This is a genomic window from Ruegeria sp. K3 (assembly GCF_056531845.1).
Genome location: NZ_JBQFMM010000012.1, coordinates 1 through 115,343 on the forward strand (window position 1 = coordinate 1; position 115,343 = coordinate 115,343).

Annotated in this window: 100 protein-coding genes and 1 pseudogene (1 of these 101 running past the window's edge); 52 read left to right on the plus strand and 49 right to left on the minus strand. The window is 56.1% G+C overall.

The window, feature by feature from the left end:
• Window positions 1-149: 149 nt before the first annotated feature.
• From ACR0MP_RS18575 to ACR0MP_RS18585, 3 genes are all read left to right on the plus strand, one after another.
• Window positions 150-1,145 (plus strand): helix-turn-helix domain-containing protein, encoded by a 996-nt coding sequence (locus ACR0MP_RS18575; RefSeq protein ID WP_480887528.1) that lies wholly within the window; start codon window positions 150-152, stop codon window positions 1,143-1,145.
• A gap of 317 nt (window positions 1,146-1,462) precedes the next feature.
• A complete protein-coding gene (locus tag ACR0MP_RS18580) occupies window positions 1,463-2,479 on the plus strand; it encodes a GlxA family transcriptional regulator (protein WP_170394570.1) in 1,017 nt (338 codons plus the stop codon).
• 108 nt (window positions 2,480-2,587) lie between these two features.
• Window positions 2,588-3,736 (plus strand): amidohydrolase, encoded by a 1,149-nt coding sequence (locus tag ACR0MP_RS18585; RefSeq protein WP_480887530.1) that lies wholly within the window; start codon window positions 2,588-2,590, stop codon window positions 3,734-3,736.
• Between the two features lie 89 nt (window positions 3,737-3,825).
• Here ACR0MP_RS18585 and ACR0MP_RS18590 read toward each other — a convergent pair whose 3' ends face one another.
• A complete protein-coding gene (locus ACR0MP_RS18590) occupies window positions 3,826-5,805 on the minus strand; it encodes a bifunctional 2',3'-cyclic-nucleotide 2'-phosphodiesterase/3'-nucleotidase (protein ID WP_170611928.1) in 1,980 nt (659 codons plus the stop codon).
• Window positions 5,806-6,045: 240 nt separating this feature from the next.
• Window positions 6,046-6,171: pseudogene (locus ACR0MP_RS18595) on the minus strand (IS5/IS1182 family transposase); the annotation flags it as partial.
• A 370-nt stretch (window positions 6,172-6,541) separates the two neighbouring features.
• On the opposite strand from ACR0MP_RS18595, the gene ACR0MP_RS18600 reads away from it, so the two are divergent.
• From ACR0MP_RS18600 to ACR0MP_RS18610, 3 genes are all read left to right on the plus strand, one after another.
• Window positions 6,542-7,858, plus strand: a complete 1,317-nt coding sequence (locus tag ACR0MP_RS18600; protein ID WP_480887532.1) for a nucleotide sugar dehydrogenase — start codon at window positions 6,542-6,544, stop codon at window positions 7,856-7,858.
• A 360-nt stretch (window positions 7,859-8,218) separates the two neighbouring features.
• On the plus strand, window positions 8,219-9,958 hold the full coding sequence (locus tag ACR0MP_RS18605) for a type I secretion system permease/ATPase (protein WP_170394562.1): 1,740 nt from the start codon (window positions 8,219-8,221) through the stop codon (window positions 9,956-9,958).
• Entirely contained in the window at window positions 9,958-11,265 is a 1,308-nt protein-coding gene (locus ACR0MP_RS18610; RefSeq protein WP_170394559.1) for an HlyD family type I secretion periplasmic adaptor subunit, read from the plus strand. Before ACR0MP_RS18605 ends, ACR0MP_RS18610 begins: the two co-directional genes overlap by 1 nt.
• 20 nt (window positions 11,266-11,285) lie before the next feature.
• On the opposite strand, the gene ACR0MP_RS18615 is transcribed toward ACR0MP_RS18610, so the two are convergent.
• Window positions 11,286-13,199 carry a dockerin type I domain-containing protein gene (locus ACR0MP_RS18615; protein ID WP_480887534.1) on the minus strand — a complete coding sequence of 638 codons (1,914 nt, stop codon included), beginning with the start codon at window positions 13,197-13,199 and terminating at the stop codon, window positions 11,286-11,288.
• A 349-nt stretch (window positions 13,200-13,548) separates the two neighbouring features.
• On the opposite strand from ACR0MP_RS18615, the gene ACR0MP_RS18620 reads away from it, so the two are divergent.
• From ACR0MP_RS18620 to ACR0MP_RS18640, 5 genes are all read left to right on the plus strand, one after another.
• Complete coding sequence (locus ACR0MP_RS18620; RefSeq protein ID WP_480887536.1) at window positions 13,549-17,403, plus strand: Ig-like domain-containing protein; 3,855 nt, start codon at window positions 13,549-13,551, stop codon at window positions 17,401-17,403.
• Between the two features lie 64 nt (window positions 17,404-17,467).
• Complete coding sequence (locus tag ACR0MP_RS18625; RefSeq protein WP_480887538.1) at window positions 17,468-18,274, plus strand: SapC family protein; 807 nt, start codon at window positions 17,468-17,470, stop codon at window positions 18,272-18,274.
• A 367-nt stretch (window positions 18,275-18,641) separates the two neighbouring features.
• Window positions 18,642-18,824 (plus strand): hypothetical protein, encoded by a 183-nt coding sequence (locus ACR0MP_RS18630; RefSeq protein WP_170509688.1) that lies wholly within the window; start codon window positions 18,642-18,644, stop codon window positions 18,822-18,824.
• Window positions 18,821-20,953, plus strand: a complete 2,133-nt coding sequence (locus tag ACR0MP_RS18635) for a type I secretion system permease/ATPase (RefSeq protein ID WP_170407842.1) — start codon at window positions 18,821-18,823, stop codon at window positions 20,951-20,953. The genes ACR0MP_RS18630 and ACR0MP_RS18635 overlap by 4 nt, the downstream gene beginning before the upstream one ends.
• Complete coding sequence (locus ACR0MP_RS18640) at window positions 20,937-22,247, plus strand: HlyD family type I secretion periplasmic adaptor subunit (protein WP_170407840.1); 1,311 nt, start codon at window positions 20,937-20,939, stop codon at window positions 22,245-22,247. The genes ACR0MP_RS18635 and ACR0MP_RS18640 overlap by 17 nt, the downstream gene beginning before the upstream one ends.
• A gap of 74 nt (window positions 22,248-22,321) precedes the next feature.
• On the opposite strand, the gene ACR0MP_RS18645 is transcribed toward ACR0MP_RS18640, so the two are convergent.
• The 4 genes from ACR0MP_RS18645 to aspT are packed head-to-tail and all read right to left on the minus strand — an operon-like array spanning window position 22,322 to window position 28,301.
• Window positions 22,322-23,023 (minus strand): response regulator transcription factor, encoded by a 702-nt coding sequence (locus ACR0MP_RS18645; RefSeq protein ID WP_170394537.1) that lies wholly within the window; start codon window positions 23,021-23,023, stop codon window positions 22,322-22,324.
• Window positions 23,024-24,925 (minus strand): PAS-domain containing protein, encoded by a 1,902-nt coding sequence (locus ACR0MP_RS18650; protein ID WP_480887540.1) that lies wholly within the window; start codon window positions 24,923-24,925, stop codon window positions 23,024-23,026.
• A gap of 55 nt (window positions 24,926-24,980) precedes the next feature.
• Entirely contained in the window at window positions 24,981-26,597 is a 1,617-nt protein-coding gene (locus tag ACR0MP_RS18655) for a bifunctional aspartate transaminase/aspartate 4-decarboxylase (protein ID WP_170407836.1), read from the minus strand.
• A gap of 18 nt (window positions 26,598-26,615) precedes the next feature.
• The gene (gene aspT / locus ACR0MP_RS18660) at window positions 26,616-28,301 is read right to left on the minus strand and encodes an aspartate-alanine antiporter (protein WP_480887542.1); all 1,686 of its coding nucleotides are present in this window, start codon (window positions 28,299-28,301) and stop codon (window positions 26,616-26,618) included.
• Between the two features lie 396 nt (window positions 28,302-28,697).
• On the opposite strand from aspT, the gene ACR0MP_RS18665 reads away from it, so the two are divergent.
• From ACR0MP_RS18665 to ACR0MP_RS18680, 4 genes are read left to right on the plus strand one after another with little or no spacing between them, the layout of a single operon-like run.
• Window positions 28,698-29,822, plus strand: coding sequence for an ABC transporter permease (locus ACR0MP_RS18665; protein ID WP_170735890.1), 1,125 nt, complete (start codon window positions 28,698-28,700; stop codon window positions 29,820-29,822).
• Between the two features lies 1 nt (window position 29,823).
• Entirely contained in the window at window positions 29,824-30,639 is an 816-nt protein-coding gene (locus tag ACR0MP_RS18670; protein WP_170407830.1) for an ABC transporter ATP-binding protein, read from the plus strand.
• A 5-nt stretch (window positions 30,640-30,644) separates the two neighbouring features.
• A complete protein-coding gene (locus ACR0MP_RS18675) occupies window positions 30,645-31,961 on the plus strand; it encodes an MlaD family protein (RefSeq protein ID WP_170394518.1) in 1,317 nt (438 codons plus the stop codon).
• Entirely contained in the window at window positions 31,958-32,614 is a 657-nt protein-coding gene (locus ACR0MP_RS18680) for an ABC-type transport auxiliary lipoprotein family protein (RefSeq protein WP_170407827.1), read from the plus strand. The genes ACR0MP_RS18675 and ACR0MP_RS18680 overlap by 4 nt, the downstream gene beginning before the upstream one ends.
• Before the next feature lie 6 nt (window positions 32,615-32,620).
• Here ACR0MP_RS18680 and ACR0MP_RS18685 read toward each other — a convergent pair whose 3' ends face one another.
• Window positions 32,621-34,201 carry an FMN-binding glutamate synthase family protein gene (locus ACR0MP_RS18685; protein ID WP_170407824.1) on the minus strand — a complete coding sequence of 527 codons (1,581 nt, stop codon included), beginning with the start codon at window positions 34,199-34,201 and terminating at the stop codon, window positions 32,621-32,623.
• A 216-nt stretch (window positions 34,202-34,417) separates the two neighbouring features.
• On the opposite strand from ACR0MP_RS18685, the gene ACR0MP_RS18690 reads away from it, so the two are divergent.
• Both ACR0MP_RS18690 and crcB read left to right on the plus strand, forming a co-directional pair.
• Window positions 34,418-34,825, plus strand: coding sequence for a fluoride efflux transporter FluC (locus ACR0MP_RS18690; protein WP_255612218.1), 408 nt, complete (start codon window positions 34,418-34,420; stop codon window positions 34,823-34,825).
• Window positions 34,822-35,184, plus strand: coding sequence for a fluoride efflux transporter CrcB (gene crcB / locus ACR0MP_RS18695; RefSeq protein WP_170407821.1), 363 nt, complete (start codon window positions 34,822-34,824; stop codon window positions 35,182-35,184). The genes ACR0MP_RS18690 and crcB overlap by 4 nt, the downstream gene beginning before the upstream one ends.
• On the opposite strand, the gene ACR0MP_RS18700 is transcribed toward crcB, so the two are convergent.
• From ACR0MP_RS18700 to ACR0MP_RS18725, 6 genes are read right to left on the minus strand one after another with little or no spacing between them, the layout of a single operon-like run.
• Window positions 35,181-36,698 carry a DHA2 family efflux MFS transporter permease subunit gene (locus tag ACR0MP_RS18700; RefSeq protein ID WP_170407819.1) on the minus strand — a complete coding sequence of 506 codons (1,518 nt, stop codon included), beginning with the start codon at window positions 36,696-36,698 and terminating at the stop codon, window positions 35,181-35,183. The genes crcB and ACR0MP_RS18700 overlap by 4 nt on opposite strands.
• Window positions 36,695-37,672, minus strand: coding sequence for an HlyD family secretion protein (locus ACR0MP_RS18705; RefSeq protein ID WP_170407817.1), 978 nt, complete (start codon window positions 37,670-37,672; stop codon window positions 36,695-36,697). Before ACR0MP_RS18705 ends, ACR0MP_RS18700 begins: the two co-directional genes overlap by 4 nt.
• Window positions 37,673-37,707: 35 nt before the next feature.
• The gene (locus ACR0MP_RS18710) at window positions 37,708-38,034 is read right to left on the minus strand and encodes a cytochrome o ubiquinol oxidase subunit IV (RefSeq protein WP_255612219.1); all 327 of its coding nucleotides are present in this window, start codon (window positions 38,032-38,034) and stop codon (window positions 37,708-37,710) included.
• Complete coding sequence (locus tag ACR0MP_RS18715) at window positions 38,027-38,659, minus strand: cytochrome c oxidase subunit 3 (RefSeq protein ID WP_170635842.1); 633 nt, start codon at window positions 38,657-38,659, stop codon at window positions 38,027-38,029. The genes ACR0MP_RS18710 and ACR0MP_RS18715 overlap by 8 nt, the downstream gene beginning before the upstream one ends.
• Window positions 38,656-40,746, minus strand: a complete 2,091-nt coding sequence (locus ACR0MP_RS18720; RefSeq protein ID WP_170407812.1) for a cbb3-type cytochrome c oxidase subunit I — start codon at window positions 40,744-40,746, stop codon at window positions 38,656-38,658. The genes ACR0MP_RS18715 and ACR0MP_RS18720 overlap by 4 nt, the downstream gene beginning before the upstream one ends.
• On the minus strand, window positions 40,743-41,705 hold the full coding sequence (locus tag ACR0MP_RS18725) for a cytochrome ubiquinol oxidase subunit II (protein ID WP_170407810.1): 963 nt from the start codon (window positions 41,703-41,705) through the stop codon (window positions 40,743-40,745). The genes ACR0MP_RS18720 and ACR0MP_RS18725 overlap by 4 nt, the downstream gene beginning before the upstream one ends.
• 132 nt (window positions 41,706-41,837) lie before the next feature.
• On the opposite strand from ACR0MP_RS18725, the gene ACR0MP_RS18730 reads away from it, so the two are divergent.
• The 8 genes from ACR0MP_RS18730 to ACR0MP_RS18765 all read left to right on the plus strand — a co-directional run bounded on the left by ACR0MP_RS18730 (window position 41,838) and on the right by ACR0MP_RS18765 (window position 52,734).
• A complete protein-coding gene (locus tag ACR0MP_RS18730) occupies window positions 41,838-43,073 on the plus strand; it encodes a lytic murein transglycosylase (protein WP_480887545.1) in 1,236 nt (411 codons plus the stop codon).
• Window positions 43,074-43,464: 391 nt separating this feature from the next.
• Window positions 43,465-45,093, plus strand: a complete 1,629-nt coding sequence (locus ACR0MP_RS18735; RefSeq protein ID WP_480887547.1) for a peptide ABC transporter substrate-binding protein — start codon at window positions 43,465-43,467, stop codon at window positions 45,091-45,093.
• Window positions 45,094-45,159: 66 nt separating this feature from the next.
• Window positions 45,160-46,083 carry an oligopeptide ABC transporter permease OppB gene (gene oppB / locus ACR0MP_RS18740; RefSeq protein ID WP_170394485.1) on the plus strand — a complete coding sequence of 308 codons (924 nt, stop codon included), beginning with the start codon at window positions 45,160-45,162 and terminating at the stop codon, window positions 46,081-46,083.
• 10 nt (window positions 46,084-46,093) lie between these two features.
• Window positions 46,094-47,023, plus strand: coding sequence for an ABC transporter permease subunit (locus tag ACR0MP_RS18745; protein WP_170407802.1), 930 nt, complete (start codon window positions 46,094-46,096; stop codon window positions 47,021-47,023).
• Between the two features lies 1 nt (window position 47,024).
• Window positions 47,025-48,830, plus strand: coding sequence for an ABC transporter ATP-binding protein (locus ACR0MP_RS18750; RefSeq protein ID WP_170596175.1), 1,806 nt, complete (start codon window positions 47,025-47,027; stop codon window positions 48,828-48,830).
• Window positions 48,831-49,075: 245 nt separating this feature from the next.
• Window positions 49,076-49,969 (plus strand): UTP--glucose-1-phosphate uridylyltransferase GalU, encoded by an 894-nt coding sequence (gene galU, locus ACR0MP_RS18755; protein WP_170407796.1) that lies wholly within the window; start codon window positions 49,076-49,078, stop codon window positions 49,967-49,969.
• Window positions 49,970-50,046: 77 nt separating this feature from the next.
• On the plus strand, window positions 50,047-51,477 hold the full coding sequence (locus ACR0MP_RS18760) for a mannose-1-phosphate guanylyltransferase/mannose-6-phosphate isomerase (protein ID WP_170407890.1): 1,431 nt from the start codon (window positions 50,047-50,049) through the stop codon (window positions 51,475-51,477).
• A gap of 180 nt (window positions 51,478-51,657) precedes the next feature.
• The gene (locus ACR0MP_RS18765; RefSeq protein ID WP_480887550.1) at window positions 51,658-52,734 is read left to right on the plus strand and encodes a DUF2793 domain-containing protein; all 1,077 of its coding nucleotides are present in this window, start codon (window positions 51,658-51,660) and stop codon (window positions 52,732-52,734) included.
• A 172-nt stretch (window positions 52,735-52,906) separates the two neighbouring features.
• Here the strand turns inward: ACR0MP_RS18765 and ACR0MP_RS18770 are convergent, their stop codons facing one another.
• Genes ACR0MP_RS18770 through ACR0MP_RS18780 form a run of 3 tightly spaced genes read right to left on the minus strand, consistent with a single transcriptional unit; the run spans window position 52,907 to window position 55,304 of the window.
• Complete coding sequence (locus tag ACR0MP_RS18770; RefSeq protein WP_170646940.1) at window positions 52,907-53,986, minus strand: helix-turn-helix domain-containing protein; 1,080 nt, start codon at window positions 53,984-53,986, stop codon at window positions 52,907-52,909.
• Window positions 53,987-54,045: 59 nt separating this feature from the next.
• Window positions 54,046-54,783 carry an anti-sigma factor gene (locus ACR0MP_RS18775; RefSeq protein WP_480887552.1) on the minus strand — a complete coding sequence of 246 codons (738 nt, stop codon included), beginning with the start codon at window positions 54,781-54,783 and terminating at the stop codon, window positions 54,046-54,048.
• Window positions 54,780-55,304 (minus strand): RNA polymerase sigma factor, encoded by a 525-nt coding sequence (locus ACR0MP_RS18780; RefSeq protein ID WP_255612221.1) that lies wholly within the window; start codon window positions 55,302-55,304, stop codon window positions 54,780-54,782. Before ACR0MP_RS18780 ends, ACR0MP_RS18775 begins: the two co-directional genes overlap by 4 nt.
• A 98-nt stretch (window positions 55,305-55,402) precedes the next feature.
• Between ACR0MP_RS18780 and ACR0MP_RS18785 the strand changes: the two genes are divergently transcribed.
• Window positions 55,403-55,984, plus strand: a complete 582-nt coding sequence (locus tag ACR0MP_RS18785) for a YceI family protein (protein WP_170635849.1) — start codon at window positions 55,403-55,405, stop codon at window positions 55,982-55,984.
• A 37-nt stretch (window positions 55,985-56,021) separates the two neighbouring features.
• Here the strand turns inward: ACR0MP_RS18785 and ACR0MP_RS18790 are convergent, their stop codons facing one another.
• The 3 genes from ACR0MP_RS18790 to ACR0MP_RS18800 all read right to left on the minus strand — a co-directional run bounded on the left by ACR0MP_RS18790 (window position 56,022) and on the right by ACR0MP_RS18800 (window position 58,957).
• The gene (locus tag ACR0MP_RS18790; RefSeq protein ID WP_170646941.1) at window positions 56,022-57,044 is read right to left on the minus strand and encodes a trans-3-hydroxy-L-proline dehydratase; all 1,023 of its coding nucleotides are present in this window, start codon (window positions 57,042-57,044) and stop codon (window positions 56,022-56,024) included.
• A 63-nt stretch (window positions 57,045-57,107) separates the two neighbouring features.
• Window positions 57,108-58,166, minus strand: coding sequence for an ABC transporter ATP-binding protein (locus tag ACR0MP_RS18795; RefSeq protein ID WP_170407775.1), 1,059 nt, complete (start codon window positions 58,164-58,166; stop codon window positions 57,108-57,110).
• Window positions 58,163-58,957 carry an IclR family transcriptional regulator gene (locus ACR0MP_RS18800; protein ID WP_170394450.1) on the minus strand — a complete coding sequence of 265 codons (795 nt, stop codon included), beginning with the start codon at window positions 58,955-58,957 and terminating at the stop codon, window positions 58,163-58,165. Before ACR0MP_RS18800 ends, ACR0MP_RS18795 begins: the two co-directional genes overlap by 4 nt.
• A gap of 140 nt (window positions 58,958-59,097) precedes the next feature.
• Between ACR0MP_RS18800 and ACR0MP_RS18805 the strand changes: the two genes are divergently transcribed.
• From ACR0MP_RS18805 to ACR0MP_RS18860, 12 genes are all read left to right on the plus strand, one after another.
• A complete protein-coding gene (locus ACR0MP_RS18805; RefSeq protein ID WP_170394448.1) occupies window positions 59,098-60,357 on the plus strand; it encodes an ABC transporter substrate-binding protein in 1,260 nt (419 codons plus the stop codon).
• A gap of 94 nt (window positions 60,358-60,451) precedes the next feature.
• Entirely contained in the window at window positions 60,452-61,378 is a 927-nt protein-coding gene (locus tag ACR0MP_RS18810; RefSeq protein WP_170394445.1) for a carbohydrate ABC transporter permease, read from the plus strand.
• Window position 61,379: 1 nt separating this feature from the next.
• Window positions 61,380-62,228: a carbohydrate ABC transporter permease gene (locus ACR0MP_RS18815; protein ID WP_170394442.1), complete on the plus strand. Its 849-nt coding sequence runs from the start codon at window positions 61,380-61,382 to the stop codon at window positions 62,226-62,228.
• A gap of 22 nt (window positions 62,229-62,250) precedes the next feature.
• Window positions 62,251-63,591, plus strand: coding sequence for an alpha-glucosidase/alpha-galactosidase (gene melA, locus ACR0MP_RS18820; RefSeq protein ID WP_170407771.1), 1,341 nt, complete (start codon window positions 62,251-62,253; stop codon window positions 63,589-63,591).
• 54 nt (window positions 63,592-63,645) lie between these two features.
• Window positions 63,646-65,355, plus strand: coding sequence for an IlvD/Edd family dehydratase (locus tag ACR0MP_RS18825; RefSeq protein ID WP_170407768.1), 1,710 nt, complete (start codon window positions 63,646-63,648; stop codon window positions 65,353-65,355).
• On the plus strand, window positions 65,355-66,122 hold the full coding sequence (locus ACR0MP_RS18830) for an SDR family oxidoreductase (protein ID WP_170407766.1): 768 nt from the start codon (window positions 65,355-65,357) through the stop codon (window positions 66,120-66,122). Before ACR0MP_RS18825 ends, ACR0MP_RS18830 begins: the two co-directional genes overlap by 1 nt.
• Before the next feature lie 4 nt (window positions 66,123-66,126).
• Window positions 66,127-67,020 carry a 2-dehydro-3-deoxygalactonokinase gene (locus ACR0MP_RS18835; RefSeq protein ID WP_170407763.1) on the plus strand — a complete coding sequence of 298 codons (894 nt, stop codon included), beginning with the start codon at window positions 66,127-66,129 and terminating at the stop codon, window positions 67,018-67,020.
• The gene (locus ACR0MP_RS18840; protein ID WP_170407760.1) at window positions 67,017-67,622 is read left to right on the plus strand and encodes a 2-dehydro-3-deoxy-6-phosphogalactonate aldolase; all 606 of its coding nucleotides are present in this window, start codon (window positions 67,017-67,019) and stop codon (window positions 67,620-67,622) included. Before ACR0MP_RS18835 ends, ACR0MP_RS18840 begins: the two co-directional genes overlap by 4 nt.
• Window positions 67,619-68,479, plus strand: coding sequence for an SMP-30/gluconolactonase/LRE family protein (locus ACR0MP_RS18845; protein WP_170407757.1), 861 nt, complete (start codon window positions 67,619-67,621; stop codon window positions 68,477-68,479). The genes ACR0MP_RS18840 and ACR0MP_RS18845 overlap by 4 nt, the downstream gene beginning before the upstream one ends.
• Window positions 68,476-70,389, plus strand: a complete 1,914-nt coding sequence (locus ACR0MP_RS18850) for a beta-galactosidase (protein WP_170407753.1) — start codon at window positions 68,476-68,478, stop codon at window positions 70,387-70,389. The genes ACR0MP_RS18845 and ACR0MP_RS18850 overlap by 4 nt, the downstream gene beginning before the upstream one ends.
• Before the next feature lie 67 nt (window positions 70,390-70,456).
• Window positions 70,457-72,301 carry a family 1 glycosylhydrolase gene (locus ACR0MP_RS18855; protein ID WP_480887557.1) on the plus strand — a complete coding sequence of 615 codons (1,845 nt, stop codon included), beginning with the start codon at window positions 70,457-70,459 and terminating at the stop codon, window positions 72,299-72,301.
• 40 nt (window positions 72,302-72,341) lie between these two features.
• On the plus strand, window positions 72,342-73,268 hold the full coding sequence (locus ACR0MP_RS18860; protein ID WP_480887559.1) for a carbohydrate kinase family protein: 927 nt from the start codon (window positions 72,342-72,344) through the stop codon (window positions 73,266-73,268).
• Window positions 73,269-73,403: 135 nt separating this feature from the next.
• On the opposite strand, the gene ACR0MP_RS18865 is transcribed toward ACR0MP_RS18860, so the two are convergent.
• The 3 genes from ACR0MP_RS18865 to ACR0MP_RS18875 all read right to left on the minus strand — a co-directional run bounded on the left by ACR0MP_RS18865 (window position 73,404) and on the right by ACR0MP_RS18875 (window position 76,542).
• A complete protein-coding gene (locus ACR0MP_RS18865; protein ID WP_170394412.1) occupies window positions 73,404-74,669 on the minus strand; it encodes an ABC transporter permease in 1,266 nt (421 codons plus the stop codon).
• Complete coding sequence (locus tag ACR0MP_RS18870) at window positions 74,666-75,472, minus strand: taurine ABC transporter ATP-binding protein (protein WP_170394409.1); 807 nt, start codon at window positions 75,470-75,472, stop codon at window positions 74,666-74,668. The genes ACR0MP_RS18865 and ACR0MP_RS18870 overlap by 4 nt, the downstream gene beginning before the upstream one ends.
• 74 nt (window positions 75,473-75,546) lie before the next feature.
• Complete coding sequence (locus tag ACR0MP_RS18875) at window positions 75,547-76,542, minus strand: taurine ABC transporter substrate-binding protein (RefSeq protein WP_170394406.1); 996 nt, start codon at window positions 76,540-76,542, stop codon at window positions 75,547-75,549.
• 176 nt (window positions 76,543-76,718) lie between these two features.
• On the opposite strand from ACR0MP_RS18875, the gene ACR0MP_RS18880 reads away from it, so the two are divergent.
• The 4 genes from ACR0MP_RS18880 to hisD all read left to right on the plus strand — a co-directional run bounded on the left by ACR0MP_RS18880 (window position 76,719) and on the right by hisD (window position 80,939).
• Window positions 76,719-77,693, plus strand: coding sequence for a LysR family transcriptional regulator (locus ACR0MP_RS18880; RefSeq protein WP_170394403.1), 975 nt, complete (start codon window positions 76,719-76,721; stop codon window positions 77,691-77,693).
• Between the two features lie 218 nt (window positions 77,694-77,911).
• Window positions 77,912-78,925, plus strand: a complete 1,014-nt coding sequence (gene cuyA, locus ACR0MP_RS18885) for a D-cysteate sulfo-lyase (protein ID WP_480887561.1) — start codon at window positions 77,912-77,914, stop codon at window positions 78,923-78,925.
• Between the two features lie 35 nt (window positions 78,926-78,960).
• On the plus strand, window positions 78,961-79,656 hold the full coding sequence (cuyB, locus tag ACR0MP_RS18890) for a cysteate racemase (RefSeq protein ID WP_170407743.1): 696 nt from the start codon (window positions 78,961-78,963) through the stop codon (window positions 79,654-79,656).
• Between the two features lie 8 nt (window positions 79,657-79,664).
• Entirely contained in the window at window positions 79,665-80,939 is a 1,275-nt protein-coding gene (gene hisD / locus ACR0MP_RS18895) for a histidinol dehydrogenase (RefSeq protein WP_170407741.1), read from the plus strand.
• Window positions 80,940-80,972: 33 nt separating this feature from the next.
• Here hisD and ACR0MP_RS18900 read toward each other — a convergent pair whose 3' ends face one another.
• The 5 genes from ACR0MP_RS18900 to ACR0MP_RS18920 are packed head-to-tail and all read right to left on the minus strand — an operon-like array spanning window position 80,973 to window position 85,791.
• Window positions 80,973-82,439 (minus strand): aldehyde dehydrogenase, encoded by a 1,467-nt coding sequence (locus ACR0MP_RS18900; protein WP_170407738.1) that lies wholly within the window; start codon window positions 82,437-82,439, stop codon window positions 80,973-80,975.
• A gap of 9 nt (window positions 82,440-82,448) precedes the next feature.
• The gene (locus ACR0MP_RS18905) at window positions 82,449-83,486 is read right to left on the minus strand and encodes an LLM class flavin-dependent oxidoreductase (protein ID WP_170407735.1); all 1,038 of its coding nucleotides are present in this window, start codon (window positions 83,484-83,486) and stop codon (window positions 82,449-82,451) included.
• Between the two features lies 1 nt (window position 83,487).
• Complete coding sequence (locus ACR0MP_RS18910; RefSeq protein WP_170407733.1) at window positions 83,488-84,408, minus strand: flavin reductase; 921 nt, start codon at window positions 84,406-84,408, stop codon at window positions 83,488-83,490.
• Window positions 84,405-85,217: an alpha/beta fold hydrolase gene (locus tag ACR0MP_RS18915; protein WP_170407730.1), complete on the minus strand. Its 813-nt coding sequence runs from the start codon at window positions 85,215-85,217 to the stop codon at window positions 84,405-84,407. The genes ACR0MP_RS18910 and ACR0MP_RS18915 overlap by 4 nt, the downstream gene beginning before the upstream one ends.
• Window positions 85,189-85,791: an amino acid synthesis family protein gene (locus ACR0MP_RS18920; protein ID WP_170407727.1), complete on the minus strand. Its 603-nt coding sequence runs from the start codon at window positions 85,789-85,791 to the stop codon at window positions 85,189-85,191. Before ACR0MP_RS18920 ends, ACR0MP_RS18915 begins: the two co-directional genes overlap by 29 nt.
• Before the next feature lie 102 nt (window positions 85,792-85,893).
• Between ACR0MP_RS18920 and ACR0MP_RS18925 the strand changes: the two genes are divergently transcribed.
• Both ACR0MP_RS18925 and ACR0MP_RS18930 read left to right on the plus strand, forming a co-directional pair.
• Window positions 85,894-86,580, plus strand: a complete 687-nt coding sequence (locus ACR0MP_RS18925; protein WP_170735920.1) for a GntR family transcriptional regulator — start codon at window positions 85,894-85,896, stop codon at window positions 86,578-86,580.
• Window positions 86,581-86,680: 100 nt separating this feature from the next.
• The gene (locus ACR0MP_RS18930) at window positions 86,681-87,655 is read left to right on the plus strand and encodes a LysR family transcriptional regulator (RefSeq protein ID WP_170407721.1); all 975 of its coding nucleotides are present in this window, start codon (window positions 86,681-86,683) and stop codon (window positions 87,653-87,655) included.
• 14 nt (window positions 87,656-87,669) lie between these two features.
• Here ACR0MP_RS18930 and ACR0MP_RS18935 read toward each other — a convergent pair whose 3' ends face one another.
• The gene (locus tag ACR0MP_RS18935) at window positions 87,670-89,187 is read right to left on the minus strand and encodes a trimethylamine methyltransferase family protein (RefSeq protein ID WP_170407718.1); all 1,518 of its coding nucleotides are present in this window, start codon (window positions 89,185-89,187) and stop codon (window positions 87,670-87,672) included.
• 189 nt (window positions 89,188-89,376) lie between these two features.
• Between ACR0MP_RS18935 and ACR0MP_RS18940 the strand changes: the two genes are divergently transcribed.
• On the plus strand, window positions 89,377-91,812 hold the full coding sequence (locus tag ACR0MP_RS18940) for a GcvT family protein (protein ID WP_480887564.1): 2,436 nt from the start codon (window positions 89,377-89,379) through the stop codon (window positions 91,810-91,812).
• An 8-nt stretch (window positions 91,813-91,820) separates the two neighbouring features.
• On the opposite strand, the gene ACR0MP_RS18945 is transcribed toward ACR0MP_RS18940, so the two are convergent.
• Window positions 91,821-92,738 (minus strand): GlxA family transcriptional regulator, encoded by a 918-nt coding sequence (locus ACR0MP_RS18945; RefSeq protein ID WP_480887566.1) that lies wholly within the window; start codon window positions 92,736-92,738, stop codon window positions 91,821-91,823.
• A 95-nt stretch (window positions 92,739-92,833) separates the two neighbouring features.
• On the opposite strand from ACR0MP_RS18945, the gene ACR0MP_RS18950 reads away from it, so the two are divergent.
• From ACR0MP_RS18950 to ACR0MP_RS18965, 4 genes are all read left to right on the plus strand, one after another.
• The gene (locus ACR0MP_RS18950; RefSeq protein WP_480887568.1) at window positions 92,834-93,994 is read left to right on the plus strand and encodes an acyl-CoA dehydrogenase family protein; all 1,161 of its coding nucleotides are present in this window, start codon (window positions 92,834-92,836) and stop codon (window positions 93,992-93,994) included.
• A 7-nt stretch (window positions 93,995-94,001) separates the two neighbouring features.
• Window positions 94,002-96,017 carry an acetate--CoA ligase family protein gene (locus tag ACR0MP_RS18955; protein WP_480887569.1) on the plus strand — a complete coding sequence of 672 codons (2,016 nt, stop codon included), beginning with the start codon at window positions 94,002-94,004 and terminating at the stop codon, window positions 96,015-96,017.
• Window positions 96,018-96,020: 3 nt separating this feature from the next.
• Window positions 96,021-96,800, plus strand: coding sequence for a carnitinyl-CoA dehydratase (locus ACR0MP_RS18960; RefSeq protein WP_170407705.1), 780 nt, complete (start codon window positions 96,021-96,023; stop codon window positions 96,798-96,800).
• Between the two features lie 147 nt (window positions 96,801-96,947).
• Window positions 96,948-97,529, plus strand: coding sequence for an XRE family transcriptional regulator (locus ACR0MP_RS18965; protein WP_170735938.1), 582 nt, complete (start codon window positions 96,948-96,950; stop codon window positions 97,527-97,529).
• Window positions 97,530-97,543: 14 nt separating this feature from the next.
• On the opposite strand, the gene ACR0MP_RS18970 is transcribed toward ACR0MP_RS18965, so the two are convergent.
• Genes ACR0MP_RS18970 through ACR0MP_RS18980 form a run of 3 tightly spaced genes read right to left on the minus strand, consistent with a single transcriptional unit; the run spans window position 97,544 to window position 99,602 of the window.
• Window positions 97,544-98,341, minus strand: coding sequence for a metal ABC transporter permease (locus ACR0MP_RS18970; RefSeq protein ID WP_170735941.1), 798 nt, complete (start codon window positions 98,339-98,341; stop codon window positions 97,544-97,546).
• The gene (locus ACR0MP_RS18975) at window positions 98,341-99,087 is read right to left on the minus strand and encodes a metal ABC transporter ATP-binding protein (protein WP_170407697.1); all 747 of its coding nucleotides are present in this window, start codon (window positions 99,085-99,087) and stop codon (window positions 98,341-98,343) included. The genes ACR0MP_RS18970 and ACR0MP_RS18975 overlap by 1 nt, the downstream gene beginning before the upstream one ends.
• Before the next feature lie 2 nt (window positions 99,088-99,089).
• Window positions 99,090-99,602 carry a Fur family transcriptional regulator gene (locus ACR0MP_RS18980; protein ID WP_170735943.1) on the minus strand — a complete coding sequence of 171 codons (513 nt, stop codon included), beginning with the start codon at window positions 99,600-99,602 and terminating at the stop codon, window positions 99,090-99,092.
• Window positions 99,603-99,658: 56 nt separating this feature from the next.
• Between ACR0MP_RS18980 and ACR0MP_RS18985 the strand changes: the two genes are divergently transcribed.
• Complete coding sequence (locus ACR0MP_RS18985; protein ID WP_480614327.1) at window positions 99,659-100,783, plus strand: zinc ABC transporter substrate-binding protein; 1,125 nt, start codon at window positions 99,659-99,661, stop codon at window positions 100,781-100,783.
• A gap of 63 nt (window positions 100,784-100,846) precedes the next feature.
• On the opposite strand, the gene ACR0MP_RS18990 is transcribed toward ACR0MP_RS18985, so the two are convergent.
• From ACR0MP_RS18990 to ACR0MP_RS19005, 4 genes are all read right to left on the minus strand, one after another.
• Window positions 100,847-100,981 (minus strand): hypothetical protein, encoded by a 135-nt coding sequence (locus ACR0MP_RS18990; RefSeq protein ID WP_480760886.1) that lies wholly within the window; start codon window positions 100,979-100,981, stop codon window positions 100,847-100,849.
• A gap of 137 nt (window positions 100,982-101,118) precedes the next feature.
• On the minus strand, window positions 101,119-101,592 hold the full coding sequence (locus tag ACR0MP_RS18995) for a 6TM ABC transporter family protein (RefSeq protein WP_170407687.1): 474 nt from the start codon (window positions 101,590-101,592) through the stop codon (window positions 101,119-101,121).
• Window positions 101,593-101,963: 371 nt separating this feature from the next.
• Window positions 101,964-103,112 carry a TolC family protein gene (locus tag ACR0MP_RS19000; RefSeq protein ID WP_480887573.1) on the minus strand — a complete coding sequence of 383 codons (1,149 nt, stop codon included), beginning with the start codon at window positions 103,110-103,112 and terminating at the stop codon, window positions 101,964-101,966.
• A 445-nt stretch (window positions 103,113-103,557) separates the two neighbouring features.
• Window positions 103,558-104,751, minus strand: a complete 1,194-nt coding sequence (locus tag ACR0MP_RS19005; RefSeq protein WP_480706272.1) for an alpha-D-ribose 1-methylphosphonate 5-triphosphate diphosphatase — start codon at window positions 104,749-104,751, stop codon at window positions 103,558-103,560.
• On the opposite strand from ACR0MP_RS19005, the gene ACR0MP_RS19010 reads away from it, so the two are divergent.
• Entirely contained in the window at window positions 104,750-105,421 is a 672-nt protein-coding gene (locus tag ACR0MP_RS19010) for a DUF1045 domain-containing protein (RefSeq protein ID WP_480887576.1), read from the plus strand. The genes ACR0MP_RS19005 and ACR0MP_RS19010 overlap by 2 nt on opposite strands.
• On the opposite strand, the gene phnN is transcribed toward ACR0MP_RS19010, so the two are convergent.
• The 7 genes from phnN to phnG are packed head-to-tail and all read right to left on the minus strand — an operon-like array spanning window position 105,397 to window position 110,353.
• Window positions 105,397-105,948 carry a phosphonate metabolism protein/1,5-bisphosphokinase (PRPP-forming) PhnN gene (gene phnN / locus ACR0MP_RS19015; protein ID WP_170407677.1) on the minus strand — a complete coding sequence of 184 codons (552 nt, stop codon included), beginning with the start codon at window positions 105,946-105,948 and terminating at the stop codon, window positions 105,397-105,399. The genes ACR0MP_RS19010 and phnN overlap by 25 nt on opposite strands.
• Window positions 105,945-106,628: a phosphonate C-P lyase system protein PhnL gene (gene phnL / locus ACR0MP_RS19020; RefSeq protein ID WP_170407674.1), complete on the minus strand. Its 684-nt coding sequence runs from the start codon at window positions 106,626-106,628 to the stop codon at window positions 105,945-105,947. Before phnL ends, phnN begins: the two co-directional genes overlap by 4 nt.
• Window positions 106,629-106,631: 3 nt before the next feature.
• Complete coding sequence (gene phnK / locus ACR0MP_RS19025; protein ID WP_170407671.1) at window positions 106,632-107,402, minus strand: phosphonate C-P lyase system protein PhnK; 771 nt, start codon at window positions 107,400-107,402, stop codon at window positions 106,632-106,634.
• Entirely contained in the window at window positions 107,399-108,250 is an 852-nt protein-coding gene (locus tag ACR0MP_RS19030) for an alpha-D-ribose 1-methylphosphonate 5-phosphate C-P-lyase PhnJ (RefSeq protein WP_170407670.1), read from the minus strand. Before ACR0MP_RS19030 ends, phnK begins: the two co-directional genes overlap by 4 nt.
• A complete protein-coding gene (locus ACR0MP_RS19035; RefSeq protein WP_170407667.1) occupies window positions 108,247-109,335 on the minus strand; it encodes a carbon-phosphorus lyase complex subunit PhnI in 1,089 nt (362 codons plus the stop codon). The genes ACR0MP_RS19030 and ACR0MP_RS19035 overlap by 4 nt, the downstream gene beginning before the upstream one ends.
• On the minus strand, window positions 109,335-109,898 hold the full coding sequence (phnH, locus tag ACR0MP_RS19040) for a phosphonate C-P lyase system protein PhnH (protein WP_170407664.1): 564 nt from the start codon (window positions 109,896-109,898) through the stop codon (window positions 109,335-109,337). The genes ACR0MP_RS19035 and phnH overlap by 1 nt, the downstream gene beginning before the upstream one ends.
• Entirely contained in the window at window positions 109,898-110,353 is a 456-nt protein-coding gene (gene phnG / locus ACR0MP_RS19045; protein ID WP_170394307.1) for a phosphonate C-P lyase system protein PhnG, read from the minus strand. Before phnG ends, phnH begins: the two co-directional genes overlap by 1 nt.
• Window positions 110,354-110,434: 81 nt before the next feature.
• Here phnG and phnF point away from each other — a divergent pair, with 81 nt between their 5' ends.
• Window positions 110,435-111,154 (plus strand): phosphonate metabolism transcriptional regulator PhnF, encoded by a 720-nt coding sequence (gene phnF / locus ACR0MP_RS19050; protein WP_480887579.1) that lies wholly within the window; start codon window positions 110,435-110,437, stop codon window positions 111,152-111,154.
• Here phnF and ACR0MP_RS19055 read toward each other — a convergent pair.
• The 5 genes from ACR0MP_RS19055 to phnC form a co-directional block, all read right to left on the minus strand.
• The gene (locus tag ACR0MP_RS19055; protein ID WP_170407658.1) at window positions 111,151-111,768 is read right to left on the minus strand and encodes a DapH/DapD/GlmU-related protein; all 618 of its coding nucleotides are present in this window, start codon (window positions 111,766-111,768) and stop codon (window positions 111,151-111,153) included. The genes phnF and ACR0MP_RS19055 overlap by 4 nt on opposite strands.
• Window positions 111,768-113,093, minus strand: coding sequence for a phosphonate ABC transporter, permease protein PhnE (phnE, locus tag ACR0MP_RS19060; RefSeq protein ID WP_170407654.1), 1,326 nt, complete (start codon window positions 113,091-113,093; stop codon window positions 111,768-111,770). The genes ACR0MP_RS19055 and phnE (ACR0MP_RS19060) overlap by 1 nt, the downstream gene beginning before the upstream one ends.
• A complete protein-coding gene (gene phnE / locus ACR0MP_RS19065; protein WP_480887581.1) occupies window positions 113,090-113,965 on the minus strand; it encodes a phosphonate ABC transporter, permease protein PhnE in 876 nt (291 codons plus the stop codon). The genes phnE (ACR0MP_RS19060) and phnE (ACR0MP_RS19065) overlap by 4 nt, the downstream gene beginning before the upstream one ends.
• 65 nt (window positions 113,966-114,030) lie before the next feature.
• Window positions 114,031-114,942, minus strand: a complete 912-nt coding sequence (phnD, locus tag ACR0MP_RS19070) for a phosphonate ABC transporter substrate-binding protein (protein ID WP_170407648.1) — start codon at window positions 114,940-114,942, stop codon at window positions 114,031-114,033.
• 57 nt (window positions 114,943-114,999) lie between these two features.
• On the minus strand, window positions 115,000-115,343 hold the final stretch of the coding sequence (phnC, locus tag ACR0MP_RS19075) for a phosphonate ABC transporter ATP-binding protein (RefSeq protein ID WP_170422930.1). It continues 472 nt past the right edge of the window; 344 of the gene's 816 nt are visible here — the last part of the coding sequence; its start codon lies beyond the right edge, outside the window; its stop codon occupies window positions 115,000-115,002.

Genomic DNA, 115,343 nt, shown 5'->3' on the forward strand with positions numbered 1-115,343 from the left:
ACCTCATCTGCACATGCCCGCCAATGACCGAATACATGGACGCAGCTGAATAAACCTCAATCAATAAACCCCCGCCAACTGGCGGGGGTTTCAATCCGAGTTCGGGAACGACTGCTCGCGGCCGAAGCGCTAAAGAAGGTGGAGGAGAAATGAAGCATTATGTCCCTGCAAATGACCATGCGCATTTGACCGAAACCACGTTGGCAAGACCTAAACGAGATCATCATATCGAGATCATTCTTTGCGAGGCCGAAGCGGAAGCATCGGCAGATATGCTGGTTGATTTCTATCGTGCCCTGAATGAACTGAACGAAGGCCATACATACATTACAAATATCCGCACCATTGCCGACGGCGCGGCGGGCGGACCCTTGCACTGGGCCGGGCGAACCGCGATTTTCTGGGGGGACAGCTACAAAAGCTGGCCTCTGACACCGTCGGACAAAACCTGGATCGCCCAAGTATTGAACCTGTCCTACCGATCAATTCTCGTTGGCGGTGCAGCGTTTCTTCTCGCCCAGACTAGTCGCGCAACCAAGCGGATTGCATCGGTTCACCCCAATTTTTCTGCCGCAGCGCAAGAGGTTGGCCTGATCGACGTCGGTTCGGGTACATATTGGTCCTCAGATAGCCGCACCCATAGCGCATCAACCAGATTGGGCACGTTGCGTTTGTTGTCCGATTTTGTTGCCTTTGATCACGGCGAGCATCTGGCCGAGTCAGTACGCAGCTATATCGGGTTGGCCGACAGGCAAACTACATGCGCAAGCCAACTGGCAGCTCGATTGATCAGACGTTCAAAAGCCGACCCAACGGTGCGACAGGTTGTTGAAAAGATGCAGAACAATCTGGAGGATCCGCTTAGGATACCGGAACTTGCGATGGCGCTTGGTGCATCAACGCGCCAGTTACAGCGGCGGTTTCTGGACAGAACGGGTGTAAAACTGCTGACGACGTATCGGGAACTTCGCCTAGAACGGGCCTATGGTCTGCTTCAATTTACCGAGATGACCTATCTTGAAGTGGCGACCGCTACGGGCTTTTCTTCCACAAGTGCATTGGTGCGTGCGTTCCGGGATCACTATGATGCATCGCCCGAAAGTGTACGAAATCGGCGATTTGCAGGCAAAACTCAGGCTGTTTAGCTTGATCGTGTGAATCGACAGCGCAGTCGAATGCGGTTGATATCACACTGGGCCTGAACTTTTGGCATTCACCATTCATGAGGTTGACGACAGATACGATTGTTAGTCCAGTTAACAATGCTTTGCCACCGGCCCAAATATTGGCCCGGCTAAATCCTCAGTTGCCGTCTTTCAGACAAGCTCGCAGCTACGCGCTGGCCAATTGTTGTCGTAGGACCTCTCGCTTGAGATCTGCGAAGTTGATACGCTGGTGTTTCGATCGATACGATATTGTACGGGCCGGTTATCCATCCAGGTCCGCACTGGGAAAAGAGAGCATGAAACCTAGGAATTTCGTTCCGAAAGGGGCCGCGACGTTCGACATCGATTATGACGGATCATCCAACGAGATCTATTTTCTGTTGCTGCCGAAACTCACCATGCTTGCCTTTAGCGCAGCGGTTGAACCGCTGAGGATCGCCAATCAGGTCACCAACAAAGAGCTCTACAAGTGGTTTCTGATCTCTGAGGATGGGAACCCTGTTCGATGCTCCAATGGAGTCGAAATAGCAGCTGACTTGGCTCTGCATAATTTACCGCGATCATCCAGATTGTTTGTGTGTTCAGGGATCGAACCATCGGAAAGCATTAATTCAACGATCCTTTCGTGGATCAGCCGTCAGAAAGCGTTTGGCTGCAAGCTTGGTGGAATTTGTACCGGCGCATTTACGCTGGCCAAGGCAGGCATGCTGACCGGCAAGAGGTTCACACTGCATTGGGAAAACCAACCCGCCTTTGTTGAACACTTCGAACACCTGACACCATCGGCTAACCTGTATGAGATTGACAATGATCTGATGACCTGCGGTGGAGGTAACGCGGCAACCGACATGGTACTGGACATGATTGAAACCGACTTCGGAAAGGATCTGGCCATCATCGTCTCGGATATGTGCATCCACTCACGATCCAACAATCAAAAAACGCTCCAGAAATCCGCGTTTTCTGTCGCGTTGGGCAGTCGGAACCAATACCTGATCAACGCCATCCAGATCATGCATGAGAATCTGGAAGAGCCTCTGGATATCTCTGAGATCGCCAAGATCGTTCAGATTTCTCGCCGACAGTTGGAGCGGCTGTTTCAAAAGTATGTCGAGGTTTCCCCGGTACAATTCTACATCGAGTTGCGTGTGGCGCGCGCCTACGCGTTGCTAAGCGAAACAGAAATGACCGTTGCTGAAATTGCGGCCGCCACGGGTTTCGGCAGCGCGACCCAACTGACAGTTCGGTTCAAGAAACGATACGGCGCAGCGCCGACTTCATTCAGGCGGGGCTGGTCGGGACAGAACGATTGAGAGATGCCGTGCCGGTGGACCCGTCTGCCATCGTACTCTACCAATCAGGGCTAGAGTCCGAGTTCGCCCCGCTCGGATAGCACCTATAATCTGGGAACATTAACCGCCATGGAATTGAACCAACCCGAACTTCGCCAACTTAGGCGGTCATTCCACAGACACCCCGAATTGGGCTTCAATGAAACGAAAACCAAAGCCAAAGTTGCGGCGCTGCTACGTCAATACGGGCTTGAAGTTCATGAAGGCGTGGGCGTGGTGGGTATCCTCAGGGCCGGTCAAGGCAACCGCGCGATCGGATTACGCGCAGATATGGACGCGCTACCCATTCAGGAAGCCAGCGATCATGATTACGTGTCACAAAATACCGGCATTATGCACGCCTGTGGCCATGATGGTCACATGACGATGCTGTTGGGCGCAGCAAAGACTTTGTCCTCGGATCCCGGTTTCAGCGGCACGGTGGTGTTCCTGTTTCAACCGAATGAAGAGCTTGGCCTGGGGGCCAAAGCGATGCTGGACGAAGATGTCCTAACGCGATTTCCAATCGAAGAAGTCTACGCCATACATAACCTGCCCGGGGCACCCGTCGGGCAGATGTCGACCCGAACCGGTTTAATATGCACATCGGAAAGCCTTTTCGAAATTACGATCAATGGGCAAGGCGGCCATGCGTCCATGCCGCAGTCTGGACGTGATGCGCTAACCGTGGGGGCAGAAATCGTTCTGGCGCTTCAGACAATTGTCGCACGCAAGCTGGCCCCGGGCGCCGGGGCGGTTGTGTCAGTGACCGAATTTCTGACCGACGGGCAGCGCAACGTTCTACCTGGAACGGCAACGCTAAAGGGTGATGCGCGGGCTCGCAGCCCTGAAGATCGAAACAAGATCGAAGAACACATGCGCAAGATTGCACATGGCATCGCATCCGCCCATGGCGTCGAAGTCCAAGTGGATTTCAAAACCGAATTCATCGAAACAGTCAACGCACCGACCCCGACCGAGGCTGCCATCCGCGTCGCGCAGCTATCCGGGCTGGACACACTTCCCAATCGTCAACCGATGAGCTTTTCAGAGGATTTCGCGCATTTTTGCAAAGCCGTACCCGGCTGCTTTATCCTATTGGGCAACGGTGAATCCGGCCCCAACGGTCAACCGCTGCATTCGAACGACTACGATTTCAACGATGCGTTACTGCCGATCGGCGCGGAATTCTGGGCAAATCTCGTGCACGATAGGCTTCCGCTTCAAGACGAAGACTGAACGGGGCCCAGCAACATAGCACCTTCGAACGGCCGTCAGATGAATGATCTAAGACGGCCGCTCACACTATAATTTGGACCTTACCCTTGCTAGAGCCTGATGCGGAATGCCGCAAACCCATCAGCGCCTTCACCGGCATCCTCGATGGTGACGCCTTTGACTTCGCCCATGTAGTCGCGCGCTTTTGGACCAGTTTCAAACAACACGGTAGTGTCAGAAAGCGGCGCGAACGACCAGTTTGCATCGGCCTTGGGATCGATTGTTCCTTGCTCGACGATATACCGCACGATCACGTCGCGGTTGGTGTCAGGGGCTTCGAACACGACGGTATCACCCATTGCGCCCGGGAAAGAGCCGCCGCCCGAAGCACGATAGTTGTTGGTGGCAATGATGAACTCCATGTCATCCGTGACCGCCTCACCGTTGAAGGCCAAATCTACGATACGGGCTGCATCCGGGTTGATCTCTTCCCCCTTGGGTCCAAAGCGCGACGGTTGCGATAAGTCGATCTGGTAGGTCACACCGTCCATCACGTCGAAATTGTAAGACGGGAAGTCCGGGTTTAGCAAAATCGCATCCTCTGATCCCGCCTCGATCTGGTTGAACATACCCGCCGAGCGTTCCAACCAACCCCGAACCTGTGCACCGTTCACCCGCACCGCGCGCACGGTATTGGGATACAGGTAAAGATCAGCCACGTTTTTGATCGCAACATCGCCCACCGGAACATCTGTGTAATAGTCCGGGCCGCCGCGACCCCCTGCCTTGAACGGCGCTGCAGCCGATAGAATGGGCAGACCCTCATGTTCGGTGCCCTTCATCATCTCTTCGACGTACCATTTCTGCGCGATCGAGACGATTTGCACCGATGGGTCATCCGCAACTAACGCGAAGTAGCTGTGCAGCGGAGCCGAAGTCTTGCCGACCGCGCGGCGTACATAGGCCAGTGTTTCGTCGTGATCTTTCGCGACCGAGTCCAGCACCTTCTGATCGTCGCCAACAAGTGCCGTGATCGAACGATCTTCGTTGCGCTTTGAAATCGGGCGCGCTTCAGACGTGGTCGTCACCACGCGCCATTCGTTTCCGTCGCGCTCAAGCAGCAGGTCCAGCAGGCCAAGATGCGACCCCCAGAAGCCGCCCATGACCGCAGGTTTACCCATCAAGGTCCCCGTTTCGACATCAATTCCAGGGCGATCCGCAAAGGTAGCGGACGGGAATACCAGGTGATTATGCCCGGTCACCAGCGCATCGATGCCATCAACCCCCGCCAAAACGACCGAAGCATTTTCCATTCCATCAGCATGATCAGCATCCCCAATGCCTGAATGCGACAGGGCAATGATCAGGTCACACCCTTGTTCTTGCATCTCGGGTACGTAAGCCTGCGCCGTTTCGACTATGTCACGCGCCTGCACGTTGCCTTCCAGATGCTTGCGATCCCAGTTCATGATCTGAGGCGGAGTAAATCCGATGACACCAACCTTGATCGGATGCTTGCTGCCATCCCCCATTTCAATCTCACGCTCAAGGATGGCATAGGGCTTCACCAGAGTCGTATCATCGCGGGGGGATGCCCCAGTCTCTTTTGCAACATTGGCCAGAACCACGGGGAATTCTGCACCAGCAAGCGCTTTATCAAGGAAATCTAGGCCATAGTTGAACTCGTGATTGCCCAAAGTGGCAGCGTCATAACCAACAGTATTGAAGGCAGTGATGATCGGATGGCTGTCGCCTTCTTTCATGCCCCGCTCATAGGCGATGTAATCGCCCATCGGATTGCCTTGCAGAAAATCTCCATTATCGACGAGCAGCGAATTTGTCGCCTCGGAACGAATCTCATTGATGATCGAAGCGGTCCGCGACAGCCCGACAGTATCGCGCGGTTTGTCCGCATAGTAATCGTATGGGAACACGTGAACATGGATGTCAGTGGTTTCCATGATCCTCAGATGCGCCTGATTGTTGGCCGCCGCCGCCGAAAAGGGATGCAAGGTGATGGCAGCAGCGCTGGCGGTCGTAGTGGCAAGAAACTGACGGCGCGAAATCAAACTACGATTGGAATAGGACATAAGGCACCTCTCAGGTTTGTAGATCGACGCGTGTTCTGGATGCTTTTCACAACAAGGGTATGACAGTGAAGATCTTTGCATCAAACATGTCGAACTTGGGGGTAGGATCCTAAAAGCCTATTGTATTGAATTGCTCAGTCCAAGCCACTTTACGCACCAAAGGCGATTGCAGCGAACTGCCCCCATCGTCAGTCCATCCAACCAATGGATGGCGGTTTCCGCGAGAGCGCTAGCTGAAAGTCAGACCCCCGAACAGCGGTCAAAGAGCGCCGCAACGCGCATTAGACCCTTGAGCCTACCGGACGTGATCTCGACGCGGTTTTGCCGTCTGTACCAACGCTTGTCATATTTGACCGGGGTCTTGCGCGGACCATAAACGGCATGAGCGGCACGTCAGCGCATATCATTGTGAATGAAAAAGACTATTTCTCTCAATACACACCTATCGTCGAACCGGGGCTTTCTAGGCGACTTCGGGATGAAGGGTCTAGGCGTGCTATCTGCGCGTCAGCCAGCCGATGAACTCAATCATGATTTCAGTTCAATTTTCCAATCGGGAAAAAAGTGAAAGCTGCAAGTCAATGGCTTCCGAACTTGACGAAGTTACAATGGCCAAAACTGTTTGCAAAGCAAATACCCATTGCCTTTTCCACCAAAGCAACTAGTAGAGACGCGACTTCGTATTCGGGCCCCCTCTGACTTTCCTGCGCAGACTTAGATAATGAGCGATTTTGTCATGACACAGACATCACTGGACAACCTGCTACACAAACTTAATGCGAAGCAGGCTGTGATCGGGATTGTTGGACTGGGATATGTCGGACAGCCCCTGGCCCTCAGATATACCGAAATTGGATACCGGGTCATTGGCTTCGACCTGGATGCCACAAAGGTGCAGGACTTAAACTCCGGTCACAGTTCGATTGAGCATATCGACGATGCCCGCATCACAGCGGCACGGGAAAATAGGTTCGAGGCTACCACGGATTTTTCGCGTATCGCTGAGGCGGATGGCATTATGCTTTGCGTGCCAACGCCACTCAACAAATATCGCGAGCCTGATCTGAGCTTTGTCACCGACACGTGCGATCAGATAGCAGATCATTTGCGTCCGGGTCAGGTTATTGCGCTGGAAAGCACAACTTATCCAGGCACAACCAAAGAAGAAGTTTTGCCTCGGCTTGAGAAGAACGGCCTCAAGGTCGGCGAGGATATTTTTGCGGTCTACTCACCTGAACGGGAAGACCCAGCCAACCCGGATTTTACCACCAATACCATCCCAAAGGTTGTCGGCGGGCATACAGGCGCCTGCCTGAAAGCGGGTATCGCGCTTTATGAACACGCAATTAATAAACTTGTACCAGTAAGCTCGACTGAAACTGCCGAGATGACAAAGCTTCTGGAAAATATCCACCGGGCGGTAAACATTGGCCTTGTGAACGAGATGAAAATCGTTGCTGACCGCATGGGGATCGATATTTTTGAGGTTATCGACGCGGCCGCGACCAAACCCTTCGGGTTCACGCCTTACTATCCGGGTCCGGGACTTGGAGGGCACTGCATCCCTATCGATCCATTTTACCTGACCTGGAAAGCACGTGAATACGGCATCAACACACGCTTCATCGAATTGGCCGGTGAAGTGAACACGGCGATGCCGGAATATGTGTTTGGCAAACTCGCCAATGCGCTGAATGATCGCAGCAAAGCGATTCGTGGCAGTAAAATTATGGTTTTGGGCATCGCGTACAAAAAAAATGTCGACGACATGCGTGAGAGCCCTTCTGTCAGCTTGATGGAGCTGATCCGAGACAATGGCGGAGACCTCAGCTACTCGGACCCCCATGTGCCCGAGTTTCCCACGATGCGGGAACACTTCTTCGAATTGTCATCTGAGACCCTTACCCCTGAGGTTCTGTCGGAGCAGGATGCAGTTATTCTGGCGACTAATCACGATGCCTTTGATTATGAGTTGATCAAAAAACACGCGAAGCTCCTCATCGACACCCGCGGTAAATACCGTACCTCTGAGCAAAATATTGTTCGTGCTTAAATGAAACTGCGACCGGCTCTGCGTAGCTGGGCCGGAACATCTGGCGGATGGTACTTAGGAACGGCTGTCGCTCGTATGACCGCTTACGCGGGACCAAAACTCTGAATGGTTTGACGGTGTCCTAAGCGCTGGATGAATGCGCTGAGAATTGGACCCGCAAGGAAAAAATGTCGGCACTTTCCTGCCATTCCAATCAATTCATAGGTACGAACACCGCCTAAACAACTGGCGGCGCATGAAACGCGCGTTGTTCCGGTGCAGGTAGGCAGATATAGTTGCGGGAAATGTCAGGCCGCCTTCGGGTACAGGAAGATTGGCTGTTGACGAGTTCCAATTGTGAGCAATCAAGGGCCAAAACGCGTGAGCTTGAAAAACCGCAACACCCCGCCTCAGCGCCATGAGCTGCGAAAGGTGCGTAATCAGGGGAACAGTTTCCTGGCGCTTGCCTTCATTTTCAGCGTTTTTGTCAATCTGCTTATGCTGACCGGACCGCTGTTCATGCTACAAGTGTATGATCGGGTCCTTGGGTCACGCTCGGTCGAGACTTTATCAGCGCTATTTCTGCTTGTCGCGCTGCTTTATGCGCTGATGGCGATGTTGGACTATGCGCGCGGCCGAATTGTGGCTCGGTTCGGAGCGCGATTTCAATCGGCACTCGATGAACGCGTGTTTGAAGGGACCATGCGACGCGCATTGTTCCCACAGGTTCGATCAGCGCCTGCGACTGCATTGCGAGATCTGGAATCGATCCGTGCATTATGTGCCTCGCCCGTTTTGTTGGCGGTAATGGACATCCCTTGGACTCCAATCTTTGTGGCTGCAATTTTCCTGTTCCACCCGTTGCTAGGCTGGTTGGCCGTCGCAGGCGGAACGCTTCTGGTTGTTATCGCCCTACTGAACCAAGCGTTGACCCATCGCAAAGTGGCAGATGCTCAAATCGCCTCTGCCAAAGCAAATGCATTTTCTGAACACGCCAGACAAGCTGCCGAGGTCGTCAGATCTCAGGGCATGCAGGAAGATGTCTCAAAACGCTGGTTGAACCAACGCACCGAGGCGCTTTCTCAATCCATATCCGCAAGCGACTGGACCGGCAGCTTTACTTCGTTGACTAAGTCTCTGCGGCTGTTTTTGCAATCCGCCATGCTGGCGCTTGGCGCGTTGCTGGTTCTGCGCAACGAAATGACGCCCGGCGCTATGATTGCTGGCACGATCCTTCTAGGTCGCGCTTTGGCTCCGGTCGAAATGGCGGTGGGTCAATGGTCGATGATCGAACGCGCGCGCACGGCATGGATTAACCTGAACACATTTCTTGATTCAACGCCCCCCGAGGCGTCGCGCACCAAACTGCCCGTTCCCAAAGCACATCTTGTCGCAAAGGGCCTGACGGTGATCCCTCCGGGCGCGAAGACACCGACACTACGGAATGCGGCACTTGAGTTGCGCCCCGGCACAGCTCTGGGTGTGATTGGTAAAAGTGGGTCTGGCAAAACGACCCTAGCCAAAGCGTTGTTGGGCCTTTGGCAACCGGCGGCAGGGGAAATCCGTTTGGCCGGCGCTACACTTGATCAATACGACCCTGATGATCTTGGGCAACATATTGGCTATTTGCCCCAGCAAGTGACCCTCTTTAACGGAACGGTTGCTGAAAACATCGCCCGAATGTCACAAACCCCTGATCCCGAAGCTGTAGTTGCCGCAGCGAAAACAGCCAATGCGCATGAGCTGATTCTGGGGCTTGAGAAAGGATACGATACCTTCCTTGAGGGCAATGACAGCCAGCTTTCCGGTGGGCAGAAACAGCGGATTGCATTGGCGCGCGCTCTCTATGGTAATCCGGTATTGTTGATTCTGGATGAGCCAAACTCGGCCCTGGATGCAGACGGAACCCTCGCCCTGAACAACGCGGTCCGCGAGCTCAAGAGCGCGGGCAAATCCACGATTATCATGACGCACCGGCCTCAAGCGATCTCGGAATGCGACGATCTTGTCGTTGTCGAGAAAGGCCAGATCGTCAAATCCGGTGGGCGCGATGAAGTTTTGAACACGATGGTCCAAAACGCCAACGTTATCAAAAGGCACCTGAACAAGGTGGGTGAATAATGGCAGACAAGAGTTCACGTCCCGTTTGGAGTATTAAAGCGCCCGCTTTTGTCGGCCTTTTGGCTCTGGCAGTTTTGATCCTGGGACTGGGATTATGGAGCGTCCGCACTGAGCTGGCCGGTGCTATTATCTCGCAAGGTGTGATCGAAGTTCAGAGCAATCGTCAGGTCATCGAACACCCCGATGGTGGCGTTGTAGGCGAGATATTCGTACGTGACGGTGACGCAGTGGCGCGTGGGGACATGATGCTGCGGCTTGACGATACGTTTTTGGCCTCGGAGCAAACGATCGTGGAATCTCAGCTATTTGAGTTACTTGCCCGAAAGACCCGGCTAGAGGCTGAACGGGATGGTGCGAACGCAGATACGTTAAAGCAAAATCTGCAAGAGCTCAAAGCCCGCGAATCGATCGACGACGATCTGTTGGAAGGCCAACAACGTCTGTTCAACGCCAGGTTGGAAACGCTGACCCAGCAGATCGACCAGCTTGGGAAACAGAAAATACAGATCCAGAACGAGATTGAGGGGACGCAGGCGCAATTGGCGTCACTGAATACTCAGGTCGAATTGATCAGAACGGAGCTCGAAGATCAGCAAGGTTTGCTTGATCGCGGCCTGACACAGGCCAGCCGCGTTTCTGCATTGCAGCGGGAAGAGGCAAATCTAACAGGGCAAATCGGCAGCCTCGAATCCACAGTTGCGCGACTGACAGGCCAGATCGCCACGACCGAGATTCAAATTGTTGAATTGCAGGCCACGCGGCGCGAAGAAGCCATCACCGAGCTTCGGGATGTGCAGTCTCGCGTTGTAGAACTGGCGGAACGTCGTCTTTCCCTTTCCGAGCGTTTGTCGCGTCTAGACATCCGTGCACCCGTCGCTGGCACAGTTTATGACAGTCAGGTTTTTGCCATCCAGTCTGTGATCCAGCCGGGTGAGCCGATGATGTATGTAGTGCCGCAGGATACGCCCTTGTTGGTCGCAGCACGGGTGGATGCGTTGCATGTGGATCAGTTACATCGCGGACAGGAAGTCGCCCTGCGCTTTCCCGCATTCAATCAACGCGACACGCCCGAGCTGAATGGCCGTGTGATCAATGTCTCAGCAGATTCATTCACAGATGAGACGAGCGGCTTTACCTTCTACCGTGCTGAAGTTGTGCCTGACGAAGGACAACTGGACCGTTTGAATGGTCAGGAACTGTTGCCGGGTATGCCTGTCGAAGCCATGATCAAAACTGATGAACGCACTCCGCTTTCCTACCTGGTCAAACCATTGGCAGATTACTTCTACCGCGCGTTTCGAGAATAGCACCGATCACGCAATCGCATTCAAACTGCCTCGATATTGCCAAGCAGTATTGAGGTCATGTCGACCGACAGATCACTATCAACAATTGTGACCTCTGCTCCGGTTTCGTAGGTGACGTTGCTGCGTGAAATTCCGGATAGATCCGCATTTGCATCCAGAAAAACCCACTCAGCGTTGTGCGCAGAAGGCTGGCCGACCGCAACCTGAAGAATTGCCAGTGCATCCAACGCGTTTACCGATCCGTCCCGGGTGATATCGGCCGCAATGTAATTTTCGGCCGTTGCCGGACCCCATGTCGGATCAAGTCCAACCGACATGCGCAAAACCTGCAATGCATCCAGCGCTGTTATCTCGCTGCTTGCCGTTAAATGAGATTTGATGATGTCCAATTGGCCGGAAAACGCGCCGTCTGGTAGATCCAGATCAAATTCACCTTGTGCATTTGCCTGCGCAACAACTGCAGACCCTCCGTCTGGGGTGAACCGGATTTCAGCATTTCCCAACGCTGCGTTTGGAGTCGTCGAATTCAGCGTGAACCCACCAGCTACCCCGTCTGATGAGTTGTTATCCGGCCCGCTACCCAGATTGACAGGAATATGATCGGGACCACCAAACCCTGCGCCGAATACCTGCTCATTTGTCAGGGACGTGCCATTAGCTGAAACAAGTTCTATCGTTTCGTCGCGATAAGCGATTTGGGCGCCTCGAGCGGTGGAAGTGAAATCCAACTGCGCTGGGGTGCGCAGAAAAGGATAATCAGTCAGATCCAAACGGTCGGTGCCGGCCTGAAAGTCCGTGATCACAGTCGGGCCACTTGTTTGACGGATCACAAAGATGTCCGCGCCAGCACCACCCGTCATGGTCGTGGAACTGGTGCCCGTAATCAGCATATCGTCCCCTGCTCCGCCGTCCAGAATAGTGTCCAGTACACCGCCTTTTAGCATGTCGTCCTGCGCGGTTCCGGTTACTGTTCCGAACCCTTCGGCAACAATTCCAAGGTCGGCAATCGATACGCTCAGCTGAGTGAGCCCTGCATCCTGTTGAGATGATACAAATATCTGCAGCTCATCCCCCATATGCGCAACGCTGATCGTTTGGACATTTTGCAATCCACTGTCCAGGGTATCAGCAAAACTATCCATATGGATGAGCTGCCCGTCCGGCGTCATTGTAAACAGCGTGATCCCATCATCCCCGCCCCCAGCCACCACGAAAACCCGACCATTAACTTCAAGAATTGAAAGATCCTGTACGGCCCCAAACCGGGTATGCAGGGTATCCAGAATATGATCCGTCGGCTTTAACTGCCCGCTGGCGTCCAATTCCATAACGCTTAGCGAATTGCTCTGCGATCCGGCCACAACAATCCATGACTTTCCATAGGCTTGAATTGTCTCAACCGCCGTAGGAGAACTGATGCCCAGCGTTTGGATATCGTCATTACCGGCAACCTCAGAGAGCACGCCACTGCCTTGATCGATCGAATATGACGAGATTGTTCCACTGGTTGCATCTGCGCCGACAATGAAATGATTCGAACCCGATTGCAGGGTCTGAAGCGTACTGGCAGACGCGTTGATGCTATGCGCCGGGCTCAGCGATCCATCACCATTGATACTATAGGTGCCGATCTGGCCTGTGTCCTCATGCGCAAGCGCAAGCAAGTCGCCAGCCCCAATCGTTACCTGGACCGCTGCAGCAATATCCCCGCCGCCCGACAAGGCATTGGTTTCTTGCAAGGCACCGATAGTGCCATCCGCGTTTAGTTCATAACCCACAAGCCCTGTGGCAGTATCGACGTCGAGGACCAGTTGATCATTGCCCGCCAGATGAATCGGGGTTCCGCTGTGCCCGACCTGATAGGCAATCGAGGCATCGAAATATTGTTGGTCCTGTTCTTGTGGGCCAGCCCCCTCCACAAGGCGCCAAGACACGAGCCCTCCCCCGGATCCGCTCGTGCTGTAAAGATACGTTTCCCCGTTAAACGTTTTTAAAGCCGTATCGCCGATACCTGAATCGAGCGCTGCGGTCCCCGTTGCCACCACTCTTTCGAACTGAAGCATCATCGCCCGTTACCCCCTGCCACCCCTGGCAACACATTCAGGATGAAGCGATGTTCGGTTCTGAACCAGAACAGAAGTGTGGTGAAAACAAGGACTTCAGTTCCAGATTAACTCAAATTTTTCGCAGCGGTCGAATGGCTCAGAAGATCAAACCACAGACCAGATCGGCCGAAAACAGCATATCACGCAACGACCAGCGTCCATCTAATGAGAGGGCAAAATGACCAAAGATACCGTTTCGACCAATAAATCGACCACGGACGCCGGGCCCGATGCGCAACGTACGCGCCATATCCGCAAATGGTTCGACAAAAAACTTCAGCGATGGGTAGGACGCGGGGTTGCTGGCGGCCTTGGCTCGACACTATTCGCATTACCAGCTCTTGCGCAGGCCACCGATGAACAGCTTGCGTCTCATCAGTTTGCTGAGTCAATTCCGGGCGTTCGGGTGGCAAAGCTGCTTTCGAATGGCGACGTGCAGCTGAAACTGACAGATGGGCGGACGATTGTTGTCTCTGCCGAGAACGTACAGATTCTGGAAAACGGCACCATAATGGTCGCAGATGAAGTCGTCGGCGAAATTGCACAATTAGGTCTAGCCGCAGAGGCCGCAGGTGCGACCGCAGCGACCGCAGGTGGCGTAAGCGGTGCCGGGCTGGCCTTGGGCGGGCTGGGAATAGCCGGTGCTGCAGCTGCCGGTGGCGGAGGCGGCGGCGGTGGAGACAGCGACGATGAAACTGATGCCGAACCCACCGTTACCCCCTCACCTCCTCGACCGCCCAGCCTGAACCTGGCTGAGCTGCAATCAAACGCATTGAGCAATCTCAGCAGCCAAACAACAGCGCCGGATGGAACAACGACTGTCGAAGTTACCATCGGATCGGTGACAAAATCAGTCACTCCTGCAGGCGACGGAAGCTGGAGCGTTTCACTGACGCAGGCCGAGGCAGCGGCCCTGCCTCAGGGGATCTCGGATGTTTCCGTGCGCCATCTGGATGGTAGCGGGATGGAGCTATCGGCTGAAACCGCAAGGTTCGACGTTGATACCATTCCGCCGGTCCTGACCATCGATACATTCTCGGCGGGTGCGGTAATGAATGCTGCAGAACAAGGTACAAATCTCGAAATCTCTGGCACAACGGATGCCGAGAATGGGCAGACCGTAACGGTAGCGATTGGTGGGCAATCCTATAGTGGCACCGTTTCGGGCGGCGGCTGGAGCGTTTCGGTGCCCGCTTCAGATCTTACCACGCTGCCAGACGGGTCAAGCGTCACGGTGACGGCTGATGTATCGGATCGCGCTGGGAACCCAGCAGCTCAGGCCAATGGAAGTTTTGACACTGATCTGACCGCGCCTGATCTGACATTAAACCCAGTGGGTGGCGGTTCAATAGATCTGGCCGATGTCGTTGGGGATCTTGTCTTGTCGGGCACGACCACAGCTGAAAACGGCCAGATGGTCAATGTATCTTTCGACGGTCAGGATTACACGGGTTCTGTATCGGGCGGCAGTTGGTCAGTGACGATCCCGAATGCCGATTTGTCTGGTTTGACTACCGCTGTGCCCGCATCCGTTTCAGTTGCCGTCAGCGACACTGCAGGCAATCCGGCAACACCGATATCAGTATCCGTTCCGGTCGATCTTACGGGCCCATCAATTGCAATCACTCCCTTGTCGGTCGGGGCTATCCTGAATGCGGTCGAAACCGGATCTGACCTGGTCGTAAGCGGGACAACAGGGAACGTAACCGACGGGCAGCAGGTAACAGTAACCCTTGATGGGCAGACTTATACCGACTCGGTCTCGGGCGGCAGTTGGAGTGTGACAATCCCCAGCGCCGATCTCATTGCGCTTGCCGATGGCGGAGACTTCAATATCACAGGCGACGTGACGGACGCCGACGGCCTTGTCGCCCCGCAAGCCAGCGTCAACTTATCCAAAGATGTCACCGCCCCAACTCTGAGTATCGACAGTTTTTCGGACGGAGCGGTTTTGAATGCTGCGGAACGTAGTACGAACTTGACCATTGCGGGCACTACATCCGCCGAAGATGGTCAGACAATCACCGTAAATCTGAACGGCCAATCCTACACTGGACAGGCCTCAACCGGGGGTTGGTCGGTGAGTGTCCCCTCGGCGGATTTGGCGGCGCTACCCGATGGGGCCACGATCAGCGTGACAGCGGATGTCTCGGATGCCGCCGGCAATCTGGCGATACAGGCGACCAACAGCTTTGACACGGACTTCACCGCCCCGTCGCTCGCCATATCATCACTGTCAGGTGGAGCGGTAGTCAACCTGACCGAACAAGCAACGGATCTGGTGATCTCGGGAACTTCTGATGCGGCCAATGGTACGCAAGTTTCGGTACAGATCATCCAATCCGGAGGTGCGATTCTGACCGGCGGAACCGCCACTGTAAATGGTGGCATCTGGACATTCACAGCGGCTGCTGCCGATTTGAGCAGCCTGCAGGACGGGCAAACGTATGACGTGAACGCCTCAATCACGGATGCGGCTGGCAACACGAATGCTGCGACTACCAGTTTCAGCACCGACCTCAGCGCACCAACAATTGCGTTGAACCCGCTTTCGGTTGGATCGGTTCTGGATATCGTTGAACAGGGAACAGACCTCAATGTGTCGGGGACAACAAATGCCGAGGACGGGCAGATTGTAACGATTAGCCTTAATAACCAGACCTACAGTGCGGTGGTTTCCGGTGGCTTGTGGAGCTCAAGCATTCCTTCGGCGGATTTGGCCAGTTTGGCCGATGGAGGCAATTTTGCGGTCACGGCATCGGTTCAAGACACCGCAGGAAACCCGGCAAACGATGCGACAATCATGTTGGCCACGGATTTCAAACCTATCCTCTACATCGATGATCTTGGTGCCAATAGTGCCGTGTCGCTGAGCGATGCACAAAACACTGGAATGACCGTATCAGGCAGTTCCGCAGGCCTGTCAGCCGGACAAGCGGTCGATGTTACACTTAACTCGGTCTCGCTTGGTTCGGCGACGGTTGCGGCCGATGGGAGCTGGACCCTGTCCGCGCCTGCCGCAAGCTTTGCCTCGATTGAAGCGGGAGACGCCCTCGATTTCGCGGCACAGGCGACAGTCGCAGGCGGCCCCGATCCTGATCCGGTGTCCGAACACGCGATTGCTCATGTTCCGGCGGCCTACACCATCGTTGAAGCCGATCGCAGTGGAACGACAGTGACGTTCGAGGTCTACGCAGATTCCGATCGCGATATCTCAAGCGGTCTGGCCTTTACCGCCGAGCTGGGGTTCGATCCTTCGGTGGCGACCTACGATAGCGGCTCCGAGACAGAAAACCCTGACTTCAATCTCTTTCTGGCTAACCCGAATGGAGGTTCCGCAATCAGTTTCGCGGGCGCGGCCACGAGCTATGGGGACTTATCGCAGCCTGTGGTGACATTTGCCATGACAGTTCAGGACGCGAGCCAACCCATCGTTTTGACGTTGACCACTCCAGACGGAGGGCCATCACAGCTCCATCTCGGCACCAGTGGGAATGATACCATTACGGGCTCGGATGTTGATGATGTCATCCGCGGCAACCAGGGCGACGACACCATAGATGTGTCCGGGGCGGGTCGAGACGTCATCGTTTTCGAAGCTGACCCATCTTCAAATGGCATTGATACGATCAATGGTTTCACACTGGGCCCAGCAGCCAGCGTTTCTGACGCCTTGATGTTCCAGGGGTTGAATACCACATCGCTTCGCGGCGACGGGACCGGTGTGGAGACCTTGGTGGCCGGCGGCACAATTGGTGCCAACACCGGGTTCGTCGGGCTGGAGACCACGCTTTCGGACCTTGATCTGGATACAATCACTAGCGCAGCCGAAAACCTGAATGGTGCTCAATCAGGTGATGAGATGTATCTGCTGGCAACGGACGGCACTGACAGCATTCTGGTCAAGGTTGACTACTCTGGCCCAGATTCGGCGTCGGTCGAAGCGCTTGCACAGTTCGATGGCCTTTCCGATCTGAGCAGTTTGTCCGACGACAACATCCTGATCACTGACCCAACTGGCGCTTCAGCCTAAACGGCGCTCGTAGCTTGGGGCGATGCACAAATGTAGCCTCGCCTCTTCAGAACAAGAGGATCACATGGCAGAGAACGGCCTTTTCCCAGTCAGCCTTGTACGGCACAGGAATCGATTCTGGCGCCGGTTCACATCATACCAATTTGTTGCAGAGATGGACGCCTGTCCCATCGTCATCTCAGAAGTTCCGCAAATTGCCACATCTTTTCCGATTGTGTTCCTGTCAAACCAAACAGGTTTTTCTCCCGTCGCACTATTCTCAGTCATCCCGGAAATGGCACCGCCCTTCGTCGACCAAAACGGTCGCTGGCTTGCGCCTTATGTGCCCTCAGCGTTGCGTTGCTTTCCATTCCAGGCAGAAGCTTTAAAAAAGAGCGACTCTCGGTCACGTCTGTTTGTCGACGAGGATTCAGGGTTGGTAACACATGACCCTAAGGACCAACCATTTTTTACAGTGGACGGACTTTTGACGCAGGATCTCTGCCGTGTGCGCCGCTTTCTGCAAAATCGCCTGGCCTCGGCAAACAAAACGGACCAAGTCTGCTCTTTGATCGCTGAAATGGGTCTGCTTGTACCACTGGACGAACAGAATGGCATCACTTTGACCGAGGGTTACTGGGGCGTTGATCCAATTCTGCTGGAACGATTGCCCGAGTCTAACAAATTGGCCCTGCTTTCCAGCGGCGCGCTACGGCTGATTCACGCTCATCAAGTATCCCTGTCGCATTGCACGTGGCTGTCCAGTGCGCAGAGCCAATCAGGCACGAAGAGTTCAGAACAAAACGACACCTTTGGCGGATTCATGACTGCACTTGCTGAAGAGGTTCGGCACGGGCAATGCAAGGAGGGCGCGATCCATGCAATGGGTTAAGTTCGGGCTTGGAATCCTTGGCATAACAGCGGAGTTGCTGTCAGTTTCAGCCTGCACCTCAACGCCCAACCTAGCCGATGTCGAGACATCTTTAACGCGAGGAACGACCGGAGCAAGCGCAACAGCACGATCTAAAAAACTGTCAAAGAACGCTTTTGACCAACAAGTGCGAAAGGCTGTTCAGAGCAGTTCGATTGTGGCACGAAGTGGGTCCAAAACAAGGACAATCCAAGCTTACCAGAATGCCGCTGGCGGTGCATTTTTGGCTCAGGCTTTATTGGGGTTGATAGCACGGCCCGTTCAGACGAACTCCATTAGTAGTGAAGTGCCGTCTTACTTGCGGGTATCAAACGGTCATGAATCTAGAATGGGTGTATTGACCGCGAAATCCCGAGTGTCGGGTACGAAACGCAACTACATGCAGCTACAGGAACGGCTGATTCTGGCAGAGCAGAACTTCGCTTTGGCCAATCACGCCTCATCGAGCCTAACCGAGACCATTCTGGGTTCTCCGGGGTTCACGATGGACACGCTGGATAAGTCGCTATGAATGTTGATCGTGCAACTCTGACCGAATTGGAAGCTTGCTTGTTGAATGTCGCAGCGACACTTGAGCGGCCATTGACAGTTGCAGCACTGAACGCCTGCCAATCTGGTGATACAGGTGAGTTGACCGTGCGCGATGCGATGTACGCGGCACAACGAGCAGGCCTGCAGGTCGGGTTTGGTGCGCGAAAGCTGTCGGCATTTGATGCACCGCTGGCACCCGCGATCTTGTTGTTGGAAGGCGATCGCGCCGTTGTGTACCACGGGCGCACGCGCAATGGCGATCTATTGCTTTACGACCCCACTTTGGATGACGGTATCGGAGAGGTTCCCGAAAGCGGCGTGGACGAAGTCTACACGGGCTATGCATTGTTGTTTCGACCCTTGCACCGCGACGAGGTTAACGCAGATCAAGCGGATCAGCGGGGTCATTGGTTCTGGTCGTCCCTTTCCGCAAACCGCTGGTCTTATGTTCAGGTGGCGCTGGCTGCGGCGATGGCAAACGTTCTGGGGCTTACGACCTCAGTCTTTATCATGATCGTCTACGACCGGGTCTTGCCCAACGAGGCGACCGAGTCGCTGATTGCTTTGACGCTTGGCGTGGGGTTGGCGCTTCTTTTTGACTTCGCGCTGAAGCTCCTTCGCGCGGGGTTCATAGATCGCGCCGGCCAGAATGCTGACATGTCCATGGGACGGCGAGTATTTGACCAGGTGCTGAATATTCGCATGTCGTCCCGAACGGGCTCAACGGGTGCAATGGCCAGTACCATCCGCGAATTCGAAACTTTGCGTGAATTCTTTACTTCTGCCACACTCGTCGCTGTCGTAGACTTGCCATTCATCGCGGTATTCATATTCGCGATCTATATGGTGGGCGGCCCGCTGGCGTTTGTTCCGGCACTCGCTGTACCAGTCGTTCTTCTCAGCGGACTGGCTGTTCAACCGATCCTGTCGCGTCTTGCTGAACAAAGTTTTGCAGACGGACAATCCAAGCAATCTGTTCTGGTTGAGGCTGTATCAGGCTTGGAAACCATCAAGACAACCGCCGCCAGTCGGCAGATGCGAATGCGGTGGGAAGGTGCAATTGCACGCCAGTCAAACTACGGATCACGCAGCAGGGCCGTTACTCAATTTGCCCTGAACCTAACTGGATTTACTCAGCAGGCCGCGCAAGTACTTATCGTCTTTTATGGTGTATTTCTGATCACGGATGGCCTGACGAGCATGGGGGCACTTGTTGCGTCGGTGATGCTGACCGGCCGTGCCCTGGCACCGCTGGGACAATTGGCGCAAACCCTGACACGTGTCAATCAGGCACGCAGTGCCTACCGCAATCTGGACACGTTAATGCAGGCAAGCAATGAGCGGCCTGAAGGCAAATCTTGGATCAGCAGATCCGAGTTTTCCGGGCGGATAACGTTTAACAATGTTCATTTCGCATATCCCGATCAATCGGAAGACGCGATGAAAGGTGTTTCATTTACAATCGAACCCGGTGAAAAAGTCGCTGTCCTGGGCCAGATCGGGTCGGGCAAGAGTACGATTGCGCGACTGCTGTTGGGCCTCTACCAACCGCGCGTGGGCTCGGTGATGTTGGACGGGCTGGACATTCGCCAGATTGATCCCGGCGACTTGCGGCGAAATATTGGTTCAGTCTTGCAAGACATCTGGCTGTTTTCCGGTACCGTCCGGGAAAACATTGCCAGCGGGTCGGTGCGCCCGCGTGATGATGAACTGATCCGTGCAGGGCGCATTGCAGGTGTCGAAGATTTTATCGCGCGGCACCCACGGGGCTATGATCAGCCTGTAGCCGAACGAGGAGAAGGATTGTCAGGTGGTCAAAGGCAGGCGATTGCATTGGCCCGGGCGCTTATCGGGCATCCTCCTGTCCTGCTGCTGGATGAGCCTACGAGTGCGATGGACGTCAAATCCGAATCCGAAATTATACGCCGCCTTAAAAAGACCACGCCAGATACCACGATGATCATTGTGACGCACCGAACCAGCCTGCTGGAACTGGTTGATCGGGTCATAGTGATTGAGGATGGCAAAATTGCGATGGATGGACCCAAAAACATCCTGACGCAGGCAGTTCGCAAACCCGGGAGGCATCTGAATGTCGCGGCATCCTGATCTGGAAAGCCTCGCCCGTGAAATGCGTGGAGGGTCACCGCTGCGGGGATCATTGCTGCTGCTCCTGATACTCAGTTGTTTGATAAGCGCCGTCGCCTGGGCTCATTTAACTGAACTCGACGATGTCGTGAGGGCAGATGGGCGTATCGTGCCATCCGGCGATATTCAGGTGATCGAAGCGACCGAACCCGGTGTTTTGCGGTCCGTTCACGTGCGCGAGGGTCTGGTGGTTGAGGCTGGTACATTGCTGATGGAGCTGAATACTACTCAGATCGAACGAGAGTTGAGCCAAGAGCAACAGCGTGCCTTTGGTTTGATGGCCCGCGCACAACGACTACGTGCCGAAATCGATGGGGCTGAGCTTGAGTTCGACGACGATCTTCTGACTGGCGCGCCAGATGTCGTGCGGTCGGAGACTGCGCTGTACCACGGTCGGCAAGCAGAACTTGAAGCTGAGATTGCAATTCTCTCTCGACAGCGCGAACAGCGGCAACGCGAGTACGAAGAGGGATTGGTTGACCAGGTCACGTCAACCGAGACCCTGAATGTGTTGGCCGATGAGCGCGCTATGATGGTGCCGTTGGTCGAACAGAAGATGGAACCGGCAACAACCCTTTTGGCCCTGCGCCGTAGCGAGGCGGAATGGAAAGGCCGCAAGGTCAGAGCAGAGGCGATGATCAACCGGTTGAAGGCCGGGCTGGATGAAGTGGATGACAAGGTCCGCGCGACGCGCAGTCGGTTTCGTAGTGCCGCACTAACTGATCTGGCTTTGGTTTCGGCAGAGCTTGCTGCCTTGCAACCTGCCCTGCCCTCTTTGCGTGACCGTGCGTCTCGCGCGCTGATCCGGGCCCCCGTACGGGGTGTCGTAAACCGGGTTCACCGGACGACGATCGGCGGGATGGCCCGAAGCGGTGAGGAACTGATTGAGATTGTTCCGTTGGACGACAGATTGTTGGTGGAAGCCTATGTCCGGCCCAAGGACATCGCCTTCCTGCACCCAGAGCAAAAGGTCAAAATCAAGATCACGGCCTACGATTTTTCGCGGTACGGCAGTCTGGATGGTGAGATCGTTCGAATCGGTGCCGACACCATCACTCGCTCGGAACGAAGTGAAGAAGAGGTTTTCGTCGTCGAAATTCAGACTTCAGACACGATGTTGGATGCGGGTGGTACAGCGGTTGAAATCATCCCAGGAATGATCGCTCAAGTCGATATTCTGTCAGGCCAAAAGTCAGTTCTTGATTATCTGATCCAACCTGTTCTGAAGATAAAAGACGAGGCGCTGCGCGATTGAAGAGAACGACAGATGGGCAGCAGATAGCAAAGCGCCAGCCGATAGACATCTTAGGCGTCGGGGGGGACCGACGACTAAGACCAGGTCACGTCACCAAGAAAGATATATCCCGCACCATATATCGTTTTAATAAGGCGCGGGTTTTTGGGATCTTCGCCCAGCTTCGTTCGCAAGCGGGAAATCCGAACATCCATAGCGCGGTCAAAGCTGTCACCTGCCCCGCCACCCAACATGTCCTGCATGCGCGCGCGGCTGATCAGGCGTTTGGGACTTTCAAGAAACAATCGCAGAACCTCACCTTCGGCGTGGCTGAAAGGTGTCTCGACGCCATCGGCATTGATCAAGACATATCGATCAAACTGTGCGGTCCAACCATTGAATTCGGCTATGTCTGAATTCGGCGTTGCTGGTCCAGTAGAGCGTAGCCGGGCGCGGACCCGAGCAATTACTTCGGCTGGATCAAATGGTTTGGTGATGTAATCATCTGCGCCAAGCTCCAATCCCGTTACCCGGTCCTGTACCTGAGCGCGGCCTGAAATGATGATGACGGCAGCACCTTGCTCAAGCGCCAGTTTGTGCACAAGTGCAAGACCGTCGGTATCCGGCAATGATAAATCCACCAAACACAGATCCGGAGTGACCCTTTTCAGCGAAGCTTCAAATTCACGGGCACGTGAAAAGCTCTGAGTTTGAAACCCGGCATCTTCCAGCGCTTCCGTTAGGATACGGCGGATTTCAGGTTCGTCATCGAGAATGGTCACCAAAGGTTGTGTCATTCAGGCGGCCTCGGTTCGGATCAACGCCGACAATTGCGACGATGTGAATGGTTTGCTTAGGACAGGTGCACGGGTCAATGCCTGATGATGCAGCGGGTCATTTAGCGGCAGCGACGTCATCAGTATACAGGGCAACGCACCATTCAGGCGGTCGACAATGTCGATCCCAGTGCCTTCGCCCTCCAGCTTAATATCTGATAGAACCAGCGCGATATCACCGATTTCCGACGTCAAGGTCAAAGCTTCATCGACCGAGCTTGCCTCGATCACCGAACACCCCAAATCGACCAGCATGTCCCGGAACTGACTGCGCAGTTCATCGCTGTCTTCAACCAACAATACGAGACCCGCTTGCGCGGACGGGGCAGGACGGTAGGGCAAACGTATCACGACCGAAGCACCAGAAGGCGTGTTGCGCAAATTAAGGTCACCGCCCGCCAGCTTTACCGTGTCGTAGACCATTGGAAGTCCCAACCCCGAGCCATCGCTGCCTTTGGTGGAAAAGAATGGGTTTAACGCCTTCTTTAATGCTTCCCCGGTAAACCCCGGGCCAGTGTCCGACACCGTGATCTCAACCCATATTGTCCCGATTGCATGCGCAGTGATCGTGATCTGGCCCGATGTGCCGCAAGCATCCCGCGCATTCAGAACCAGGTTCAGCAGTGCATCCTGAACCATGCCGGGATCGAGCATCAGCGCCTTGTCGGGTAGAGTATTGACCACCGACAACCCCATGCCCCGCGGCAAGGACGGGGTGGCGAGGATCCGCAAATCCTCAAGTAAACCGCGCATATCCGTCGCCTGAGGTTGAGGCGTGCGATTGCCGGTCATGTCTGCGATGCGATTCAGCAATTGCCCCCCGCGTCGGGCAGTTTGTTGCGTAGCCGTGACTAGCTGATCGGCTTCCTCGGGCAGATTCATCCTCTCTAATCGCGCCTGCATGCCCAGAATGATGGTCAGCAAATTAGAAAAGTCATGGGCAAGCCCGCTTGTCATCTGCGCCGCCATGGCTCTGCGCCGCGTTTGCTGAAGGGCGACACGGGCTTGAGTTTCTTCGGTGATATCCACCGACATGACATAAACACCACCCGCTTTATCCGGGGTGAATGATACCCGAATGCGGCGTGAATCCTGATCTTCGGTAAACTCGAAAACCGAAGGTTGGCCTCCATAGGCCTGTTCCAGATGTGGCTTTACCCGGTCATAGGCAGATGACCCCAAAGCCTTTGATATATGAAGGCCCAGAATGTCAGACGGACGGCCGGGCATGACCGAACTGAGGCGGCGGTTTGAGTAATCGTATCGTCCATCGGCATCCAGATGCGCGATATGAGCCGGCATCATCTCGGTCGTCATCCGCGTGCGGGCCTCGATCTCGGTCAGCTGACGCTTGGCTTCTTCCAGCGCGGTGATGGTTGCCGCCAGTTTGCGGTTGGTTGCGGAAAGCTCTTCGGCATGGCTCAGAAGTTGGCCAGACAGTTCTTCTGAACGGGCACGCAGCAAATCTTCTACCCGCTTCGTGCGAGTTATGTCGGTATAGACGGCCACCCAACCCCCATTGGGCAAAGGTGCACCTTCGACCGAGATCACCTGACCATTGGGCCGGGTCCGCTCCATATAATGCGGCTCGAACGCGAGGGCCTGCGAAACGCGTAGCTCGACCATCTCGTCAACATCGCCGACCGAACCGTATTCCCCGCGGCTAGCAAGAAAATATATGGTGTCGCGAAACAGAGCGCCAGGCTCGACAAGTTCGTTTGGCAAGTCGAACATTTCCTGAAACCGCAGGTTGCTGACAACGAGACGCAATTGGCTGTCATAAATTGACAGCGCCTGACCGATCAGGTTCAGGCCAGCCGTGGTCATCGCCTTGATGCGCTGTTCGGAAATGTCCAAATTCATCCTCCCCTGCGCCCATGGGTATCACCAGTTCAGGCGCAGGTGTAGGGAGATTTACCTATCCGTGCAGCGGCAAATTGTTCGCGGCACGGTAGGCTTGAACATAGCCGCGTGCCACTGATCGAACGGCTGTCCCGATCTGCGAATACGCCTCGTCCGGCAGGTTCGCAAAGGACACGCGAGCCGACCAGCCCGGAGCATCAAATCCGCTGCCGTTCAGCAGAACGATCCCATAGTCTTCCGCCAATTTGAACGCAATATCCAATGGGTGAACATTCTGCTTGATCCAAGCCACGACATCTTCACCGACATATTTTCGCAACCAATATTCGAAATCGATGATGCCGTAATAGGCGTCGTAATGCTCACCTGCCTGCACCTCGACGCCCATCGCTTCGGTCAGCAGTTTGAAACGGCGATGAACCAGCTCCATGCAGGCGGTCTGATAGATTTTCTTGCTGTCGACCAATTCACTGAGTGAAAACAGCGTCATCATCACCTGCTGCGGCAGCGACAGGCCTGCTGTGTGGTTCAGGGCCACATCGCGGCTATCGGCCACAAGCCGGTCGATAAAGCGAATGTCACGTGGTGTCAGGCTAAGCGTGCCATAGCGCTTGTCCAGGGCCTGTTTGATCTCATCCGGATGATCCGCCAGCTTGAGATCGAAGATGCTGTCTTGCGCCACGGCAATCACGCCGAGACGCCAGCCGGTGCAGCCAAAATACTTCGAGTAGGAATACACACCGATTGTGTTGCGCGGCAGATGGCCCATGACCGAGGTAAAATCGTGCACAAAGGTGCCGTAAACATCATCCGTTAGCACGATCAGATCAGGCCGGTGATTCTCCACCAAATCCGCCAGTTTGCGCAGTGATGCGGTACTGAGCGCGACCGAAGACGGATTGCCGGGATTGACTAGGAAGAACGCTTTTACCTTGGGATCTTTCAACTTTTCCACAGCTTGGTCGGTCAGTTGAAAACCATCCTCTTCATCGGTTTCCACATGCACGGATTCAAGGCTGTAATCCTCCAACTCCGGCATTTCCAAGTAAGGCGTGAAGATCGGAGTGCACAGAGCTATCGTGTCACCCGGGTTCAGCAATCGGTTGGCTTTGAGCGTCTTGAAGATGTAGCACATCGCCGCCGTGCCGCCTTCGACTGCGAACAGATCGAACTGAGCGTCAGGCCGGTGACCTCGGCACATGGACCACATCAGGTATTCATGGGCAATGGTGGCATTGTGTTTCAGGATGCGGTCAGGCACCGGATAGTTATCACCGATGATCGAATCCGTCAGTTCATGCACAAACTCGTCCGCATCGAAATCAAATGCGGATATGGCATGCGCCACGAGCTCAAGCAGCGTATCGACGCCCGGCGTTTCGGAATGATCAGACGCCCAGCTTTGCAGCCGTCCATGGCAACCTTTTTGCGCCGGCATTCCGCCTAAACCAGCGGGGTGATCCATCACACGTTTGGATTCAGTTATGGCAAATTGACCAAGGGCAAAGAACGCCTCACGCGGACGGGTGGCAACCCAGTTAGGATTGCCGCGCCCCGCGTTCAGGAAAGCACTATTGGCCTTACGCGCCTCGGCCGAGGCCAGTTTGATCAGCTCATCCTTGATCTGAAACGGGCTGAGTGCTTCGTAATCGTGCAGCGCTACTCTATCCATAACGTGAACCTCTCCAAATCAGCTTAGGATCAAAACAACGACCATCCCGAAGATGGTCAATAGTGTATTTCCGATCGCATACGGCATTCCGTAGCCAAGCGCCGGGATGCGACTTTGCGCGGCTTCCTGGATCATACCCAACGCGGCAGTGGTGGTGCGTGCGCCTGCGCAAGCACCAAACAGAATAGCCGGGTGGAACTTGAATACGTAATGCCCGACGTAAACTGCAAAGATCATTGGTAGCGAAGTCGCGACGATTCCCCATAGCAGCAGCGCAATACCGGCCTGTTGCAGTCCCGCGACAAATCCCGGCCCTGCGGTGATCCCTATCACCGCGATAAAGACGTTCAGGCCCAGCGTGTTCATCAACCACAGTGCCGGCCCCGGGATGCGCCCAAAGGTCGGGTGCACCGTACGCAGCCAACCCAGCACCAGCCCAGCCAGCAGCGCGCCTCCGGTAGTGGAAAGGCTGATCGGGAAACCACCCATCATGACTGACAATGTTCCAATGATGCCGCCGATGAAAATCCCCCAGCCTACAAAGGCCAGATCCGTGGTGTCTACCGGGCGGTCGGCATAGCCAATCTGGGCAACTGCGGCCTCGACATGCCGCTTGCTGCCCTGAATTGTGACGATGTCACCACGATGCACGACTGTCCCGGGTAGCAGCGGCAAATCCTGCATGTTTCGCATCAGTTTCGAGACATAAATGCCCCGCGCGATCGACAGTTTGCTTAGCTCTTCAAGCGTCTTGTTATGAACCTCTTTGCTGGTGATCAGCACATCCAGTTTTTCCGACGGTATGCTCAGCAGATCAGGCGCGTCAGCTTCTGTAAGATTGGTCTCAAGCAAACTCACGAGATCAGCGCGGCGGCCTGAGAACATCACAACATCTCCGGCCTGCAATACGGTGTTATCATCTACCTCTATGATCTTCCCGTCGCGTCTCAGGCGTTCGGCATAGATGCGGATACCGGGCATCAGATCTTTGACTGGTTGCCCTAGCAAATCGCTACCTTCTGGGATCTCAAAGGCCCGCGCCTCGATCGCGCGATATGCCGAGACGATGCCATCACCGTTTTCAACCGACGTCGTGCCACCCAGCTTAGCCTCATATTCCTTGCAGGCCGCGACCAGATCGACGCCAATCAGACGCGGGCCGATCTTGGCCAGAATGATGGCCGACCCGATTGTGCCGTAAATATAGGTCACCGCATAGGCAATCGGAATCTGGTTCGCATAGGTTTTGGCCTGTTCCGCCGACAGGCCCAGCTGGCCGATTTGGTCGGTGGCAACACCGATCGCCGCTGAAATCGTCTGCGATCCGGCATAAAGCCCCGCGGCATAGCCAAGTTCCAGACCCGCGACCTTGGCTGCGATGATCGGGATTACAAGGCAAAGTGCGAGCACGCTGAGCGCAAAGAACACCTCGCGCGCGCCGTCTGCTTTCAGGCCGCGGATGAACTGAGGTCCGACACCGTAGCCCACAGCAAAGATGAACAAGATGAAGAAAGTCGATTTGACCGCCGAGTCGATTTCAATCTGGGCCTGCCCGATCACCACTGCCGCCAACAACGTTGCCGTGACCGTGCCCAGACTGAACCCCATCAGTTTCCAGGGACCAACGAGAAAGCCGATACCGATGGACAGGAACACCGCCAATTCAGGGTAGTTTTGAAGAATATGCACCAGCCAATCGACCATCAATCACCTCTCAATCCGCGCCTGACAGGCATTTGAGGCAAAAGCCGGAGACAAGGTGAAGAAGCGCCCAATTGGCCCACTTGCTGCCCGACCAAGCCGCCTGTTCGAACACACAACCGCAACAGGAAAACTTCGGCCTCACGATACCTTACAAAGGACATTTGTCTATAATTATCTGAATATTAATAGTTCTGCTTGTCCGCCCTCATTCAGAACACCCTGACTGAGCCTGCGCCACAATGCAAACACGCGAAACGCATGGCTCGCCCGCTCTGCCTGCTCCAGAGCCGGAACCATGGGCTTCACTGTCGCTCTACCGCAATGCGCGGGCGCAAAATCCTGAGGGGTTCGAACAAATCCATTGCAGCGACCCGGTGTTTGCCATCACATACCGCTATGACACGGCCGACGATTATTTCCGAGACCAGCGCAACCGGCGTTTGTATCCGCCTTGCCGGAGATCTGCGCACTCAATCGTTGGATCGTGTCGAAGCGGGTTTTGCCGCCCAAAAGCCCAACGGCCAAGATGTCATTGTGGACATGTCGCAAGTTGAATCGCTGGATACCGGAGGGGCCTGGCTAGTCGCCAATCTGGTGCAGCGGATGGGAAGTGAGGGCGCTCAGGTCCAACTCGAAGGGTTGGCCCCTGCACATTCGTCATTGATCGAAACAGTATCGCACAACATACCCGAGGTTACAGGAGAAGAACTGCCGCCGCATGGCTTTGTGAATTGGGTTGCCCGGATTGGGCAAAAAACTTTTGGCGCCTGGAAGGACACATTATCAATCATCGGCTTTCTTGGCCTTACTCTGCATCGATTGGTCCGGACTCTGATCATGCCATGGCGACTGCGTCGTGCTGCGTTGGTGTCACAGATGGAGCAAGTCGGCTTCAAGGCGCTGCCGATTGTGTCCTTGATGGGTTTCCTGATCGGCGTCGTTCTGGCCTTTCAGGGCGCGACGCAGTTGAAACAGTTCGGGGCTGAGATCTTTGTTGTCGAATTGATCTCCATCTCGATCCTGCGTGAGCTTGGTATCCTGCTGACAGCAATCATCGTCGCTGGTCGCTCCGGTTCGGCTTTTACGGCTTCGATTGGCTCGATGAAGGTGCAGGAAGAGATTGATGCGATGCGCACCCTGGGGTTGGATCCGATTGAAGTTCTGGTCATTCCCCGTGTTCTGGCGCTGTTGATCATGTTGCCCATTCTTGGCTTTGTTGCCGATATGGCTGGCCTGATCGGCGGAGCGTTGATGAGTTGGATCGACCTCGGTGTCAGCCCCGGCATGTTCCTGACCCGGTTGAAGGAAAATACCGGCGTCGCACAACTTGCCGTCGGGATGATCAAGGCACCGTTCTTTGCACTGGTGATCGGTGTCATTGCCTGCTGGCAGGCTATGCAGGTCAAAGGTTCATCCGAAAGCGTTGGTCAGCGGACGACAGCCTCGGTCGTGCAATCGATCTTTATGGTCATCGCCATCGACGCCCTGTTTTCGATCTTCTTCTCAGAGTTGGGGATCTGACATGGATGGAGCCGCGCTTCAGGACAAGCCCCGATCCGACACGAAACGCGAGGCCGTTATTCGTGTGCGCAATTTAACCAACCAGTTCGGCGAGCAAGTGGTCCACGATAACCTCAACCTCGATGTCTGGCGCGGTGAAGTGCTGGGTGTTGTCGGTGGATCGGGCACTGGGAAGTCCGTGCTTTTGCGTACGATCGTCGGGCTGAACAAGCCCAAGTCGGGAAGTATTGAGGTTCTTGGCGTCGATGTTCTTAATGGCCCCGAAGAAGAACGTCAGCGGATCGAAAGAAGCTGGGGCGTGGCATTTCAGGACGGTGCGCTGTTTTCCTCACTGACTGTATTGCAGAACGTGATGGCGCCTCTGCGCGAGCACACGGGTATCAGTGAAAAATTGATGGCCGCACTAGGTGGGCTGAAGATCAGTCTCGTTGGCTTGCCTCAACTAAGTTGCAGCAAGTTCCCCTCGGAACTGTCCGGTGGAATGCGCAAACGCGCTGCGTTGGCCCGCGCCCTGTCGCTGGACCCGGAAATCGTTTTTCTGGACGAACCAACTGCCGGGTTGGACCCGATCGGGGCCGCCGCATATGATGACCTGATCGGGGAACTTCAGCACACGTTGGGGCTGACCGTGTTCATGGTAACGCATGATCTGGACAGCCTTTATGCCATATGTGATCGCGTCGCGGTACTTGCGGAAAAACGCGTGCTGGTTGAAGGTCCGATAGAAGAGATGACCAAGGTCGACCATCCTTGGGTTCAGGAATATTTCACAGGCCCCCGCGCCCGTGCGGCACAACAGAAGGGGCAGGACAGGTAGAGGCGATGGAGACCCGAGCGAATTACATCCTGATCGGTGCGTTCACCCTGGCGGGCATCCTTGGTGCCTTCGGGTTCTTTCTGTGGCTCGCCAAATTCGAAGTGACTCGGCAATACGCCTATTATGATGTGTTGTTCGACAATGTCTCGGGCCTGTCGGCTGCAGGTGGCGTAAATTACAACGGCTTGCCCGTGGGTCAGGTGGTTTCCCTGGACTTGGACAAAGATGACCCGTCAAAGGTGCGAGTGCGGCTTGAGGTTGATGCCGACATCCCTGTTACCAAAGAAACCATCGCACAGTTGCAATCTCTGGGTGTGACAGGGGTTGCTTATGTTGAGCTTTCCGGCGGGTCTCCAACCGCAGAAAGGCTGGCCCAGAACAGTGTCATCCCAAGCAAGCGCAGTTCGATTCAATCCTTGCTTGAGGGTGCGCCAGAGGTTCTGGAAAAGGCGGTCACCCTGTTGGAGAACCTCAATTCGGTTGTTGATGACAAAAACCGAAAGGCGGTGTCGGATATCCTGAACAATCTGGCAGAAGCGTCGGGCAAGCTCGATAAAACTCTGACGGATTTCCAGTCGCTCTCGTCCGATTTGGGCGGTGCGGCCAAAGACGTTGGAGAATTTACCAAGAGACTGGATACGTTGGCGAACACGGCCGAGACGACGTTGAGCACAGGAACGGACACGCTGAAGAGCATCAAAGAGACCTCAGAATCCGCCAAAACAACGCTAGAGACTGCAAATAACGCCATTGCCAGTGCTGAAAGCGTGATTCAGGAAGATATCCGGCCCTTTATCGAACGCGGGTCAATCCTGGCCGAAAGGCTGACTCGGCTGTCAGATGAAGGCAGCGTTACGCTTGAGGTAATCAGCGAGACTGTTCTGAATGCAAACACCACCCTAGAATCGGTTACATCGACTATGGATTCAGCCAAAGGGGCGCTCGATTCAGCAGAGAGGGCGTTTGACTCGGCAAACCGCGTGATGGACGAGGATATCTCACCTGTCGCTGAAGATGTGAGTAAGGCGGCCAATCAGGTTGCGGAAACCGTCTCGAATATCACCGAAAAGATTGACAAGATTTCCGACGATGTTCTCAGCGCCTCCCAATCGGCGTCGGATCTGCTGGGAACCATCGACGGGATCGTTCAGGACAACCGCCGTCAGGTTTCGGACTTCTTGCGCGTTGGGTTGCCTCAGTTCATCCGGTTCATCGAGGAATCACAGCGTCTGGTCATCAGTCTGGATAGATTGGTCGACAAGGTCGAACGCGACCCGGCCCGCTTTTTGTTAGGCACCCAAGCATCGGAGTTTCGTCAATGATACGGCCCTTAATATTGACTCTGGTTTTGGCCGCTTTGACGGGCTGCACGGGCTTGGGCACGCTGCGGCAGGCTTCTAAGCCCAATGACTTGTATTTGCTGACACCCAAAAGCACGTTCTCGTCATCGCTGCCGCGAATCCAAAAACAGATCGTTGTCGAAGAGCCCACAGCGACGGCGGCCGTGAACACCGATCAGATCGCCGTGCAGCCCACCTTGCTTCAGGTTCAGTATCTGCCGCGGGCCCGATGGGTGGATCGCGCTCCGTTAATTGTGCAGGCGCTGATGGTCGAAAGCTATGAAAATTCCGGCAAGGTCGCGGCCGTAGGACGTTCGACCGTAGGCCTGAGAGCGGACTATGTGATCGCGCCTGATCTGCGCGAATTTCAGGGCATCGTCATCAGCGAAACCGAAGACACGAAAACGGTCCGCGTAGAAGTGCGCATCAATATCAAGATCATCGATGAGTATGAGGACAAGATCATCGCTTCAAGCTCATTCCAGGAAGCAGTGCTGGCGACCAGCGATAAAACACCCGAACTGGTTGAGGCCTTTGATATCGCCTTGGGCAAGACAATGCGGGATGCCGTGGAATGGAGCATCCGCAAAATCCATACGCATACGCTCAATAACCCGCGATCAAGACCTAGCTAGTGGTCGCTAGAACTGGCTCGCTGAGGCGACTTGCCAGTCAGCGGCGAACTCTTCAGGGATGGTCTTGCCCAACAGAGAGCCGTCATCCAGAAAGCTGTATAGCTCGGCATAAGACCGCTCTCGTTCATCCGCATTTCGGCGCCGGATGTCGGCAGGGCGCAGGTCGGAAACTTTTGCTTTGCCCATAGCCCCTAATATCTCGCGGAAGCTTTCAAGCGTCGCGTCATGAAACCGATGCACGCGCTGTCGTTTCTGTGGCACATTCACCGCCCGCCCACGGATCGGATCTTGCGTCGCTACCCCCGAGGGGCACCTGTTGGTGTTGCAATGCAGCGCCTGAATGCACCCCACCGCAAACATCATCGCCCGCGCCGCGTTACACATATCCGCACCCAAAGCGAATTTCTCGACCATATCGAACCCAGTGGCCACTTTGCCCGAACAGATCACCCTCATCTTGTCGCGGACTCCAATACCGCGCAGACAGTTGTTTACAAAGATCAGTGCCTCGTTAAGCGGCATCCCCAATCGGTTGGTGAACTCGACCGGGGCAGCGCCAGTGCCCCCTTCCGCGCCGTCCACCGTGATGAAGTCAGGCAGAATCTCAGTTTCCAACATCGCTTTGCAAATCGCCATAAACTCGGATCGACGACCGATGCACAGTTTGAAGCCCACGGGCTTGCCACCTGACATCTCTCGCAGATGCTGAACGAAATGCATCAATCCATTCGGTCCATCAAAGGCCGAATGAATAGGTGGGGAAATCACATCCTGATGTACTGGAACCCCACGAATCTCGGCGATTTCTTCATCCACCTTTGCTGCCGGTAGGACCCCGCCATGAGACGGCTTCGCCCCTTGCGATAGTTTGATCTCGATCGCTTTGACGACATCTTTCTTGGCCTTTTCGGCAAACAGGTCCTTATCGAACCCACCTTCAGGCGTGCGGCATCCAAAATACCCTGTTCCGATTTGCCAGATGATGTCTCCACCTTCTGCCAGATGGTGGGGGGACAGTCCGCCTTCGCCCGTGTTATGCGCAAAACCCCCATCTTTTGCACCGCCATTCAAAGCACGGATTGCGTTGGCGCTGAGTGCACCGAAACTCATTGCTGATACGTTCAGACGCGACGCATTGTAGGGTTTGTCGCACTGAGGGCCGCCCAGTATCACCCGTTCTTCGCTCTCTTCGACGTGCTTGGGGGATAGCGAGTGATCAGCGCGGTGATAACCTACCGTCATGATATCGTACTGAGTGCCAAACGCCTGAGTATCCACCTGCCCCTTGGCGCGGGAATAGACCAGACTGCGGATGATCCGATTATAGGGCCGCCCGCTTTCATTGGTTTCAACGAAATACTGCCGGATTTCAGGGCTGACAAACTCCAACATATATCGGAAGTGACCCAGTACCGGGTAGTTGTTCAGCACATTATGCTTGGTTGTCAGCATATCGTAGAGACCGACAACCGCATAGGGGATCAGTATGATCAGCAACCAGTGTGCGGGTGGCCAGAAAAAACCCCAAAGCAAAGTCAAAGGCAAGCAGACATAGCTGAGGAAATAGTAAAGCCTGCGAACAATCATTTCCTATCTCCCTGAGTAGCGCTGTGACAGCGTGACTTTGAATGGACATTGGGTCCATGACCCTGCTCTTCATCCAGAACGTGGAACAAATTGACCTGTTTGCGCAAGCCCTTGCTAATCAAACAAAGATAACGGTTGGGTTAGCGAGGCCGGTTGAACCAAGCAAAAGCAGTCTGTATGCAAAATGAAACGCTGGTCAGAGCAGGATCAACCGCAGTGTCGAAAACAGCGCCTGTATTCGGGCATCGCGCCCTGATGTATACAGCCGTCTTTGTGGGGGGTGCTGCAGGGTCGTTGCTGCGCGAGCTATTTTCGCTGGAGATCCCCGGCGCTCCGTTCCTAACCGCGACTTTCGGCATCAATGTTGCGGCCTGTTTCGTTCTAGGTTGGCTCTATGCCATTCGAAATCGTGTCCACGCCCACGTCCTGCATCTAGGGGCCGTTGGATTTTGCGGTGGGCTATCGACGTTTTCCTCATTCGTCGCCGAGCTGGAAAGACTGGCAGAAACCGGGAATTGGTTTGTGGTTATCGCCGTAAGCGCGGAGATCGCATTTGGTCTTACGGCGGCGGTTCTTGGGGAAGCGCTGGGTCGGCGGCATCATTCCCGGGAAACATCGGAATGACGACCTTGTATCTGCATGCCATGTTCGCATTGGGCGGAGGATTGGGGGCTGTACTGCGGCATTGGCTGGCGCTTCGGGTGACGCATGATCTGCCGTACTCGACCCTGATCGTGAATGTTCTGGGCAGCCTTCTGCTGGGTCTATGGATTGGTTATCTGGGTGGCTCTGCAGAAATGGGTGAAGAGGAAAAACGCCTTGTATTCGGGTTTTGCGGCGGCTTCACCACATTCTCAAGCTTCGCCTATCAATCGCTGCAATTGCACCGTGAACGGACGATCGTATTTGCTGCCGGTAACATCGCTCTCAGCCTCGTCTTGTGCTGGTTCGCGCTATGGCTGGGCCTTGTTCTGACGCGCTAGTGAACGGGTGCTGCAGCCCTTTGGTCGGGCCTGGGCGCGCGGCAGAAGAACAACAGTGGGATCGTGGCCAACGCCAGCAGTCCAAGATTGTTGAATACTGTAAGGTACGAGATCATCTCGGCCTGCCGAGCAATCTCTTGTCCCAAAATGGCGGCGCCCTGGGCGCTATCGGGTGTCAGCCCCAGCGGCGCAAGATAAGCCTGTGCAGCAGGATTGTAGGGTGTCACATTCTGGCTGAGCACTGCCGTATTGGTTTGCAGGCCTCGCACGACCCAAGTCCCCACCAATGAAATACCTACCGAAGAGCCAAGCTGCCTGGTGACGTTGAATAGGCCCGAGGCCTCATCCTGCCTTGATTTACTGATGCTCTCGAATGCCAGAATAGACATCGGCACAAACACCAGCCCCATCCCCAGACCACTGACAAAGCCCGGCCAAGCCAGTTGCCAGAAACCGGCGTCGAGGTTGAGTGTGCCCAACATGAAATTCCCCACTGCTGTCAACAGCATCCCCAACCCGGCTAAAACTCGTGGATCAAACCGGGTGACCAGTACGGCCCCGGTCAGCACCATCGATGCACCTGCGGCGATCCCGCGCGGTATGAACAAATGACCGGATTCGATCACGGGGTAATCGAGCAGGCTTTGCACAAAGGTTGGCAGTATGGCGATCCCGCCAAACAATGAGATCGCGAACCCCGCTATCACCAGGTTGCACAGGGCAAAGTTGCGATCCGCAAAAAGGCGCAAATCAACGACAGAATGCCGGGATGTCAGAGAATGGACTATGAACCCCAGCGCCCCAAGAACCGAAGCGATCAGCGCCAGCTGTATCATCCTCGATGACAGCCAGTCCTTGGTCTCACCTTGGTCAAGAATGAATTGAAGGCATCCGATGCCAAGTGCCAGCAGCGCCAGACCTTTCCAGTCGATGCGCACCTCTTCGGTTTTGTCGTCCGGCAACTCGCCCGCCAAAAGCAGCAGGGCCATGGCAGCGACCGGAAGGTTGACGAAAAACACCATTCGCCACGAAAAATACTCTGTCAGGACTGCGCCTACAGTTGGGCCCAACACTGGTGCGACCACGACGCCCAAGCCAAAGACCGCCATGGCCTGCCCCCGTTTTTCGCGCGGAAAGGCATCAAACAGGATGGACTGCGACAACGGGATCAGGAACGCGCCGAACATCCCCTGCGCCAGGCGGAACGCGACGATAGTCTGAAGACTCCATGACAGGCCGCACATGACAGACATTGTGGCAAAACCCGTGACCGCAGTCAGGATCAGCCTGCGCCGCCCGACCCGACGCGCGACAAACCCGGTCAGCGGCATGACCACAACGGCTGAGACGATATAGCTGGTTAAGATCCATGTCGCCTGATCGGTTGTGGCCCCAAAAGCCGCCTGAATATGCGGCAACGCAACATTGACGATGGTACTGTCCAGAACTTCGAGAATTGCACTGAGCACGACGGCCACGACAATCACGCGATTGATATGGCCGGCATCAGTCATTGGCTGGTTCCGGTTGTATCCACCGTAACTTTGCTGCTGCCTCCTACACGTAGCGGAGCATCAGTTGGATCAAGCTCAATCCGCACCGGGAAACGTCGAGTGACCTTGACCCAGTTGCCGCTGGAGTTTTCGGACGGCAACAACGAAAACGTATCGCCCGAGCCTCGACCGATCGACGCAACCTTGCCGGTCAGGGTCGTGTCTGGAAGCATATCCACCTGCACTGTGACCGGCTGACCGGGTCGGATGCGTGGCAGTGATGTTTCCTTGAAATTTGCATCGACCCACCAGTCAGACGACTCGACAATGGAAAATTGCGGCGCATTGGCCGAGACAGACGACCCTGGCCGCAGCGTCAGATTTGCGATCCAGCCATCGGCCGCGGCATAGACCTTGGTCCAGACAAGATCGGCCTGCGCGATTTCCAACGCAGCCTGTGAGGACAACACATTGTCCTGCCGGGCCGCGAGACCACTTTGCAATGCGGAAAGCTCGGACCGGCTGGTGGTCAACCGGGCCGAAGCCTGTGCGAATTCGGATGTAGTTTGGTCCAGCGAGGCCTGCGCGAGGTCCCCGTCCGAAAACAAAGCTCGGGCGCGTTCAAGATTGCTCTGAGCCGTTTCGTAGAAAGAGTTGGCGCTTTCGACAGCGGCCTGTGCAGCGGTGATCTGGTTCGAGAAGGAGTCAGCCTGCTGAATGGCACTGTCCAGATTAGCTTTGGCCTGATCGACCGAGGCTTGGAACTGTGTCGGATCAATCGAGAATAGCAAATCGCCTGCATTGACCGGCTGGTTTTCGACCACCGCAACGTCTGAAACCTGCCCGGTCACCTGTGCGGCCACATAGATGATATTCGCGCCGATATAGGCGTCTTTTGTTGACGGATACCGCTCTTCATGCCGCCAGAAAAGGAACAATCCAACAGCAATCGTGACCAGGATCCCTGCGGCGGCAATTGCCTTGAATGACTTCATAAGCAGCTTCCTTTTTGGTGCCTAAGCGAGCGACCTCACATCACCTGCATATGCATGCGCATGGCCAGATTGCCCAGAATCCAAACTGTCCCGCCGATGATAATCAGCAGAACAAGTGTCGAGAACAGAACCAGGTCCAGATCCTCTCGGCTGCTGCGGCGGCGGTCGATGTGTAGAAAATAGATCAGTTGAACAACCAGTTGTGCCAACCCCAGAAGGCCTATGGTCATATAGACGCCTGGTGTTTCAATACCGAAATGATAGGCGATCACAAATACCACCAGCGTGAGCAGCAGTGACCCACCATAGCCAATCACGTAACGCCGCCGTTCGCGGTGATGCATCTCGGATCGTTTATCCATAAGCCAGCCCTCCGAAATACACGATGGTTATTATGCCGATCCAGATAAGATCGAGGAAATGCCAGAATAGCGCCAACCGCACCATACGCGACATCAGCAGATCGGTCAGCCCGAACATACGCAGCTGAATACCCAGCACGATTAGCCACAGACACCCGGCTGCAACATGCAAGCCGTGGAGCGGTACGAGACCATAGAAGGCCGACAAAAACCCGCTACGCTGTGGGATACCGCCTTGGGCTGCCATGTTCATGAAATCACGGATTTCCAAAACCAGAAAACTGAGCCCCAGCAACAGAGTCACTCCGAACCACAGCACGATCCGTACCCGAGGCAGGTTGTATTTCAACGCCAACATCGCCAGCCCGACGGTCAAACTGCTGGTCAGCAGAATGAGAGTCTGGGCAAAGATGCTTTTCAGGTCGAACAGCTCATGCGGGCCTGGACCGCCGGCCTGCGCGTCTATCATGGTGATATAGATCGCGAACATCAGGCCGAAATAGACCAGATCGCTCATCAGGAAGACCCAGAAGCCGAAAGTGACGACCTCGGTCGCCTTGTGGGCGCTGGCGTGGTCCTCGCCGAGGTTTATCCCCGGATAGCTGTGCTTGGGTGCGCGCCTCATGTCACGGCCTCCATATCCGGGCGGGCGAGGCCGCGATTTTCCGGTGTACTTTCATGATCGCGATCCACAGCGGCGGTGCTGTGGACCAGCGCCAACCACGCCTCGTGTTCTTTGCGGACCTCTTCGGCGGGGATGATGACCTCGGTGCTGGTGTCGAAACTCCAGATGATAATGGCGAGGATCATCGCGATGGTCATCAGTGCTGCCAGCCACCAGATCCACCAGACCAGAGAGAACATCCAGATGCCACTGAGCACGCAGAGGATAAACCCGATGCCGGTGTTGCGCGGCATCTCGATATCTTCGTAGGCCGCGGGTGCAGGATAGGCTTGTCCGCGCTCCTTAGCTGCAGCAAAGTCATCGCGGTCACTAACCTGCGGAATAATAGCGAAGTTGTAGGGTGGCGGCGGAGACGGGATCGACCATTCCAGCGTGCGCCCGTCCCAAGGATCACCGACCGGTGCGCGGGTCTGTTCTCGGTCGCGTATACTGACCCACAATTGGACCAGGATCGAAAGCAACCCGCAAGTAATCACTAGCGATCCTATGGCGGCGGTGATCATGTAGGGGTGAAAGCTGGGATCCTCCCAACTGAACGACCGGCGGGGCATGCCCATCAGACCAACGAAGTAGAGCGGCATGAAGGTCAGCAGAAACCCAACCGTCCAGCAGAAAACCGAAACGCGGCCCCAGAACTCGTTTAGACGGAACCCAAAGGCCTTTGGGAACCAGTAGTTATAGCCGGCGAGCAACCCGAACAGCACACCTGGTAGCAACGCGTTGTGGAAATGCGCAACCAGAAACAGCGTATTATGGACCTGATAGTCGACGGTTGGATTGGCAAGAACCACTCCGCTGAGGCCGCCGATGACGAACAACATCAAGAACGCAAGGCCATAAAGCATCGGGACCGAGAATCGAATGCGCCCACGGTACAGAGTCGCCATCCAGTCATAGACCTTTACCCCGGTCGGAATGGCGATCAGCATCGTGGCAATCCCGAACACCGCGTTGATCAGAGCGCTTTGCCCCATGGTGAAGAAATGATGCAACCAAACCGTGAAGGACATGACCGCAATCGACATTGTTGCGATGACCAGTGAGTTGTAACCATAGAGACGCTTGGCCGAAAAGGTGGCAAAGACCTCGGAATAGATACCATATGCAGGCAGGACCAACAGGTAGACCTCGGGGTGGCCAAACAGCCAGAACAGGTTGGCATAGTTCATCATGTTGCCGCCAAGGTCATTGGTGAAGAAGTGGAAATCGAGATAGCGATCCGCGGCCAGCAACAATGCAGCTACGCCAAGGGGGGGCATGGCAAAGATGATCAGAATCGAGCTGCAGATTATCGTCCAGCAATACATAGGCAACCGCATGAACTTCATCCCCGGCGCACGCAGCTTGTAGATCGTGACGGCAAAGTTGATGCCAGTCAGTGTTGTGCCCACGCCAGAGACCACGATGGCCCAGATCCAGTAATCCGGCCCAACGCCGGGATTGAACGCGGCCCCGGTATAGGGCGGATAGGCGGTCCAACCACCTGTTGAGAATTCGCCCACCACCAGCGAGACCATCAGCATTAGCCCGGACGAGACGGTCAGACCAAGCCCGATCTGGTTCATCACCGGAAAGGCCACGTCGCGCGCGCCTATCATGAGCGGAATTATGTAATTAGCGACGCCAAAGACAAAAGGTACCGCGACGAAGAACACCATTATGGTGCCATGAGTGCTAAACAGTTCCGCGAAATGCTCGGGTTCCAGAAATCCGTCCCCCGGTCCCGCCGCCTGTTGGGCCCGCATCACCACGCCTTCCAAGACGCCCCGCGCCAGCATGACGATGGCGAAGACAATGTACATGATGCCGATCTTCTTGTGATCAGCGCTGGTCAGCCAATCGCGCCAGAGCGGGCCCCACAACCGGAACCACGTCAGGATGCCAATCACTACCACTACGCCCACGATCACAATGGCAGCAGCAGCGTTTGCAATGATCTCATTTGCGCCAGGATTCTGGATCAGTCCAGCAATGGGAAATGCATCCCAACTCAGGCGACCGAAGAAGCCGGTCTCGGCATTTGTCATTGGCTTGCCTCCTGCCCGTATTCAGCCGTTCCGGGTTGCTGATCCAACTGCAGAGGCTCTCCGCTGTGGTAACGACGCAGGATCGAATGGAACAGGTCGCCCTCTTCCAGCGTGAAATAAAGCGCATTCAGCGGCATGAGTTCTGTGCCCAATGCCGCCTGCACCTCATCCCGATCCGTACGCATCGCCAACGTCCGATAAGTGCTTTCGGTCAACGGTATGCCATGCGCTTTTACACTGGCGACCCATGCCTGAAAATCCTCGGGCTGCATGGCTTGCGCCAGGAATTTCTGCTTTGTGAATCCTCGGCCATTATACTGTGTGTTCTCGCCTTGCATCGTCTCAGGCGAGTCTGCCACCAGGTGTAGCCGAGTCGTCATCCCCGGCATGGCATAGATTTGCCCTGCCAGCGCCGGGATCATAAACGACTGCATCACCGTGTCTGTGGTCAGCGTCATCGCAACTTGCTGTTTGATCGGTATGCCCAGTTCTCCCACCGTTGCGATGCCATGATCTGGATAGATGAACAGCCATTTCCAATCGAGGCCAACCACCTGCACATTTAGGGCAGGCTCTTCTCCAAAAGGGGCCGAATAAGGGTCAAGACGATGTGTCGCTTTCCAGAGATAGAAAGACAGGATCATCACGATCACGACCGGGACGCCCCACATCAGAAATTCAAGCTTCGCCGAAAAATCCCAATGCGGCGTGTATGCAGCATTTCCACCCTTACGTCGGCGATAACGCAGGGCAATCAGCGGCACCAGAGCCAGAACCGGTATCACAGCGATCAGGATAAGAGCCGTCGCGCGCAAAAGGTGTGTCTTTTGCACAGCTGCAATCGGGCCTTGGGGGTCCATGAAGCTATCACTCGCCCCGGCAGACTCAGCCGTCAACAACAGAGCAACAAAGATCACCAAGGCTGGCACAGCGACTGAATGTATCCGAGACAAGGTCACACCTGATGATCCTCTTGCGGCGGGGTTTCCCGGCAACTATCGGCAGAGTCACGGATTTTCTCAAGAACTTTTCCAAAATCACCCTGCGCCGCCGCTGTTGACATGAGGTCAAGCGCGCGCGAGACCAATCATATGCGTTTGGTTCTTGCTCTCCTCTCCCTGCTTTGTCTTGCGGCCCCTTCGGCCGCGCAGGATCGCGCTGCGGTTGAGCGTCAGTTTCAGAGCTGGCTGCAACAGACCATATGGCCTCAGGCAAAAGCCAAGGGCGTTTCGAAACGCACATTCCAAAGTGCCTTTGACGGGGTAACACTAAACTGGGACCTTCCTGACCTGGTTCCGCCGGGCAGCTCTAAAAAGACACCCAAGCAACAACGGCAGGCCGAGTTCGGCTCACCTGGTCGTTATTTCAATGCCGGATCAGTCCAGGGTGCCACCTCCGTCGGTCGCAAGATGGCTAAGCGCCACGCGGACACGCTATCACGTGTCGAGACAGAAACCGGCGTACCCGCCCGAATCATACTGGCCATCTGGGGCCGCGAAAGCGGATACGGACAAGTCCCGATCCGCCATAATGCGTTTCAGGTGCTGGGCACCAAAGGGTTCATGAGCACACGGGCAGAGTATTTCACGGCTGAACTGATTGCTGCGCTACAGATCGCTGAATCCGGTCACGGCCAAGGCCACGCACTGAAAAGCAGTTGGGCGGGTGCCTTGGGGCAGCCTCAGTTTATGCCCACAAATTTTCTGACTTACGCGCGCGATGGCGATGGGGATGGCCGAACTGATATCTGGGGCTCAGCCTCGGACACGATTGCATCGATCGGCGCGTATCTTGACGAGCACGGATGGGTGACAGGCCGCGACTGGGGGTTCGAAGTTATCCTACCCACGACCGTTTCTTGCGCGTTGGAGGGCCCTGATCAGGGGCGGTTGATCCGCGATTGGGTCGCCATGGGCGTAAATCGCGTTTCCGGCAAACCTTTTCCGGCACATGAACTTGATGCCGAGGGCTATCTTATGATGCCTGCCGGTCGTAGCGGTCCGGCCTTTATCGTAACGCCCAATTTCTATGTCCTCAAAGACTATAACACCAGCGACCTTTATGCGCTGTTTGTGGGACATGTCGGTGATCGCATCCGATACGGAGTTGGCGATTTTCGGGGTCGTTGGGGCGATGTCGGCAATCTCTATCGTTCAGATGTCGCCAGCATGCAGCAGGTGCTTGTTCAACAGGGTCATGACGTCGGTGGCGTCGATGGCCTGCCCGGATACAAAACCCGACGCTCGATCGGGCGCTGGCAAGAGGCTTCTGGAAGCACACCAACCTGCTTCCCCGATGCCTCATTGAAGGCCGTTCTGAAGCCGTAGCAGCGTACTGATTCGCCATTTACGAGCATCACTGCGAACACATTCACCCACGGTGATATGTTGAGCTTCACGAAAATGTCACTGCCACGAAGCGTTTCAAAATAAAATTTTAACACCTCCGCCGGCTGCGGTTCTAATCAGCCTTTGTGGTCTTCACCCACCGCAAAACCCTTTACCTTTGCTTCAAAACTGACAGGTTCATGGGCAGTGAAAGATAGCTTTCGCATTCGGATCTCCGACATTGCCTGATGCATGAATGCCGAAATTATCGATCTTGGCACGATCTAGATCAAGGTAAAGTCCAGACAATTGCCGGAGACAAAATGGCAGACAAGCGCCCACCGCGAATGCGGTTTGGACGTTCGAAACCATACAAAATGGGAGTAAACACATGAACAAAATAATCAGAACCTCTTTGGCAGGACTGTTGTCCTCGACCATCATTACCGGTGCTGCAATTGCTGCCGGTACACATCCCGAAACCGGAGAAGCCCTGGCCGACGATCAGACCTTCACCTATCGGATTCTCGATGAACACAGCTCGGTCGACCCGCAAGTCGTAGAAGATGTGTCGGGTGCAGAAATTGTTCGCGATCTGTTTGAAGGCCTGATGAATCAGGATGAGGACGGTAACCTGGTTCCTGGTGTCGCCACCGAATTCTCGGTCAACGATACCAAGGACGTTTACACCTTTACCCTGCGCGATGAAGCGAAGTGGTCGAATGGTGATCCGGTGACCGCAGGTGACTTTGTGTATGCCTGGAAGCGCGCCGTCGATCCCGAACTGTCGTCGCCCTATGCGTGGTTCATGGAACTGATGTCGATCGAAAACGCTGCCGAGATCATCGCGGGCGAAAAACCGGTAGATGAGTTGGGTGTCAAAGCCATCGACGACAAAACGCTGGAAGTCCGCCTGAGCGCCCCCCTTCCCTATTTCCCGCAGATGACCACACATTCGACAACCTTCCCGGCACCGCAGAAAGTGATCGAAGAATTTGGTGACGCCTGGACCAAACCGGAAAACATCGTCTCGAACGGCGCATATGTTCTGACCGAGCACCTGCCGCAAGAACGCTCGGTACGTGAACGCAACACCGCCTATTGGGACAACGATAACACCATCATCGACAAGGTCGTGGCGCTGGTCATCAATGATGAAAACGTCGCCCTGACCCGCTATTTGGCTGGCGAACTGGACCGCACCGAAATTCCAGCCGGCCAGTACCCACGTCTGAAGGAAGAGCACCCCGTAGAAGCCATCAGCTTCCCACGCCTGTGCAACTATTATTACACCTTCAATCTGTCTGATGGTGGCCCCGAGGCTTTCAAGGACCCGAACGTCCGCCAAGCCCTGTCACTGGCCGTTGATCGTGCGATCATCACCGAAAAAGTGATGGCAGGCGGTCAGCCCGAAGCCTACACCTTCGCCCCCGAAGCAACCGCAGGCTTCACCGTCCCGGCCGTTGAAATGGCATCCATGTCCCAAGCCGAACGCGACGAGTTGGCGAAGGAGCTTCTAGCAGAAGCAGGTTATGGGCCTGACAACCCTCTGAGCTTCCAGATGGTTTATAACACCGCGGAAAACCACAAGAAGGTCGCCGTTGCGCTGAGCCAGATGTGGAAGCAGAAGCTTGGCGTGAACGCCGAACTGGCAAATATGGAGTGGAAAGTCTTCCTCGAGGAGCGCGGCAACCAAAACTTTGAGCTGGCACGTGGTGCTTGGTGCGGAGACTATAACGAAGCGTCGACCTTCCTGGACCTGCTGCAGTCGGACTCGGGCTATAATGACGGCAAATATGCCAACGCGCGCGTTGATGAGCTGCTGGCCGAGGCCAAAACCTCGGACGATCCGGCTCCGCTTTACACCGAAGTTGAACGCATCATCGCCCACGAAACGCCTGTGATCCCGATCTATCACTACGCAGGCGTCTATATGATGGACAGCGATGTAGGCAACTGGCCGGTGAACAACGTCGAGCAGAACTGGTACTCGAAGAACCTCTACAAGCTCGCTGAATAATCGTCTTTGAACCACGCCCTGCCCCGGAGACATCCGGGGCAGGGCCAATAAACACGGGGGCATGAAATGCTTGCCTACAGTATAAAGCGGCTGCTGGTCGCTATTCCGACGATCCTGTTATTGATCGTCGCCTGCTTTTTCCTCATGCACATCGCGCCTGGCGGGCCATTCACCTCGGAACGGCCATTGCCGCCGCAGGTTCTGGCCAATATCGAGGCGCGTTATGGATTGGACCAACCGCTGTGGAAACAGCTTTGGGACTATCTGTACAACATCGTGGTGCATTTTGATTTCGGACCGTCCTTCAAATTCAAGGATCGGGATGTGAACGACATCATCGCGCAGGGTTTCCCGATTTCGCTAACCTATGGTTCGTTGTCCTTTCTGGTGGCAACATCCGTTGGCGTCGCGCTTGGAATTGCCGCTGCAATCAAACACAACAGCTGGATTGACTACTTTGCGGTGGGTCTGGGTATCGCCGCTCAGGCGCTTCCGAACTTCATCATGGGGCCGATCCTGATCCTGACCTTTACCCTGTGGTTGGGGTGGCTGCCGGGTGGCGGCTGGCATGGCGGTCAATGGCAGTATCTGGTGATGCCGGTGATTGCGTTGGCGACCTCCTACATGGGCTCAATCGCAAGGATTACGCGGTCATCGATGCTGGAGGTTCTGAACTCGAACTTCATTCGAACTGCACGGGCCAAGGGATTGCCGACAAGAACCGTGATCTGGCGCCATGCGCTTAAGCCGACATTGCTTCCCGTTGTCTCGTACCTCGGGCCGGTTTTTGTCTACGTTCTGACCGGTTCGGTTTTTGTCGACATCTATTTCTCAACCGGTGGTCTGGGGCAGGCCTATGTCGGCTCGGCTTTGTCTCGCGACTATGCTGTGCTGCTAGGGGTCACCATTCTTTACGGCGCGTTGACCGTGGTTGTGAACCTTCTGACCGACCTGGCTTATGCCTGGTTCGATCCAAAAATCCGATACTGAGGGGCAGGCAATGCTTGGAAAATCACAAAAAGCCGCCCATCTGGCCGAGGAAATCACTGATTACACGGTCATTCAGGGGCGCTCGCTTTGGCAGGACGCACGGATACGTTTTGTCCGCAACAAGGCCGCAATGGCCAGCGTTTTCATTTTGGGTCTGATCGTGTTGTTCACGATTGTTGGGCCTTACTTCGCGGTCTGGAACAATGAAGAGATCGATTGGAACGTCATGGGGGACGTGCGCGGCATGGGGATGCCATCCATCGAAACCGGACACTATTTCGGCGTCGATGATCTGGGGCGCGACCTATACAGCCGTGTCATTCAGGCCACCACCACATCGCTGCTGGTCGGTTTGATCGGGGCCGCGACCGCTCTGATCGTCGGCACCTGCTATGGCATCACCGCTGGATATATTGGCGGGCGCACCGACAGTGCCATGATGCGGTTCGTGGACATCCTGCTTGCAATTCCGGCAACACTGATCATCATTTTGCTGCTTGTCGTGGCGGGACGATCCTTTTTCATGCTGTTCATCGCCTTGGGCGCTGTTGGTTGGCTGACGATGGCACGGATTGTTCGTGGGCAAACCCTGACCCTCAAGAACCGCGAGTTTATCGAAGCCGCGCGCGCCGCCGGTGTCAGCGAATTTACCATCATGTACCGTCACATTCTGCCCAACCTGTTGGGCGTTGTGATCGTGTACGCTTCGTTACTGGTGCCCGAGATGATCCTGACGGAAAGCTTCATCTCGTTCCTGGGCCTCGGAATATCGGAACCCTACACCTCGTTGGGCCGGCTGATTGCCGAAGGGGCTGGCACCATGGCGTATGGCACGCTCTGGCAGCTGATGTTCCCTCTTACTTTTTATGTCGCCATCATCATCACCATGTTCTTCATCGGTGACGGGCTACGCGACGCTTTGGACCCGAAGGATCGCTGATATGAGTCTATTTTCTGTCAAGGACCTGAGCGTTCGATTTGATACACCCGACGGCGTGGTTGAAGCTGTAAAGGGCATCAGTTTCGATATTAATCCCGGCGAATGTCTGGGCATCGTCGGCGAAAGTGGCTCAGGCAAAAGCCAGACGTTCATGGCAGCAATGGGGCTGTTGCCCTCCGCTGGCCATGCGTCTGGCTCTGCTTTGCTGAATGGTCAGGAAATCTTGAATCTACCTGTGAACAAAATCAACAAGATCCGTGGCTCAGACGTCGGCATGATCTTTCAGGATCCGCTGACCGCCCTGACCCCACATCTGCGGGTCGGCCAGCAGATGCGCGAAGTGCTACAGGTTCACGAAGGTTTGCAGGGCTCGGCTGCCCGCCAACGTTGCCTTGACTGGCTGAATCGCGTTCGCATCCCCGAAGCGAAACGGCGGCTGGATCAATATCCACATGAATTGTCTGGCGGCATGCGCCAGCGCGTGATGATCGCCATGTCGATGCTGTGCAATCCCAAGTTGCTGATTGCGGATGAGCCCACAACCGCGTTGGATGTGACCGTTCAGGCCGACATTCTGGACCTGATGGTACGGTTGCAAAAGGATGAAGGTACGGCCATAGCTCTGATCACCCATGACATGGGCGTTGTTGCGCGCATGTGCGACAATATTCAAGTCATGCGTATGGGTGAGTTTGTCGAGGCCGGTGACACGCGCGAAGTCTTTCGTTCTCCTCAGCATGATTATACCCGAACGCTACTTGAGGCTATGCCGCGAATTGATGCGGGCGATGCTCCGAAAGCTCTTACGCAGACGGAAGAACCGTTACTGAAAGTGGATGACGTCAAGGTGCATTTCCCGATCCATGTCTCGGGCGGTCTTTTTGGACATAAGGTGCCGCTGAAAGCCGTAGATGGCGTGAGTTTCGACATTCGAAAGGGCGAGACCCTGGGTGTTGTTGGAGAATCCGGCTGTGGCAAATCCACGCTGGCCCGGGCTGTGCTGCAACTGATCGAACCCAGCGCGGGTAATGTCAGCTGGCTGGGGCATCCGATCGTCGGGCTGAAACGGGCCGAGTTGAACAAGTACCGCAAGGACCTGCAGATCGTGTTTCAGGACCCGCTGGCGAGCCTTGATCCACGGATGACGATCTCGGCCTCGATCGCGGAACCGCTGAAAACCTATCGCCCGGATCTGACCGAGCGGGAACGCAAAGAGTTGGTCGCCGAGATGATGGAGCGTGTTGGCTTGAAGGCCAACATGATCAACCGATATCCGCACGAACTATCCGGGGGGCAAAACCAGCGTGTTGGAATCGCGCGTGCCATGATCAACAAACCAAAACTGATTATCTGTGACGAGGCAGTCTCTGCGCTGGATGTGTCCATTCAAGCCCAGATCGTAGGATTGTTGCGTGAACTGCAACAAGAGTTTGGCCTATCGATGATCTTCATCAGCCACGATTTGTCTGTGGTACGTGCGGTTTCGAACCGGATCATGGTTCTATATCTGGGCCGCATCGTTGAATTGGGCGATGGTGAAGTGATCTGCTCCGAACCGAAACATCCTTACACTCAGTCCCTGATCTCGGCGGTTCCGATCCCTGATCCGGATGTCGAGCGCAGCCGCCAACGGCTTAAACTGCCTGGAGAATTGCCTTCTCCCATGGATCCGAAAGCAGCTTTGCGCTTTTTGCCCAGCAGATTGTCTATGGGTGAGACCGACTATGTACCTCAACTCAGTGAGATTGCCCCGGATCACTTCGTCGCCGAACACGATCCGCTTGAGGCGATTATGGCCAATGCATAAGCTTACGCGCCCGATCCAATCTATCGGGCGCGTTTTAAACTTTATTGAAAAAGTGATTAGTGGATTGGTTCATTGATCCAGCTTTCGGTCGTGTTTCGTTTTGACTCTGCCCTTAAGTTAATGGCAGATTCCAGCGAACCCGTAACTGACCAGCCGGGTGCGATTGATTGGTAGGATTTTAGATTATATGTGGGGCTCCGGCATCACCGAGAGTCGTCGGCAATATAAAGAATTAGTGAGGTAGTATGGTACGCAAAGTCACCAAGGCGATATTTCCCGTAGCGGGAATGGGCACTCGGTTTCTTCCGGCGACAAAGTCGGTGCCAAAGGAAATCATGACATTGGTTGATCGTCCACTGGTCCAATATGCCATCGACGAAGCGCGTGCGGCCGGGATCACTGAATTCATCTTCGTGACATCGCGCGGAAAATCAGCGCTTGAGGACTATTTCGATCACAATCTCGTGCTGGAGCAGGACCTCAAATCCAAGGGCAAAGACGAACTGCTTGAAGTATTGAACGCAACCAATATGGAAAGCGGAGCAATTGCCTATATCCGTCAACACAAGGCTTTGGGATTGGGGCATGCGGTCTGGTGCGCCCGTCGACTGATCGGGGATGAACCCTTTGCCGTGATGCTGCCCGACGATGTGATTGCCGCCGACAAACCCTGCCTACAGCAGATGGTCGAAGCCTATGAGGAAACCGGCGGCAACATGGTCGCCGCGATGGAAGTTCCCAACGAAAAAACCAGCTCCTACGGTATTCTGGATACCGGCCAGAATGTTGGAACGGTTGTCCGTGCCAAAGGAATGGTTGAAAAACCGAAACCCGAGGACGCGCCATCCAATCTAGCGGTGATCGGTCGTTACATCTTAGGTCCTTCGGTTCTATACAATCTGAACCAGAAAAAGAAGGGAAGTGGCGGCGAAATCCAACTGACCGACGCAATTGCCGAGGATATAGGCAATGGTGTTCCTGTTTTTGGCTACAAGTTTGATGGACAGCGGTTCGATTGTGGTTCAAAGGCTGGCTTTCTGCAAGCAACGGTCTCGTTCGCATTGGCCCGCGATGATCTGCGCGACGACCTAAACCAATATCTGCATGAAGTCGTAGCCTCTGATCGGGCCGCGCAGTAGGCCTAGTTGTGTCAGCTATTCCGATTTCAATTCAATAGTTTAAGCTAAAAGGTTCAGAAGGGGCAGGCACCGTGAGCATGGTCTATCCTGTAATTTTATGTGGCGGATCCGGTACTCGGCTTTGGCCGTTGTCGCGTAAAAGCTACCCCAAACAGTTTGTTCCGCTGATTGGTGAAACCAGCCTGCTGCAGCAATGTGCCGAGCGGTTGAAAGGCCCGACCGACACGCCTTACGCCAAACCTCTGATCCTGACCAACGAGGCTTTCCGCTTTGTTGTCCCTGAACAATTGATGGCCATCGGAGTCGATCCGGGTCCGATCTTGATCGAACCCGAAGGACGCAATACTGCACCTGCAGTGCTGGCCGCTGCCCTGCACCTTTCATCCACTGACCCCGACGCGATGATGCTGGTGGCCGCGTCGGATCACGTCATTCCAGACAGTGCGGCCTTTCATGCGGCCGTCGCCGAAGGGGTCCGCACAATAGCCGAGCGTGGAGATCTGGTGACGTTTGGGATCACACCCGACCGACCCGAAACCGGATATGGCTACCTTAAGCTCGCCCAAGCACCGGACTCGTCAGGCGCTTCTGTGCAACTTGACCGGTTCGTTGAAAAACCCGATCTTGAAAACGCCAAGGCAATGGTGGCTGAAGGGAGTTATCTTTGGAACTCGGGCATCTTTTTGTTCGCAGTCCGAGATATCCTTGAGGCGTTCGACCAGCATGCACATGATCTAATTGCGCCCGTTCAGAAGGCGGTTGCGCATGCGCAGTGTGATCTGGGCTTCCTGCGGTTAGATCCCGAGGCCTGGGCGACGGTTCAGGACATCTCTATCGACTATGCGGTTATGGAGAAGGCCGACAATCTCAGCGTTGTCCCTTATGCCGCCGGGTGGTCAGACGTGGGCAGCTGGTCTGCCGTACAAGAGCTTAGCAACCCCGATCCGGACGGCGTTGCAACTGCCGGCGAAGTGACCGCCATAGATTGTCGAAACGTGCTGGTGCGTTCTGAATCGCCCGCGCAAGAAGTTGTTGCAATGGGGTTAGAGAACGTAATCACCGTGGCTATGCCTGACGCGGTTTTGGTCGCCAGCATGGACCGGGCGCAAGACGTCAAGCAGGCCGTCGCAGCATTGAAGGCAAAAGGCGCCAAGCAGGCGGAAGCATTGCCCGTTGATCATCGCCCTTGGGGATGGTTCGAAAGCCTCGTCATCGGCGATCGGTTTCAGGTCAAACGCATTCACGTCCACCCCGGCGCTTCGCTGAGCTTGCAATCGCATCACCATCGGTCCGAGCATTGGATTGTCGTGGAAGGCACCGCCGAGGTGACTATTGACGACAAGGTACAGCTCGTGTCTGAGAATGAATCCGTCTATGTGCCGCTCGGGGCCGTGCACCGGATGGTAAACCCAGGCAAAGTGCCAATGGTTCTTATCGAGGTGCAGACCGGGACCTATTTGGGTGAAGATGACATTATTCGCTACGAAGATGTCTATGCGCGTGACTGAGATCTGATTTCAAGAACTGATCCAAGTTTGGGGCATCTGCAAGGCAGATGTCTCCATATTTCTGAGACCAAATCTTAAAAATTCGAAACCTGGGCGTTCGGCTGGGTCAGGCGGGATTTACGCACATCACGGCAGTGTGGCGCGCAATCATCATCGGACCGACACCACTGGAGGATGCCCATGCCACAGAACTCTCCCCGTCTAAATGTGCCCTATCTGCAACCCGCGCAGGCCCAAAAACATGTGACCCATAACGAAGCGCTGCGTGCGCTAGATCTGGTGGTGCAGCTAAGCGTTGCGTCCGTTAACGCGACGATCCCACCAGCTGCTCCTGATCAAGGTGAAACCTATGCATTGGGCACGTCTCCGATCGGGGCATGGTCCGGACAGGATGGAAAACTGGCGGCTTGGTTGGACAACGGGTGGCATTTCTTGACGCCCGGCATGGGCTGGCGGGCTTGGGATCAAAATGCAGGGCTGTTGAAAGTCTGGGACGGGTCGGCGTGGATCGACCAGCCGGTCAATACACAGAACCTTTCCGGGATCGGCATCGCAACCGGATCAGACAGCACAAACCGTCTGGCCGTACGTAGCCCTGCCACCTTGTTGACGCATGAGGGCGCTGGCCACCAACTCAAGATCAACAAGGCTGGTGCCGGTGATACTGCCTCGCTGCTGTTTCAATCGAACTGGACCGGCCGTGCCGAAATGGGCCTATCCGGCGATACAAATTTTTCAATCAAGGTCTCGCAGGATGGCGGAAGCTGGGTCGATGCTTTGCGGCTTGACGCCACAACCGGAACAGCCAGCGGAGCGGCTGTGCAAAGCAGCGCCGATGACACCACCTCGGGTCGCCTGATGCGGGCAGATTACGGGTACGGACCGGGCAATGTGCTGGGCACCGTATCCGAAAGCAGCGGTGTACCCAGCGGAGCGGTGATCGAGAGGGGCAGCAATGCAAATGGTGACTACACGCGCTTTGCTGACGGAACCCAGATTTGCACCGCCGTTCTAAGTGCGATGGCCTGCACGACCGCAACTGGTAGTATGTTCGCCAGCGGTACCGCCAATTGGGATTTCCCTATTGCCTTTGCTGACAGCAGTTCTCCCGCTCTCAGCGGGAACGGCGGCGGTATTGGCCGATTTATGGGGTTTGACGCACCTTCAGAAACTCAAGCGACGTATCAGGTGATGGCTCCATCCTTGGACGCTACCAGTATAGCGCCAACAGTGATCGCAGTCGGACGTTGGTACTGAATAAAGACCGTTCGGGCCATCGCCCGGACGGTTATCGTTCTTGCAAATTAGTTTCTGACCGATCCAGACAACACGCAAAGATCTGTCTTATCCTGTACCCAAGATCGATACCAGGAACCCAGCTAACAACCCTATCATTTAACTCTTTGTGAAAGCGGCAGATCAAGGCCAGTTATAAGGCCGCCGTCCATACGCGATATCGACCCTGCCCGGTTACTTCGCGGATTAGCCCCCTATCGCTGAATTTGTCCAGATTTCGCTGTGCCGCTGCACGCGAGGCATGGGTCAGTTCTTCGGCCAGCGGGGCGGAAACCATCGGCCAAGCCGTTAATGCATCAATCAGCACGGGTGGGGTTCGACCGCTTAGGTCCGAAATGGCGTCGCGGGCGCGCCCTTCCCAAGCGCTGATCCGGTCCAAATGCAGCAAAGCCGCAAGTGAGGCCTGGCCTGCCCCCTGAATCCAGGCCGAAAGTTTCTCGTCCAACGATCCTGCCCCCCGCAATGCACCTGGGCCCGACAGAGAAAGCGGCATGAACAATGCGCCACCTCGACCCATCGCGGCGGCATGGCGGGCCGCGATGACCGCGGCCTCGGTATCCTGTCCGATGCCAGGAGACAACGCGCGCCACGCGTGAAATCCGATGGCGGCCTGGGTAACCGGGTGCAAACCGGCGACATTTCGCATGGTTTCCGCCAGATCAATCACTGCTTCGGGTGTATCTTCGAAACCTTGGGCCTGACGGTCTAGAAAAGCGGTCAGCCCCGCATCCCAGCCGCCCTCTGATGGCGCAGCACCCGACGACAGCCGCCTCACTGCCCATCCCGCCCGATACAAAGCCTGCACATCATCACCGGTTGCTCCGATCCGCAAACCGGTCCAAAGCGCAAGGCGGTCGACGCTGATCCGGTCGCCCGTCCACCAGCCCAGATCCGAGACCTCCATCAGGGCCAGACGGTGACCCCACCCCTTGGGACCCGCGCGCAAACGTTCATCCAGAGCTCCAAATGTGACGGCCAGATCGGCAAGTTCAGCCGATAACTCGGATTGGGCCGCACGCCAGTCCCTTGGGTCAAACAGCAAACGCTGGTCCGGTCTCGGTACAGAGGGCAGAAATTCTCCCGGGTCTTCTTCGCCGTCGGGCGGAAGGAACCACAAATCGTCGTCTTCCGGCGGATCGGCGTCATAGATGCTGCGCGGCCCTTCTTCCAAGGCCTCATCATCCGGGTCCGGTATCTGAGGGTTCGGCTTCATGTCGGGTATTCTTCGGGCATTTACCGCGGTTCACAAGTGGTTTTGCGAATTCTTGTCGCTCAGCCTGAAAACGCCTCGGTCAAAACATTTAGTTCTCCACTCAGGTCAGTTTGCGCATCGCCACCCAACAGCATATAGCCGTAGCCATCATTCGTCCATGTCGCTGTCGCAAGACCACTGAGCACCGCAAGATTCACATCCTTGACCGGTGCTCCCGCGCCTTGCCGGATCACACAAAACGCCACCGGATTACCCTGGGTGTCAGCAAAGACCACCTGCACCAAAGGTTTACCTTTGAACGACAGTACCTGAGCACGTTTCAGATCAAGGCCCGGCAGAGTTTCCAACACGTCCCGGTTCAGTGAACGACCCAACTGAGCCTCGGCCTGAACAAACTGCGCGTCCAGCGTTTTCTGAGAATTGTCCAGATCGGCAATCGTGTCCGGTGAATAAAGCGATTGATAGATCGCAGCCTGCTCCGCCCAGCCCAATGCCTGTGGTCGCGTGGCCCAGAATGTTGCAGACGCAGCAATAACAGCAACTGAGGCTGCGACCGCCAGCAAACGGAGCGGTCCGGCATTGGATTGTTGAGCGCTCGGAATGGGCAGATCGATCGAAGGCGCCTCAGTTGGAATGCCTTCAAAAGCCTGCTGCACAACCTGGGCAAATGGGTCGAGCGCCATGAGACGGTGTTCGAGTGCAGAATCCTCGGCCACCGCGTCTTCGATGGCGCGGGCTTCGGCCTCATCGAGGCTGCCTTCCAGATAGGCCAGAAGTGTTTCGTCGGAAAACTTCATTTGCCACTCCGTTGCACGGTGTCAGCCGCATCGTGCTGCATAACGGTTTTCAGTTTCTGCCGGGCATTGGAAAGCCGGCTCATGATTGTGCCGATGGGTACGTCCAGCATATCCGCAGCTTCGCGGTAGCTGTAGCCTTCGACAAACACAAGCATCACCGTTTCACGTTGCGCCTCTGGCAGCTGCATCACTTGAGTAAACACCTGAGCGGCGAAAATATTCGTTTCTGAATCAGGCCCTGTCGCGACTAATTCCGCCTCGGGCGTGACTGAAAGCGCCTGCGCCTTTCTTACGGATCGCGCCCGTATCTCGTTCAGCCAGATTGAACGGCAGATCGTCATCAGCCAACTGTCCAGCCGTTCATACGAGGTGACCTGGTGGTGCTTCTCCAACGCACGCAATGCCGTCGCCTGCAACAGATCATCCGCAACGTCCGACGCACCCGACAAAGCCAGCCCAAACCGCCAGACCCGTTTCGAGTGGGTCTGGATTGCGCCGCGCACGGCTTGTTCGGTGCTCATCTCAACACTCATCGAATAAAACGCGACCTGTGTGTGTTTGCTTTGACATGGGACCGGGCCCGCTTGGTCAGAACTGTCATAGATCCTGGAGGAAAGAAATGAAACTTCTGTTCAAAACAATCACGATTGCGTCGGCTATTATTGCAGGCCCGGGTCTGGCTGCAGATTGGACACTAAACCCGGATGCGTCTCATCTGGCTTATGGAACGGTCAAGATCGATGATGTTGGAGAGGTCAATTCTTTCACCAACCTTTCGGGTCATGTCAGCGAAGATGGCAAGGTTAGTATCGATATCGATCTGTCGTCGGTCGAAACGAATATCGACATCCGTAACGAAAGGATGATCGAGTATGTGTTTCGCAAGGCCGCGACCGCGACATTGAGCGCGAATATTGATATGGACCAAGTGTCGAAACTGGATGTGGGGGCCAGTAACACGATTGAGGTGGATGCGAAGCTGGCTCTGGCGGGGACCGAGGTGGAATTCTACACCGATATGTTTGTCCTGCGTGTGGCCGAAGATACCGTCATGGTTTCAACCAACGACATGGTGTTCATCAGCACCGAGGATGCGGGCGTTTCGGCAGGCGTAGACAAGCTGATGGAGTTGGCGCAACTACCCAGCATCACCCGCACCGTACCGGTGACCGCACGATTGATGTTCAGTCTCGAAGGTTGAAACCTAAGAAAAGTACGGGGTCGAGTTTGGCCCCGGCTTATGCCCCCCAAGTGTCGCTTAGGCGATAGCCGCCAGGCCATGGGTCATCGGGGTCCAACATGTGCTGGTGCGTACCCGTAATCCAGCCTCGCCCCGAGATTTCCGGGGTGATCGCCACGCGGCCGTTCAGATCATGCCGCTCTACGATACGACAGCGAAATTCACTGTTGATGACTGAACGCGCGTGGTAGCGGTCGGTCATCGTCATTTCTCCCTTGGCCAGCAAAACCGCCATCCGCGCTGAAGCACCGGTGCCACAAGGTGAACGATCCAGCTTACCCGGTTTGATGGCGACAGTATTACGTCCGATGAGAATATCGCCCTGACGATCGAGCGGGCCTGCAATCTGGCAGAACGAAATGTGACTCCAGTCTTTACTAGGGTGATCGAAGCCAAGCTGCTCATTGGCAGCATCGGTGATACGCGCGCCAATCCTTGCAAGATCAGCCCCTTCATCAGGGGTAAGCTCGAAACCCAGATCGGCGGCATCGACAATTGCAAAACTGTCGCCACCAAACGCGGTATCCACGCGCAACGTCCCGATGCCCTCAACCTCGATCCGAGCATCCAGCTTGTCGACGAAACTTGGCACATTATGCACAAAGATACGTTCGGCCTTGCCATTTCGGCATTCGGCGCGGACGCGGATCAACCCTCCTGGGGCTTCCAATGTCAGATGGGTTTCAGGCTCGTGCATCGGAAGAATGCCACTGTCCAACAGAACCGTTGAGACACAAATCGAGTTGGAGCCTGACATCGGTGGCGTGTCTTCTGGTTCCATGATGATGAACGCTGCATCCGCCTCGGGTTTTTTTGGTGGAACCAGAAGATTCACATGGCGAAAGACACCGCCGCGAGGTTCATTCAGCATGAAATCCCGCAATGTCTGGTCTTCAGCGATAAAGGTCCTTTGGTCCCATATCGTCTCTCCCGGAGGCGGAGCGACACCACCGACGATAACGTCGCCCACTTCGCCTTCAGCATGGGCCGAGATTACATGGATGGTTTTGGAACTGCGCATAAAGCCTCCGAAAAGCCGATAGATAATGCGCAGTCATGCAAAACAGATCCGGTCTGGCAAGCCCTATCGCAGCCGCTGACCCGTCTCGGGATCGAACAGCATCGCACGCTCAGGACGAACCGAAAGCCCGATGCGGTCACCGGTCGTACTGCGTTGGTCTTCCCGTTCTTCCACAATCAGCTTATCGCCATTTGGCGTCAGCAGATAAGAATATGAAACACCACCGAGCGCTTCGGTCAGATCAACTGTGCAGGTGTCACCGTTTCGATCCACCTGAATATGCTCGGGGCGAATACCCAATGTTACTTTCGTCGCTCCTTTGGGAACGCTCTCGGTGACCGGGACATCATCAGTAAGTGCAGGGTGCCGCACCATGCCGTCCACGACATCGCACTCAAGGAAGTTCATTGCAGGAGACCCGATGAAACCCGCCACGAACTTATTGTCGGGGTCGCGATACAGGTCCATAGGGGCTCCCACTTGCTCAATCCGACCGTCGCGCAATACCACGATCTTGTCGGCCATGGTCATCGCCTCAACCTGATCGTGCGTAACATAGATCATCGTCGCACCGATTTCCTGATGAAGCCGCGCAATTTCAACCCGCATTTCCACGCGAAGTTCTGCATCCAGATTCGAGAGCGGTTCGTCGAACAGGAAAACCTCGGGGCCGCGCACAATGGCACGCCCGATCGCGACCCGCTGACGCTGACCACCCGACAATGCTTTGGGTTTGCGTTTAAGATATTGGTCGAGCTTCAGAATATTTGACGCTTCCTGAACCTTCTGATCGATCTCGGCCTTGGCAACACCGTTCATCCGCAGACCAAATCCCATGTTCTCGGCCACGGTCATATGGGGATAGAGCGCATAGGTTTGAAAAACCATCGCCACTCCGCGTTTGGCAGGATCCACATGCGTGACTTCACGTGCGCCGATATGGATTTCCCCGTCCGAGGTTTCTTCCAAACCCGCGATCATCCTCAAAAGCGTGGACTTGCCGCAGCCCGAGGGGCCCACGAATACGCAAAACTCACCATCTTCAATCTGCAGATCAATCCCGTGAATGACCTGCGTCTGGCCATACCGTTTGATCGCGCCTTTCAGGGTTACACCTGTCATGTTGCTTGCATCCTATTCTGTTGGCCCTCGGGGAACCGCCACGCCTGTGCTTCTGTGCCGATCTGTTCAGCGACGCGCCGGACGCGCGGCACCCAAGATTGCAATTGTTCGAAATCCATTCGCCCAGTCGATCCTGTCACCGAGAGGGCCCCCAACATGCGGCCCCCGTTAGTCAGAATCGGGCAGGCAATGCAGATGATGCCAGGCTCATGCTCTTCATCATCAACTGCGTAACCACGGCTGCGGATCTTAACGAGATCAGCCCGCAATGCCTTTTCCGAGGCCAAGGTCTTGTCAGTGAACCGATGAAAGCTTTGTTGCGAGATCGTCTTTTCCAACTGTGCCTCGTCCAAATAGGCCATCATCGCTTTGCCAACGCCTGTGCAATAGGCCGGGCCGACCTTGCCGGCCTCAGAATACATCTCAATTGGTCGTTGCGCGTTGCGCTTATCCACATAAAGCACCTGCCCGGAATCAAGTTGCGCCAAGTGCACGGTCTCCCCTGTCTCGGCGCTGAGAGCGTCCAGGAAAGGCCGCGCAATTGGAGCTAATGAGCTATGCGTCCATGCCGAATGCGCCAGTCGCACCAATCGCATACCTGGCGAATAGGTCTGCCGTTCCGGTTCGTAGTGCAGCATGCCCTGATTGGTTAGCGACTGCAGAAAACGGTATAGCGTCGCCTTGGGAAATTCACTGCGTTCCAGCAATTCCCCGAACCGCACCGGGCGTTCGAAGGCCGCGACCTGTTCCAGCACGTCACATGCTTTTCCTATTGTTCCGTCACCTGCCACGGGTGCCTGTTCTCCTCCACTTTCCCTCGGCTTTGGGCACGAGGGTCTTGACAAGAGTAGCCGAGTCGATGTGTAGTTTTCAATATATAAAACATGGTTTCAATATTTGAGACCAATATGGAAGCTTAAGGGAGGAAACTATGCATTCCATGTTCAAGCGCACAGCGGCTGCTTTGGCTGCCAGTGTGGCACTTGCTGCGCCCGTCGCGGCAGAGCTGACCGGCGAGCTGCGAATCTTCCTCGATACGTCCAACCCGGCGCCGCGCGCGACGATGGAAGCGATGATCGAGCGATTCGCGGCCGAACATCCCGGTCTGGAAATTGAAACCACCGTGATCGACCGTGAGGCCTACAAGACCCAGATTCGCAACTTCCTGACGGCTGACACGCCAGACGTTGCCACCTGGTATGCAGCCAACCGGATGAAGCCTTATGTTGAAGCGGGTCTTTTCGAAGACGTCTCGGACCTGTGGGCTGAACCTGAAATCGCCGACAATCTGGCCTCGACCAAAGGTGCGATGACCATTGATGGCAAACAGTGGGGCGTTCCGTACACCTACTATCAATGGGGCGTTTATTACCGCAAAGACATCTTTGATGAGCTGGGTCTGACCGAGCCGACCACTTGGGAAGAAGAACTGGCCAACTGCCAGAAGATCGTCGATTCCGGCCGCGCCTGTTATACCATCGGCACCAAGTTCCTGTGGACAGCAGGTGGCTGGTTTGACTATCTGAACATGCGCACCAACGGGTTCGACTTTCACAATCAACTCGCAAATGGCGAGATCAGCTGGGAAGACGACCGGGTTAAGCAGACCTTCGCCAACTGGAAACAGCTGATCGACATGGGCGCATTCATTGACAACCACCAGACATATAGCTGGCAAGAAGCCCTGCCCTTTATGGTCAACGGTGAGGCCGCCGCCTATCTGATGGGTAACTTCGCTGTGGCTCCGCTGCGTGAAGCAGGCCTAACCGACGATCAGTTGGACTTCTATCAGTTTGTCGCCATCAACCCCGATGTTGAACTGGCTGAAGACGCGCCGACCGATACGTTCCATATCCCGGCCAATGCCTCGAATAAGGAAGCCGCGCGTGAGTTCCTGCGTTTCGCAGTCTCTGCGGACGAACAGACCGAAATCAACAACGGTGCAAACCTCGGCCAGTTGCCTGTGAACGCGCAATCCGCAGTGGACGACGACAAGTTTCTGCAGCAGGGCTTTGTCATGCTATCGTCTAACAGCCCCGGCGGTGTTGCACAGTTCTGGGACCGCGACGCACCAGCGGAAATGGCAAAAGTGTCGATGGAAGGCTTCCAGGAATTCATGGTCAAGCCGGACAACGCTGACAAGATTCTGGCCAAGCTGGAACGTGCGCGCGAGCGCATCTACGACAACTAAATCTTGTCCAGGGTCGGGCTGAAGCCCGGCCTACACCTTGCACAATAGTAGGGCGGGCTTCAGCCCGCCTTCACCCACCAGATCCGAGATGCCCATGACCGCTGCCGTTGACGCCCCCGAGCAAGAAAGCTGGTTCCACAGAAACCAACAGCGCATCGCGCCCTGGCTGTTTTTGGCTCCGGGTCTGTTGTTCTTCATGGTCTATGTGATCATCCCGGTCTTTCAGTCTTTCAATCTGTCTCTTTATGAATGGGACGGTTTAGGTGCAGCTGAATATGTCGGCTTTCGAAACTATGAAGATCTGTATTGGGAATGGGTGGACCGCGACGCTTTCTACATCTCGCTCAAGAACAACCTGATCTGGCTGATCCTGTATCTGGCCGCAATCCCTGCAGGCTTGTTTATTGCACTGTTCCTGAACCAGACGGTCTGGGGCATCCGCCTCTACAAGTCTTTGTTCTTCTTTCCCTTCGTCATCTCTCAGGTCGTCGTTGGGCTAGTATTCACATGGTTCTACGACCCAACCTTTGGCCTTCTAAACGAATTCCTAAGCCTCTTTGGCCTCGGTCCACTGAACGTGCTGGGGGATGAGCGCTTCGTAACCTACGGCATCATCTTCGCAGGTCTATGGCCACAAACGGCCTATTGCATGATCCTCTACCTCACCGGCCTTAACGCCGTCGACCCCGAACAGATCGAAGCCGGGCGTCTGGACGGCGCAAAAGGTGGGCGAATGCTGTGGCACATTATTCTGCCGCAGCTGCGCCCGGCAACCTTCATCGCATTCGTTGTGACAATCATCGGCGCGCTGCGCAGCTTTGACCTGATCTCGATCATGACACAGGGCGGTCCTTTTGGCTCGTCCCGCGTGCTGGCCTACTACATGTTCGAGGTCGCGCTGTCCGAATACGGCTTCCGCATGGGATATGGCGCAGCTATCGCTGTGATCCTGTTCCTGATTATGCTCTGCTTCATCGCCTACTTCCTGTGGTCGATGTACCGCGAAGAAAGGGGGCACTGAGATGTTTCCCAAACCGATCGAAAAACAACCCCGTGCGGCACAGATCACTTATCAGGCGATGTTGCCTCTGGCACTGCTACTATGGCTGGGGCCCCTTTTGGCGGTCGCACTTTTCTCGGTCAAACCAGCCGCAGACTTCACCAATGCGAATTACTGGGGGATGCCGTCCAGTTTTGAGGGCGCGTTCAACTATGGTCAGGTCTTTTTCAATTCGGATATGCCACGTTACTTGATGAACTCGTTCCTGATCACCGTACCAACGGTAATCGGGGCCGTTGCGCTCAGTTGCATGACAGGCTTCGCGCTGGGGATCTACAAATTCAAATCGAACCTCTGGATCTTCTTCATGTTTGTGGCGGGCAATTTCGTACCCTTCCAGATCCTGATGGTCCCTGTGCGCGATCTCACGCTGGAGTTGGGCCTTTACAACACCAAAACAGGGCTTGTGCTATTCCACATCGCCTTCCAGACCGGGTTCTGCACGCTCTTCATGCGCAACTTCATCCGCGCCCTGCCATTCGAACTGATCGAGGCCGCACGGGTCGAGGGCATTAGCGAATGGCGAATCTTCTGGTACGTCGTTCTACCACTGATGAAACCGGCCATCGCCGCACTCAGTGTCCTGATTTTCACCTTCATCTGGAACGACTATTTCTGGGCTGTTGTTCTGACCCAAGGGGCCGAAAGCCAGCCCGTGACAGCCGGGATCACCAGCTTTAACGCGCAATTTCGCGCTGCTTATCAGTTGATGAGTGCCGGTTCTATAGTGGCAGCCCTGCCGCCGGTTGCCATGTTCTTCCTGATGCAGAAACACTTCATCGCGGGCCTGACCCTCGGTGCCGTAAAATAACGTCAAACCAGAGGTTTACCTCATGACCAAGATCACCTTTGTAGGTGCAGGTTCCACGATCTTCATGCAGAACATCGTGGGCGACGCCCTGCTCACCCCTGCCCTTGCAGACAGCCACTTTGCGCTGATGGATATCGATCCGGTGCGCTTGGCTGAAAGCGAGGCTGTGGCCAAGGCCATGATCCGCTCAGTCGGCACGGCTGCAACCGTCTCAACCCACACGGATCGTCGCGCGGCGCTGGACGGCGCAGATTTCGTGATCACTGCCTTTCAGGTTGGCGGGTATGAGCCTTGCACGGTGACAGATTTTGAAATCCCAAAACAATATGGCCTGCGTCAGACTATCGCCGATACGCTGGGTGTTGGTGGCATTATGCGCGGCCTGCGCACTGTACCCGTTCTGTGGGGCGTCGCGCAGGACATGATGCAGTTGTGCCCCAATGCAACGCTGCTGCAATACGTGAATCCGATGGCCATCAACACCTGGTCTCTGGCTGAGCGCTTCCCTAATCTGAAACATGTCGGCCTGTGCCATTCTGTCCAGAACACGGTCGAAGAACTGGCGCATGATCTAGACCTCCCCAAGGCGGACTTTCGCTACAAAGTTGCCGGTATCAATCACGTCGCGTTCTTCCTCAAGCTCGAGCATGAAGGCCGCGATCTGTATCCGGCTTTGCGTCAGGGCTATCGCGCCGGGCATTTACCCAAGCCTCCGCTGCTAATGCCGCGCTGTCCAAACAAAGTCCGGTACGAAGTGATGGACCATCTTGGATACTTCTGCACCGAAAGTTCCGAGCATTTTGCAGAATACGTTCCTTGGTTCATCAAAGACGGTCGCAATGACCTGATCGAACAGTTCAGCATACCGCTGGACGAATACCCGACCCGCTGTGTCGAGCAGGTGGCCAATTGGAAGGAACAGGCAAAGACCCTGACAGATGGTCGGAACATCGAAGTAACCCGAAGCCATGAATTCGCCGCCGACCTTATGAACGCAATCGTGACAGACACACCGTACACAGCCTACGGCAACCTGCCAAATACGGGTCAGATTCCGCAACTACCCCTAGGTGCAGCGGTTGAAACGCCGTGTCTGGTTGACTCGAATGGCGTCCAGCCTTCCGTGGTCACGGATATCCCGCCACAACTGATCGCGTTGATGCGGACCCAGATCAACGTACAAGAGCTAACGGTTCGCGCGCTGACCGAAGAAAACCCCGAATACATCTATCACGCCGCAATGATGGATCCCCATACTGCGGCCGAGCTGGATCTGCGCCAAATTCGCGGCCTCGTCACCGATCTGCTTTCTGCCCATGGCGATTGGCTGCCAGATTGGTGCCGCCCCGCCCGCGCAGCTTAATCTTCGTCTTCTCAAAAAACACTCAATTCCAACGCCAGACAGACAGAGCCAATAATGACCAAGAAACGCCGTTCACAGCATTGGTACGGAAAACTCGATAAGGACGGGTTCATTCACCGGTCCTGGATGAAAAACCAGGGCTTTCCGGATCACGCTTTTGACGGGCGCCCCATCATCGGCATCTGCAACACATGGTCGGAACTGACGCCCTGCAATTCGGGCCTTCGTGATCTAGCCGAAGGCGTGAAACGGGGCGTGTGGGAGGCGGGCGGCTTTCCAGTGGAATTCCCCGTTATGTCGCTGGGCGAGACCCAGATGAAACCCACCGCCATGCTGTTTCGCAACCTGCTGGCGATGGATGTCGAGGAATCGATCCGCGCCTATGGTATCGACGGCGTTGTCCTGCTGGGTGGATGCGACAAGACCACCCCGGGGCAGCTGATGGGTGCAGCCTCGGTCGATTTGCCGTCCATCGTGGTTAGCTCTGGCCCGATGCTGAACGGCAAATACCGGGGTCAGGATATCGGCTCGGGCACTGATGTCTGGAAGTTTTCCGAAGCTGTTCGTGCCGGAGAAATGACACTTCAGGATTTCATGAACGCTGAATCAGGCATGTCGCGTAGCGCGGGTGTGTGCATGACTATGGGCACCGCTAGTACCATGGCCTCATTGGTTGAGGCGATGGGCATATCGCTGCCCACCAACGCCGCCCTGCCTGCCGTTGATGCCCGCCGCATGGCACTGGCGCATCTGACCGGCAAGCGCATTGTCGAGATGGTGGACGAGGACCTCAAACCATCAGATATCCTGACCAAGGAGGCGTTTGAGAATGCCATCCTCGCCAATGCAGCCGTCGGAGGATCGACAAACGCAGTGGTCCACCTGTTGGCACTTGCAGGTCGCGTGGGTGTCGACTTGACGTTGAAAGACTTTGAAATCGGATCGGAAATCCCCCTGCTGGTCAATTGCATGCCTTCTGGCAAATACCTGATGGAGGATTTCTGTTATGCAGGCGGTGTGCCAGTGGTTCTGAGCGAACTCAAACCTTTCCTGCGCCCGGCAAGAACAGTTCTGAACAAGGACATCTCGGCCCACTGTGAAGGGGCTGAGTGTTTCAACACAGACGTCATCCGCCCATTTGACGATCCGGTAAAACCCGCCGCAGGCCTGCGGGTTCTGCACGGCAATCTTGCGCCCAACGGGGCAATCGTGAAGCCTTCGGCGGCCACAGATGCACTGCTGGAAACCGAGGCCGAAGCATACGTTTTTGAGAGCATCGAAGATCTGAAAGCCAATATCGACCGCGACGACTTACCAGTAACACCTGAGACCATTCTGGTCCTCAAAGGTTGTGGGCCCAAGGGCTATCCAGGGATGCCCGAGGTTGGGAACATGCCGATCCCGGCCAAGCTGGTCAAAGACGGCGTACGCGACATGATCCGGATCTCGGACGCGCGTATGTCTGGTACTGCATTCGGGACAGTTATCCTGCATGTCAGCCCTGAGGCTCAGGCTGGTGGTACGTTGGCGTTGGTCAAAACCGGTGACCGTATTCGCGTGTCCGCCAGCAAGGGCGAGCTGCAGCTGCTGGTCGACGAAAAGGAACTGGACGCCCGCCGCGCCCTGTGGCAACCGGACGATCCGCATTACTCGCGCGGGTATGCGAAGCTTTATATCGACCACGTGTTGCAGGCTGATCGCGGCGCGGACCTTGATTTCCTTGTGGGCAAAGACACGCGCCTAGTGACGAGAGAGAGCCACTGATGAATCAACCTGCTACATTTCAAGACCTCAACGGAGCCTCTGTTTATATCACCGGCGGCGGTTCGGGCGTTGGTGCAGCGTTGACTGACGGGTTCATGGCCCAAGGGGCTAAAGTTGCCTTTATCGGTCGGTCAGATGCCGGTGAATTTGTCGAACAGATGCGTGACAAGCACGGCCGCGCCCCCTTGTTCCTACAGGGTGACATGACTGATACCGAGCTGTTGCACGCCACCATGGCCAAAGCAGCTGAAGCCCATGGCTCGATTAAAGTGCTGGTCAACAACGCCGCGAATGACAAGCGGCACTCACTTGAAGAAACTACAACCGAGTTCTGGGACTGGATGATCGAAGTCAACCTAAAGGCCTACTATTTTGCCTGTCAGGAAGCCGCGCGACAGATGAAGGACAAAGGCGGTTCGATCATCAATTTCAGTTCGATCAGTTACCTGATGGGGAACGCAGGTTATCCAATCTATACAAGTTCAAATGCGGCAATCACCGGCATGACACGCTCGTTGGCGCGTGAACTTGGGCCACATAAAATTCGCGTCAACGCGCTGGCACCGGGATGGGTTCTGACACAGAAACAGCTGGACATGTGGGCCACACCCGAAGATCTGGCTGCGCATATGGATCGCCAGAGCCTGAAAGAGCATCTGACGCCCGAAGACATGATCGCACCAACCCTGTTTCTGGCTTCAAGCGCAAGCCGTGCAATGACCGGGCAGTGCATGGTGGTTGACGGCGGCGTGGTAGGAACGGGGTGACGCTATGAATGTTGAGTGGATCGCTGTTGACTGGGGAACATCTCATCTGCGGGCATGGGCCATGCAAGGTGATAGCGTTTTGGCACAGGCCGCGTCGTCAGATGGTATGTCCCGCACAGCCGGCGGAGGATTTCAGGCAGCCCTGCTGGCTTTGATCGAAGATTGGCTGCCCGGGCTACCGGTAGATGTGATCGCCTGCGGAATGGTTGGGGCACGACAGGGTTGGGTCGAGGCCCCGTATTCTGCGGTTCCATCCGAGCCGATTCCGGTCGTACCCTTCCGCGTTCCAAACACCGATCCGCGTATTCGGGCCTTCGTCGTTCCTGGGCTGAGACAGAACAGCCCCCCCGATGTGATGCGCGGGGAAGAGACGCAGATCGCGGGGTTCCTCAGCACGCATCAGAATTGGGACGGTGTGATTTGCCTACCCGGCACGCATACAAAATGGGCCCAGATCAGTGCCGGAGAGGTGGTCAGTTTCCGAACCTTCATGACCGGCGAGTTGTTTGATCTGCTGCGCGGGCAATCCGTTCTGCAGCATTCAATTGACGAGGGCTGGAACGACGCGAGTTTTACCGAAGCGGTTGCCGACATGCTGTCGAAACCCGAGCAGCTGGCAGCGCGCCTATTCGGGCTACGGGCCGCTGATTTGCTGCACGGTCAAAGCAAGAGCGTTGCACGCGCCCGTCTTTCAGGGTTCCTGATTGGCGCCGAGCTTGCCGCATCGCGGCCCTATTGGCTGGGCCAACAATTGGCGATCATCGGCTCGGAAAGTCTGACCAAGGCCTACGCGACCGCCCTGCAGCAACAAGGTGCCATGGTCGAAACCGCAGACGCCACAATCGCAACACTTGCGGGTCTGTCGCAGGCCCGAACATTAACGAGGCAAACCGCATGAGCCGCCCCATCATCGCCATCTTGCGTGGGCTGACCCCTGACGAGGCAATACCCGTCGGTCACGCCCTGTTGGAAGCGGGCATAGACCGGATTGAGGTTCCGTTGAATTCTCCCGATCCGCTGGAAAGTATCCGAGTTCTCGCCTCGGAAATCGGGGACCGCGCGCTTATTGGGGCGGGTACTGTATTGACCCCCGATCAGGTTGACACGGTTGCCGATGTCGGGGGCAAACTGATCGTTTCGCCGAATTGCGATGTGTCCGTAATCCAACGCTCTGTCGCGCTTGGGCTGCAAAGCTGGCCGGGTGTGTTCACGCCGACCGAGGCCTTCGCAGCGCTCCAGGCTGGGGCTACAGGGTTAAAACTTTTCCCCGGTTCGCTTGCCGGTCTTGCAGGGTTGGCTGCGCTGCGCCCTGTTTTGCCGCCGGGTGCTCAGGTCTTTGCGGTAGGCGGTGCGGGCCCCGAGAACTTTGGAGCCTGGATCGAGGCCAGCGCCGACGGCTTCGGAATTGGATCTGCGCTCTATAAGCCCGGAATGTCAGTTGGAGAAATAGCAAACCGTGCCCGGCAAATCGTTGCTGCCTATGATGAGGCCGTTGGATGAGTCAGGTCTATGACGACCGCCCCTGCGAATTGGGCGAGGGGCCATTGTGGCACCCTGAACGGCAACAGCTTTTCTGGTTCGATATCATCGGCAAACGACTGATGACGCGAGAAAATGAACAAGCGCGTAGCTGGGCGTTCGATGAACATGTCTCAGCCGCAGGATGGGTAGACCGTGACACTTTGCTGATCGCGTCGGAAACCGGCCTGTGGCGATTTGGGCTTGAGAGTCGAGCCAAAGATTTGATCGCCCCGCTTGAGGTCGACAATCCGGTGACTCGATCCAATGATGGGCGCGCCGATCCTTGGGGCGGGTTCTGGATTGGCACCATGGGCAAACAGGCAGAAGTAGGCGCAGGTTCGATCTATCGCTATTGGAATGGCGAGCTACGGCCATTGGTCCGAGATATCACCATCTCAAATGCAATCTGCTTTGCGCCGGACCGATCCTGCGCCTATTACAGCGATACCGCCACCAAGCTGGTCATGCGTTGGGAACTGGACGCGCAGACAGGCTGGCCCATAGGCAAAGCGGCGGTCTTCCTTGACCTGCGCAGCGAAGATCTGAACCCTGACGGCGCTGTGGTTGATCGCTCCGGAAACATCTGGATCGCCCAATGGGGTGACAGCCGGGTCGCAGCCTATACGCCCAGCGGTCAGTTCCTGAAAGCTGTCGTCTTCGATGCCAAACACACTTCGTGCCCGAGTTTTGGTGGTGATGACCTGACTACACTGTTCTGCACCACCGCCCGCCAAGGGCTGGACGCGGACACCCTTGCAAGAACGCCGACGAATGGCATGACACTCACTGCGCCAAATGTGGCGCAAGGTCAAGCTGAACACAGAGTTATACTATGAAGCCGGAACTTGGCGTTTGCTATTACCCTGAACATTGGCCCGAAGAAAACTGGGCTCAGGACGCCGCGCGCATGGTCGAGACTGGCTTGAAATGGGTCAGGATCGGCGAATTCGCCTGGAGCCGAATGGAACCCACGGCTGGAGACCTGCAATTCGACTGGTTGGATCGCGCGATTGAAACCTTGGGTGCGGCAGGGCTGAAGATTGTGCTGGGCACCCCGACGGCAACACCTCCGCGATGGATGCTGGACAAGCATCCCGACATGCTGGCTGTGGATGCTGATGGCAATCTACGCAAGTTCGGCTCACGCAGACATTATTGCTTTAGTCACACCGGCTATATCGACGAATGCAAGCGGATCACGAAGATCATGGGTCAGCGCTATGGCCGCAACCCGTATATCGCCGCTTGGCAAATCGATAACGAATATGGCTGTCACGATACGACGCTCAACTATAGTGCTGCGGCGCTATATGCTTTTCACCGCTGGCTGGCGAACCGATACAACTCGATCGACGCGTTGAACGATGCCTGGGGGAATGTGTTCTGGTCGATGGAATATAACAGCTTCGATCAGATCGAGCTGCCGAACCAGACCGTGACCGAGCCCAACCCGGCACACGTCTTGGCGTTTCGCAGGTTCAGTTCGGATCAAGTGGTGGCGTTCAACAAGGCCCAGGTCGATGCGCTGCGGCCGCTAACGGATCAACCATTGCTGCACAATTACATGGGGCGTGTGCTGGAATTCGATCATTTCGATGTAGGCAGGGATTTGGACATCGCGACGTGGGACAGCTATCCGATTGGCTTCCTGTCGGATCGGTTGGAAGTGGACGAGCCGCACAAGACTGCATTTCTGCAGCAGGGTGATCCGGACATGCAGGCCTTTCACCACGACCTATACCGCGCCGTCGGTCGAGGCCGTTGGTGGGTCATGGAACAGCAACCCGGTCCAGTGAACTGGGCCCCCTACAACCCGGCACCCCTGCCCGGCATGGTGCGTCTCTGGTCGCTTGAGGCGGTGGCCCATGGGGCAGAAGTGGTCAGCTATTTCCGCTGGCGGCAAGCGCCATTTGGGCAGGAACAGATGCATGCCGGTCTACTTACCCCGCATGGCGACGAAGCACCCGGTTTGGCAGAGGCGCGTCAGACCGCCGATGATCTGGCCGCGATAGGCACGGTTCAGCCTATCCATGCGCAGGTTGCTATCGTCTTCGATTATGCATCTGACTGGGCCTGGACAACGCAGCCTCAGGGCGCGGGGTTCGATTATTTCCGGCTCGTATTCTCTGCCTACCGCGCGCTGCGGCGCGCTGGGTTGTCGGTGGATTTCGTGCCTCAGGACAAGGTCGGCAAGGAGCACTATAATCTGATCCTAGCACCGGGCCTGGCTGCCCTAGGCGATCTTGAACAAAGGCTAATACAAGGGTGTGATCTTGCTGTTCTGGGACCGCGCAGCGGGGCAATCACCGCAGATTTTCAGATCCCTGATTCGGGGCGCCCAGGTCTTGATGGCCTCAGCAGCCATGTCGATCTGATCGAAACTTTGCCACCCGGCGTAACCCGTATTGTCGAAGGGGGTGGTGCTGCGGAACATTGGGTTGAGCGCTTGTCAGGCTCCGCGCAAAAATTGCTTTCTTTCGCAGATGGCACTGCGGCGTTGCATGGCGGTGCCGGTCTTTGGTATTTGGCGGGGTTCCCCGATGAGGCCCTTTGGGATCGCGTCATAGCCATGGCGGCCCAGAAAACGGATCTGGCGCTCCATCCGATGCCCGAAGGGCTGCGACGGCGCGAGATGCAGTCGCACGAAGTGCTGATCAACTATAATGCGCATTCAGTGACATGGGACGGCCAGCAGGTCGAGGGATGTGATGTCCTGTTCAGGACGCGCGGTTCATATAAACGTTAATCTAGATACCGCTAACATAACCTGTTAGATGGCGAGACGCTGGTCATGGCTCCAACAGGTTGCGACAATGAAATATACCCGTTCTGACTTTCCCAATGGCTTTCTGTTTGGTGCGGCTTCCCCTGCAGAACCGGCAACTGGGCTAGACATGCACCGCTTTACAGTCCGTTGGCAGCACATCATGCCAGACGGTCGCATTCCTGATGCACGCGCATTGGATCAGTGCGAGCAGCGGATTGATCAGCTTTTGGCACACAGCATTCGGCCATGCATCGTGCTGGATCACAACGATATCCCCCCAGCGCTAGAGGATATCGGCGGGTGGCGCAATCGAGTAATGGCCGACTATTTTGCAGCGTTTTCTGAGGTAATCGTCGCTCGGATGGGTGATCGGATATTCAACATCTCTACCTTGAACCCGTCCGTCAGAATCGAACGCGACCCTCGCACTAATGCCCGCAGCCTGCACCATCAATTGCTTGCACAGGGCGCGGCGCGTCAGGAAATGCGGAGCTATGGGATGGCCAATCTGGGTGTAGAGGTCGATCCGCTCATCCTTGATACGATAACCAACGGGCAATACCCGCAGTCTTTGCTGGATCGATTGGCCCGCCACTTTCCCGAAAATTGGCGGGATGATTTTTCCATCATCGCCGAGCCGATTGATTGGTGCAGCGTAGTCGTGAAAGAGGGCGCTGACATAGACATACTCATGCGCACAACACATGAGCAATCGCTGCCTTCATTCGTGACCGTAGCCGCCGATGCGGGTCATGACTTGGTGCATTCGCTGGCGCGCGTGCATGACGCACTTGAATCCGACACCTTGGTACACGGCATTTTCGTTCAGTCCGGGACCGACGTCGAGGCGTTGCAGACAATCCAAACAAGTGACGCCCAGCCGGCCCCATGGGTTAGACCCAAGGGAGGGTTACACGCACATTGGAATCTGGTGGCCGATATCGGCGGCACCAATACAAGATTGGGCGTCGTAACCGAGGGGGCGCTGACCGATCTTCGCAAACACCCCACGGGCACTGTAAGCGACCTGCAAGACGCATTACACAGTTTATGCGACGAGGTCGGGACACAGCCGCGCGCTGTGGTCGCGGCCGGGGCGGGGCCGGTTCAGGACGGCACCATTCGCCTGACCAATGCCAATCTTGATCTTTCCGAAGACGCTCTGGCCCGAGCAACCGGCGCGCACCATACCTATGTCATCAATGATTTCACGGCTGCCGCATGGTCAGTCGCCGAGATTACCGAGAATGATGTTGAGGTATTGCAGGGCTCACCCGCTCCACCATTGGGGACACGGCTAGTTGTCGGGCCGGGAACCGGGCTGGGTGTGGGCGCCCTGCTCTACTCTGAAGGACATTTTCACACCGTTTCCGGCGAAGGCGGCCATGTTGGATTGTCCCCGCGCCATCTTGACGAGGTCGAGGTTTTCCGCGCAGCGCGCAAGATCATACCCGAGTGCTTTTTTGACGATACGCTCACCATCGAGGCCGAGATGTTCCTGAGCGGAACTGGCCTACCGGTTCTCTATCAGGCGATCGGAATGGCCGAAGGTCAGCCCAACGGCATGATACGTTCGGCAAAAGACATTCTGCAGGATGCTCAGGACGGCTCAGATGCCTGCGCTGTTAAGGCGGCGCGAATGTTCACCGAGCATCTGGGCGCCATCATGGGCGATCTTGCTGTCGCTCTTATCCCCGCCGGAGGCGTATTTCTGGTTGGCGGGGTGGCCGAAAAGAACCGCTGGCTGTTTGGTCAGGATTTTCTGCGGGCCTTCAACGCAGGAGGTCGGTTTGATGAACTGCGGCGATCAATGAACCTGTATGTGTCGGAGCAGAATGAGTTTGGCATTGTTGGCGCTAACAATTTCTGTAAGAATGCCTTGGCACGGTAATTTGGCCGTGCATTTTTTAGGCAGATCGAAGGGTAGCGGAATGATCCTGTGCTGTGGAGAAGCTCTGATCGATATGATTGCCGAACCAACGGTTTCTGGCAGCAAAGGGTTTGTCCCACATTCCGGCGGCGCGATCTTCAATACAGCAATTGCATTGGGTCGTTTGGGCATTCAAACGGGGCTTCTGTCAGGGCTATCTACGGACATGTTCGGAGAACAGTTGATCGCCGCCTTGCAGATCAGCCATGTCGCGACCTCGCATGTTATCCGCTCGGACCGTCCTACGACACTTGCATTCGTGCAATTGCGGGATGGGCACGCCACATACAGTTTTGTCGATGAGAATACGGCGGGCCGGATGCTGCGGCCCGAAGACATGCCGGATCAACTACCGGGCGTTTCCGCACTGTATTTCGGAGGGATCAGCATGGCTTGCGAACCCTGTGCCGATGCCTACGCGGCCACACTTGATCGTCATGGCGCGGATCGTGCCGTAATGCTGGACCCCAATATTCGACCCAGCTTTATCAAGGATCAGACGCGATACCGGACCCGCTTGAACCGTATGATCGCAAAGACCGACATCATTAAAGTTTCCGATGAAGACCTTGATTGGATTATACCGGGCCCCGAAAGCCATGCCGAGAAAATTCCACTGCTGCTTCGTGCAGGACCAGCGATCGCAATCGTGACCAAAGGGGGGGATGGCGCGACAGGCTATCTTTCTGATGGAACGGACGTTTCCGTGCCCGTCCAGAAGGTTAAGGTCGTGGATACTGTTGGTGCTGGCGATACGTTCAACGCAGGTGTGCTGGCCGCGTTGAGCCAAACCAGTCACCTCAACAAACCCGCCTTGCGCACTTTGCCCACAAGCAGTCTTCGCGACGCGCTTGAATACGGTGCAAAGGTCGCTGCCGTCACCGTATCCCGAGCGGGGGCAAACCCGCCTTGGGCACAGGAGCTCTGAAGGTATACAAACCGATGCCGTGTTCAAGCTAGAAAAGCAGCCAGTTCCAACGCCGCGTTTTTTCCTGCAGCTAAAGCAAAGGCCCCCGAGATTGCTCGGGGGCCGCTTTGTTACCACAGTATCGGGAACGACCGATCAGCTGCGGCCTTTCCATGGCACCAGCCAGTTCTCGGCCTTGCGCATCAGGATATCGATTCCATATCCGATCACCCCGATCAGGACGATCCCCATGATGACAATGTCGGTCAGCTGGAATTTGGATGCGGCAATGATCATCATACCGGCACCCTTTTGTGCGGCAACCAGTTCAGCCGCAACAACAGTTCCCCAACAGACACCCATGGCCACACGTGCACCGGTGAAAATCTCGGGCAGCGAGTTGGGCACGATCACATGGCGCATGATCTGCCATTTCGACGCCCCCAGAGAATACGCTGCGTGGATTTTCGAGATGTTCACACCGGACACACCAGCCCGCGCGGCGATGGTCATGATCCAAAGGGCCGCAAGGAACAGCAGAACGATCTTGCCGGTCTCCCAGATGCCGAACCAGATGATCACCAGTGGGATCAGCGCAAGTGGCGGCACCGGTCGCATGAACTCGACAATCGGATCGAACCAGCCTCGAAACCAACCGGATAGGCCCATTGCATAACCCAGCGGAATCCCCACAAGCGCACCTGCGATAAACCCAGCAATTACGCGCAACAGCGACCAGCCCAGATGCTCCCAAAGCGAGAAGTTCTGGTAGCCTTCATTCGCAATCTCAAAGAACCGGGCCACAACGGTTTCAGGGGCTGGAAGCCAGATGGGGTTCATCTGCAAGCCCTGTTTGGGGGTGAAACTGATCGCCCCTTTCCCGGTCAGCGTTACGGTACCATCGCCTGTATCAACCTTTTGGCCTTCACCTATAGGTGTGCCGTTGATCGCGACGATCTTTGCACCCTCATTGCGTTTGGCATCATCGTTCTTGTCGAACAGGATCGTCGATGAGCGGCCCGCAGCAGCTGCAACCGCATCGTCTTTGGCAAACCCGCTGCCGGGCTCGACTTCGAATTTCTCTGCTTCCTCACCAAAGGCTGGAACGCGAACAAAAATCGTGGCTTCATCCGTGCTGCCATCCGCGTTTTCGAGCGTATAGGTGAATTGCGTATCACCCACAAATGGGCCCGGCACATGGATCGGAAACAACTTCGAGCCGGTGAAAGCCGCCCAGATCACAAAGATCACGAGAACCGAGATTATCGATGCAGCCCTATCCGCTCGTACGGCACTTTCGTCGCCGAAAGTCACAGTTTTCAAGCTTGTGAAATCCTGACGCGATTGCAAACCGCGGCGTAACGCGTAGACGATAAAAAACGCGCCACCGAACAGGCCGATATAGAAGAGAAGTACAATCATGATGCCTGCTCCGTCCGACCCATAATTTCTTCTTCCATCTCCCAGATCATCGAGAGGATCTCATCGCGCTTTTCCGCAAAACCTTCGGATTTCTTCACATCACGCAGATCGGCATTCACACCGCGTTCAGCAAAAGGCAGATTGTATTCGCGGTGAATGCGCCCCGGTCTGGGGGCCATGACAATCAGACGCTCACCCAGCAACAAGGCCTCTTCGACCGAGTGGGTGATCAGGATGATCGTCTTGCCTGTTTCTTTCCAAAGCTTCAGGACAAGGCCCTGCATTTTCTCACGGGTCAGCGCATCCAAAGCACCCAGCGGTTCGTCCATCAGGATGACGTCCGGCTCGTTTGCCAGGCACCGCGCCAACGCTACACGCTGCTGCATCCCGCCCGATAGTTCATAAACCGCCTTGTCCTTGAAATCCTGAAGCCCGACGACCTCAAGCAGATGGTCGGAAATCTGGTCACGCTCGGCTTTGGGCATGCCTTTCATACGCGGGCCAAACTCGACATTTTCCCGCACGTTCATCCATTCGAACAACGCGCCCTTCTGAAACACCATCCCGCGTTCAGCATCAGGGCCTTTGACCAGATGGCCGTTCAGTTCAATCTTGCCAGATGTCGGCGCCAGAAATCCTGCAACGATGTTCAGCAACGTCGTTTTACCACAGCCCGACGGGCCAAGGACAGACATCAGCTCACCCTCTTTAAGGCTGAGTGAAACATCTTGTAGGGCCTGTACTGAGGAGCCGTTGGGTAAGTCAAAGCGCATGGACAATTCTACGATGTCCAGTTCAGGCATCCTGCCTCCTTCCTGCTTTCATAGCTGTCGACCGGCCCGAAACCGGGGCCGGTCGCATGAAATGTCCTGCGTGATTAGTTATTCGCAGCTGTCAGCGGGCCTGCATTAACGGCACCATCATACGAATCCAGAGCGGATTCGATGCTGCCTGCCGACACGAACACGTTTGCAACACCCTGCATGAAGTCTTGCGCGCCACCTCCCAGCCACTTCTCGGATAGCTGGTCTTCAACTGACGGGAAGGTGAAAGTCGCGATTGTGGCTTCAGCGTCTGCAGGATCCATACCAGCATCCTTGGCAATCACCGGCAGCATTTCATCTTTGCTGTCGCCTGCGTTCCACTTGGCGTTGGCATCTGCGGTAACCTTAAGGAACTTCGACAGAAGCTCGGGCTCTTCTTCGATGAAGCTTGCCGGAGCGCTAGTGACGTCGAACACCAGGATACCGATCTCTTCTTTTTCAGCACCGGTCAGCAGGATGTTGCCATGCTCAGTCATACGACGAAGCGCGCCACCCCAGCCGCAAACCATGTCGAGGTTGCCCTGGGCAAACGCCGCGGCGCCATCGGCCGGAGCCATGTCAACAATTTCCATTGAACCGATGTCGACACCAAAGTGAGACATTTGCGACAGGAAACCGTAATGCGCAGCTGTACCGATCGGAACACCGACCTTCTTGCCGTTCAGTTCACCCGCGTTGCCCTTGTCGATTTCAAGCGCTTCGGCAACAACGCAGTTGTCGTTGTCTGAATAGCTAACCGCCACATCGACGATCTGGATGTCCTGACCGGCCGAAGTGGTTACCACAAACGGTGGCACCCCTTGGCTGACCGCGATCTGTACATCACCCGAGGCCATCGCAGCTGACATGGCGGTACCGGTGTCGAAAGACACCCAGTTGATCTTGACGCCCAGTTCTTCTTCGTAGGTTCCGTTTGCTTTCGCATACTGGAACGGCATCGGCCATTCGAGGAAATAAGCAACCGTCAGTTCATCAAGCGCGGCGGCTTGTGAAGCGGTGACGGCCGCAATCCCGGCATATGCTGTTGTGAGCAGATATTTCTTGATCATTTTGACTATTTTCTCCCTGCTGGTTCCACTCGTCGGCTCTTGAAACGTCCGAACTCTGGAACAGTAGAAAAACCATAGTCCTTACGCGTTGAATTAGTAAATCAAAATACTGGTTGCGTAAAAAGCGAAACTTTGTTTCGCTTTTGACTGATAGTTCGCTGGTTTGGGAGCCCCCGATGACAAAGAAAGCACTCAGTCTCAGGTGGCTGGAAGTCTTCCAACTTATTTCCAAGTTGGGTTCAATCCAAAAGGTGTCCGCTGAAACCGGTTTGTCAATCAGTACGGTCTCCAATCATTTGCGCAGTCTTGAAAAGGCGCTGGATGTGGATTTGGTGGACCACAGCCGCAGACCCATGGGTCTGACACCCGCAGGCACGGTGTTCTCACGACATGTGCATGACGGCTTGATCGCCTTGAAACGGGGCGAGGCCGAGCTTCGCTCGGGCAGTTGGCAACATGCAACAGATTTGCGTCTAGGCCTGATTGACGATTTTGACAGCCGGGTCGCGCCAGAACTGTTCCGTCATCTCTCTGCAAGCCTGCCGCGGTGCAATTTTCGCCACTTTACCCGCCCCAGCCATGAGATTCTTGACAAACTGCAGTCTCAAAAGCTGGATGCAGGCGTTGCGACCCGACCTCCTGAGCACTTTGAAGGGTTAATCGAATTCCCGCTACTTCGAGATCCGTTTATCGTCATTCTTCCGCCCGCATATGACGGACCGGTCGAGGAACTGACCAAATCAGACAGTCCGCTTCCGCTTTTACGATATTCGCGTGATCACACCATCGGCAGACTCATCGAAATTCAGCTAACCCGTAGCAAGATCAACCTGCCCAACCGGTTCGAACTTGAATGTAATCAGTCAATTATCGGACTTGTCGCCGGGGGCAGTGGTTGGACGATCACGACTGCTGCCAGCTACTATCGCGCACGACGATTCCACAAAGATACACGCGCATTACCTTTCCCGGGCAAAAGCTTTGCGCGCACCGTGTCGTTGTTCACGACCAATATCTATCCGTCGACAACCACACGACTGATCCACAACACACTGCAAAACCTGATCCGTCGTCATGTGACCGAGCCTATGAATTCGCGGTTTCCTTGGTTGAATGACGACTTTCGAACCATACCCGCACCCCCCGAATGAGCAACCAGGTAATCTGAGCGCAATATCGAAGTTATTTTCCGGCTTTTTCGAAACCGGGTACAGTGCGCTTGACCGACGCGCCCCATCCGCTGTGATTAGGCCTGACCTTGCGGCTTGACTACAGGCGGCATTCTAAACCCAGAAACCTACCCAGCGGCCCATGTTGGCAAGACCTACCGGTCTTGAACCATGTGCCGGGCCCAGATCAGGACAGCTTGATGCATCTTTCCCGTTTTCCCCGTGTTTTTCTTGCCCATCTGCCAACTCCGCTTGAACGGATGGATCGTATGTCCGAGGCTCTGGGAATCGATCTTTGGATCAAGCGAGACGACTGCACCGGCATGTCGACGGGTGGCAACAAGACCCGTAAACTAGAGTTTCTGTTCGGCGAAGCGCTCGCACAAGGCGCAGACATGGTGATGACACAAGGGGCAACGCAATCGAACCATGCGCGTCAAACCGCTGCATTCGCTGCCCGGCTGGGTTTGAAATGTCATATCCTACTGGAAGACCGCACCAGCTATAACAACGCCAACTACAACAACAATGGTAATGTCCTGCTGGATCATCTGCATGGCGCAACCACCGAGAAGTTTCCCGGCGGCCACGACATGCCCGCCGAGATGGAGCGTTCGGCCGCGAAGAAGCGTGAAGAAGGTCACAACGCCTATGTCATTCCGGGCGGAGGTTCGAACCCGACCGGAGCGCTTGGCTATGTGAACTGCGCGCTAGAGCTTGTGAGCCAGGCCAATAACTCCGGTCTCAAAATCGATCGCGTGGTGCATGCGACGGGCTCCTCGGGCACGCAAGCCGGGCTGGTCACCGGGCTTTGCGCCATGAATACGGGCATTCCGGTTCTTGGCATTGGCACCCGCGCACCGCAGCCCAAGCAAGAGCAGATGGTCTATGATCTAGCCTGCAACACGGCTGAGAAATTGGGTTGCCCAGACGTGGTGCGGCGCGAGGATGTGATGGCCAATACCGACTATGTAGGCGACGGCTACGGCTTGCCGACCGAAAGCGGCATTGAGGCGATCCGCATGTTTGCCGAACTGGAAGGCATTCTGCTCGACCCGGTCTATTCCGCCAAAGGGGTCGCCGGTCTGATCGATCTGGCGCGCAAGGGCTCGTTCAAGGATGAGCGTGTGGTGTTCTTGCATACAGGAGGCTCGGTTGGCCTGTTCGGTTATGATTTCGCTTTCGATCACACCGACCGCTGGGTCAATCTGTAAATCACGGTGATAAGTTCCAGCAAGCAGGTCTTTGCATGAAACCCCGCGTCACCGGCATATTGGGCGGAATGGGCCCAGAGGCGACAATTCTGTTGCAGCAGCGCGTGTTATCCACGGTACAGGCGGCGGATGATGCCGATCACCTGCCACTATTGATTGACATGAACCCACAGGTGCCTTCCCGCATCGCGCACCTGATCGAGGGCAACGGGTCTGATCCCGGGCCGGTTCTGGCCGATATGGCGAGAGGATTGGAGCAATCAGGGGCAACCGCGCTTGCGATGCCGTGTAACACCGCACACCACTATGCGGCGCAGATAGAGGACGCCGTCTCGATCCCCTTTCTGAACATGGTAGACCTGACCGTGGATCAAGCGGCGCAACTCCTGCCTTTTGGCAGCCAGGTCGGAATTCTTGCCTCCCCAGCGCTGCGAAAGGTCGGAATTTTTGACGCCCCCCTGAACCGCGCCGGATTTACCGCAATCTGGCCCGAGGATGAAGATAGGATGCTCGGCACGATCCGCCACATCAAATCCGAAGGGCCAACCGGCGCTGCACTCAGCACACTTTCCGACGCTGCTAACGCCCTTTCGGGCCGGGGTGCCGCGCTTTTGTTTGTGGCCTGCTCCGAATTCTCTCTGCTCACCCGCGACTTGCCCAAAAGCGTTCCGATCATCGACACCGTCGATATTCTGGCGGGCGCTATCCACTCCCACTCTCTGACGCGTTGAGGTTTCCCATGGCCGTCTCTTATCTGAAAACCGCCCTGCCCCGCCCCAATGCAGAAAATTCGGATATCCGCGATATCGTCGCAATCATGCTCTCCAATATCGAGCGCGAGGGCGAAGAGGCCGTTCGGCGCTATGCCGGAACGCTCGATGGCTGGACGGGAGAGTTCGTGTTGACTGATGAAGCGCGCAAAGCCGCATGTGACCGCGTGCCTGAACAGGTCAAAGACGACATCCGCTTTGCCCATGCCAATATCCGTCGATTTGCCGAAGCGCAGATGACCACGGTGAGCGAATGCGAGATCGAGGTGATGCCCGGCCTGATCGCAGGTCAGAAACAGATCCCGATCGCTAGTGCGGGATGTTACGTTCCTGGTGGTCGGTATAGCCATATCGCAAGTGCGTTGATGACGATTACCACGGCAAAGGTGGCTGGGGTGTCCCACATCACGGCGGTCTCGCCACCGCGTCCCGGTGCGGGCATCCCTGATGCAATTGTTTATGCGATGGACCTTAGCGGTGCAGATCTGATCCTGAATCTGGGCGGAGTTCAGGGGATTGCTGCGATGGCCCATGGCTTTTTTGGTGCGCGGCCAGCTGATATTCTTGTCGGTCCGGGAAACTCCTATGTCGCCGAGGCGAAACGGATGCTGTTTGGTAAGGTTGGCATCGACATGTTTGCAGGTCCAACCGATACCTTAGTCATTGCCGATCACACAGCATCGATCGAGACTGTCGCCTGGGATCTGGTGAGCCAAGCCGAGCACGGCGTCGATAGCCCTGTCTGGCTGGTCAGCACCGATAAAGCTCTGGCCCAGGGTGTTATCGCGCGCGCCGATGCCCTGATCGAAAGTCTTCCCGAGCCGAACGCTAGTGCAGCGCGCACGGCATGGCGCGACCGGGCCGAGATCATTCTTTGCGACAGCCGCGACGAGGCTGCCAGGGTCGCCAATAACTACGCGCCCGAACATCTGCAGGTGATCGCCGAGGACCTGGATTGGTGGCTGGACCAACTGACCACCTATGGATCGCTGTTTCTGGGTGCCGAAACAACAGTGCCCTTCGGCGACAAGACGTCCGGGCCAAATCATGTTTTGCCAACAAGCGGAGCGGCCCGATATACCGGCGGTCTGTCAGTGCATAAATTCACCAAAACGGTGACTTGGCAGCGCTGCACAGCGCAAGCCTCGCACGAGCTTGCTGAACGCACTGCCAGGATCAGTCGGATGGAAGGCATGGAAGGCCACGCACGCGCGGCAGAGATGCGATTGTCTAAAGTGTGCTAAATCTGGCCCAAGGATCCTGTTGATTGGTCAGATTCACCGCATCACGAACGGATCGGGGATCGGATCGTCGCTAGTGCGCAACCAGACCGATTTGACCCGTGTGTAATCAAGCGCCGCCTGTAGGCCCCCTTCGCGCCCGTGGCCCGACAGTCCATGACCTCCGAATGGAGCAATCGGGCTGACAGCGCGATATGTGTTAACCCAGACAATGCCAGCCCGAATTCTGCGGATCATTCGATGTGCGCGGGTCAAGTCTTTGGTAAAGACACCCGACGCCAGCCCAAACGCGGTGTTGTTGGCTATTTGTATCGCCTCCGCTTCGGTCCCGAAACTGACGACCGAGAGGATCGGACCAAAGGCTTCGCGCGTCAGACAGGGCGCATCAGGCGCGTCCGTACAATCAATGATTGTCGGTGGAAAATAGTGCCCCTCACGGTCCAAAGGTTGCCCACCCGCTATCACGGTAGCCCCTGCCGAGACGGATTCAGCAACCAAATTTGCCGCTGTCACAAGCTGAGCCTGAGTGCACAGCGGGCCAACTTCGGTCTTTAGGTCATCGGGCGCCCCGATCACGATCTCACCCGCTTTTTCGGTGAGCCGGGCTAGAAACTCATCTTTGATCTTATCAGAGATTACCAATCGCGATCCCGCCACGCAGCTTTGCCCGGTAGCAGCAAAGATCCCCGAAACCTGCGCGTTCACAGCACTTTCGATATCGGCATCTTCGAATACGATGAACGGGGATTTTCCGCCCAGTTCCAACGAAGTCGAAGCGAGGTTTTCAGCCGAGTTGCGCACGATATGGCGCGCGGTTTCCGGGCCGCCTGTAAAGGCAACATGATCGACATCCGGGTGACTGGTCAGAACGGCGCCGCATTCCGGCCCGAAGCCGGTGATGACGTTCAGAACTCCGGGCGGGAAGCCTGCCTGATCGAAAATACGCGCGAATTCCAGCATCGGGGCCGGACCATCTTCGGATGCTTTCAGAACGACTGTGCAACCGGCGGCAAGCGCCGGGCCAATCTTGACCGCAGACAGGAACAGTTGCGAATTCCACGGCACTATGGCGGCCACCACACCAACTGGTTCGCGGTGCAGCCAAACCTCCATGTCGGGCTTGTCGATCGGCAGGTGCGCCCCTTCGATTTTGTCCGCCAATCCGGCATAGTAACGGTAGTAGTCCGCGACATAGGCGATCTGAGCAGAGGTTTCGCGAATGATCTTTCCGGTATCGCGCGTTTCAAGCTCGGCTAAGGTCTGAGCATTTTCGGCGACCAGATCGGCCAGCCGGTACAACAGTTTACCACGAGCCGTTGCTGTCATGGTCGCCCATTCGGGGGCATTCAGCGCTGAACACGCAGCCTCAACCGCGGCGTTCACATCATGTGTTCGGGCCTCAGGCATTTTCGCCCAAACGGTGCCCGTCGCGGGATCCAGGCTGTCGAACTGCGCGGTCCCATCCGAAAACGTGCCGCCGATATAGTGCTGAAACTGCCGCATTTTCTCTCCTTAGGCGAAGGCGGGCATGACGTCCGCGATGAACCGCTCTAGCGAGGCTTTCTTGCGCTCAAAGCTCATCCCACTGTCGATCCAGAAAGAATACTCATCATATCCAAGATCGCTATAGCCCTTGATGCGTTCGATTGCTTTGTCGGGCGTGGCGATCACGTTGTCCCGGATCATCGCCTCGGGCGAATAGAAGGGATGGTTAGCGATGTCGTCATCGCTCAGCGCCTGGATCAGTCCCTGCGACACTGGGCGTTCGTTTTTGAACCACGCGCCGAAATAGCAATAAAAGCGATTGATCTCTTCCGCCGCGCGACGGGCATCCGCCTCGTCCGAGGCGATGTAGGTGTGGTTCAACAGCATGATTTCGGGGCGCGGGACGTCATGGAATTTGGCACAAGCGGCATTGAACGTATCCATCAGCCGGGTAATCTCTTCGTCGCCCTGCCACAAAGGGGTGACCTGCACGTGACAACCGTTCGATACCGCAAACTCATGACTGTTGGGATCGCGCGCGGCAACCCAGATCGGTGGACCGTTTTGTTGCAGAGGCTTGGGTGAAGATGTGGTTGCCGGGAAAGAATGAAACTCTCCGTCCAGCGCATGATCGCCTTCCCAAAGACCCCGCACTGCCGGAACAAGCTCGCGCATACGCTGGCCTGCCTCCCAGGCGTCCAGCCCCGGCACCATCCGCTCGTATTCATAGCTGTAGGCGCCACGCGCAATGCCCAGATCCAAACGGCCATTCGTGATCATGTCCGTCATTGCGGCCTCTCCGGCCAGCCGGATCGGATGCCAGAACGGAGCGATAACGGTTCCGGTTCCCAGACGCACATTGTTGGTCTGGCGTGCCAGATCGACGATATTCAGGAACGGGTTCGGCGAGATGGTGAAATCCATCCCGTGATGTTCGCCGGTCCAGACCGCATGCATGCCGCCCGCATCAGCGATCTTGGCCAGTTCTATGAAGTTTTCATACAGCTCCTGCTGGTCCTGATCGGGAGAGGTGCGTTCCATATGAACGAAAAGCGAAAACCGCATGTCAGTGACCTCCTCGTGTAATCGGGCGAACCTCGCCGCTGTTCTTGTTTCCGTAGTAAATGCCAAAATCTCCCAGCCGGGATTCCTCGGACAATCGTTCCAGCATGGTTCGGGTCGCCGTGTCGGTTACAGTGCCAAAGGATACGACGTCCAGCGGGACGAAATTACCTTTCTTCGGCTCACCATCTGCGGCCTGACACAGAAACGCGATATGTTGACGCTTTTTCTCAGCATCCTCGTAAACCGAATAAACAAAGCCCGGCTCTGCGGTCAGCCCGGTGGCCTCAATCAATTGTTCCAATGCCGCTGAAACACCTTCTGACCCAACCACTGCCTCGGGCGGTGCAAGCGCGCCGTCACCGGCATCGATCAACAGAACCTCACCTGCGCGTTCGATCAAGGCTGAGACAATCAGGCCGGTGTCCTGCATCAAGGCACCAGCAGCTGTTGATGGTGTTACATAGGCCCCCCTGACATATCCGAGACCGGGTGCCGGAGTATTGTCGAAGGCTTTGACCTCGCCGATCAGGATCACATGATCCCCCGCTTCGACGGTTTTGTGCATAGAGCAGTCAAACCAAGCCGACGACCCATCGATCAACGGCGATCCCGCAGGTCCACGCCGCCACTCGACGCTGGCAAACCGGTCTTCGACGGGCCGGGCAAAGGTATTGGATACCTCGATCTGTGTCTCTGACAGGATATTGACGGCAAACCCGTCAGCGGCAATCAATGCGTCATAGTTCTTTGAACTGTTGGCGAGACAAACCAGCACAAGCGGCGGGTCTAGTGAGACGGATGTGAACGAGTTCGCGGTAAACCCGATCGGGTTACCTTGGGTATCATGCGACGTAACCACGGTGACGCCCGTCATGAACGCTCCAAATGCATTTCGCAGCGTGCGGGGATCGATCGAGGTCATTGCGCAATCCTTTCTTCGGCCGGCTGGCCGAGCCATTCAACCAGATGCGCTGTTACTTCATCGGGTGCTGTCAAGTTCACCATATGTCGGTGGCCTTGGATCACAACGGCCCGACCGTTTTGAACTGCTGCGGCCATAGCTTGTGACATAGCCGGGGTTGAGTTCGAGTCTCCGTCGCCGGTGAGCGCCAGAAACGGGCACGAAATCAGATTCATCTTGCTGGCGTAAGTGGCATCGCCCCGCGCAAAAGCGGAATAGGCGATGGCGTAGCCTCGTTGATCCACAGACCCAAGCCACGACGCCACCTGCGCACGGGCAGCCAGATCACCCGGACTGTCACCAAACCAGCGCGACAACGGCGTTTCCAGATCAACTCGACCCGCGCTGATGTCAGCGGCCCGTTGGATGACTGCGGCGCGGGCTGAGGCATCGCGACAGAAGACGCCGTTCAACATAGCAACACGGCTAGTGATATCGGGGTACTCTGCCGCAAAGCCGACGGCAATCAGTGCCCCCATTGAATGACCGATGATTGCGACCGGAGCCAGATTCAATGCGTCGACAACATCATGCATCCAGCCAACAAAATCCGGCAATTGGCTTCCAGATGGCAGACGGTCACTGCCTCCATGCCCCGGCAGATCAACCGCAACTATACGGCAATGCTGGCTCAGCGTGTCAAACTGAGGGCCCCAGGCCGCAGATTGCATGCCAACGCCATGGATCATAAAGACCGGTTGCCCTTCGCCCGCCTCTCTGAACGCGACTGATCGGCCCGAGTTAGACAGCTGCAGGGTTGTCAACGTCATGACCAAGTTCCTCGATGTCCTGATAGCGATCCCCGATCCGGTGGTGCGGCCGCCCTCCAATCGATGCACCCAGTGCAATCAGAATCTCATCTGCCGCAGGTGCATCTGCGACCGAAGTCTGGATCGTAAGGTAGTGAGAGCGACGACCGCCATCATGTTTGTCCATCAAGGGGATCAGCAGCGGCGCATTGGCAGGGCCGCGCGTATTGCAGAAGGAAAGGTAGGATTTCGCGCCGACTGCTTTGCGATAATGATTGCCAAAATGCAGCGTGTGGATCAGGGCCGACGCATGCTCGACCTCTCCGTTCAAGCCCACAATCGCGGATTTTCCATAGGCTTCGACCCGGTCGCCGCCACCTGAAGCATCCAAAATCATTTTGGTCAGCAACTCCCCCAGTCCAGGGGCGCACTCGCGGATTGCAGGGCCAAGATCCTCGACAAATCCCTGACCAGCCCACGGGTTCCGAATGACAGCCATTGCGGCAATTAGCTTCAGCGGAGTGTCCGCCAACTTACCACCCTCGATCAGAGTGTCTTCGACATGCAGAAGCGTTTTTCGAATTTCGGCGGACATGGTGATTCCTTTGGCAAGCCTTTGGTCGAGAATATGGTATACCATATTACAAAATGTCAATCATACTTGTTCCGGATCCGTACCACAGATATGAAAGCGTCGATGATGAACACCGAATCCACCCTGCAAAAGATCGAAAAAGCACCGCAAACCTTGCGGGATATCGTGCAAGCACGCCTGCGCGAAGCGATCATCGCCGGGCATTTTGCCCCCGGTGAACGGCTTGTTGAACGCCCGCTTTGCGATCAGCTTGGTGTCAGCCGCACCGTCATCCGCGAGACGATCCGGTTTCTGGAAGCCGAAGGTTTGGTTGAGATTATCCCCAACCGTGGGCCAATCGTCTCGACCCTCAGCTGGGACCAAGCGCGGCAAATCTATGACATCCGCTTACAGCTAGAAGGCTCAGCCGCCGCCGCCTGTGCGCAAGCGCATGAGACAGGTTTCGCAAACGATCTGGGCAAGGCATTGAAAGCAGTGGGCGCGGCGCAGAATGACACCGAATGGTCAAATCTGCTACAGGCCACAACTCGCTTCTATGAACTGATTTTTCTACAGGCTGGGCACAGCATCGCCTGGGATGTCGTGCAACGTCTGAACGGCCGGATCAGCCGCCTGCGGGCCTTGACCCTCGCAGCGCGGAATCGAGAGCGTTCTGGGATGAGCCACATGACTGCCATCCATGATGCCATCCTCAGTGGTGATCCTGCCAAAGCCCGAAAAGCAGTCGAAAGCCATATCGCGGATGCTGCACAGACCGCGCGCGGCTTTTTGGAAAGCTCTGAAACCTGAGTGCTCGGCAATTGAGCCAGAATTCCAAGATTCTGATATCAAAGCTCTCATTATCTGCGTAGATTTGCCGGGAATGCCCTGATCTCACGAAAGCACCGGAATGCCGCGTCAGTCTACTCCGAAAGACCTCAGCCTCAAATGGCTGGAACTGTTTCAGATATGCGCGCAGAAAGGGTCGCTGCAGGCGGCCTCAAAGGAAACAGGGCTGACGATAAGCACCGTTTCCCATCACCTGCGCAATCTCGAAGACCATCTGGGCGTTGAGCTGTTCAACCACACCCGTAGACCCATGGTTCTGACCCCAAAGGGCCGGGTCTTCCTGCGCAATATCGACGATGCGCTGCACCTGATCCGAAAGGCCAAGGCCGAAGCGTCTGCAGGAAGCATCACCGAGGCCAGCTATCTGCGTTTCGGCACGATCGAAGACTTCGACAGCGACATCATTCCAGAGCTGGCGGTCTATCTTTACGCGAATATGCCCGCCTGTGATTTCATGTACCACACGGATTCCAGCCACGCGATTATCGACATGCTGCGCGACAGGCAGTTGGATCTGGGGATTTCCACTACTCCTAGCGAACGAATGCGCGATCTGCAGGATCGCCCCCTTCTGCGCGATCCATTTGTGATCGTTTTGCCTGCGGTGAGTGACAAGTCTTTGCAAGACATTGTTGAGGGTCGAACCAAATTGCCGTTTCTACGATATTCCAGCAATCTGATCATCGCGCGCCAGATCGAGTCCCAATTACGCCGGATGGGGATTTCGTCCTCTCACAGGTTTGAATGCAGCAACAATCAGACGCTGATGTCGATGGTGTCCTCCGGTGCGGGTTGGACCATCACGACGCCGCTGCTGTATTCTCGGGCAAAGCGGTTCCAATCAAAGCTGTGCATGCACCCATTTCCGGGCAAGAGCTTTGCACGCACACTGGCGCTGGTCGCGACGCCGGATTGTTCAAGATCAGTGATTGAGCTTGTGGATGCCAAAACCCGATCATTGATCAATGACCGCATCATTTCCCCACTGCGCGATGATATCCCGTGGCTGACGGATAGTTTCAAACTTATCGAATAGCACTGGATCAGCTTTCAAAGAATGTTGAAGCGATCTCGGATTTGCCGATCCTGTTCGTCTGACAGGTATCTTGGCGTATGGGTCTGCAAAATTTCTTGAGCCCGATGTCGCGCGCGGCTCCAGGCATCTTGCGCTCCGTTTTCTGCCCAAGTCCGGGGCTCATCCCTGTCTGCGAGTGAGGGATAAAAGTAATCCCGTTCCATGGCCGCAAAAGTATGCTGACCACCCAGAAAATGGCCCTCGCCCAGAACTGCTTCGCAGATTGCGTCAAAGCCCAGATTCTCGTGTGTCACCTCTATCCCCCTCAAAGCGCGGTAGGTGTACGAGTGCATCTCATCATCCAACACGAACGCCTCAAAACTTGCACCCAGCAACGAGGCCGTCATGCCTGAGCTTTCATAGATCAGATTACCACCTGCCAGCGCCGCCGCCATTGAGGTCAGTCCCTTTTCCATCCCGTATTGAGCGTCGATCGCCTTGGCATCAGACATCGAACAGGCCACGCCTGAAGGCAGCCCAAGCCAATTTGATAATTGTGCTGATGCTGCATTCAGGACAGCCGTCTCTCCGCTGCCACCTGAGAACGCGCCGGTCCGAAGGTCAATCACCAGTGGCCAATTCGAAAAGACCATAGGAAACCCGGGCTGGATCGCGTGGACCATTACCAGACTCGCAAGGGTTTCTGCCAATGACTGCGCCAGAAAACCAGCCAAGGTCGCCGGTGCAGTCGCGCCGGCCTGAGCAGCGGTGATGCAAGAAATCGGAATATTGTGTTCGATGCAGGCGTAGACCACATCCACCGCGTCTTCACCGTAGCGCATCGGCGAGATCACCGGGCTTATATGTGCTTTCATGAACGGGCGTTTTGCGAATTCACCGGGTCCCCCGGCTGCGATATCCAATATCTCAACAATTGGCGCAACGTGCTGCGCCAATGTAAAAGACGTCGCGGTGGGCTTGGAGGTATTCTTCAACAGCGCGTAGACGGTGTTCACATCCAGATCGAAGGTTTCCTCCAGATCGGTTGCAACGCAACAGCGGGTGAACCAGCTGACATTTGGCAAGACATCCTGAAGACGCGTGAAATCATGCAAGTCCTGCAAGGTCGAAGGCCGATAGTGACCACTGCGCAGATCAAGCGTCTGAACCGCCGCCCCTCCGGTTCCGAAATAGACGCGATTACCGCCAACTTCGATGGATCGGGCTGGATCACGCCCGTGCAGAACGAAGGTCTTGGCGGCCTGATCAATCGCCTGTTCCACAAGTTGAGGCGAAAAAAGTATCCTCCCCTCCCCGCTATCTTGCGCCCCAACCGCCAACAAATCAGAACGCAAACGATCCGGCACCTCGCCGATCCCCAGCTTCTCAAGAAGATCCAGAGCTGTGTTGTAAATCCGCTCAAGCTCAACCCCAGTCAAGGGTTTGTAAGCGCCTCCCGGTTGACCTGGTGGACAGGGGTCGAGCGCAGGCTTTTCAGCCCGCTGTTCGATACGTCCTTTTCGACCGGACCTTTTCGCCTGCGGCGCAGCCATTTGTGATCCTCCAACCGCATCAGGTTGATCAATTCAACTAAACGTCTAAAGCCAATTTCAACCGCATTCGAATTACTACGAGTTAATGAGCTTTTATTTTCGATTTTTTACGTAACAATATCCAACCGCTTGTGAACCAACTGACAGAACAGGCTAATCCCCAAAAGACTACGTACCGGAGGGTCCTTGATGAAATCGCGCACTAAAGTGGTCGTCATTGGCGGCGGTATCGCCGGCTGCTCGACTCTGTATCACTTGACCCGTGAAGGTTGGACCGATGTGGTGCTGGTCGAGCGCGATGAGTTGACCAGCGGCACAACTTGGCATTCGGCCGCGCAGGTGACCAATTTTGGCATGAACCAGACCATGGTTGGTCTGAAGACCCACTCGATCAACCTGTACAAGGAACTGGCCGAGGATCCAGACTATCCTATCAACTACCATCACGGTGACGGTGGCATCCGGCTTGCAAATACGCCTGAGCAGATGCAGGGGTACCACCATTTTGCGTCTATGGCGCGCGGAATGGATGTGCATTTCGAGGTCATAGATGCAGAGGAATGCGCCCGCCGGCACCCGTTGATTTCCACCGACAACCTTCTCGGTGGGCTATGGGATCCGCTAGATGGCGACATCGATCCGGCTCAACTGTGCCAAGCTCTGGCACGCCGTGCGCGCAAAGCCGGGGCCGAGGTGTATCGCAATACTCCGGTCACAGGACTGACACAGCACAAGGACGATACCTGGACGGTTCACACGGAACACGGCAATATTGACTGCGATATCGTAGTTAATGCTTGTGGTTATCGGGTAAACGAAGTGGGCGCGATGATGGGCGTGCACCACCCTGTCGCTTCGATGGAGCATCAGTATTTTCTGACAGAAGAAATCGCAACGATCCGCGACGCAGGCCATCGGATGCCCCTGCTGCGCTGTCCGATCAGCGACTATTATTGTCGGCAGGAGAAGAACGGCTTGCTGGTCGGCTTCTACGAGCAGGATTGCAAAACCTGGGGCATGGACGGGATCGATCCGAATTTTGTGAACGCGCTGTGCCCTGACGATCTGGACCGCGTGACGGATGTGCTGGAAGGTGCCTTCGCACGCATGCCTGCACTGATGGATGTCGGCATTCATACAGTGGTGAATGGTCCGATCACCTACACAATTGACGGTGCACCTTTGGTCGGGCCAATCCCAGGAAAGCGCAATGCTTTCTGCATCATCGGCCTACGCGCAGGTCTAGGTGAAGGAGGAGGCCACGGCTGGCTGCTGGCCCAACAGATCGTTCACGGCGAGGCCTGCTATGAAACGTGGTGCCTTGATCCGCGTCGGTTTACCGGCCACACAAATGTGGAGCTGACCGCGCTGAAAGCCATCGAAGATTACCAGAATGAATTCCGCTTTCATTTCCCGCACGAACACCGGCCTGCCGGTCGCCCCGCCAAAACCACACCGCTGACCCCGATCCTCGCAGCAGAAGGGGCTGAATTTACAGTGGTCAACGGTTGGGAGCGGGTCGACTACATCAAGCCTGCACCAGATTTTCACCCAACGCTGAGTTTCAGTTTTGATGAGACCTTTGACGTCGTGGCAGCGGAAATCAGAAACCTTCAAGAAAATGTCGGACTGGCCGAAGTGAACGGCTTCAACCGGCTGGAAATCACTGGAACCGATCGGCATCGGTTTCTGGATCGGATGATGTGCGGCGCGGTGACAAAACGCGACGGGCGGGTCGGCCTTGGTTATCTGCTGAACCACCACGGGATGGTCAAAGCCGAGGCCACCATCGCCAACCTTCCCGCGAGTGATCGCGGCCCGGCACGGGTCTGGTACGGGTCCGCCGCCGCCAGCGAATACCATGATATGGACTGGCTAAAGGCGCATCTGCATGATGGCGAAGATGTGCAAATCCGCTCACTCACCAATGATCAGACAATATTAGTGCTGGCCGGACCCAAATCGCGCGACGTGCTGTCCGCTTGTGCTCGAGGAGACTGGTCGCGAGAAGCTTTTCCCTGGCTGTCAGTTCGCGAGTGCTTTGTCGGGTTCGCGCCAGCAACTGTATTGAATATCAGCTTCTCAGGGGAACCGGCCTACGAGATACATGTCCCGAACGCCTCACTATACGCGGCCTATCTGGCGCTCAGAAATGCTGGCGAGACGCATGACTTGAAATTATTTGGTGCTCGCGCCGTCGAGTCCATGCGGATGGAGAAAGGGTTCTTGCACTGGAAAGCCGATCTGCTCACAGAGTTCGACCCGTTTGAGACCGGTTTGGATCGGTTTGTGAAACTGACCAAAGGCGATTTCATTGGCCGAAACGCGTTGCAGAGACGCCTTGAGAACGGGCCTCAAAAGAAACTGGTAAGCCTGAAAATCGATACAACCAAAGCACCGGCGCATGGTGGAGCCTCCCTGATGTTGGACGACATGGTTATTGGCACAATCACGTCAGGTGACTGGGGCCACAGAACAGGGCTAAACCTTGCTTACGGCTTTGTGAATCCGGAATTTTCCGAACCCGGCAGCCGAATGCAACTTGACCTGTGCGGAGAATTGATCGCGGCCGAGGTGATTGCGCCGTCCCCGTATGACCCGGACCTCTCATGCGTGCGAGGCTAATCCCAAAGTTACTCCCCGTTTCGATAGGCAGTTGGTGTCTGCCCGAATTGCATCCGGAACGCCCGCGTCATTGCGCTTGGGTTCTCATACCCGCAGCGGCTGGCGATCTCGGCCACGGACTGCTGGGTCTCGACCGCAAGTTTACGCGCCAAATTCAGACGCAGGCGACGATAGAGCGCCTGAGGTGTTACACCCAGCTCGGACAAAACCCGGGTCTCAATCTTCTTTTGAGAGCACCCGAGCTGACGAGCGATATCCTTTATCATTACTGGCGCATCCAACGTGCCCTGCATGACGCCCAGCACCCGGTTCACCAGCCTGTCTTCGGATTTCATCTGTGTTGAAGCAGCACTTGGTTCACCACGGTTCATCAGAAGATGCGCCACCTCCATCGACAACAGCGGCCCGTGATCCGCAAGAATCAGCGCAGTCGCCAGATCATAAGCAGCCATCGCGCCCGAACAGGTGATCCGGTTCCGGTCGATCACAAAACGTTCCTGCACGACCTCGACATCGGTAAAAGTTTCTTCGAACCGGGAAAGTTCATCCCAGTGAATGGTCGCGCGATGCCCTTCCAACAGTCCCGCACGCGCGAGCAACCAACTCCCTGTGTCCAGACCAGCCAAATTGCGATGACGGGTTGCGGCCCTGCACAAAGCGCGATGAGTATCGGGAACCGAGTGTTCCAGATACCCATAAGACGGCATGACAACCAAAGCATCACCAGCCTCGATCCCCATCGCTCCATGCGGCGCGACCTGCAACCCGCTGGAACTTTGGACAGGCGCACCATGGGGTGAATAGAACTGCCAGGCATAGAGATCCTGCCCCGCCAAAGTGTTCGCCGCGCGCAGAGGCTCGACCATGTTGGCGAGGCAAAGGTTCGAGAACCCGTTGAACAGCAAAAAGTTATATATCTGTGTCAAATTTTTCTAACTCGGCATGATATCGTACGATTACTGCATGTCATCGTGTCAGGCAATTACGTTTCATCGCCAATCAGACATCAGGGGAACGCGTCATGCAATTTGGCTTAACCGAAGAACAAGAAATGATCGTCTCAACAGTGCGGAGCTTTGTTGAGAACGAGATTTACCCCCACGAAGCTGAGGTCGAGCGCACCGGACAGGTGCCACATGAGCTGGGCGAAGAAATCAAGCGGAAATGCATCGAACTGGGATTTTATGCCTGTAACTTCCCCGAAGAAGTCGGTGGCGCAGGTCTCTCGCATCTTGATTTCACTCTTGTCGAACGCGAGCTCGGCCGAGGTTCGATGGCATTGACCCATTTCTTCGGTCGCCCGCAGAATATCCTGATGGCCTGCAACGCCGACCAGCGTGAACGCTATTTGTTGCCTGCCGTGCGTGGCGAAAAGATGGATGCTCTGGCTATGACCGAACCTGACGCGGGGTCAGATGTTCGGGGCATGAAATGTCAGGCCGTTCGCGATGGCGGTGACTGGGTCGTCCACGGTTCGAAACACTTCATCTCGGGCGCGGAGCACGCGGATTTCTTCATCGTATTCATCGCAACAGGTGTAGATAAAACTCCGAAAGGCCCTAAAAAGCGGATCACTACATTCCTCGTAGATCGTGGTACGCCGGGTTTTGAAGTGCGCGAGGGGTATAATTCAGTCAGCCACAAAGGCTATAAGAACTATATCCTGTATTTTGACAATTGCCGTTTGCCCGACGCACAGGTTTTGGGCGAGGTCGATGGCGGTTTCGCCGTGATGAACGAGTGGCTCTATGCAACGCGCCTGACTGTTGCTGCTTTTTCGGTCGGGCGCGCGCGGCGCTGTTTTGATTACGCACTGAACTACGCGGCTGAGCGCAAGCAATTCGGCCAGCCGATCGGCAAGTTTCAGGGTGTCGGCTTTCAGATCGCCGACATGATCACCGAGATCGACGCTGCTGACTGGCTGACGCTCGCGGCCGCATGGCGTCTGGATCAGGACTTGCCCTCAAACCGCGAGATCGCCTCGGCCAAGCTTTATGCTTCGGAAATGCTGGCTAAGGTCACGGATACGACGCTGCAAATCTATGGTGGCATGGGTCTGATGGACGACTTCCCGATCGAACGGTTCTGGCGGGATGCGCGCGTAGAACGTATCTGGGATGGTACGAGCGAAATCCAGCGGCATATCATCAGTCGTGATCTGCTGCGGCCTCTGGGTGCCTGAGGCCCGAATGAGCAAGGATATCTCCCGTCTTCTACGCCCGGAATCCATCGCGGTGATCGGCGGCGGTGCGTGGTGCCAGCAGGTTATCCTGCAGTCGGAACGCATGGGCTACGCAGGGAAAATCTGGCCTGTCCATCCCAAGGCGGATGAAATTGCCGGGCACAAGGCCTACGCACGGATTGAGGACCTGCCATCGTCCCCGGACGCGGCCTTTGTTGGCATCAACCGTCACGCCACCGTTGAGGCCGTTCAGGTTCTGTCAGACATGGGCAGCGGCGGCGCAGTTTGCTTTGCCTCTGGCTTCTCGGAAGCTGCAGCCGAGGATCAGGCAGGAGGAGATCTGCAATCAGAGTTGATCAATGCAGCAGGCAGCATGCCTATTCTTGGGCCAAACTGCTATGGCTTTATCAATGCGCTTGATGGTGCGCTATTGTGGCCCGATCAGCATGGAGCCGCTCGGGTAGATCGAGGCGTTGCCATTCTGACCCAGAGCTCCAACATCTCGATCAACCTGACTATGCAGAAACGAGCTCTGCCGATTGCCTATATGGTGACTTGCGGGAACATGGCGCAGACCAGTCAGGCTGAGATCGCCATGTCGCTGATCGATGATCCACGGGTCACTGCCGTCGGTTTACATATCGAGGGTTTCAAGGATATCCGCGAATGGGAGGCCCTTGCTGCCAAGGCACATCGGAAAGGCGTGCCTCTGATCGCACTTAAGGTGGGCGCATCCGAACAGGCGCAGGCAGCAACAGTTTCTCATACCGCCTCACTGGCTGGGAGCGATGCGGGTGCGCAGGCTTTGCTAAACCGGCTGGGCATCCCGCGCCTGTCCTCGCTGCCCGAGTTTCTGGAAACCCTGAAATTGTTGCATTGTTATGGGCCTTTGCCGGGGGGCAACATTGCTTCGATCAGCTGCTCGGGCGGCGAGGCCAGCCTGATCGCAGATATAGCGATCGGCACTGGCCTCAGATTTCCAGAACTGTCCAGAGATAAGCAAACTCGATTGCGCGATGCGCTTGGTCCGATGGTCGCACTAAGCAATCCACTCGATTACCACACCTATATCTGGTGCGATGAAGAGGCGATGGCGAACGCTTGGGCCGGAATGACTGGCGACGACATAGATCTGACATTCACGATCGTTGATTACCCGACCACCGACCCGACGGATTGGGCCGCCGCCACGCGTACAGCACAAAAAGTGCGGGCAGATACGGGTGCGCGTTTTGCCGTGGTTTCTACCCTGCCCGAATTGCTACCTGAAGATGTAGCACAAACCCTAATGGAGGCCGGTGTGGTACCCTTCATGGGTCTCCGCGAAGCCCTTTCTGCCACGCGCGCGGCGGGTCAGGTCGCCGCACCTGCAAGCGCGCCAGTCTGCTTGCCGGGTACGTCTGATGTCACGCATACGCTGTTCGAAGCCGAGGCCAAGCAAGCTCTGGCTGCCCATGGTTTGCGCATCCCTCGGAACAGGTCCGTTCGTGGCGCAAAGGAAGCCCTCAGCGCGGCGCAAGAAATGGAAGCGCCATTTGCTGTCAAAGGCGTCGGCCTTGCCCACAAGTCCGAACATTCCGCTGTACGATTGAGGGTTCAGGCTGCCGATGTGACAGGTGTGGCAGCGGATATTGGAACTGATGAGATTCTGATCGAAGAGATGATCACAGGTGCGGTGGCTGAAATCCTCGTCGGTGTGGTGCGGGACCCTGCCCATGGCTTTGTGCTGACAATAGGGGCCGGTGGTGTCTTGACCGAAATATTGCGCGATACCACCTCTCTTCTGGTCCCGGCAACATCCGACAGTATTCGCGCTGCTCTCGGCGAACTAAAGATCGCGTCATTGCTGGCAGGCTATCGCGGCCAACCAGCGGCTGATATGGATGAAATCGTTGCCGCCATTCAGGCCGTTCAAGACTATGTAATGCAAAATGCCGAAACGCTCGGCGAGGTCGAAATCAACCCGCTTCTCTGCACGCCCACCCGGGCGGTGGCGGTGGATGCGCTTATCAGAAAGGCCTGAGAAATGGACCCGATCAAGACCCGCCGTGACGGCGCAATTCTCGAAGTGACGCTGGATCGGCCAAAAGCCAATGCGATCGATCTGGCAACCAGCCGCATCATGGGGCAGGTATTTGCCGAGTTTCGCGATGATCCCGAACTGCGCGTCGCGATCTTGACCGGAGCAGGTGACAAATTCTTTTGCCCTGGCTGGGACCTGAAGGCAGCCGCCGAAGGCGATGCCGTAGATGGAGATTATGGTGTCGGTGGCTTTGGCGGTTTGCAGGAGTTACGCGATCTGAACAAACCGGTCATCGCGGCCATCAATGGTATTGCCTGTGGTGGCGGGCTCGAGCTTGCGATTTCAGCCGATATGATCCTGGCCGCTGAACACGCAACTTTTGCCCTGCCTGAGATTCGATCCGGAACCGTTGCAGATGCGGCGAGCGTCAAGCTACCCAAACGCATTCCCTACCACATCGCGATGGAGCTATTGCTGACTGGACGCTGGTTCGATGCCGAAGAAGGTCAGCGTTGGGGCTTGGTCAATGAAGTCCTGCCTGCCGATCAACTGATGGATCGTGCCTGGGAATTGGCGCGTCTGCTCGCCTCGGGTCCTCCGCTGGTTTATGCTGCGATCAAAGAGGTCGTGCGCGAAGCTGAAGACAGCAAATTTCAGGACGCCATGAACCGCATCACCAAGCGCCAGCTGCGCACCGTCGATATCCTCTATTCCAGCGAGGATCAGCTTGAAGGCGCAAAAGCCTTCGCTGAAAAGCGTGATCCGGTCTGGAAAGGAAAATAAGTTCAAAACACCGCTGCCTTCATCGCATTGGCGCAGTTTTGCTCCAATCGCTCAGCTAAGCTTGTTTTTTGTCAGAACACACTTTTACTATCCTGCAATTCAGGCCACAGCTACTTTAACTGGAAGAAGGAATGTCAAAGCGGCCCGATGCAGGACAAGAAAACAGAACCAGAACTTGAGATCGGGCGAACCCTGCAGCGTTTACGACAGGAACGTCAGCTCACGGTGACCGAACTTGCTGCGCAGTCAAAGGTTTCCACGCCCATGATCAGCCGAATCGAAAATGGTCATGTGTCGCCGTCCCTTAGTACCTTACACGCGTTGGCAGATGCACTATCTGTCTCTCTGATGGCGCTGTTCAGCCATACCGACACGACCTCGGATGTGCATCACGTTCGGGCGGGAACCGGATTGCCGTCGCGGCGTATCACACCAGACCATGCCCATGACTATCTACTGCTCGGCAAACACAGCGGGCCTAGCGGGTCATTCCAATCCGCACGCATCCGCATCTCAAAACAAGACCAACGCAAGTTGCCTAATTATCAGCACGAAGGCTACGTCTTCATCTACATGATTGAAGGCAGCGCCATCTATGGCTGTGGGACCGAAGAGTTCGAGATGTCAGAAGGTGACACGCTCAGCTTCGACGCCAAGCTCCCACATGGGGTGCGGGACATCCTGTCAGACGAAATTGAATTCGTGACCGTGTCGACGCGACCGCATTGATCTTTGCAGATGCCCTAGGTTCCACGCCGCGTTTGCCATCCGATCAGGCTGAAACACGCAAACACTACTGCAGCAACACAAACAATGGATGGCCCTGCAGGCGTATCAAACATATAAGCAGCCCGTAGCCCGGCGATTGCGGAAAATGCACCAATCGCCGCCGCAATCAAAGCCATCGCTTCCGGTGATCTGGCCAGACTGCGCGCAGCCGCCGCCGGGATGATCAGCATTGCAGCAATCAAAAGAACACCTACGACCTTTATCGCCACGGCCACTGTAACTGCCAGAGACAGCGTCAGGATCAACTGCTCTCGCTTGGGGTCAAAGCCGCTGGCATAGGCCAACTCTTCATTCATGGTCGCCGTCAAAAGCTGCGACCAGCGCCATACGATCAGGGCCACGACAAGCGCTGCGCCCCCCCAGATCACAACCAGATCGGTGCGTGACACGGCCAGAATATCACCGAAGAGATAGGCCACCAGGTCGATGCGAACACCGGACAGGAACGATACGGCGACTAGACCGAAGGCAAGTGCAGAATGTGCTAGAACACCCAGCAGTGTATCCATCGCGTAGCCACGTCCGGACAACAGTGTCACGGTAAGTGCCATTGCAAGCGCAACAGCTAGCGCCCCAGTAAAGATGGACAGCTGAAACGTCAGCGACAAAGCGACACCCAGGATTGCCGCATGGGCGGTGGCATCCCCGAAATAGGCCATTCGACGCCAGACAACAAAACACCCCAGCGGTGCCGCAGCAAAAGCAACGCCAACACCTGCAAGCGTCGCGCGCGTCATGAAATCATCCAGCATTATTCTGCGGCTTCCTGAGAGGTTTCACAGTGACCGTGATCGTGATCATGGTCGTGATCATGGCGATAGAGGGCAAGTGCGCCTCCGGTACCCGTTCCGAACAGGGCCCGATATTCCGGGGCCGAAGCTACGACTGCGGGGGACCCTTGGCAGCACACATGACCATTAAGGCAGATCACCCTGTCCGACGCGCTCATGACCACGTGCAATTCATGGCTTATCATCAATATGGCGCATCCGGTTTCACGCCGGACCTCCTCGATCTGACGATAAAACGCCGCAGACCCCGGTTGGTCGAGACCCTGAGTGGCTTCGTCCAAAAGCAGAACGTCGGGCCGATTGATCAACGCCCGCGCCAGCAAGACGCGCTGAAACTGTCCGCCTGACAATTGCGACATTTGGCGCTTTAGCAGATCCGGCACCCCAGCAGTTTCAAGCGCTTCTGTACATTGAAGCCTAGAGACACGATCCGTCAGACGCATGAATCTTTCCACTGATATCGGCAGGGTCGGATCAATGTGCAGTTTTTGGGGGACATACCCGATTTTTAGCCCAGGCTTCAGTGTAACCTTACCTTCCGCAGGCTTGGTCGCGCCAATGACGGCACGCAACAGGCTGGTCTTTCCCGATCCGTTTGGACCAACGATCGTCACGATTTCACCAGCCTCAATCGTCATGCCGACATGGCGCAGAACGGTATTCGCGCCATAACGCACGCTGAGATTTTCAACGGTGATCAGGGTCATGTCTACGCCTTCTCGGTGCAGTCTGGGCAGAGTCCCTCGGCTTCTACAACGGTTCGCTCGATTTCGAAACCCGCCGCGCGCGCGGCTGCGCCGAGGACGCCATTGGACGGTGCCGACTGAGCTTCGGCGACAGCGTCGCATTTTCTGCAGATCATGAAGGCCGGGGAATGCGACGCTCCGGGATGAGAACAGGCCACAAAGGCGTTCAAACGTTCGATCTTGTGGACGAACCCGTTCTGGACAAGAAAATCAAGCGCGCGATAAGCCACCGGCGGCTGCGAGCCAAAACCGGCTTCGCGCAAACGGTCCAGAATAGCGTATGCCCCGAGCGACTTGTGGTCTTGCAACAGCATTTCAAGAACTTTTCGTCGCACAGGGGTTAGCCGCAACCCTTCTTCCCTGCACCGAGCATCCGCTGTGGCCAACGCCGTTTCGACGCAATTCTTGTGATCATGCTCCTGAAATCCTACCGGCGCATCTTCACCAACCGAAATGGGGTGCATCTCACTTGTCATGTTATACCATATCATATATGCCGCTCGTAACGTTATAAAATCACACAGAGGGTCTGATGTCCAGAAAGCTGCTCCCACTATCGATTACCGCTGCATTGATGGGCGGAACCGCCATGGCGGATGCACCCAAGGTTGCGGTTGACATCGCACCCGTTCACTCACTCGTGGCCCGGGTGATGGAGGGGGTAGGAACGCCTGAATTGATAGTGCAGCCCGGTGCCTCGCCACACGAATACAACCTTCGTCCGTCAGAAGCAGCCGCACTGCAAGAGGCAGATCTGGTATTCTGGATTGGCGAGGACCTGACCCCGTGGATGGAAGGCGCTGTCGAGACGCTTAGCGACGGGGCGACTGTTACGGTGTTGCTTGAGTCGGACGGAACGGTTCTGCTCGATTTCCGTGAAAGTGCTTTGTTCGAAGCGCATGACCATAGCGACGACGAAGATCATGGGGATGACGATCATGACGATCACGACCATGCTGAGGATGATGGTCATGATCACGACGACCACGACGATCATGCAAAAGACGATGACGACGATCACGAGGATCATGCCGAGGACAAAGAGCATGATGATCATAATCATGACGAAGAGCATGCGGATGAGCATGACCACGATGATCATGAGGACCACGCCGGACATGACGACCATGAGGGCCATGCGCATGGCGAACATGATCCGCACGCCTGGCTCTCTCCGGTCAACGCAGAAATCTGGCTGAAAACGATCGCGGCGCAGCTTTCTTCGGCTGACCCAGACAACGCAGGTGCTTATTTTGCGAATGCGGCAGCTGCGCGTGAAGAAATGGCTGCTTTGTCAGCGGAAGTGGCCGAAACGCTGGCGCCGGTCAAAGGTGGCAGCTTCATCGTGTTCCACGATGCCTATCAATATTTCGAAGATGCCTTTGGCTTCCCGGCCTCGGGTGCAATTTCCCTCAGCGATGCGACCGATCCAAGCCCGGCAAGGATCGCCGAAATTCAGGGGCGTATCCGCGACGAAGGTGTGGATTGTGTCATGGCTGAACCCCAGTTCAACCCCGGAATTGTCGCAACCGTTCTCGACGGCACCGAAGCTAAAACCGGCATCATGGACCCGCTGGGATCTGATCTGGAACCCGGAGTAAATCTGTACCCGCAACTCATCCGCAATCTGGCCAAAACACTGTCTGAGTGCCTTTGACTCAATCAACAGCCTGGTTGGGAGTTGGTTCTGGCCAGGCTGAAATCAGACAAAGTTCTCCGCTCATCGTTCCAACAAAGTCATCAGTATTCGGCTACCGGCCTCTCTAAGCTGTCCAATTTGGCGGCTAAGCTGCCGGCGCAAGTCAATCATCGCCAGCGAACTTTCGATGCCGCGCTCGACCAGAGGTTGGGTCACGCCAATCTATTCCTCCAGAAACGCCGCCTCCACACCTGTACGGTCGGGAAGATCAAATTCTTGTCCGGATATCTGAGCCTCAAGTCTCGCGCGCGACGCGATCGCAATCGCCTGTCGCGGCCTGCCAATGGCCTAGATCACGCCACGAATACGAAAGGGAAGGGCAGATCGACCAAAGCAACCAGCGAGGCAGACGTAAAGAAATCCCTCACGACCTTTAAATCCCGAAGGATCGAGGCCATGCGTCCATTCTGCCCGCCCCGGGCTTTCATTATAAGCGCCATCAACTGATTGAACAGCCGCTCGGTGATCTTCAGGTCCGCCCGTTTTCCCGCTGTATCGATGAACCGTGTCCGCAGGTTCTTGATCAGGAAATCGAACAACAGTGCAAGGCCAACCCCGACGACCAGAGCCAACAAGCTATCAACCACTTCGTTTGGCAGAATGGGGTCATGAACGACCATGGTGAACCGCGACGTCACCAGCCCAAGCACGCTTGTCACCATCGCGGCCAATAGGATCTGAATGTAGACCCCGCGCAGATCGCTGAACGCGGACCAAAACCGATGACCTTGCGGCCTAAACGATTCTCGCTCCAGCGGCGCGAGCATTATGCGCGCAATATCCAGCGCGTCTTGCGCAGTCTTGTTTCCTGTCGCCGCCAGATCTGAGGTTCGCTGAGTCCGCTGCTGGCATCGATCGCAAGAAAGCGTCGGTGTCTTCTCGATCCAGAACCACTAAAGGTTGAACATCTGGGGCAAACGCCAGGACCAGAAACAAGTTCAGGTCCAGTTTCAGTAACCGCGCTTTCCCAAAACCTGACTGTAGCCCACCGCTTCCACTGCGCTGACCGCCTAGGCGACTTCATTGCCCTAGAACACCCGAAAGATATCCACCTCGGACAACCCAAGACCCAAATGCTCTGTCAGAAGTCGGAGGTGCGTATTCAGCGGGTTAGTCGCAGTCGGGTTCACGACGGATATCACAAGGTTGGATCGGTCGGCTGTGCAACACCCAACGCGTCCAGGATATCGCCCGTGACCGCCAGCACGGCATATTCTGCACGACGTGCCTGAGCCTCAAGCTGGATCACCCGAACCTGCGCAAGATTCAACTCGCGCAACGCATCCAATATCTGTACCAGCGTGCTGTGCCCGATATCAAACTGTCCACGAGCTGCATCCAGCGCTTGCTCATTGATCTCGACAGCGCGCCGGGCTGTGGCGAGCCGTCGCTGGATTGAATTGGTCTCTTCCAAGGCCTGGGAGAGACTACGTTGTAACTCGCGCCGCAATTCTTCTTCATCAGCCTGGCTTTGTTGAAGATTCGCCCTTGCGGTTTCGACATTGGCGCGCGCCGATCCCCCTTGGTAAATCGGGACCGTTACACCCAATCGGGCCTGCACACCGTCGTCGATACTGCCCTGGTCGAAATCTGTCTCAAGAATCGCAGAGAGCGTTGGGCGGGTCGCTCGTTCAGCAACCACAACCTCTTGCGCACGCACTTGACTGAAGGCGACCTGAGTACGCAGACGCGGGCTGCGTGCAACCATTTGCTGTGAGGTGGCCGCTGCCAGAATGGGTGCGGGGGGGATGGTCGGAATAGCACCGGGTCGCGTTCCGAAGACTTCGACCCATGTTGCCGTCGCCAGTTCCACATCCGTCTGAGCCTGCGCTAATTCTGTCTCGGCATTAGACTTCCGCCCCTGCCCCGCCAGCAAATCCGCCACCGACCCCGCCCCGGCATCAAAACGGGACTGGAGGTCGCTGACCAAAACGTCCGTACGATCCAGATTCTGCTGGGCTTGTTCTTCGAGGCGGCGATTTCGATCCAGATCAATTATGGTTTCGATGGCCTCGAAGCTCAGCGCGCTCAGCTCTGACAATTCGTTTAACCAGGTCTGCCGGGCTTCAATCTGACGCAAACCCACACGACCCGAGACTTTGCCACCATCATAGATGATCTGGCTAAGCCGCAGGATCGGTACTGTATCCCCATCGGACGTCAGGGATGTCTCGGCCTCGATCTGCGGCAGGAACGCGCCTTGCTCGGCATCAATGCGGGATTTCGAAGCCAGAACGCTGGCGGCTCCGGCTGCGGTGGTGGGCGATGTCGCAACAGACCTTCGCACCAACTCAGCGAATTCAGTGCGTGCGACATTTCCCTTCAGATTATTCCCCCCCGATAAGGGGGCGAGGGCTGGTGTCGCCCCGGGATCAAAGGACTTGGTTCCCTGTAAATCCTGACTGCAGCCCGCCAAAATAATAGTGGCTATCACAACCGACAACCATGCCCTCATCCCGCCAAAGCTCCTGATTTCAACTCTGAGATAAGCAACAAATTTCCAGTCAGTTAATCGTGGAACTTGCTGCCCGCATTTTGCGTTACAGGAGAAAGTGCGGTAAAAAAGTAACCATATTCTTTACGAGTTTAATGTTCTGGCACGACATCAGATTATCAAGATGCGGGTCCAGAAAAATCAAGCGGAGCAAGGGCGCGGATCCCATCTGGTAATCCGCGAGCTTTCGACCGCCAGCCATGTTCTGTTTGGCAAGTGCGATTCAACCAATCACAACTCATCCAACCTTGTTGCCCTGGCTCCAGACACCGCGCAAAACTGGTGTTTGACCCATGCGACGCACACGCAGTACATCACCACGCAGGCCAACATTCAGGATGCCACGGTCATCAAGACCGACAGCCATTGCAGGATTACGTGTAACCGTGGCCACAGCACGAGGCAGGTCGTCCCAAACACTGGCAAGGTGAAAAGCCGACAGCAGTAGCGCAGAGGGCACATAGTCGGAAGACACAATTTCCAGAAGATCGGCCTTTGCAAGATCTTCAGCCGCGACATTGCCGGAATGCGAGCCGCCACGGATCAGATTCGGGGCACCCATCATGACGGCGATGTTGCGGGTACGGCAGGCCTCGGCCGCCTCGAACGTGGTTGGGAACTCGGCGAAAGCCACACCATTTTCGGACGATTTTTCGACATGCTGCGCCGTGGTATCGTCATGGCTGGCAAGCGCGGCGCCAAGACGGGCGGCCTCGATCACTGCACCGGCTTCGTGCTTTTCTCCGAAACGCTGCTGCAGACCACGCAGGTTCTCGACATGTGCAACGAAATCGGCGTCGGTCATACCGCGCTTTTTGGCGACATAGGTCTTCAATGCACTCAGATCGCTGAATTGGCGTTGACCCGGCGTGTGGTCCATCAGACTGACAATGCCAACCCTGTCTTCCGGCCCGAAGGTCGCCAATTCCTCAAGCAGTGTCTCCGAGCAGATCTCGGCCCGCAGGTGAAGGAAATGGCTGATCTTGAAATAGCCTGCGGCGCGCGCCGACAACAGTTCGTCCGCCAGTTTGCGGGCATAATCGATGTAACGGCCCTTGCCGCTGTGAATGGAACCTACTCGCATGGCGTCGAACACGGTTGTGATTCCGGTCGAGGCCAGCTCGCTATCATGCGCGATCAGGGCCGGAAGATGAGGCCAGTCCACTTCCGGGCGAGGCTCGATATGACGTTCGATATTGTCGGTGTGCAGCTCGACCAGTCCCGGAAGGATGTAATCACCTGCACAATCGACTGCGCCGGTCGGAACATGATCCCCTTCGGTGATCTCGGAAATGACGCCCTGTTCGATTGTCACCGAACCGGTTACTACCCGATCGGGCATAACAAGCTGGGCATTCGCAAGGCACAGATTATCTGACATATCGCTGTCACAAGCCTTTGCCAAAGAGGGCGCGGGAAAAGGGGAATTCATGTCATACTCTCGATTTGCAATCTACTACGTGCCGCCCGAAGGACCATTGGAACAGTTCGGCGCGCGCTGGCTGGGATGGGATGTCGTGCAGGGCTGCGAGGTGCCTCAGCCCGATCTGCCCGATTTGCATGACGTTACGATGACACCGCGCAAATACGGCTTTCACGGAACGCTGAAACCACCCTTTCAACTGGCCGGAGGTTATTCGCTTGAAGCCCTGAAAGCGGCGGCGTCTGAGATGGCCGCTGGCCTGGCGCCTTCGAGCTGTGAAGGGCTGAATCTGACGAGGCTGGGCCGGTTTCTCGCCTTGACCCCACAGGGCGATGTTAGCGGCTTGCAAAGAATTGCTGCGGCCTGTGTACGTGAGCTTGACCCGTTTCGCGCCCCAACCAACGAGGCTGAACTTGAGCGGCGGCGCGGTGCAAGGCTGAGCCAACGTCAGGACGCACTGTTGATCGAGTGGGGTTATCCCTATGTGATGGACGAGTTTCGGTTTCACATGACGCTGACAGGTCGGCTGCCGAATGGTGATATTCCTGTATGGACCGAGGCGCTGCGCCGCCATTTGCCAGCCTTGCCCGAGCCCTTCGTCATCGACCAAATTGCCTTGTGCGGCGAGCGCATTGATGGGCATTTCGAGCTTATTCATCGGTACGCGCTCGCTGGTTGAAGGACCCCTGCGGCGCGCGCAACCGTCTCGGTCAGTGGGCCATCGTTGGAAATGGTGATAACGTCCAACCCATCGGGCAAGGGTTTTTCTGCCTGAGCAAGCCGATTTGCAATCTCGCTATCGCTTTCTCGGCCGCGAGTCGCCAAACGCCGTGCAAGAGTTTCCGGCTTCGCCGTGATATTCAGGACAATGAAGCGCGGGAAATTTTCTGCGGCCTCGAGCAGAGCTTTGCGCGAGAAATTTGCCAGACAGTCTGCGCCATCACTCAGCCGATCTTTGACGGCAACCGGTATCCCGTAGCAAAGCCCATGAGCAACCCAATGCACCGCAAAGGCACCATTCGCTGCCATTTCTTCAAATTCGGCGATTTCGACGGCGTCATAGTCTTCCCCGCCCAACTCTGGTGCCCGGGTGATGACGCGGCGCACCAAATGCAAATCGGGCAACAAGTCACAAAGCCCTAGCATCACACTGTCTTTGCCAGCCCCCGACGGGCCAACCACAGCGATGAGGCGACCCCGGGTCATGCCGCGACCTCGGGTGAAAACTGACTGGCGTCGATTTCGCGATCACAAACGCGCGCCCTAGCCGCTTCGTCATGGAAAATGCCGATGATTGCAGTACCACGCGCCTTTGCCTCTTCGATGAGCCTTAGAACAACCTCGCGATTGGCCGCATCCAGACTGGCAGTCGGCTCATCCAACAGCATCGCGGGATAGGTATGGGCGAACCCGCGTGCGATGTTGACACGCTGCTGTTCACCACCCGAGAAGGTAGTCGGTGAAAGGGTCCAGAGCCGCTCGGGAATGTTCAGTTGCCGCAACAAAGCTTCAGCCCGCGCCTTCGCGTCAGCAGCGGAAATGCCCACAGCCCGCAAGGGCTCGGCCACGACATCGACGGTGGGCACGCGCGGAACCACGCGGAGAAACTGGCTGACATAACCCAGAACCTCGCGGCGCAGGGCGATAACTGTCCGAGGCTCTGCCTGAACGATATCCACATCACCGATGCGAATTTCTCCGCTTCGGGCCAGATAGTTGCCATAGATCATACGCATGAGGGTGGACTTGCCCGCTCCAGACGCGCCCGTCAGCGCTACGCATTCGCCCGGAGAGACCGAGAAGGATACATCGCTCAGCACCTCGATCACGGCCGCACCTTGATTATGGAGAGTGAAAGTCTTTGAGACGTTGTTAAGCTCAATCATTGCTCACACCTGCAAAACGGAACTGACAAGAAGTTGGCTATAAGCGTGTTGCGGGTCATCCAGCACTTGATCGGTCAGGCCTGCCTCGACCACGCCGCCCGATTTCATCACCATCAACCGATCTGCCAGCAGGCGCACCACGGCCAGATCATGCGTGACGATGATCGCCGACAAGCCCATGTCGCGAACTAACCCACGCAACAAGTCAAGCAACCGCGCCTGAACGGACACGTCCAGACCGCCCGTTGGCTCATCCATGAACACCAGCCGAGGACCGGTCACGAGGTTTCGTGCAATCTGCAGGCGCTGCTGCATCCCACCCGAAAAGGTCGTCGGGCGATCATCCACACGGGAGGCATCGATCTCCACTCGTTGCAGCCAATCCGTGGCCTTGTCACGTATGTCGCCATAGTGACGCTCTCCAACGGCCATCAGCCGTTCACCTACATTCCCACCGGCACTGACGCCCATGCGCAACCCGTCGCGTGCATGTTGGTGGACAAAGGCCCAATCGGTGCGGCTCAGCATCCGGCGCTCGGGCTCGGACATCGTTACCGTGTCCTGCGGACCTTTTGCGCGGGTGTCGAACACAACCTCTCCGGCATCCGGGGTCAGATGCCCGGCCATGCAATTCAGCAGTGTCGACTTACCTGACCCGCTTTCGCCAACGATCCCCATGACCTCACCAGGATAGAGGTCGAATGACACATCGGCACAGCCAATATTTGGGCCATAGCGCTTTGTGATGTCCCGAACAGACAGCAAAGGTGTCATGCGGCGTCCTTTCCTTTGTGACCCGCCGCCTGGCGCGCCTCGCAATAATCGGTATCCGAGCAAACGAACATCCGCCCACCCGCGTCATCGATGATTACCTCGTCCAGATAGCTGTCCTCGGCACCGCACAAGCCGCAGGCTTGTTCGGCCTTGGACGCCTCAAACGGATGATCCTCAAAATCCAGTGAGACAACCTGCGTGTAGGGTGGCAGCGCGTAGATCCGTTGTTCACGCCCAGCTCCGAACAGCTGGATCGCAGCCATATCACCAAGCTTTGGGTTATCGAATTTCGGGATTGGCGACGGGTCCATCACATAGCGGCCTTCGACCTTCACCGGGTAAGCATACGACGTCGCGATATGCCCGTGACGACTGATATCTTCGTACAGCTTCACATGCATCAGCCCGTATTCCTCAAGGCTGTGCATCTTGCGGGTTTCGCTCTCTCGTGGTTCGAGAAAGCGCAACGGCTCGGGGATAGGCACCTGATAGACAAGGATCTGACCTTCTTGCAGCGGCTCCTCGGGAATCCGGTGGCGAGTCTGAATCACGGAGGCGTCGCTTGTCGTTGTGGTTGTTTCAACCCCCGCAGTGCGCTCAAAGAAGGTGCGGATCGAGACCGCGTTTGTGGTATCGTCCGAGCCCTGATCGATCACCTTGAACGTGTCATCCGGGGTCAACACAGCGGCCGAGACCTGCACACCGCCCGTACCCCAGCCATACGGCATGGGCATTTCGCGCGAGGCAAACGGCACCTGATAGCCCGGGATCGCCAGACCTTTCAGGATTGCACGGCGAATCATACGCTTGGTCTGCTCGTCCAGATAAGCAAAGTTATAGGCGTTCATTCCGCAGCCTCCTGCGCTTGATCAGCACCTGCTTCGCGGCGTAGTTTGCGCACCAGTTCCAGTTCAGACTGGAAATCGACGTAATGCGGCAGCTTGATATGCTCTAGAAACCCCGTCGCCTGTATGTTGTCCGCGTGATAGAGGACAAACTCGGCATCCTGAGCAGGTGCGCCGACATTGTCCTCACCCAGTTCCTCCCACCGAAGTGCGCGGTCGACCAGAGCCATCGAGATCGCTTTGCGCTCAGTCTGACCAAACACAAGCCCATAACCTCGGGTGAATTGCGGCGGCTCGGTTTTGGAGCCCTTGAACTGGTTAACCGTTTCACATTCGGTCAGAACGACTTCACCGATTTCGATGGCAAAGCCGAGCTCAGGGATCTCCATTTCCACCGGAACGGACCCGATCCGAAGCTCTCCAACAAAGGCGTGATTGCGCGCGTATCCGCGCTGTGTGGAATACGCCAGACCGAGGGTGAAACCTTCATCCGCGCGGGTCAGCGCCTGAAGGCGCAGGGCGCGATCGGCGGGCATTTCAAGCGGCTCGCGGGTCAGATCAGGTGGCGGCGTATCGTCATGCGGCGCTTCCTCGATCAGGCCTTCGCGATTGAGGAAGTCCGTGACATGCGGCACATCACCCAGTTCAGCTTCGCGCGCTGGGGCTTTGGGCACCTCACCATCAGCGGCCAGTTTGAAATCCAGTAAGCGATGAGTATAGTCGAAGGTCGGCCCAAGCACCTGCCCGCCCGGCAAGTCCTTGAAGGTTGCCGAAATGCGCCGGTCACAAGCCATTGCCCCGGTATCAACAGGCTCGGATGCGCCAAAGCGTGGCAACGTGGTTCGATAGGCGCGGATTAAGAAGATGGCCTCGATCAGATCGCCGCGCGCCTGCTTGATCGCAAGCGCGGCCAGATCAGGATCGAACAACGAGCCTTCGGCCATAACCCGATTGACCGCCAGGCTAAGCTGTTCGCGGATTTGCGCGATGCTCAGTTCCGCCACATCGGTATCACCGCGGCGTTCTTCGGCAAGCCAAGCGTGGGCGTTCTCAATCGCGCGCTCACCGCCTTTTACTGCGACATACATCAGGACACCTCGGTCGTTCTTGGCAAAGCCGCTAGGCGGCTGCTATTCGTGAAGATGAAGTCGAGCCCCAGTGGATATAGCGTCTGATTATGCTGAAACGCCTCAAGCTCGGGCAATGAAAGCGCGGCTTTATCCTTGATTCCCGGACCTGTCAGCGTCGCCCCTGAAGCGATGAGTTCGGGGCATTCCACGATCAACGTGGCAGAACGATCCGGATATTCAGACGTCCCGATCGGGTATGCGTTCAATGGTTCCAGATCCAACCACGCACCAATGGCAAACATACAATGCGACGGGCCGGTCAGCGGTGCGCCGGTGTGGAATGCAAGCCAGCTGCGTACGGCGTCGCAATCTAGCGCACCTGCCAGATAAACGGGCGTCTCAGTGTCGCAAAGCGTCAACAACACCGCACCTGCTGCTGGTGACATTGGGGCCGGAGGAACTGCGCCAGAAATCTCTTGCACGGTACCGGGACGCGCCATTGCTTCCATCACGCTGCGAAAGGCGTGGGCAGATTGGATCGCGGGATTCTTGAAACCGCCGATCAGGGCTTCTGACTGCATCAATCCTCTCCTCGTACCATGGTGAAGAAATCAACCTTAGTGGCTGCGGCTTTGGCGGCACGCGCGGCCTTTGCATTGGTCAGCTCATCTCGCAAAGGGGTCAGCACTTTTGTGCGCAACAGATCAGACACATCTGTCTGCATCAGTGCATCAACCAGCGCGGCGACTTCGGCATCTTCTTTCCGACGGCCTTGTATATAGGCATGTCCGACTTCGCCCGCCCCCAGAGTCAGCGCACAGCGTGTTACCGTCATTTCGCCCAGATTGAACGGCGCACCAGTCCCACCTGCGCGAGCCCGAACCATGGTGCTGCCAATCTCAGGAGCACGCAGCCATGTGAAGCCGGGGCGAGGCATCGCTGCATCCAACAGTGCGGCCACGCGCCCCTCCGGCGCTTTGGCCAGCAGGCTCATCCAAGCCTTCCGGTCCGCGTTTTCATCAAAAGTGTCTTTCATCTCGACAACTTTTCCATATACTATACAACTATACACATCTTATCATATTTGCCGCCGTCAGACAGAGGAATTTTGTGAAACTTGCGTGACACTCCCACCAAAACCCCGATCTGGAAGGCCATTGCCGACGCACTTCGCAGCGATATGGCCGAAGGGCGCTATGGCCCGGGTGATAAGCTGCCAACCGAAGCGGCACTGGCAGAGCGGTTCGGTGTGAACCGCCATACGGTGCGTCACGGCATCTCGGCCCTTGTGGATGAGGGCCTAATCCGAACGCGCCGGGGCGCGGGCGCTTTTGTGGCAGCCACGCCCACCGATTACCCCATCGGCTCGCGGGTGCGGTTCCATGAAAACCTCATCGCTGCTGGTCGCAGACCAGAAAAGAGGGTGCTTCATGTTGAAGAACGGGCAGCGACCGAGGGCGAGGCCACCGCACTGACCGTTTCACCCGGTGATCAGATCTGTGTGTATCACGGCCTCTCATTGGCGGACGGGCACCCGATTGCCGTGTTTGAAAGCATGTTTCCCCTTGAGCGCCTGCCTGGCATCACTGCTGCGCTGCAAGAGACCAGCAGCGTTACCGAGGCATTAAACAGGTCGGGCGTCACTGACTATACTCGGGCCTCAACCCGTCTGAGGGCCACGCGCGCAACGGCCACCCAAGCGCTACATCTGCAGGTTTCAGAAGGTGATCCGCTGCTTAGATCATCCGGGGTGAATGTGGACGAAAAGGGACAACCGGTTGAATTTGGCCGAACCTGGTTTGTTGGAGATCGGGTGACACTGACCCTTGAGAGTTAAGGCTCGTATTTCTCCAGAAACGCATCAGCCGTCAGAGCACGGAAATCGTCGAGCGCCAACCGCAACTTGTCATGAGACCAATTCCACCAGGCCAATGCGATCAACCGATCGGCGATGTGTCGTGGCTGACGCAGTCGCAAGGGTCTTGCAGGTGTACCGGCAACAATTGTGTAGGGGTCTACATCCTTCGTCACCAAGGCACCCGCAGCCACAACAGCCCCGTCACCCAGTGTGACCTCGGGCTTTATCATCGCGCCTGCGCCAATCCATGTATCGTTCCCGATATGGACAATTCGGGATTTGCGGTGACTGAAAAACACCTCGTCCCGATCCGCATCGTCCCAATAATCGTTCGAGCGATACAGGAAATGGTGACAGGACGCCGTGTGCAGCGGGTGATCAGTCGCGCCGATCCGCGAAAACGCGGCGATGTTGGCGAACTTACCGACCTTCGCGTTGGCGATGTCGGCATAACGATCGCAATAGCTGTAGTCGCCCATTTTTGTATGTACGACGCGACTGCCCTTGCCGATTTCAACATAGGCCCCGAACGTGCTTTCGGTAATCTCACATTCGGGGTGAATGCAGGGCTGTTCCGCTGAAAGCCGCGCCATCAGTCTTTCCGCCCGATCAGCTTGCCGCGCAACCAGCCCGAGGCCCAATCCATGAACATCACCATGATGATGATCAGGACAATGTAATAGGCGACCTCTTCCCAATCTTTCTGCGTCTGGATGGCTTGCGTCAGCATCAGTCCGATGCCGCCACCGGTGATCGCACCGATGATCGTTGCCGAACGTGTATTGGACTCGAGGAAATATAGAATCTGGGCCAGCAGCACGGGAACAACCTGCGGGATCACCCCGAACCGGTATCGCTGTAGCGGTTTAGCCCCGGTCGAGGACACCCCCTCGATCTGTTTCTGATCAACGTTTTCCAACGCCTCCGAGAAGATTTTGCCAAACGTGCCCGTGTCGGTAATCAGAATCGCCAACGCGCCGGTCAATGGTCCGGGGCCAAAGGCCCGAGCCAGAACCACAGTCCAGATCAATGCGTCCACACCGCGCACAAAGTCGAAAAGACGGCGCGTTGCGGCGCGAAGCAACATGATCGGCGAAAACCGTTTGGCGGCGAGAAAGGCCAATGGCAGCGCGATCATCGCGGCACCCATCGTACCCAGAAATGCCATCAGGATCGTTTCTCCGATGGCCCAGGCCACATCCTTATGCCGCCACATCGCGTTGTTCCACCAGTCAGAGATTGCGCCTGCGATATTCGAACGGCTTGGATCGATCTGCGCGCCAAACAGGATCTCTCCAATCCCATGGCCGTGGTAGGGACTGTCAAGCGTGAACCAGAACAGCTCCCAACCCGGGAAATAGTTGAACACTTCAGTCCGAGCGCCCGTCATGGTGATCCGGCCCTCAGGCGTTGTGACGCCAACACGCCGTTCAGATGCGGAAATCCAGTCGGGCAGTTCAGAGGGCAGATTTGTCGTCAGGCGGCGTCCCTTGGCCTGCACTTCGATCAGCTGGAAGTCGGGTATTTCAATCTCGGTCCGGTTGTCAGACAGGAACCGCACGATATGATTGCGGCCCAGATCGATCGTCGTCACCTCTTCACCCGATACCCAGTCGGGACGTTTACCCTCGGGATAAGTGCCCTTACGCTCGCCCTCAACAGCATAGGTCACTTCACCGCTCTGATTATTGCGTGTGACATGCACTTTGTGTGACCAGCTATCAGAAGCCAGTGTAACGGCGTTGTCCAGATTGGCACGTTGCGCAAGGCCCGGCAGGTCGAAGGCAAAGAAGATGTAGGTGAGATAAACGAGGATCACGACAGGGATGCTAAAACCGATCAATCGTTTACGCTGAAATAGCTTTTCGGCGTCAAGCTTGGCCCCGTCCAGCCCGAAGTTCCAATCAATTGTGGTCATTGGCCCTGCCCTTCGGTCAGACGGTTGCGGTAGCGGCTGGACACCTGATCGAAGAATACGATGGTGCTGAATAGCAGGATGAAAATCGCGCCGGCCTCGTCAAAACGACCCGGACCCCAAGCCATGGCATTGCGCAGTTCGTAACCCAACCCTCCCGCGCCGACGAAGCCCAGGATGGCAGAAGCGCGAATATTGATCTCAAATCGCAGCAACGTGTAGCTGATATAGTTTGGCGCGACCTGTGGCAGGATACCCAGCATCATCTGTTTCGACCAAGTCGCCCCGGTCGAAGCCAACCCCTCAACCGGTTTCAGATCCGCGTTTTCGGACACTTCCGAGAACATTTTGCCAAGCGCCCCAGCGGTGTGGATTGAGATGGCGATCATCGCCGGCACCGGCCCGCCGCCAAGGACAAAGATCAGCACAAGCGCGATAACGATTTCCGGCACTGCGCGCATAACATCCGAGATACGCCGGAAGACCGGGATTAGACCCGGCCATTTCGCCAGCCCGCGTGTGCCAAGAAGCGACAGGATCAGACCACCGATGGCCCCGATCAACGTGGAAACTGCGGCAATGTTCACCGTCTCAACCAGTGCAGGGATGTACTTCACGATCAGGCCAGGCAGATCGGCCCGCTTTTCCCAAGCTTCAGACAGCACATCCGCCGGGTAATCACCGATCTGATGCAATCCGTCCCAGAACCCACCCGCGTTTCGGGAATCCGCAGTGTTGAAACCTGATACCATCAGGACCACAAAGATCAGCAGCGTCAGCCCGCCATAAAGCCTGCGCTTGTGAACTTGTGCCATATAGCTGGATTGAATGGTCTCAACGCCGCCTGGCGCCGCACCGATTGATAAATCTGCCATCCCGAGCCCCGAATGAATAAAGACCGGCAACCCCAATGGGTTGCCGGAAACGTCATGTGCGCGCGTTAGCCACCGATTTTGGCTTTGCGGGCCTCAACAATCGAGATGTAGGTGTCATGCGATACCGGCTGGAAACCCAGCGTCTCGCCTGCCGCCACACCATAAGCGCAATCGGGGTCACGCTCGTGCAGGCCATCGACAAGATCTGTCATGGTCGCACGGACATCGGCAGGCAACGCCTTGCGCAGAACCACAGGGCCTTCGGGGATAACGTTCGATTTCCAGATCTGGACCATGTCGTTCATGTCGACAAGACCTGCGTCAACCGCTTTGCGCAGGGCACCAGAATTGTATCCATCTTCCCAGTTGCCCTGACCATCGGCCCAGGTCACACCACCATCAATGTCGCCATTATTCACAGCGACGATCGTCTGCTCGTGGCCACCAGTGAATTTGACCTCACCGAAATACTCACCCGACTCCATGGTGATACCTTCTTTGTATTGCGGGATTTCGATCGACGGGATCAGATAACCTGAGGTCGAGTTCGGATCACCAAACCCAAACACTTTGCCTTTCATGTCGTCCAGTGAGGTGACGCCACTATCCTTACGGGCGAACCCGATCGAGTGATACCCGATTGAACCATCCACATTGACCTTGATCAGAACGGGCTCAACTGCTTCGGGGTCTTGCAGATAGGTGGCCGCGTAAGAAGAGGCACCCAGCCATGCCATGTCGAGTGTACCGCCCAACAGGCCCTGTATCACACCGTTGTAGTCCGCCGGGGCGAATAGCTTGGTCTCAACGCCTAACGCCTCAGAGGTATAGTCTGCAAGACACTGGTACGAGTTCATGCGGTCCTGGGCATTTTCACCACCGAGGATGCCAATGCGAAACTCGGTGATTTCTTCGGCAAGAGCAGCAGTGCTCAAAACGGTCGTGGCGGCAAACGCCAGTGCGAGGGTCTTTTTCATCATTTTCTCCGTTCGGTTAGATGAAGGTGGCCCGCGACGGACGCGGGGGAAACTGGCTCAGACGTAGGCTTCCGCTTCGCGGACCTCTGGCCTGTCCAGTGTTTCGATCTCGGTCGAGGTTGCGGCCTCGGAAAAGTCTGCACCTGCACCGTAGATGTCGCGCGCTACGCCCGTGGTCAGCTGCGCAGGGGTGCCGTCGAACACAATCCGACCATCACGCATTCCGATGACCCGGTCGCAGTAGCGACGTGCGGTATCCAATGTGTGCAGATTAGCAATGACCATACGGCCGTCTTCTTCGTGAATGGCCCGCAGCGACTGCATCACAACCTGTGCATTCATTGGGTCCAGCGAGGCGATCGGCTCATCCGCCAGAATGATCTTCGGGTCCTGCATCAATG

Excerpts from the sequence above, each read along its gene's own strand:
- ACR0MP_RS18845 (WP_170407757.1), top strand. The coding sequence starts at position 67,619 with ATGAGTCAGGTCTATGACGACCGCCCCTGCGAATTGGGCGAGGGGCCA.
- ACR0MP_RS18780 (WP_255612221.1), bottom strand. The coding sequence starts at position 55,304 with ATGAGCACCGAACAAGCCGTGCGCGGCGCAATCCAGACCCACTCGAAA.
- ACR0MP_RS18965 (WP_170735938.1), top strand. The coding sequence starts at position 96,948 with ATGCAGGACAAGAAAACAGAACCAGAACTTGAGATCGGGCGAACCCTG.
- phnE (WP_170407654.1), bottom strand. The coding sequence starts at position 113,093 with ATGACCACAATTGATTGGAACTTCGGGCTGGACGGGGCCAAGCTTGAC.
- ACR0MP_RS18700 (WP_170407819.1), bottom strand. The coding sequence starts at position 36,698 with ATGACTGATGCCGGCCATATCAATCGCGTGATTGTCGTGGCCGTCGTG.
- galU (WP_170407796.1), top strand. The coding sequence starts at position 49,076 with ATGGTACGCAAAGTCACCAAGGCGATATTTCCCGTAGCGGGAATGGGC.
- ACR0MP_RS19005 (WP_480706272.1), bottom strand. The coding sequence starts at position 104,751 with ATGAATTCCCCTTTTCCCGCGCCCTCTTTGGCAAAGGCTTGTGACAGC.
- ACR0MP_RS18765 (WP_480887550.1), top strand. The coding sequence starts at position 51,658 with ATGCCACAGAACTCTCCCCGTCTAAATGTGCCCTATCTGCAACCCGCG.
- ACR0MP_RS18950 (WP_480887568.1), top strand. The coding sequence starts at position 92,834 with ATGCAATTTGGCTTAACCGAAGAACAAGAAATGATCGTCTCAACAGTG.
- ACR0MP_RS18805 (WP_170394448.1), top strand. The coding sequence starts at position 59,098 with ATGCATTCCATGTTCAAGCGCACAGCGGCTGCTTTGGCTGCCAGTGTG.
- ACR0MP_RS18630 (WP_170509688.1), top strand. The coding sequence starts at position 18,642 with ATGGGTGTATTGACCGCGAAATCCCGAGTGTCGGGTACGAAACGCAAC.
- ACR0MP_RS18980 (WP_170735943.1), bottom strand. The coding sequence starts at position 99,602 with ATGACAAGTGAGATGCACCCCATTTCGGTTGGTGAAGATGCGCCGGTA.
- ACR0MP_RS19030 (WP_170407670.1), bottom strand. The coding sequence starts at position 108,250 with ATGAACGCCTATAACTTTGCTTATCTGGACGAGCAGACCAAGCGTATG.
- phnG (WP_170394307.1), bottom strand. The coding sequence starts at position 110,353 with ATGAAAGACACTTTTGATGAAAACGCGGACCGGAAGGCTTGGATGAGC.
- ACR0MP_RS18620 (WP_480887536.1), top strand. The coding sequence starts at position 13,549 with ATGACCAAAGATACCGTTTCGACCAATAAATCGACCACGGACGCCGGG.
- ACR0MP_RS18900 (WP_170407738.1), bottom strand. The coding sequence starts at position 82,439 with ATGCGGCAGTTTCAGCACTATATCGGCGGCACGTTTTCGGATGGGACC.
- ACR0MP_RS19055 (WP_170407658.1), bottom strand. The coding sequence starts at position 111,768 with ATGGCGCGGCTTTCAGCGGAACAGCCCTGCATTCACCCCGAATGTGAG.
- phnH (WP_170407664.1), bottom strand. The coding sequence starts at position 109,898 with ATGCAGTCAGAAGCCCTGATCGGCGGTTTCAAGAATCCCGCGATCCAA.
- ACR0MP_RS18905 (WP_170407735.1), bottom strand. The coding sequence starts at position 83,486 with ATGCGGTTTTCGCTTTTCGTTCATATGGAACGCACCTCTCCCGATCAG.
- oppB (WP_170394485.1), top strand. The coding sequence starts at position 45,160 with ATGCTTGCCTACAGTATAAAGCGGCTGCTGGTCGCTATTCCGACGATC.
- phnN (WP_170407677.1), bottom strand. The coding sequence starts at position 105,948 with ATGACCCGGGGTCGCCTCATCGCTGTGGTTGGCCCGTCGGGGGCTGGC.
- ACR0MP_RS18705 (WP_170407817.1), bottom strand. The coding sequence starts at position 37,672 with ATGAAGTCATTCAAGGCAATTGCCGCCGCAGGGATCCTGGTCACGATT.
- ACR0MP_RS18670 (WP_170407830.1), top strand. The coding sequence starts at position 29,824 with ATGGATGGAGCCGCGCTTCAGGACAAGCCCCGATCCGACACGAAACGC.
- ACR0MP_RS18915 (WP_170407730.1), bottom strand. The coding sequence starts at position 85,217 with ATGACGTTGACAACCCTGCAGCTGTCTAACTCGGGCCGATCAGTCGCG.
- ACR0MP_RS19010 (WP_480887576.1), top strand. The coding sequence starts at position 104,750 with ATGTCATACTCTCGATTTGCAATCTACTACGTGCCGCCCGAAGGACCA.
- ACR0MP_RS18835 (WP_170407763.1), top strand. The coding sequence starts at position 66,127 with ATGAATGTTGAGTGGATCGCTGTTGACTGGGGAACATCTCATCTGCGG.
- ACR0MP_RS18995 (WP_170407687.1), bottom strand. The coding sequence starts at position 101,592 with ATGCTCGCGCCGCTGGAGCGAGAATCGTTTAGGCCGCAAGGTCATCGG.
- phnK (WP_170407671.1), bottom strand. The coding sequence starts at position 107,402 with ATGACACCTTTGCTGTCTGTTCGGGACATCACAAAGCGCTATGGCCCA.
- melA (WP_170407771.1), top strand. The coding sequence starts at position 62,251 with ATGACCAAGATCACCTTTGTAGGTGCAGGTTCCACGATCTTCATGCAG.
- ACR0MP_RS18655 (WP_170407836.1), bottom strand. The coding sequence starts at position 26,597 with ATGGATAGAGTAGCGCTGCACGATTACGAAGCACTCAGCCCGTTTCAG.
- ACR0MP_RS18770 (WP_170646940.1), bottom strand. The coding sequence starts at position 53,986 with ATGAAGCCGAACCCTCAGATACCGGACCCGGATGATGAGGCCTTGGAA.
- ACR0MP_RS18795 (WP_170407775.1), bottom strand. The coding sequence starts at position 58,166 with ATGACAGGTGTAACCCTGAAAGGCGCGATCAAACGGTATGGCCAGACG.
- crcB (WP_170407821.1), top strand. The coding sequence starts at position 34,822 with ATGACGACCTTGTATCTGCATGCCATGTTCGCATTGGGCGGAGGATTG.
- ACR0MP_RS18840 (WP_170407760.1), top strand. The coding sequence starts at position 67,017 with ATGAGCCGCCCCATCATCGCCATCTTGCGTGGGCTGACCCCTGACGAG.
- ACR0MP_RS18735 (WP_480887547.1), top strand. The coding sequence starts at position 43,465 with ATGAACAAAATAATCAGAACCTCTTTGGCAGGACTGTTGTCCTCGACC.
- ACR0MP_RS18855 (WP_480887557.1), top strand. The coding sequence starts at position 70,457 with ATGAAATATACCCGTTCTGACTTTCCCAATGGCTTTCTGTTTGGTGCG.
- phnE (WP_480887581.1), bottom strand. The coding sequence starts at position 113,965 with ATGGCAGATTTATCAATCGGTGCGGCGCCAGGCGGCGTTGAGACCATT.
- ACR0MP_RS18960 (WP_170407705.1), top strand. The coding sequence starts at position 96,021 with ATGGACCCGATCAAGACCCGCCGTGACGGCGCAATTCTCGAAGTGACG.
- ACR0MP_RS18710 (WP_255612219.1), bottom strand. The coding sequence starts at position 38,034 with ATGGATAAACGATCCGAGATGCATCACCGCGAACGGCGGCGTTACGTG.
- ACR0MP_RS18750 (WP_170596175.1), top strand. The coding sequence starts at position 47,025 with ATGAGTCTATTTTCTGTCAAGGACCTGAGCGTTCGATTTGATACACCC.
- ACR0MP_RS18860 (WP_480887559.1), top strand. The coding sequence starts at position 72,342 with ATGATCCTGTGCTGTGGAGAAGCTCTGATCGATATGATTGCCGAACCA.
- ACR0MP_RS18610 (WP_170394559.1), top strand. The coding sequence starts at position 9,958 with ATGGCAGACAAGAGTTCACGTCCCGTTTGGAGTATTAAAGCGCCCGCT.
- ACR0MP_RS19035 (WP_170407667.1), bottom strand. The coding sequence starts at position 109,335 with ATGTATGTCGCAGTAAAAGGCGGTGAGCGCGCGATTGAGAACGCCCAC.
- ACR0MP_RS18645 (WP_170394537.1), bottom strand. The coding sequence starts at position 23,023 with ATGACACAACCTTTGGTGACCATTCTCGATGACGAACCTGAAATCCGC.
- ACR0MP_RS18580 (WP_170394570.1), top strand. The coding sequence starts at position 1,463 with ATGAAACCTAGGAATTTCGTTCCGAAAGGGGCCGCGACGTTCGACATC.
- phnL (WP_170407674.1), bottom strand. The coding sequence starts at position 106,628 with ATGATTGAGCTTAACAACGTCTCAAAGACTTTCACTCTCCATAATCAA.
- ACR0MP_RS18650 (WP_480887540.1), bottom strand. The coding sequence starts at position 24,925 with ATGAATTTGGACATTTCCGAACAGCGCATCAAGGCGATGACCACGGCT.
- ACR0MP_RS18730 (WP_480887545.1), top strand. The coding sequence starts at position 41,838 with ATGCGTTTGGTTCTTGCTCTCCTCTCCCTGCTTTGTCTTGCGGCCCCT.
- cuyA (WP_480887561.1), top strand. The coding sequence starts at position 77,912 with ATGCATCTTTCCCGTTTTCCCCGTGTTTTTCTTGCCCATCTGCCAACT.
- ACR0MP_RS18925 (WP_170735920.1), top strand. The coding sequence starts at position 85,894 with ATGATGAACACCGAATCCACCCTGCAAAAGATCGAAAAAGCACCGCAA.
- ACR0MP_RS18910 (WP_170407733.1), bottom strand. The coding sequence starts at position 84,408 with ATGACCTCGATCGATCCCCGCACGCTGCGAAATGCATTTGGAGCGTTC.
- ACR0MP_RS18720 (WP_170407812.1), bottom strand. The coding sequence starts at position 40,746 with ATGACAAATGCCGAGACCGGCTTCTTCGGTCGCCTGAGTTGGGATGCA.
- ACR0MP_RS18975 (WP_170407697.1), bottom strand. The coding sequence starts at position 99,087 with ATGACCCTGATCACCGTTGAAAATCTCAGCGTGCGTTATGGCGCGAAT.
- ACR0MP_RS18825 (WP_170407768.1), top strand. The coding sequence starts at position 63,646 with ATGACCAAGAAACGCCGTTCACAGCATTGGTACGGAAAACTCGATAAG.
- ACR0MP_RS18625 (WP_480887538.1), top strand. The coding sequence starts at position 17,468 with ATGGCAGAGAACGGCCTTTTCCCAGTCAGCCTTGTACGGCACAGGAAT.
- ACR0MP_RS18640 (WP_170407840.1), top strand. The coding sequence starts at position 20,937 with ATGTCGCGGCATCCTGATCTGGAAAGCCTCGCCCGTGAAATGCGTGGA.
- ACR0MP_RS18865 (WP_170394412.1), bottom strand. The coding sequence starts at position 74,669 with ATGATTGTACTTCTCTTCTATATCGGCCTGTTCGGTGGCGCGTTTTTT.
- ACR0MP_RS18985 (WP_480614327.1), top strand. The coding sequence starts at position 99,659 with ATGTCCAGAAAGCTGCTCCCACTATCGATTACCGCTGCATTGATGGGC.
- ACR0MP_RS18680 (WP_170407827.1), top strand. The coding sequence starts at position 31,958 with ATGATACGGCCCTTAATATTGACTCTGGTTTTGGCCGCTTTGACGGGC.
- ACR0MP_RS18920 (WP_170407727.1), bottom strand. The coding sequence starts at position 85,791 with ATGTCCGCCGAAATTCGAAAAACGCTTCTGCATGTCGAAGACACTCTG.
- ACR0MP_RS18685 (WP_170407824.1), bottom strand. The coding sequence starts at position 34,201 with ATGATTGTTCGCAGGCTTTACTATTTCCTCAGCTATGTCTGCTTGCCT.
- ACR0MP_RS18815 (WP_170394442.1), top strand. The coding sequence starts at position 61,380 with ATGTTTCCCAAACCGATCGAAAAACAACCCCGTGCGGCACAGATCACT.
- ACR0MP_RS18585 (WP_480887530.1), top strand. The coding sequence starts at position 2,588 with ATGGAATTGAACCAACCCGAACTTCGCCAACTTAGGCGGTCATTCCAC.
- ACR0MP_RS18590 (WP_170611928.1), bottom strand. The coding sequence starts at position 5,805 with ATGTCCTATTCCAATCGTAGTTTGATTTCGCGCCGTCAGTTTCTTGCC.
- ACR0MP_RS18870 (WP_170394409.1), bottom strand. The coding sequence starts at position 75,472 with ATGCCTGAACTGGACATCGTAGAATTGTCCATGCGCTTTGACTTACCC.
- ACR0MP_RS18830 (WP_170407766.1), top strand. The coding sequence starts at position 65,355 with ATGAATCAACCTGCTACATTTCAAGACCTCAACGGAGCCTCTGTTTAT.
- ACR0MP_RS18850 (WP_170407753.1), top strand. The coding sequence starts at position 68,476 with ATGAAGCCGGAACTTGGCGTTTGCTATTACCCTGAACATTGGCCCGAA.
- ACR0MP_RS18715 (WP_170635842.1), bottom strand. The coding sequence starts at position 38,659 with ATGAGGCGCGCACCCAAGCACAGCTATCCGGGGATAAACCTCGGCGAG.
- ACR0MP_RS18880 (WP_170394403.1), top strand. The coding sequence starts at position 76,719 with ATGACAAAGAAAGCACTCAGTCTCAGGTGGCTGGAAGTCTTCCAACTT.
- ACR0MP_RS18600 (WP_480887532.1), top strand. The coding sequence starts at position 6,542 with ATGACACAGACATCACTGGACAACCTGCTACACAAACTTAATGCGAAG.
- ACR0MP_RS18940 (WP_480887564.1), top strand. The coding sequence starts at position 89,377 with ATGAAATCGCGCACTAAAGTGGTCGTCATTGGCGGCGGTATCGCCGGC.
- ACR0MP_RS18575 (WP_480887528.1), top strand. The coding sequence starts at position 150 with ATGAAGCATTATGTCCCTGCAAATGACCATGCGCATTTGACCGAAACC.
- ACR0MP_RS18675 (WP_170394518.1), top strand. The coding sequence starts at position 30,645 with ATGGAGACCCGAGCGAATTACATCCTGATCGGTGCGTTCACCCTGGCG.
- ACR0MP_RS18875 (WP_170394406.1), bottom strand. The coding sequence starts at position 76,542 with ATGATCAAGAAATATCTGCTCACAACAGCATATGCCGGGATTGCGGCC.
- ACR0MP_RS18810 (WP_170394445.1), top strand. The coding sequence starts at position 60,452 with ATGACCGCTGCCGTTGACGCCCCCGAGCAAGAAAGCTGGTTCCACAGA.
- hisD (WP_170407741.1), top strand. The coding sequence starts at position 79,665 with ATGGCCGTCTCTTATCTGAAAACCGCCCTGCCCCGCCCCAATGCAGAA.
- ACR0MP_RS18935 (WP_170407718.1), bottom strand. The coding sequence starts at position 89,187 with ATGGCTGCGCCGCAGGCGAAAAGGTCCGGTCGAAAAGGACGTATCGAA.
- ACR0MP_RS18760 (WP_170407890.1), top strand. The coding sequence starts at position 50,047 with ATGGTCTATCCTGTAATTTTATGTGGCGGATCCGGTACTCGGCTTTGG.
- ACR0MP_RS18785 (WP_170635849.1), top strand. The coding sequence starts at position 55,403 with ATGAAACTTCTGTTCAAAACAATCACGATTGCGTCGGCTATTATTGCA.
- ACR0MP_RS18775 (WP_480887552.1), bottom strand. The coding sequence starts at position 54,783 with ATGAAGTTTTCCGACGAAACACTTCTGGCCTATCTGGAAGGCAGCCTC.
- ACR0MP_RS18955 (WP_480887569.1), top strand. The coding sequence starts at position 94,002 with ATGAGCAAGGATATCTCCCGTCTTCTACGCCCGGAATCCATCGCGGTG.
- ACR0MP_RS18745 (WP_170407802.1), top strand. The coding sequence starts at position 46,094 with ATGCTTGGAAAATCACAAAAAGCCGCCCATCTGGCCGAGGAAATCACT.
- cuyB (WP_170407743.1), top strand. The coding sequence starts at position 78,961 with ATGAAACCCCGCGTCACCGGCATATTGGGCGGAATGGGCCCAGAGGCG.
- aspT (WP_480887542.1), bottom strand. The coding sequence starts at position 28,301 with ATGGTCGATTGGCTGGTGCATATTCTTCAAAACTACCCTGAATTGGCG.
- ACR0MP_RS18930 (WP_170407721.1), top strand. The coding sequence starts at position 86,681 with ATGCCGCGTCAGTCTACTCCGAAAGACCTCAGCCTCAAATGGCTGGAA.
- phnD (WP_170407648.1), bottom strand. The coding sequence starts at position 114,942 with ATGAAAAAGACCCTCGCACTGGCGTTTGCCGCCACGACCGTTTTGAGC.
- ACR0MP_RS18970 (WP_170735941.1), bottom strand. The coding sequence starts at position 98,341 with ATGCTGGATGATTTCATGACGCGCGCGACGCTTGCAGGTGTTGGCGTT.
- ACR0MP_RS18790 (WP_170646941.1), bottom strand. The coding sequence starts at position 57,044 with ATGCGCAGTTCCAAAACCATCCATGTAATCTCGGCCCATGCTGAAGGC.
- ACR0MP_RS18635 (WP_170407842.1), top strand. The coding sequence starts at position 18,821 with ATGAATGTTGATCGTGCAACTCTGACCGAATTGGAAGCTTGCTTGTTG.
- ACR0MP_RS18665 (WP_170735890.1), top strand. The coding sequence starts at position 28,698 with ATGACACGGCCGACGATTATTTCCGAGACCAGCGCAACCGGCGTTTGT.